The 113382-nt window shown below is 59.2% G+C and carries 113 protein-coding genes, 4 tRNA genes and 2 pseudogenes (1 of these 119 only partly in view); 80 read left to right on the forward strand and 39 right to left on the reverse strand.

What is annotated here, in order from left to right; all coding sequences use genetic code 11:
- Positions 1-247: 247 nt before the first annotated feature.
- The 47 genes from birA (at position 248) to bfr (ending at position 33367) form a co-directional block, all read left to right on the forward strand.
- A complete protein-coding gene (gene birA / locus SLW75_RS21015; protein ID WP_410935365.1) occupies positions 248-1204 on the forward strand; it encodes a bifunctional biotin--[acetyl-CoA-carboxylase] ligase/biotin operon repressor BirA in 957 nt (318 codons plus the stop codon).
- Between the two features lie 57 nt (positions 1205-1261).
- Complete coding sequence (locus tag SLW75_RS21020; RefSeq protein ID WP_410935447.1) at positions 1262-1699, forward strand: hypothetical protein; 438 nt, start codon at positions 1262-1264, stop codon at positions 1697-1699.
- Positions 1700-1841: 142 nt separating this feature from the next.
- Positions 1842-1926, forward strand: a tRNA-Tyr gene (locus SLW75_RS21025).
- 27 nt (positions 1927-1953) lie between these two features.
- Positions 1954-2027: transfer RNA gene (locus SLW75_RS21030), tRNA-Gly, on the forward strand.
- Between the two features lie 26 nt (positions 2028-2053).
- Positions 2054-2129, forward strand: a tRNA-Thr gene (locus SLW75_RS21035).
- A gap of 174 nt (positions 2130-2303) precedes the next feature.
- A tRNA-Trp gene (locus SLW75_RS21040) sits at positions 2304-2379 on the forward strand.
- A 44-nt stretch (positions 2380-2423) separates the two neighbouring features.
- Entirely contained in the window at positions 2424-2792 is a 369-nt protein-coding gene (gene secE / locus SLW75_RS21045) for a preprotein translocase subunit SecE (protein ID WP_410935366.1), read from the forward strand.
- A gap of 9 nt (positions 2793-2801) precedes the next feature.
- Complete coding sequence (gene nusG / locus SLW75_RS21050) at positions 2802-3335, forward strand: transcription termination/antitermination protein NusG (protein ID WP_003317113.1); 534 nt, start codon at positions 2802-2804, stop codon at positions 3333-3335.
- A gap of 119 nt (positions 3336-3454) precedes the next feature.
- Complete coding sequence (rplK, locus tag SLW75_RS21055) at positions 3455-3886, forward strand: 50S ribosomal protein L11 (protein WP_037017696.1); 432 nt, start codon at positions 3455-3457, stop codon at positions 3884-3886.
- Entirely contained in the window at positions 3886-4581 is a 696-nt protein-coding gene (gene rplA / locus SLW75_RS21060) for a 50S ribosomal protein L1 (RefSeq protein ID WP_065988464.1), read from the forward strand. Before rplK ends, rplA begins: the two co-directional genes overlap by 1 nt.
- Before the next feature lie 197 nt (positions 4582-4778).
- Positions 4779-5279, forward strand: a complete 501-nt coding sequence (gene rplJ / locus SLW75_RS21065) for a 50S ribosomal protein L10 (RefSeq protein ID WP_065988463.1) — start codon at positions 4779-4781, stop codon at positions 5277-5279.
- A 78-nt stretch (positions 5280-5357) separates the two neighbouring features.
- On the forward strand, positions 5358-5723 hold the full coding sequence (rplL, locus tag SLW75_RS21070) for a 50S ribosomal protein L7/L12 (RefSeq protein WP_019409897.1): 366 nt from the start codon (positions 5358-5360) through the stop codon (positions 5721-5723).
- Positions 5724-5944: 221 nt separating this feature from the next.
- Positions 5945-10018 (forward strand): DNA-directed RNA polymerase subunit beta, encoded by a 4074-nt coding sequence (gene rpoB / locus SLW75_RS21075; protein WP_065988462.1) that lies wholly within the window; start codon positions 5945-5947, stop codon positions 10016-10018.
- Positions 10019-10081: 63 nt separating this feature from the next.
- Complete coding sequence (gene rpoC / locus SLW75_RS21080) at positions 10082-14281, forward strand: DNA-directed RNA polymerase subunit beta' (protein ID WP_192133301.1); 4200 nt, start codon at positions 10082-10084, stop codon at positions 14279-14281.
- Between the two features lie 200 nt (positions 14282-14481).
- Complete coding sequence (gene rpsL, locus SLW75_RS21085; protein WP_002555494.1) at positions 14482-14853, forward strand: 30S ribosomal protein S12; 372 nt, start codon at positions 14482-14484, stop codon at positions 14851-14853.
- Positions 14854-14970: 117 nt separating this feature from the next.
- Complete coding sequence (rpsG, locus tag SLW75_RS21090; protein WP_002555493.1) at positions 14971-15441, forward strand: 30S ribosomal protein S7; 471 nt, start codon at positions 14971-14973, stop codon at positions 15439-15441.
- Positions 15442-15471: 30 nt separating this feature from the next.
- A complete protein-coding gene (gene fusA / locus SLW75_RS21095; protein ID WP_065988460.1) occupies positions 15472-17577 on the forward strand; it encodes an elongation factor G in 2106 nt (701 codons plus the stop codon).
- Between the two features lie 31 nt (positions 17578-17608).
- Positions 17609-18802 (forward strand): elongation factor Tu, encoded by a 1194-nt coding sequence (gene tuf / locus SLW75_RS21100; RefSeq protein WP_024646116.1) that lies wholly within the window; start codon positions 17609-17611, stop codon positions 18800-18802.
- A gap of 139 nt (positions 18803-18941) precedes the next feature.
- Complete coding sequence (rpsJ, locus tag SLW75_RS21105) at positions 18942-19253, forward strand: 30S ribosomal protein S10 (RefSeq protein ID WP_003186070.1); 312 nt, start codon at positions 18942-18944, stop codon at positions 19251-19253.
- Between the two features lie 81 nt (positions 19254-19334).
- Positions 19335-19970, forward strand: a complete 636-nt coding sequence (gene rplC / locus SLW75_RS21110; RefSeq protein WP_065988459.1) for a 50S ribosomal protein L3 — start codon at positions 19335-19337, stop codon at positions 19968-19970.
- 12 nt (positions 19971-19982) lie between these two features.
- On the forward strand, positions 19983-20585 hold the full coding sequence (rplD, locus tag SLW75_RS21115) for a 50S ribosomal protein L4 (protein ID WP_037017717.1): 603 nt from the start codon (positions 19983-19985) through the stop codon (positions 20583-20585).
- Positions 20582-20881: a 50S ribosomal protein L23 gene (gene rplW, locus SLW75_RS21120; RefSeq protein WP_065988457.1), complete on the forward strand. Its 300-nt coding sequence runs from the start codon at positions 20582-20584 to the stop codon at positions 20879-20881. The genes rplD and rplW overlap by 4 nt, the downstream gene beginning before the upstream one ends.
- A 14-nt stretch (positions 20882-20895) precedes the next feature.
- Positions 20896-21720, forward strand: coding sequence for a 50S ribosomal protein L2 (rplB, locus tag SLW75_RS21125; protein ID WP_003176423.1), 825 nt, complete (start codon positions 20896-20898; stop codon positions 21718-21720).
- Positions 21721-21736: 16 nt separating this feature from the next.
- Positions 21737-22012 (forward strand): 30S ribosomal protein S19, encoded by a 276-nt coding sequence (gene rpsS / locus SLW75_RS21130; RefSeq protein WP_002555486.1) that lies wholly within the window; start codon positions 21737-21739, stop codon positions 22010-22012.
- A 13-nt stretch (positions 22013-22025) separates the two neighbouring features.
- The gene (gene rplV, locus SLW75_RS21135) at positions 22026-22358 is read left to right on the forward strand and encodes a 50S ribosomal protein L22 (RefSeq protein ID WP_003103908.1); all 333 of its coding nucleotides are present in this window, start codon (positions 22026-22028) and stop codon (positions 22356-22358) included.
- Between the two features lie 13 nt (positions 22359-22371).
- On the forward strand, positions 22372-23058 hold the full coding sequence (gene rpsC, locus SLW75_RS21140) for a 30S ribosomal protein S3 (protein ID WP_003176422.1): 687 nt from the start codon (positions 22372-22374) through the stop codon (positions 23056-23058).
- 12 nt (positions 23059-23070) lie between these two features.
- Positions 23071-23484 carry a 50S ribosomal protein L16 gene (gene rplP, locus SLW75_RS21145; RefSeq protein WP_003186052.1) on the forward strand — a complete coding sequence of 138 codons (414 nt, stop codon included), beginning with the start codon at positions 23071-23073 and terminating at the stop codon, positions 23482-23484.
- Entirely contained in the window at positions 23484-23675 is a 192-nt protein-coding gene (gene rpmC, locus SLW75_RS21150) for a 50S ribosomal protein L29 (protein WP_002555481.1), read from the forward strand. The genes rplP and rpmC overlap by 1 nt, the downstream gene beginning before the upstream one ends.
- Before the next feature lie 2 nt (positions 23676-23677).
- On the forward strand, positions 23678-23944 hold the full coding sequence (gene rpsQ, locus SLW75_RS21155; RefSeq protein ID WP_003194644.1) for a 30S ribosomal protein S17: 267 nt from the start codon (positions 23678-23680) through the stop codon (positions 23942-23944).
- Positions 23945-23967: 23 nt separating this feature from the next.
- Positions 23968-24336, forward strand: a complete 369-nt coding sequence (rplN, locus tag SLW75_RS21160; RefSeq protein ID WP_002555479.1) for a 50S ribosomal protein L14 — start codon at positions 23968-23970, stop codon at positions 24334-24336.
- An 11-nt stretch (positions 24337-24347) separates the two neighbouring features.
- The gene (rplX, locus tag SLW75_RS21165; protein WP_002555478.1) at positions 24348-24662 is read left to right on the forward strand and encodes a 50S ribosomal protein L24; all 315 of its coding nucleotides are present in this window, start codon (positions 24348-24350) and stop codon (positions 24660-24662) included.
- A gap of 20 nt (positions 24663-24682) precedes the next feature.
- Positions 24683-25222, forward strand: a complete 540-nt coding sequence (rplE, locus tag SLW75_RS21170; RefSeq protein ID WP_037017720.1) for a 50S ribosomal protein L5 — start codon at positions 24683-24685, stop codon at positions 25220-25222.
- Between the two features lie 13 nt (positions 25223-25235).
- Positions 25236-25541, forward strand: coding sequence for a 30S ribosomal protein S14 (gene rpsN / locus SLW75_RS21175; protein ID WP_003186042.1), 306 nt, complete (start codon positions 25236-25238; stop codon positions 25539-25541).
- Positions 25542-25755: 214 nt separating this feature from the next.
- The gene (gene rpsH / locus SLW75_RS21180) at positions 25756-26148 is read left to right on the forward strand and encodes a 30S ribosomal protein S8 (protein ID WP_037017722.1); all 393 of its coding nucleotides are present in this window, start codon (positions 25756-25758) and stop codon (positions 26146-26148) included.
- A 13-nt stretch (positions 26149-26161) separates the two neighbouring features.
- Positions 26162-26695: a 50S ribosomal protein L6 gene (gene rplF / locus SLW75_RS21185; protein ID WP_122536825.1), complete on the forward strand. Its 534-nt coding sequence runs from the start codon at positions 26162-26164 to the stop codon at positions 26693-26695.
- 10 nt (positions 26696-26705) lie between these two features.
- A complete protein-coding gene (gene rplR, locus SLW75_RS21190) occupies positions 26706-27056 on the forward strand; it encodes a 50S ribosomal protein L18 (protein ID WP_037017727.1) in 351 nt (116 codons plus the stop codon).
- A 3-nt stretch (positions 27057-27059) separates the two neighbouring features.
- A complete protein-coding gene (gene rpsE / locus SLW75_RS21195) occupies positions 27060-27560 on the forward strand; it encodes a 30S ribosomal protein S5 (protein ID WP_037017729.1) in 501 nt (166 codons plus the stop codon).
- 2 nt (positions 27561-27562) lie between these two features.
- Positions 27563-27739 (forward strand): 50S ribosomal protein L30, encoded by a 177-nt coding sequence (gene rpmD / locus SLW75_RS21200; RefSeq protein ID WP_028621547.1) that lies wholly within the window; start codon positions 27563-27565, stop codon positions 27737-27739.
- A gap of 3 nt (positions 27740-27742) precedes the next feature.
- Complete coding sequence (rplO, locus tag SLW75_RS21205) at positions 27743-28174, forward strand: 50S ribosomal protein L15 (protein ID WP_037017733.1); 432 nt, start codon at positions 27743-27745, stop codon at positions 28172-28174.
- On the forward strand, positions 28175-29506 hold the full coding sequence (gene secY, locus SLW75_RS21210) for a preprotein translocase subunit SecY (RefSeq protein WP_065988454.1): 1332 nt from the start codon (positions 28175-28177) through the stop codon (positions 29504-29506).
- Between the two features lie 28 nt (positions 29507-29534).
- A complete protein-coding gene (gene rpmJ, locus SLW75_RS21215) occupies positions 29535-29651 on the forward strand; it encodes a 50S ribosomal protein L36 (RefSeq protein WP_002555468.1) in 117 nt (38 codons plus the stop codon).
- A 130-nt stretch (positions 29652-29781) separates the two neighbouring features.
- A complete protein-coding gene (gene rpsM / locus SLW75_RS21220) occupies positions 29782-30138 on the forward strand; it encodes a 30S ribosomal protein S13 (RefSeq protein ID WP_037017739.1) in 357 nt (118 codons plus the stop codon).
- A 30-nt stretch (positions 30139-30168) separates the two neighbouring features.
- On the forward strand, positions 30169-30558 hold the full coding sequence (gene rpsK, locus SLW75_RS21225) for a 30S ribosomal protein S11 (RefSeq protein ID WP_002555466.1): 390 nt from the start codon (positions 30169-30171) through the stop codon (positions 30556-30558).
- Positions 30559-30576: 18 nt separating this feature from the next.
- Positions 30577-31197, forward strand: a complete 621-nt coding sequence (rpsD, locus tag SLW75_RS21230; protein ID WP_037017742.1) for a 30S ribosomal protein S4 — start codon at positions 30577-30579, stop codon at positions 31195-31197.
- Between the two features lie 22 nt (positions 31198-31219).
- Complete coding sequence (locus tag SLW75_RS21235) at positions 31220-32221, forward strand: DNA-directed RNA polymerase subunit alpha (RefSeq protein ID WP_007970428.1); 1002 nt, start codon at positions 31220-31222, stop codon at positions 32219-32221.
- Positions 32222-32263: 42 nt separating this feature from the next.
- A complete protein-coding gene (gene rplQ, locus SLW75_RS21240) occupies positions 32264-32650 on the forward strand; it encodes a 50S ribosomal protein L17 (protein WP_410935367.1) in 387 nt (128 codons plus the stop codon).
- 252 nt (positions 32651-32902) lie between these two features.
- Positions 32903-33367 carry a bacterioferritin gene (gene bfr, locus SLW75_RS21245; protein WP_122623962.1) on the forward strand — a complete coding sequence of 155 codons (465 nt, stop codon included), beginning with the start codon at positions 32903-32905 and terminating at the stop codon, positions 33365-33367.
- 72 nt (positions 33368-33439) lie between these two features.
- On the opposite strand, the gene uvrA is transcribed toward bfr, so the two are convergent.
- Complete coding sequence (gene uvrA / locus SLW75_RS21250; protein ID WP_410935368.1) at positions 33440-36274, reverse strand: excinuclease ABC subunit UvrA; 2835 nt, start codon at positions 36272-36274, stop codon at positions 33440-33442.
- Between the two features lie 189 nt (positions 36275-36463).
- On the opposite strand from uvrA, the gene SLW75_RS21255 reads away from it, so the two are divergent.
- Positions 36464-37858, forward strand: coding sequence for an MFS transporter (locus SLW75_RS21255; protein WP_410935369.1), 1395 nt, complete (start codon positions 36464-36466; stop codon positions 37856-37858).
- A 9-nt stretch (positions 37859-37867) separates the two neighbouring features.
- A complete protein-coding gene (locus SLW75_RS21260) occupies positions 37868-38407 on the forward strand; it encodes a single-stranded DNA-binding protein (RefSeq protein WP_037017756.1) in 540 nt (179 codons plus the stop codon).
- A 91-nt stretch (positions 38408-38498) separates the two neighbouring features.
- Here the strand turns inward: SLW75_RS21260 and SLW75_RS21265 are convergent, their stop codons facing one another.
- Genes SLW75_RS21265 through SLW75_RS21275 form a run of 3 tightly spaced genes read right to left on the reverse strand, consistent with a single transcriptional unit; the run spans position 38499 to position 42018 of the window.
- Positions 38499-38978 carry a DUF1348 family protein gene (locus SLW75_RS21265; RefSeq protein ID WP_410935370.1) on the reverse strand — a complete coding sequence of 160 codons (480 nt, stop codon included), beginning with the start codon at positions 38976-38978 and terminating at the stop codon, positions 38499-38501.
- 49 nt (positions 38979-39027) lie between these two features.
- A complete protein-coding gene (locus tag SLW75_RS21270; protein WP_410935448.1) occupies positions 39028-39606 on the reverse strand; it encodes a TetR/AcrR family transcriptional regulator in 579 nt (192 codons plus the stop codon).
- A 57-nt stretch (positions 39607-39663) separates the two neighbouring features.
- Positions 39664-42018, reverse strand: a complete 2355-nt coding sequence (locus SLW75_RS21275; RefSeq protein ID WP_410935371.1) for an FdhF/YdeP family oxidoreductase — start codon at positions 42016-42018, stop codon at positions 39664-39666.
- A 253-nt stretch (positions 42019-42271) separates the two neighbouring features.
- Here SLW75_RS21275 and SLW75_RS21280 point away from each other — a divergent pair, with 253 nt between their 5' ends.
- Entirely contained in the window at positions 42272-44389 is a 2118-nt protein-coding gene (locus tag SLW75_RS21280) for a mechanosensitive ion channel family protein (RefSeq protein WP_410935449.1), read from the forward strand.
- A gap of 3 nt (positions 44390-44392) precedes the next feature.
- On the opposite strand, the gene SLW75_RS21285 is transcribed toward SLW75_RS21280, so the two are convergent.
- Positions 44393-48706 (reverse strand): DNA glycosylase AlkZ-like family protein, encoded by a 4314-nt coding sequence (locus SLW75_RS21285; protein ID WP_410935372.1) that lies wholly within the window; start codon positions 48704-48706, stop codon positions 44393-44395.
- Between the two features lie 191 nt (positions 48707-48897).
- Here SLW75_RS21285 and SLW75_RS21290 point away from each other — a divergent pair, with 191 nt between their 5' ends.
- Together SLW75_RS21290 and SLW75_RS21295 are read left to right on the forward strand one after the other, a co-directional pair.
- A complete protein-coding gene (locus tag SLW75_RS21290; protein WP_065988444.1) occupies positions 48898-49782 on the forward strand; it encodes a sugar nucleotide-binding protein in 885 nt (294 codons plus the stop codon).
- Entirely contained in the window at positions 49775-50704 is a 930-nt protein-coding gene (locus SLW75_RS21295) for an NAD-dependent epimerase/dehydratase family protein (protein ID WP_410935373.1), read from the forward strand. The genes SLW75_RS21290 and SLW75_RS21295 overlap by 8 nt, the downstream gene beginning before the upstream one ends.
- Positions 50705-50770: 66 nt before the next feature.
- On the opposite strand, the gene SLW75_RS21300 is transcribed toward SLW75_RS21295, so the two are convergent.
- The 5 genes from SLW75_RS21300 to SLW75_RS21320 all read right to left on the reverse strand — a co-directional run bounded on the left by SLW75_RS21300 (position 50771) and on the right by SLW75_RS21320 (position 54722).
- On the reverse strand, positions 50771-51457 hold the full coding sequence (locus SLW75_RS21300) for an OmpW/AlkL family protein (protein ID WP_065988442.1): 687 nt from the start codon (positions 51455-51457) through the stop codon (positions 50771-50773).
- Between the two features lie 113 nt (positions 51458-51570).
- Positions 51571-52086 carry a DUF3299 domain-containing protein gene (locus tag SLW75_RS21305; RefSeq protein ID WP_369319269.1) on the reverse strand — a complete coding sequence of 172 codons (516 nt, stop codon included), beginning with the start codon at positions 52084-52086 and terminating at the stop codon, positions 51571-51573.
- A gap of 16 nt (positions 52087-52102) precedes the next feature.
- Entirely contained in the window at positions 52103-53368 is a 1266-nt protein-coding gene (locus SLW75_RS21310) for an ABC transporter permease (RefSeq protein WP_369319259.1), read from the reverse strand.
- Between the two features lies 1 nt (position 53369).
- A complete protein-coding gene (locus SLW75_RS21315; RefSeq protein ID WP_410935374.1) occupies positions 53370-54080 on the reverse strand; it encodes an ABC transporter ATP-binding protein in 711 nt (236 codons plus the stop codon).
- Between the two features lie 63 nt (positions 54081-54143).
- Complete coding sequence (locus SLW75_RS21320) at positions 54144-54722, reverse strand: DUF2796 domain-containing protein (protein WP_065988438.1); 579 nt, start codon at positions 54720-54722, stop codon at positions 54144-54146.
- Between the two features lie 182 nt (positions 54723-54904).
- Between SLW75_RS21320 and SLW75_RS21325 the strand changes: the two genes are divergently transcribed.
- Complete coding sequence (locus SLW75_RS21325; protein WP_065988437.1) at positions 54905-55258, forward strand: hypothetical protein; 354 nt, start codon at positions 54905-54907, stop codon at positions 55256-55258.
- A gap of 88 nt (positions 55259-55346) precedes the next feature.
- Here SLW75_RS21325 and trxA read toward each other — a convergent pair whose 3' ends face one another.
- The 3 genes from trxA to SLW75_RS21340 all read right to left on the reverse strand — a co-directional run bounded on the left by trxA (position 55347) and on the right by SLW75_RS21340 (position 57428).
- Complete coding sequence (gene trxA, locus SLW75_RS21330; protein WP_065988436.1) at positions 55347-56219, reverse strand: thioredoxin; 873 nt, start codon at positions 56217-56219, stop codon at positions 55347-55349.
- Between the two features lie 103 nt (positions 56220-56322).
- Positions 56323-56979, reverse strand: coding sequence for a class I SAM-dependent methyltransferase (locus tag SLW75_RS21335; protein ID WP_065988435.1), 657 nt, complete (start codon positions 56977-56979; stop codon positions 56323-56325).
- Positions 56976-57428, reverse strand: coding sequence for a hypothetical protein (locus SLW75_RS21340; protein WP_133776016.1), 453 nt, complete (start codon positions 57426-57428; stop codon positions 56976-56978). Before SLW75_RS21340 ends, SLW75_RS21335 begins: the two co-directional genes overlap by 4 nt.
- 174 nt (positions 57429-57602) lie before the next feature.
- Here SLW75_RS21340 and nrdR point away from each other — a divergent pair, with 174 nt between their 5' ends.
- The 11 genes from nrdR to SLW75_RS21395 all read left to right on the forward strand — a co-directional run bounded on the left by nrdR (position 57603) and on the right by SLW75_RS21395 (position 66038).
- Complete coding sequence (gene nrdR, locus SLW75_RS21345) at positions 57603-58067, forward strand: transcriptional regulator NrdR (RefSeq protein ID WP_065988433.1); 465 nt, start codon at positions 57603-57605, stop codon at positions 58065-58067.
- Positions 58068-58069: 2 nt separating this feature from the next.
- Positions 58070-59209, forward strand: coding sequence for a bifunctional diaminohydroxyphosphoribosylaminopyrimidine deaminase/5-amino-6-(5-phosphoribosylamino)uracil reductase RibD (ribD, locus tag SLW75_RS21350; RefSeq protein WP_410935375.1), 1140 nt, complete (start codon positions 58070-58072; stop codon positions 59207-59209).
- Between the two features lie 46 nt (positions 59210-59255).
- Positions 59256-59927, forward strand: a complete 672-nt coding sequence (locus tag SLW75_RS21355; RefSeq protein WP_065988431.1) for a riboflavin synthase — start codon at positions 59256-59258, stop codon at positions 59925-59927.
- A gap of 17 nt (positions 59928-59944) precedes the next feature.
- Positions 59945-61036, forward strand: a complete 1092-nt coding sequence (gene ribBA, locus SLW75_RS21360) for a bifunctional 3,4-dihydroxy-2-butanone-4-phosphate synthase/GTP cyclohydrolase II (protein WP_065988430.1) — start codon at positions 59945-59947, stop codon at positions 61034-61036.
- A gap of 148 nt (positions 61037-61184) precedes the next feature.
- A complete protein-coding gene (gene ribE, locus SLW75_RS21365) occupies positions 61185-61661 on the forward strand; it encodes a 6,7-dimethyl-8-ribityllumazine synthase (protein ID WP_037017809.1) in 477 nt (158 codons plus the stop codon).
- Positions 61658-62158 (forward strand): transcription antitermination factor NusB, encoded by a 501-nt coding sequence (gene nusB / locus SLW75_RS21370; protein WP_065988429.1) that lies wholly within the window; start codon positions 61658-61660, stop codon positions 62156-62158. Before ribE ends, nusB begins: the two co-directional genes overlap by 4 nt.
- Before the next feature lie 37 nt (positions 62159-62195).
- A complete protein-coding gene (gene thiL / locus SLW75_RS21375; protein WP_410935376.1) occupies positions 62196-63161 on the forward strand; it encodes a thiamine-phosphate kinase in 966 nt (321 codons plus the stop codon).
- A complete protein-coding gene (locus SLW75_RS21380) occupies positions 63158-63667 on the forward strand; it encodes a phosphatidylglycerophosphatase A (protein WP_065988427.1) in 510 nt (169 codons plus the stop codon). Before thiL ends, SLW75_RS21380 begins: the two co-directional genes overlap by 4 nt.
- 11 nt (positions 63668-63678) lie before the next feature.
- Positions 63679-64470: a substrate-binding periplasmic protein gene (locus tag SLW75_RS21385; RefSeq protein ID WP_410935377.1), complete on the forward strand. Its 792-nt coding sequence runs from the start codon at positions 63679-63681 to the stop codon at positions 64468-64470.
- 106 nt (positions 64471-64576) lie between these two features.
- On the forward strand, positions 64577-65194 hold the full coding sequence (ribA, locus tag SLW75_RS21390; RefSeq protein ID WP_410935378.1) for a GTP cyclohydrolase II: 618 nt from the start codon (positions 64577-64579) through the stop codon (positions 65192-65194).
- Between the two features lie 46 nt (positions 65195-65240).
- Positions 65241-66038 carry a cobalamin-binding protein gene (locus SLW75_RS21395; protein ID WP_410935379.1) on the forward strand — a complete coding sequence of 266 codons (798 nt, stop codon included), beginning with the start codon at positions 65241-65243 and terminating at the stop codon, positions 66036-66038.
- Positions 66039-66055: 17 nt separating this feature from the next.
- Here SLW75_RS21395 and SLW75_RS21400 read toward each other — a convergent pair whose 3' ends face one another.
- From SLW75_RS21400 to SLW75_RS21425, 6 genes are all read right to left on the reverse strand, one after another.
- The gene (locus SLW75_RS21400; protein WP_410935380.1) at positions 66056-67939 is read right to left on the reverse strand and encodes a TonB-dependent receptor domain-containing protein; all 1884 of its coding nucleotides are present in this window, start codon (positions 67937-67939) and stop codon (positions 66056-66058) included.
- A 66-nt stretch (positions 67940-68005) separates the two neighbouring features.
- Positions 68006-69895 (reverse strand): 1-deoxy-D-xylulose-5-phosphate synthase, encoded by a 1890-nt coding sequence (dxs, locus tag SLW75_RS21405; protein WP_410935381.1) that lies wholly within the window; start codon positions 69893-69895, stop codon positions 68006-68008.
- A 158-nt stretch (positions 69896-70053) separates the two neighbouring features.
- The gene (gene ispA / locus SLW75_RS21410; protein WP_065988422.1) at positions 70054-70941 is read right to left on the reverse strand and encodes a (2E,6E)-farnesyl diphosphate synthase; all 888 of its coding nucleotides are present in this window, start codon (positions 70939-70941) and stop codon (positions 70054-70056) included.
- Positions 70938-71180: an exodeoxyribonuclease VII small subunit gene (locus SLW75_RS21415; RefSeq protein WP_062384761.1), complete on the reverse strand. Its 243-nt coding sequence runs from the start codon at positions 71178-71180 to the stop codon at positions 70938-70940. The genes ispA and SLW75_RS21415 overlap by 4 nt, the downstream gene beginning before the upstream one ends.
- Before the next feature lie 284 nt (positions 71181-71464).
- Complete coding sequence (locus SLW75_RS21420; protein ID WP_410935450.1) at positions 71465-72634, reverse strand: L-dopachrome tautomerase-related protein; 1170 nt, start codon at positions 72632-72634, stop codon at positions 71465-71467.
- 69 nt (positions 72635-72703) lie between these two features.
- Complete coding sequence (locus tag SLW75_RS21425) at positions 72704-73711, reverse strand: zinc-binding alcohol dehydrogenase family protein (RefSeq protein WP_410935382.1); 1008 nt, start codon at positions 73709-73711, stop codon at positions 72704-72706.
- Between the two features lie 116 nt (positions 73712-73827).
- Between SLW75_RS21425 and SLW75_RS21430 the strand changes: the two genes are divergently transcribed.
- Positions 73828-74733: a LysR family transcriptional regulator gene (locus SLW75_RS21430; RefSeq protein ID WP_296313260.1), complete on the forward strand. Its 906-nt coding sequence runs from the start codon at positions 73828-73830 to the stop codon at positions 74731-74733.
- Positions 74734-74937: 204 nt separating this feature from the next.
- Here SLW75_RS21430 and SLW75_RS21435 read toward each other — a convergent pair whose 3' ends face one another.
- Both SLW75_RS21435 and SLW75_RS21440 read right to left on the reverse strand, forming a co-directional pair.
- Entirely contained in the window at positions 74938-76722 is a 1785-nt protein-coding gene (locus tag SLW75_RS21435) for an IlvD/Edd family dehydratase (RefSeq protein WP_369319246.1), read from the reverse strand.
- Between the two features lie 47 nt (positions 76723-76769).
- Positions 76770-77945 carry a fumarylacetoacetate hydrolase family protein gene (locus tag SLW75_RS21440; protein WP_410929813.1) on the reverse strand — a complete coding sequence of 392 codons (1176 nt, stop codon included), beginning with the start codon at positions 77943-77945 and terminating at the stop codon, positions 76770-76772.
- A 121-nt stretch (positions 77946-78066) separates the two neighbouring features.
- On the opposite strand from SLW75_RS21440, the gene SLW75_RS21445 reads away from it, so the two are divergent.
- The 6 genes from SLW75_RS21445 (at position 78067) to SLW75_RS21470 (ending at position 84291) form a co-directional block, all read left to right on the forward strand.
- Positions 78067-79008: a LysR family transcriptional regulator gene (locus SLW75_RS21445; protein ID WP_410935383.1), complete on the forward strand. Its 942-nt coding sequence runs from the start codon at positions 78067-78069 to the stop codon at positions 79006-79008.
- A gap of 134 nt (positions 79009-79142) precedes the next feature.
- A complete protein-coding gene (locus SLW75_RS21450; protein ID WP_410935384.1) occupies positions 79143-80528 on the forward strand; it encodes an MFS transporter in 1386 nt (461 codons plus the stop codon).
- A 127-nt stretch (positions 80529-80655) separates the two neighbouring features.
- Complete coding sequence (locus tag SLW75_RS21455) at positions 80656-81408, forward strand: Asp/Glu racemase (RefSeq protein WP_410935385.1); 753 nt, start codon at positions 80656-80658, stop codon at positions 81406-81408.
- A gap of 58 nt (positions 81409-81466) precedes the next feature.
- Positions 81467-82348, forward strand: coding sequence for a LysR family transcriptional regulator (locus SLW75_RS21460; RefSeq protein WP_369319241.1), 882 nt, complete (start codon positions 81467-81469; stop codon positions 82346-82348).
- A gap of 158 nt (positions 82349-82506) precedes the next feature.
- Positions 82507-83124: a LysE family translocator gene (locus SLW75_RS21465; protein ID WP_410935386.1), complete on the forward strand. Its 618-nt coding sequence runs from the start codon at positions 82507-82509 to the stop codon at positions 83122-83124.
- A 111-nt stretch (positions 83125-83235) separates the two neighbouring features.
- On the forward strand, positions 83236-84291 hold the full coding sequence (locus tag SLW75_RS21470) for an ADP-ribosylglycohydrolase family protein (protein WP_410935387.1): 1056 nt from the start codon (positions 83236-83238) through the stop codon (positions 84289-84291).
- A 109-nt stretch (positions 84292-84400) separates the two neighbouring features.
- Here SLW75_RS21470 and SLW75_RS21475 read toward each other — a convergent pair whose 3' ends face one another.
- The 14 genes from SLW75_RS21475 to SLW75_RS21540 all read right to left on the reverse strand — a co-directional run bounded on the left by SLW75_RS21475 (position 84401) and on the right by SLW75_RS21540 (position 101573).
- Complete coding sequence (locus SLW75_RS21475; protein ID WP_410935388.1) at positions 84401-84589, reverse strand: hypothetical protein; 189 nt, start codon at positions 84587-84589, stop codon at positions 84401-84403.
- Between the two features lie 614 nt (positions 84590-85203).
- On the reverse strand, positions 85204-86124 hold the full coding sequence (locus SLW75_RS21480) for a restriction endonuclease (protein ID WP_410935389.1): 921 nt from the start codon (positions 86122-86124) through the stop codon (positions 85204-85206).
- Positions 86125-86221: 97 nt separating this feature from the next.
- Positions 86222-89422 (reverse strand): type I restriction endonuclease subunit R, encoded by a 3201-nt coding sequence (locus SLW75_RS21485; RefSeq protein ID WP_410935390.1) that lies wholly within the window; start codon positions 89420-89422, stop codon positions 86222-86224.
- Positions 89423-89470: 48 nt separating this feature from the next.
- Positions 89471-90487, reverse strand: a complete 1017-nt coding sequence (gene rhuM, locus SLW75_RS21490) for a RhuM family protein (protein WP_410935391.1) — start codon at positions 90485-90487, stop codon at positions 89471-89473.
- Entirely contained in the window at positions 90487-91881 is a 1395-nt protein-coding gene (locus SLW75_RS21495; protein WP_410935392.1) for a restriction endonuclease subunit S, read from the reverse strand. Before SLW75_RS21495 ends, rhuM begins: the two co-directional genes overlap by 1 nt.
- Entirely contained in the window at positions 91878-93854 is a 1977-nt protein-coding gene (locus SLW75_RS21500; protein ID WP_410935393.1) for an N-6 DNA methylase, read from the reverse strand. Before SLW75_RS21500 ends, SLW75_RS21495 begins: the two co-directional genes overlap by 4 nt.
- A 390-nt stretch (positions 93855-94244) precedes the next feature.
- Complete coding sequence (locus tag SLW75_RS21505) at positions 94245-94685, reverse strand: HIT family protein (protein ID WP_410935394.1); 441 nt, start codon at positions 94683-94685, stop codon at positions 94245-94247.
- Positions 94682-95533 (reverse strand): macro domain-containing protein, encoded by an 852-nt coding sequence (locus tag SLW75_RS21510; RefSeq protein WP_410935395.1) that lies wholly within the window; start codon positions 95531-95533, stop codon positions 94682-94684. Before SLW75_RS21510 ends, SLW75_RS21505 begins: the two co-directional genes overlap by 4 nt.
- The gene (locus tag SLW75_RS21515; protein WP_410935396.1) at positions 95530-96042 is read right to left on the reverse strand and encodes a TIR domain-containing protein; all 513 of its coding nucleotides are present in this window, start codon (positions 96040-96042) and stop codon (positions 95530-95532) included. The genes SLW75_RS21510 and SLW75_RS21515 overlap by 4 nt, the downstream gene beginning before the upstream one ends.
- Before the next feature lie 371 nt (positions 96043-96413).
- Positions 96414-97136: a helix-turn-helix transcriptional regulator gene (locus SLW75_RS21520; protein ID WP_410935397.1), complete on the reverse strand. Its 723-nt coding sequence runs from the start codon at positions 97134-97136 to the stop codon at positions 96414-96416.
- Positions 97137-97577: 441 nt separating this feature from the next.
- Positions 97578-98105, reverse strand: coding sequence for an inorganic diphosphatase (gene ppa / locus SLW75_RS21525; RefSeq protein ID WP_065988394.1), 528 nt, complete (start codon positions 98103-98105; stop codon positions 97578-97580).
- A gap of 107 nt (positions 98106-98212) precedes the next feature.
- Positions 98213-99031: a zinc-dependent peptidase gene (locus tag SLW75_RS21530; protein ID WP_410935398.1), complete on the reverse strand. Its 819-nt coding sequence runs from the start codon at positions 99029-99031 to the stop codon at positions 98213-98215.
- A gap of 4 nt (positions 99032-99035) precedes the next feature.
- Entirely contained in the window at positions 99036-99683 is a 648-nt protein-coding gene (locus SLW75_RS21535) for a DedA family protein (RefSeq protein WP_065988392.1), read from the reverse strand.
- A 369-nt stretch (positions 99684-100052) separates the two neighbouring features.
- Positions 100053-101573 (reverse strand): aldehyde dehydrogenase family protein, encoded by a 1521-nt coding sequence (locus SLW75_RS21540; protein ID WP_065988391.1) that lies wholly within the window; start codon positions 101571-101573, stop codon positions 100053-100055.
- Positions 101574-101886: 313 nt separating this feature from the next.
- Between SLW75_RS21540 and SLW75_RS21545 the strand changes: the two genes are divergently transcribed.
- The 6 genes and pseudogenes from SLW75_RS21545 to SLW75_RS21570 all read left to right on the forward strand — a co-directional run bounded on the left by SLW75_RS21545 (position 101887) and on the right by SLW75_RS21570 (position 107187).
- Positions 101887-103797 carry a sigma-54-dependent Fis family transcriptional regulator gene (locus SLW75_RS21545; protein WP_410935399.1) on the forward strand — a complete coding sequence of 637 codons (1911 nt, stop codon included), beginning with the start codon at positions 101887-101889 and terminating at the stop codon, positions 103795-103797.
- A 346-nt stretch (positions 103798-104143) separates the two neighbouring features.
- Positions 104144-104254: pseudogene (locus tag SLW75_RS21550) on the forward strand (helix-turn-helix domain-containing protein); the annotation flags it as partial.
- 192 nt (positions 104255-104446) lie between these two features.
- Positions 104447-104557, forward strand: a pseudogene (locus tag SLW75_RS21555) (helix-turn-helix domain-containing protein); the annotation flags it as partial.
- A 374-nt stretch (positions 104558-104931) separates the two neighbouring features.
- The gene (mpl, locus tag SLW75_RS21560) at positions 104932-106281 is read left to right on the forward strand and encodes a UDP-N-acetylmuramate:L-alanyl-gamma-D-glutamyl-meso-diaminopimelate ligase (RefSeq protein ID WP_410935400.1); all 1350 of its coding nucleotides are present in this window, start codon (positions 104932-104934) and stop codon (positions 106279-106281) included.
- The gene (gene ubiX / locus SLW75_RS21565; protein WP_065988388.1) at positions 106278-106907 is read left to right on the forward strand and encodes a flavin prenyltransferase UbiX; all 630 of its coding nucleotides are present in this window, start codon (positions 106278-106280) and stop codon (positions 106905-106907) included. The genes mpl and ubiX overlap by 4 nt, the downstream gene beginning before the upstream one ends.
- Positions 106900-107187 carry a YceK/YidQ family lipoprotein gene (locus SLW75_RS21570; RefSeq protein WP_065988480.1) on the forward strand — a complete coding sequence of 96 codons (288 nt, stop codon included), beginning with the start codon at positions 106900-106902 and terminating at the stop codon, positions 107185-107187. Before ubiX ends, SLW75_RS21570 begins: the two co-directional genes overlap by 8 nt.
- Before the next feature lie 106 nt (positions 107188-107293).
- Here the strand turns inward: SLW75_RS21570 and SLW75_RS21575 are convergent, their stop codons facing one another.
- From SLW75_RS21575 to SLW75_RS21585, 3 genes are all read right to left on the reverse strand, one after another.
- A complete protein-coding gene (locus SLW75_RS21575; protein ID WP_065988387.1) occupies positions 107294-107935 on the reverse strand; it encodes an oxidoreductase in 642 nt (213 codons plus the stop codon).
- 202 nt (positions 107936-108137) lie between these two features.
- Positions 108138-109832 carry a C13 family peptidase gene (locus SLW75_RS21580; protein WP_065988386.1) on the reverse strand — a complete coding sequence of 565 codons (1695 nt, stop codon included), beginning with the start codon at positions 109830-109832 and terminating at the stop codon, positions 108138-108140.
- Positions 109833-110003: 171 nt separating this feature from the next.
- A complete protein-coding gene (locus SLW75_RS21585) occupies positions 110004-110459 on the reverse strand; it encodes a MaoC family dehydratase (RefSeq protein ID WP_065988385.1) in 456 nt (151 codons plus the stop codon).
- 196 nt (positions 110460-110655) lie between these two features.
- Here SLW75_RS21585 and SLW75_RS21590 point away from each other — a divergent pair, with 196 nt between their 5' ends.
- Genes SLW75_RS21590 through SLW75_RS21600 form a run of 3 tightly spaced genes read left to right on the forward strand, consistent with a single transcriptional unit; the run spans position 110656 to position 112332 of the window.
- The gene (locus SLW75_RS21590) at positions 110656-111018 is read left to right on the forward strand and encodes a CidA/LrgA family protein (protein ID WP_065988384.1); all 363 of its coding nucleotides are present in this window, start codon (positions 110656-110658) and stop codon (positions 111016-111018) included.
- A gap of 2 nt (positions 111019-111020) precedes the next feature.
- Positions 111021-111731 (forward strand): LrgB family protein, encoded by a 711-nt coding sequence (locus SLW75_RS21595; protein WP_192133651.1) that lies wholly within the window; start codon positions 111021-111023, stop codon positions 111729-111731.
- Between the two features lie 10 nt (positions 111732-111741).
- Positions 111742-112332 carry an LON peptidase substrate-binding domain-containing protein gene (locus SLW75_RS21600; RefSeq protein WP_065988382.1) on the forward strand — a complete coding sequence of 197 codons (591 nt, stop codon included), beginning with the start codon at positions 111742-111744 and terminating at the stop codon, positions 112330-112332.
- 57 nt (positions 112333-112389) lie between these two features.
- Here SLW75_RS21600 and SLW75_RS21605 read toward each other — a convergent pair whose 3' ends face one another.
- Positions 112390-113382 carry the 3' portion of a bifunctional DedA family/phosphatase PAP2 family protein gene (locus SLW75_RS21605; protein WP_410935401.1) on the reverse strand. 324 nt of this gene lie beyond the right edge of the window, so only the last 993 of its 1317 coding nucleotides appear in the window; its start codon lies beyond the right edge, outside the window; its stop codon occupies positions 112390-112392.

The following is a 113382-nucleotide window of genomic DNA, read 5'->3' on the forward strand; positions in this document are numbered from 1 at the left end:
ATGCATCGCCGATGGTAGTGTGGGGTTTCCCCATGTGAGAGTAGGTCATCGTCAAGATTAAATTCCAGAACCCCATTTGCGAAAGCAGATGGGGTTTTGTTTTTGCGCGCGGAAAAAGCTGCCAACTAACCCTCCCAACCAATTAGAGCTCAAGCGCAGTACGCCTGCGGCCCAAGTGGTGAAACGTATGCTTGCGCAGGTCTTCTGTATGGCTATCATGCGCGTCTACTACTAGGCACTCTCACTCATGCATACACTGCTAAAGCTACTTGAAGACGGTGCGTTTCACTCCGGCGAGGATCTGGGGCTTGCGCTGGGCGTCAGCCGGAGCGCCGTCTGGAAGAAGCTGCAGCAGGTCCAGGCTGACCTCGGCATAGAAATTTACAAGGTGCGCGGTCGTGGCTACCGATTGGCGTCGCCGCTGTCCTTGCTGGACTATGAGGCGCTGCGCCGGGAGCATGTCGGGTTGGGTTGGACGTGCAGGATTCACGAAATTATCGACTCAACTAATGCTGAAGCCATGCGAGTAGCGAATTCAGGCGCTGAACTTCCTTGCTTGGTTCTTGCAGAGCGGCAGGCGGCTGGCCGCGGCAGGCGTGGCCGTCAGTGGGTAAGTCCTTTCGCTGAAAATCTCTATTACAGCCTCGCCTTGCGTCTGGATGGCGGGACGCGCCGCCTGGATGGCCTCAGTCTACTCGTAGGCCTTGCTGTGGTAGATACGCTGCGAGAGCTCGGTATTGGTACTGCGGGGCTAAAATGGCCTAACGACATTCTGGTCGGCGGTAAGAAGATTGCTGGGGTTCTGCTCGAAGTCACCGGCGATCCTGCCAATGTATGTCATGTAGTGATTGGTATTGGGATCAACGTAAATATGCGTGAATCCATTAACGTAGACCAGGCTTGGACTTCATTGGCTCTGGAGCTTGTGCATGTTCAGGATCGGAATCGCGTTGCTTGCGCGCTCAGTCGAAATCTCAGCGTTTATCTTGCTGGTCATCAGGAGAAAGGCTTTGCGGCCTACCGAAAAGATTGGGAAGACAAGCACTTATGGCAGGGCCTTGCGGTCGCTCTCACTACGGGTGCGAAGATCACCCGGGGTGTGGTCTTGGGAGTTGGTGACGATGGAGCGCTACGGCTGGAGGTAGGTGGCCGTGAGGAGCAGTTTGCCGGGGGGGAGGTGAGTCTGAGGCTCGAGGGTAATTAGGGTAGAGATAGGAGTTGGTAGATATGCATTCGGATGCGTGTTGTCTATGAGGTGATTATGCCCTGGGCGTTTTTTTTGTTGCTCATGTTGAACGGTCTTTATTTTGTCTGGCATCAGCAGGATGCGCCGCTACGCCCGAAAGAGGTCGAGCCGCTGTTAACCCATCGATCATATGGCCAGGATATTCGGCTGCTTAGCGAGTCCGGATTGGGTAGGGGTAAGGAGCGGATGGACGCAGAGCAAGAGAAATGCCTCTATTTGGGCGGCACCGCCAAGCGGGCTGAGGTGACGCTTCTCGAGCAGCGCCTTGTTGCGTTGGATATCGATACTCACCTGGGAAAGCGCCTGGATCAGCAAGGCAGCGTGTTTTGGCTAAAAATTGCACCTGCGAGTAGGCGGCTGGTGAGCGATGCGCTTATCGCCGAGCTCCGTGGAGATTTTCCCATGCTAAAAAATGAAATAATGTCGTGTGAAGGCATTGCAACCCCAGATTAGTTTGAATAGAATGGCGCCCGCTTCGCAGTGCAGATCACTTGATTCGTACTGGTGTAGCAAGAGTCAATGCTTGTAACCTCAAGTTTTTATTGAGAAAAAGGTTGACAGAAGGGTGGCATGATATAGAATGTTGCCTCGCTTAGGAGGGGTTCCCGAGCGGCCAAAGGGATCAGACTGTAAATCTGACGTCTACGACTTCGAAGGTTCGAATCCTTCCCCCTCCACCATATTTTGAGCGTAAGCAGCAAAGCTCAGCGGGTATAGTTTAGTGGTAGAACCTCAGCCTTCCAAGCTGATGATGCGGGTTCGATTCCCGCTACCCGCTCCAAGTTTGCTGGTTGTGCAATGTGTTTTGCTCTTGTAGCTCAGTTGGTAGAGCACACCCTTGGTAAGGGTGAGGTCAGCGGTTCAAATCCGCTCAAGAGCTCCATTACTAAGGCAGATATGTGAGTATCTGCCTTTGTTTTAGCCGCCAAGAATCCCGGGATCTTTACGCTCTTGGTAAGCTGGTGCTGCAGTGAGTCGATTTTTGCGATCGCATTATCGAGTTGCTGTTGAAATCTTCCTGTCAGGTCCGCATAATGTTCGGCCTGATTTTGCTTTTAGGTCAGTAGCTCAATTGGCAGAGCGACGGTCTCCAAAACCGTAGGTTGGGGGTTCGATTCCCTCCTGACCTGCCAGATTCTCAAATGTATCTGGCTTTCTTTTCACAGGATTTTAGTAGATGAATCCAAAGGCTGAAGCCCAAGACTCCCGGTTTGATCTCGTGAAGTGGCTTGTAGTAGTGCTTCTGGTGGTCGTGGGTGTCGTTGGAAATCAATACTATTCTGCGCAACCAATCCTGTATCGCGTTCTTGCCCTGCTTGTAATCGCCGCCGTGGCAGCCTATGTGGCGCTGCAGACGGGGAAGGGCAAGGCTTTCTTTGTTTTGGCCAAGGAAGCGCGCGCTGAGATTCGTAAAGTCGTGTGGCCTACGCGCCAAGAGACTACCCAGACCACTTTGATCGTGGTTGCAGTGGTTCTTGTGGTGGCGCTGCTGTTGTGGGGGTTGGATTCCCTGCTCGGCTGGCTTGTTTCCTTGATTGTCGGCTAAGGGTGTCCCGTGGCTAAGCGTTGGTACGTAGTGCATGCCTACTCGGGTTACGAGAAGCATGTCATGCGCTCACTGGTTGAGCGCGTAAAGCTTGCAGGCATGGAAGATGGCTTCGGCGAAATTCTGGTCCCTACTGAAGAAGTGGTGGAGATGCGTAACGGCCAGAAACGCAAAAGTGAACGTAAGTTCTTCCCTGGCTATGTGCTTGTCCAGATGGACATGAACGAAGGTACCTGGCACTTGGTTAAGGATACTCCTCGTGTCATGGGCTTCATTGGCGGCACTGCAGACAAGCCTGCCCCAATTACCGATAAAGAAGCTGAAGCCATTCTGCGTCGCGTCGCTGATGGCAGCGATAAGCCAAAGCCAAAAACTCTGTTCGAGCCGGGCGAAGTCGTTCGTGTTACAGACGGTCCGTTTGCTGACTTCAACGGTACCGTTGAAGAGGTCAATTACGAGAAGAGTCGGATCCAGGTGGCCGTGCTCATTTTCGGACGCTCCACTCCGGTGGAGCTGGAGTTCAGTCAGGTCGAAAAGGCGTAACTGATCTCAGAATCCCATACCCCGCAGCCTTGGGCTGTGGGGTTTTTTCGTCACCGGGATAAACGCGCAAGTAACCGGGGAGCCTCTCGAGGCGCTAGAACCCGTAATTGGAGTGCCTCATGGCCAAGAAGATTACCGCTTACATCAAGCTTCAAGTGAAAGCCGCTCAGGCTAATCCGAGCCCGCCCGTTGGTCCTGCACTGGGTCAGCACGGCGTGAACATCATGGAGTTCTGCAAAGCGTTCAACGCCCGTACTCAGGGTATTGAGCCAGGCCTGCCGACTCCTGTGATCATCACTGTTTACAGTGACCGCAGCTTCACATTTGAAACCAAAAGCACCCCGGCTTCGGTACTGCTGAAAAAAGCAGCTGGTTTGACCAGCGGCTCGGCTCGTCCGAATACCGTAAAAGTTGGCACTGTGACCCGTGCTCAGCTTGAAGAAATCGCCAAGGCAAAAAATGCCGACTTGACCGCTGCTGATATGGACGCCGCCGTGCGTACAATCGCCGGTTCCGCTCGTAGCATGGGCCTTAACGTGGAGGGTGTGTAATGGCTAAGCTGACTAAGCGCCAAAAGGCTATCGCTTCCAAGGTTGAAGCTGGCAAATCGTATAACTTCAACGAAGCTGCTGCCCTGCTGGCTGAGTTGTCGACAGTGAAGTTCAGCGAGTCCGTAGACGTTGCTGTGAACCTCGGTGTTGACCCACGTAAATCCGACCAGGTTGTACGTAGCGCTACCGTACTGCCACACGGCACTGGCAAGACCGTTCGTGTAGCCGTATTTACTCAGGGTCCAGCTGCTGAAGCTGCTCTGGCTGCCGGTGCTGACCGCGTTGGTATGGACGATCTGGCTGCTGAAATGAAGGGCGGCGATCTGAACTATGACGTCGTTATTGCCTCCCCGGACGCAATGCGTGTTGTTGGTCAGTTGGGTCAGATCCTCGGCCCGCGTGGCCTGATGCCTAACCCGAAGGTCGGTACTGTTACTCCAGACGTAGCCACTGCCGTTAAAAATGCCAAGGCTGGTCAGGTTCGCTATCGCACCGATAAAAACGGCATTATCCACACTTCCGTTGGCAAGGTCGGCTTCGAAGCAGACAAGCTGCGTGAGAACGTTGAAGCACTGATCGCTGATTTGAAGCGTATCAAGCCTGCTTCCTCGAAAGGTATCTACGTCAAGCGCGTAACCCTGAGCACCACTATGGGCCCAGGCTTGGTCATCGACCAAGGTTCGTTGGACGCGTGAGACTGGCACGGCGCGGGTAACCGCGCCGTTGCGAAAATTGGGGTCCCTGCCTGGCGGGGGCTATCCAAGACCGTAGGCGGCGAAAGTCTTAAACCTCAAGCCTACGCAGATGGTGCTCCCGGTTCCTTACCGAATCAGACACCAAAACGACATCCGGCTCAGGTCAGATGAAACGGTAACAAGCAGGAGTTAAACCCGTGGCAATTAAACTCGAAGACAAGAAGGCCATCGTCGCTGAAGTCAACGAGGCTGCCAAAAACGCTCTGTCTGCTGTTGTGGCTGATGCCCGCGGTGTGACAGTAGGCGCGATGACCGGACTCCGTAAAGAGGCTCGTGAAGCTGGCGTATACGTGCGTGTCGTACGTAACACTCTGCTCAAGCGCGCCGTTGCTGACACTGAATACAGTGTCCTCAACGATGTGTTCACCGGCCCGACCTTGATCGCGTTCTCCAATGAACACCCTGGCGCTGCTGCCCGTTTGTTCAAAGAGTTCGCTAAAGGTCAGGATAAGTTCGAGATCAAGGCAGCTGCGTTCGAGGGCAAGTTCCTCGCACCTAATCAGATCGACGTACTGGCAACATTGCCGACCCGCAACGAAGCGATTTCGCAGCTGATGAGCGTGATTCAAGGCGCTACCAGCAAGCTCGCTCGTACACTGGCGGCCATCCGCGAACAGAAAGAAGCCGCTGCAGCCTAAGGGCAGGCACTTCCTCTCGCGTATTTTTGTTTATTTCGATGGTCGCGTAGGCCGTCCCCCAATTCAGGAATTAGAGTCATGTCTATCTCTCAAGACGATATCCTCAACGCCGTAGCTGAAATGTCCGTTCTGCAGGTTGTAGAGCTGATCAAAGCATTCGAAGAAAAATTCGGTGTTAGCGCTGCCGCTGCTTCCGCTGGTCCAGCTGCTGCTGCTGCCGTTGTTGAAGAGCAAACCGAATTCAACGTCATGCTGCTGGAAGCGGGCGAGAAGAAAGTTAACGTCATTAAAGCAGTTCGTGAACTGACCGGTCTGGGCCTGAAAGAAGCCAAGGCAGTCGTTGACGGCGCTCCAGCAATGGTCCTGGAAGCAGTAGCAAAAGACGCTGCTGACAAAGCCAAGGCTACCCTGGAAGAAGCAGGCGCTAAAGTCGAGCTGAAGTAAGCATCGACTTTGCGTTTCCAGCCCAAGCGTTAAGCGAAAGGCTGATGGCTGGTGGCTTCTGCCACCGGCCTTTTTCCGTTGTTGGCAGCTGATTCGGTTAGCGCTGATTACGTGATCTACCCACCTTGAACGGTGGCGCGAACCATGGGGTTCGCAAGATTTTTCTGGCTGCTCCCGTCGGGAGGAGCCAAACAAGCAGGTGACCAAGCTGGGGAACGCTGATGGCTTACTCATATACTGAGAAAAAACGTATCCGCAAGGACTTTAGCAAGTTGCCGGACGTCATGGATGTGCCTTACCTCCTGGCCATCCAGCTGGATTCGTATCGTGAATTCTTGCAAGCGGGAGCGACTAAAGATCAGTTCCGCGACGTGGGCCTGCATGCGGCCTTCAAATCTGTTTTCCCGATCATCAGCTACTCCGGCAATGCTGCTTTGGAGTATGTGGGTTATCGTCTGGGCGAACCGGCTTTTGATGTCAAGGAATGCGTGCTCCGCGGTGTGACATACGCCGTACCTTTGCGGGTAAAAGTACGTCTGATCATTTTCGACAAAGAATCGTCGAATAAAGCGATCAAGGACATCAAAGAGCAAGAAGTCTACATGGGTGAAATCCCCCTGATGACTGAGAACGGTACCTTCGTTATCAACGGTACCGAACGAGTGATCGTTTCCCAGCTGCACCGTTCCCCAGGCGTGTTCTTTGACCACGACCGCGGTAAGACGCACAGCTCTGGCAAACTGTTGTACTCGGCTCGCATCATTCCTTACCGTGGTTCGTGGCTGGACTTCGAATTCGATCCGAAAGACTGTGTCTTCGTACGTATCGACCGTCGCCGCAAACTCCCTGCATCGGTTCTGCTCCGTGCATTGGGTTACACCACTGAAGAAGTGCTGGATGCCTTCTACACCACCAACGTATTCCACGTTCATGGCGAGAACCTGAATCTGGAGTTGGTGCCTCAGCGCCTGCGTGGCGAAATTGCCGTTCTGGATATACTGGACGACAAGGGCAAGGTCATTGTTGAGCAAGGCCGTCGTATCACGGCTCGCCACATTAACCAGCTCGAAAAAGCGAACATCAAGACCCTTGAAGTTCCGCTCGACTACGTAATCGGCCGCACTAGCGCCAAAGCGATCGTGCACCCGGCGACGGGTGAGATCATTGCCGAGTGCAATACCGAACTGAACACCGAGATCCTGGCGAAGATCGCCAAGGCTCAGGTTGTCCGTATCGAGACGCTATACACGAACGATATCGACTGCGGCCCGTTCATTTCCGACACCTTGAAGATCGACTCGACCGGCAATCAGCTTGAAGCCCTGGTCGAAATCTATCGGATGATGCGTCCTGGCGAGCCACCTACCAAGGATGCTGCCGAGACCTTGTTCAACAATCTGTTCTTCAGCCCAGAGCGTTACGATCTGTCGGCTGTAGGTCGGATGAAGTTTAACCGTCGTATCGGTCGTACCGAGATCGAAGGTTCTGGCGTGCTCCACAAAGACGACATCGTCGCTGTGCTGAAGACTCTGGTCGACATCCGTAACGGTAAAGGCATCGTCGATGACATCGATCACCTTGGTAACCGTCGCGTTCGTTGTGTAGGTGAGATGGCCGAGAACCAGTTCCGTGTAGGTCTGGTGCGTGTTGAGCGCGCGGTCAAAGAACGTCTGTCGATGGCGGAAAGCGAAGGCCTGATGCCTCAAGACCTGATCAACGCCAAGCCTGTAGCGGCGGCGGTGAAAGAGTTCTTCGGTTCCAGCCAGCTTTCACAGTTCATGGACCAGAACAACCCGCTGTCCGAGATCACTCACAAGCGTCGCGTCTCTGCACTCGGCCCTGGTGGTCTGACGCGTGAGCGTGCTGGCTTTGAAGTCCGTGACGTACACCCGACTCACTACGGTCGCGTGTGCCCGATTGAAACGCCGGAAGGTCCGAACATTGGTCTGATCAACTCCTTGGCTGCCTATGCGCGCACCAACCAGTACGGCTTCCTCGAGAGCCCGTACCGTGTGGTTAAAGATGCTCTGGTAACTGACGAAATTGTTTTCCTCTCGGCTATTGAGGAAGCAGATCACGTCATTGCCCAGGCTTCTGCCGCAATGAACGACAAGAAGATCCTGATTGACGAGCTGGTTGCTGTTCGTCACTTGAACGAGTTCACCGTCAAGGCGCCGGAAGACGTCACCCTGATGGATGTTTCGCCGAAGCAGGTTGTATCGGTCGCGGCATCGCTGATCCCGTTCCTTGAGCACGACGACGCCAACCGTGCGTTGATGGGTTCGAACATGCAGCGTCAGGCTGTCCCAACATTGCGCGCTGACAAGCCGCTGGTTGGTACTGGCATGGAGCGCAACGTTGCGCGTGACTCCGGTGTTTGCGTCGTGGCCCGTCGTGGCGGCGTGATCGACTCGGTAGACGCCAGCCGTATCGTGGTTCGTGTTGCAGATGACGAAGTTGAGACAGGCGAAGCCGGTGTCGACATCTACAACCTGACCAAATACACACGTTCGAACCAGAATACCTGCATCAACCAGCGTCCGCTGGTGAGCAAGGGTGACCGCGTTCAGCGTAGCGACATCATGGCTGACGGCCCGTCCACCGATATGGGTGAACTGGCGCTGGGTCAGAACATGCGCATCGCGTTCATGGCGTGGAACGGCTTCAACTTCGAAGACTCCATCTGCCTGTCCGAGCGTGTTGTTCAGGAAGACCGCTTCACCACGATCCACATTCAGGAACTGACCTGTGTGGCGCGTGATACCAAGCTCGGGCCTGAAGAGATCACTGCCGACATCCCTAACGTGGGTGAGGCAGCACTGAACAAGCTGGATGAAGCTGGTATCGTTTATGTAGGCGCTGAAGTCGGCGCAGGCGACATCCTGGTAGGTAAGGTCACTCCGAAAGGCGAGACCCAGCTGACCCCGGAAGAGAAGCTGCTGCGTGCGATCTTCGGTGAAAAAGCAAGCGACGTTAAAGACACGTCCTTGCGCGTGCCTACCGGTACCAAAGGCACCGTTATCGACGTTCAGGTCTTCACTCGTGATGGCGTTGAGCGTGATGCTCGTGCGCTGTCCATCGAGAAGAGCCAGCTCGACGAGATCCGCAAGGACCTGAACGAAGAGTTCCGCATTGTTGAAGGCGCAACGTTCGAACGTTTGCGTTCCGCTCTGGTGGGTCGTACCGCTGAAGGTGGTGCTGGCCTGAAGAAGGGGCAGGAAATCACCAATGAAATTCTGGACGGCCTGGAACACGGTCAGTGGTTCAAGCTGCGCATGGTCGAAGATGCGCTGAACGAGCAACTCGAGAAAGCTCAGGCTTACATCGTCGATCGTCGCCGTCTGCTTGACGACAAGTTCGAAGACAAGAAGCGCAAGCTGCAGCAGGGCGATGATCTTGCTCCAGGTGTACTCAAGATCGTCAAGGTTTACCTTGCCATCCGCCGTCGTATCCAGCCTGGCGACAAGATGGCCGGTCGTCACGGTAACAAAGGTGTGGTCTCCGTGATCATGCCGGTTGAAGACATGCCGCACGATGCCAACGGTACTCCGGTAGATATCGTCCTCAACCCGTTGGGTGTACCTTCGCGTATGAACGTCGGTCAGATCCTCGAAACCCACCTCGGTCTCGCGGCTAAGGGGTTGGGCGAGAAGATCAACCGCATGCTTGAAGAGCAGCGTAAAGTCGTTGAGCTGCGTAAGTTCCTGAACGAGATCTACAACGAGATTGGCGGCCGTCAAGAGAGTCTAGATGACCTGTCTGATCAGGAGATTCTGGATCTGGCGAAGAACCTGCGTGGCGGCGTTCCAATGGCTACCCCGGTATTTGACGGTGCGAAGGAATCCGAAATCAAGGCAATGCTCCGCCTGGCGGACATGCCGGACAGTGGCCAGATGCAGCTGTTCGACGGCCGTACCGGCAACAAGTTTGAGCGTCCGGTCACCGTTGGCTACATGTACATGCTGAAGCTGAACCACTTGGTGGACGACAAGATGCACGCGCGTTCCACTGGTTCGTACAGCCTGGTTACTCAGCAGCCGCTGGGTGGTAAGGCTCAGTTCGGTGGTCAGCGTTTCGGGGAGATGGAGGTTTGGGCGCTGGAAGCTTATGGCGCGGCGTACACTCTGCAAGAAATGCTCACAGTGAAGTCGGACGACGTGAACGGTCGGACCAAGATGTACAAGAACATCGTGGACGGCGATCACCGTATGGAGCCGGGCATGCCCGAGTCCTTCAACGTGTTGATCAAAGAAATCCGTTCGCTCGGTATCGATATCGATCTGGAAACCGAATAACACGTGACGCGAATCGAGGGTGGGTCGGTATGACTGCCCTCTGCTCCGCCAGGAGGAAAGGCCTTGAAAGACCTACTGAATTTGCTGAAAAACCAGGGTCAAGTCGAAGAGTTCGACGCTATCCGTATTGGATTGGCGTCGCCTGAGATGATCCGTTCGTGGTCGTTCGGTGAAGTTAAAAAGCCGGAAACCATCAACTACCGTACGTTCAAACCTGAGCGTGACGGCCTGTTCTGCGCCAAGATCTTTGGCCCGGTCAAGGATTACGAGTGCCTGTGCGGTAAGTACAAGCGCTTGAAGCATCGTGGCGTCATCTGCGAGAAGTGTGGCGTTGAAGTCGCGCTGGCCAAAGTCCGTCGTGAGCGCATGGCTCACATCGAACTGGCTTCGCCGGTAGCTCACATCTGGTTCCTGAAATCGCTGCCGTCCCGTATCGGCTTGCTGATGGACATGACCCTGCGTGATATCGAACGCGTTCTCTACTTCGAGAGCTATGTCGTTATCGATCCGGGCATGACCACGCTCGAAAAAGGGCAACTGCTTAACGACGAGCAATACTTCGAAGCTCTCGAAGAGTTCGGTGACGACTTCGACGCCCGTATGGGTGCCGAGGCTGTCCGCGAGCTGCTGCACGCTATTGATCTGGAACACGAGATTGGCCGGCTGCGCGAAGAGATTCCGCAAACCAACTCCGAGACCAAAATCAAGAAGCTGTCCAAGCGTCTGAAGTTGATGGAAGCCTTCCAGGGTTCCGGCAACCTTCCAGAATGGATGGTGTTGACCGTCCTGCCGGTTCTGCCGCCAGATCTGCGTCCACTGGTCCCGCTGGATGGTGGTCGTTTCGCGACTTCCGACCTTAACGATCTCTATCGTCGAGTGATCAACCGTAACAACCGTTTGAAGCGCCTGCTCGATCTGTCTGCTCCTGACATCATCGTGCGCAACGAAAAGCGCATGTTGCAGGAAGCTGTGGATGCGTTGCTTGATAACGGTCGTCGCGGTCGCGCCATCACAGGTTCGAACAAGCGTCCTCTGAAATCCCTGGCTGACATGATCAAGGGTAAGCAGGGCCGTTTCCGTCAGAACTTGCTCGGTAAGCGTGTTGACTACTCTGGCCGTTCGGTAATTACCGTAGGCCCGACCCTGCGTCTGCATCAGTGCGGTCTGCCCAAGAAGATGGCACTGGAGCTGTTCAAGCCGTTCATTTTCGGCAAGCTCGAGATGCGTGGTCTCGCTACCACCATCAAAGCTGCCAAGAAAATGGTCGAGCGCGAGCTGCCAGAAGTCTGGGACGTTCTCGCCGAAGTCATTCGCGAACACCCGGTGCTCCTGAACCGTGCGCCGACGCTTCACCGTCTGGGTATCCAGGCGTTTGAGCCGGTTCTCATCGAAGGTAAAGCGATCCAGCTGCACCCGTTGGTCTGTGCGGCATACAACGCCGACTTCGACGGTGACCAGATGGCTGTTCACGTGCCGCTGACGCTGGAAGCCCAGCTCGAAGCCCGTGCGCTGATGATGTCGACCAACAACATTCTGTCGCCAGCGAACGGTGAGCCAATCATCGTTCCTTCGCAGGACGTTGTATTGGGTCTGTACTACATGACTCGTGAAGCGATCAACGCCAAAGGCGAAGGTCGTGTATTCGCGGATCTGCAGGAAGTGGACCGTGTATTCCGTGCGGGCGAAGCCGCTCTGCATGCAAAAGTGAAAGTGCGCATCAACGAAACGATCAATGATCGTGACGGTGGCAGCGTCAAGAATACTCGTATCGTCGACACAACCGTCGGCCGTGCGCTGCTGTTCCAAGTGGTTCCGGCCGGCTTGTCATACGACGTCGTCAATCAGCCGATGAAGAAGAAGGCAATCTCCAAGCTGATCAACCAGTGCTACCGCGTGGTTGGCCTGAAAGAGACTGTAATCTTCGCTGACCAGCTGATGTACACCGGTTTTGCCTATTCGACGATCTCGGGTGTCTCCATCGGCGTTAACGACTTTGTTATCCCTGATGAAAAAGCTCGCATCATCGACGCAGCAACCGATGAAGTGAAAGAAATCGAGAGTCAGTACGCCTCCGGCCTGGTTACCCAGGGCGAGAAGTACAACAAGGTGATCGACCTCTGGTCCAAGGCCAACGATGAAGTCTCCAAGGCGATGATGTCGAACCTCTCGAAAGAGAAGGTTGTCGATCGTCACGGTGAGACCGTTGATCAGGAATCCTTCAACTCGATGTACATGATGGCTGACTCGGGTGCGCGGGGTTCCGCAGCACAGATTCGTCAGTTGGCAGGTATGCGGGGTCTGATGGCCAAGCCGGATGGCTCGATCATCGAGACACCGATCACTGCTAACTTCCGTGAAGGTTTGAGCGTTCTTCAGTACTTCATCTCGACGCACGGTGCTCGTAAGGGGCTTGCGGATACCGCGTTGAAAACCGCGAACTCTGGTTACCTGACTCGTCGTCTTGTAGACGTGGCACAAGATCTGGTCGTTACCGAGGTTGACTGCGGTACTGAACACGGTCTGGTCATGACGCCGCACATTGAAGGTGGCGACGTCGTAGAGCCGTTGGGCGAACGCGTATTGGGTCGAGTGATCGCCCGCGACGTATTCAAGCCTGGCACTGAAGATGTCATCGTTCCAGGCGGCACGCTGGTTGACGAGAAGTGGGTTGAATTCATCGAGCTGAACAGCATCGACGAAGTGATCGTACGTTCTCCGATCAGCTGTGAGACACGTTTCGGTATCTGCGCCAAGTGCTATGGCCGTGATCTGGCGCGCGGTCACCAGGTGAACATCGGTGAGGCGGTCGGCGTTATCGCGGCTCAGTCGATCGGTGAGCCGGGTACCCAGCTGACCATGCGTACGTTCCACATCGGTGGTGCGGCAAGCCGTACTTCTGCTGCTGACAGTGTTCAGGTGAAGAACGGCGGTATCGTTCGTCTACACAACCTGAAGCACGTTGAGCGTCTTGATGGTCACCTGGTCGCGGTGTCGCGTTCCGGTGAGTTGGCAATAGCCGACGAGTTCGGTCGTGAGCGCGAGCGCTACAAGCTGCCGTATGGTGCTGTGATTCTGGTGAAGGAAGGTGACAAGGTCGACGCCGGGTCCATCGTGGCCAAGTGGGACCCACACACTCACCCAATCGTCACCGAGATGAAAGGTACCGTGACCTACGTGGGCATGGAGGAAGGTATTACGATCAAGCGCCAGACGGACGAATTGACCGGTTTGACGAACATCGAAGTACTGGATGCCAAAGATCGTCCTGCAGCAGGTAAAGACATTCGTCCTGCGGTCAAGATGGTTGGTGTTGATGGTAAGGATCTGCTGCTGCCGGGTACTGACGTACCGGCTCAGTACTTCCTGCCGGCAAACGCCCTCGTCGGTGTTGCGGATGGTGTGCAAGTGGGTGTGGGTGACGTTATCGCCCGTATCCCGCAAGAGACCTCCAAAACCCGTGACATCACTGGTGGTCTGCCGCGCGTTGCCGACCTGTTCGAGGCGCGTCGCCCTAAAGAAGCATCGATCCTGGCTGAAGTCAGCGGTACGATCGCGTTCGGTAAAGAGACCAAAGGCAAGCGTCGTCTCGTTATCACGCCAAACGATGGTACCGATCCGTACGAAGAGCTGATTCCAAAATGGCGTCATCTGAACGTCTTCGAAGGTGAGCAAGTCAGCCGTGGTGAGGTTATCTCCGACGGCCCAAGCGATCCGCACGATATCCTGCGCCTGCTGGGTGTCAGCGCTCTGGCGAAATACATCGTCAACGAGATTCAGGACGTTTACCGCCTGCAAGGCGTGAAGATCAACGACAAGCACATTGAAACGATCCTTCGTCAGATGCTGCGTAAGGTCGAGATCGCTGAGTCTGGCGACTCCAGCTTCATCAAGGGTGACCAGATGGAGTTGACGCATGTCCTGGTTGAAAACGAGCGCCTTGCGACCGACGAGAAATTTGTTTCCAAATTCACTCGTGTGTTGCTTGGTATCACCAAGGCGTCGCTGTCCACCGAATCGTTCATCTCGGCGGCCTCCTTCCAGGAGACCACTCGCGTACTGACCGAAGCGGCGGTTACCGGCAAGCGCGATTATCTGCGCGGCCTGAAAGAAAACGTGGTAGTGGGTCGTCTGATCCCTGCAGGTACCGGTCTGGCATATCACAGCGAGCGCAAGCGTCGTCGTGAAGCCGACAAGCCGATGCGTGTAAGTGCGAGCGAAGTTGAAGCCGCGCTCACTGAAGCGTTGAACTCAAGCAGTAATTGAGAGTAGGGCCCCGATTTTCACAGTCATTGGTCTCAACCGGTTGATGGGTTGCCAGTGGCTGTGGACACCGGGGCTTTGCCTTGACTGGGGGCAGGATCCTCTTTAGACTCTTGTACCCCTAAATCTGGCGGGACGTATGTCCTGCCATTTTGCTTTTCTTGTAAGACAATAGCGTCGCAAGACAACAGTGGAGCTAGTAGATGGCAACTATCAACCAGCTGGTACGTCAGCCGCGTAAGCGTATCGTCGAGAAATCCGACGTGCCTGCGCTGCAGAACTGCCCGCAGCGTCGTGGTGTGTGCACTCGCGTGTACACAACTACGCCGAAAAAACCTAACTCGGCACTGCGTAAAGTATGCCGTGTGCGTCTGACCAACGGTTTCGAGGTTTCCTCGTACATCGGCGGTGAAGGCCACAACCTGCAAGAGCACAGCGTCGTACTGATTCGCGGCGGCCGTGTAAAAGACTTGCCAGGTGTTCGTTACCACACCGTCCGCGGTTCGTTGGATACCTCCGGTGTCAAAGGTCGTAACCAGGGTCGTTCGAAGTACGGGACCAAGAAGCCTAAGTAGTAGCGGCTTTTTGAAAAAAATTGAATCATCTTATTTTCTGAGTCGATAAGAGTAAGGTCGGAGGCGCCATTAGGTGCTGATTCCGAGCGAACCTGAAGACCGTTTGAGGGCTTATCCATGCCAAGAAGACGCGTAGCAGCCAAGCGCGAAGTGCTTGACGATCCAAAATACGGCAGCCAGATTCTGGCCAAGTTCATGAACCACGTTATGGAAAGCGGCAAGAAAGCCGTTGCCGAGCGTATCGTTTATGGCGCGCTGGAAAAGGTTAAAGAACGCAAGAACTCCGATCCCCTGGAAATCTTCGAGAAAGCTCTCGACGCCATCGCTCCGCTGGTCGAAGTGAAGTCGCGCCGTGTAGGCGGTGCTACTTACCAGGTCCCGGTCGAAGTTCGTCCGTCCCGTCGTAATGCTCTGGCAATGCGTTGGCTGGTAGACTTCGCGCGCAAGCGCGGTGAGAAGTCTATGGCTCTGCGTTTGGCTGGCGAACTGTTGGACGCCGCCGAAGGTAAAGGTGCTGCGGTCAAGAAGCGTGAAGACGTGCACCGTATGGCTGAAGCCAACAAAGCTTTCTCGCACTACCGCTTCTAATTTCAGCGTCACTAATTTTGCGAGGGCTTTATGGCTCGTACTACACCGATCAGCCGTTACCGTAACATTGGTATCGTCGCTCATGTGGATGCTGGTAAAACCACCACCACCGAGCGCGTCCTTTTTTACACCGGCAAAAGCCACAAGATGGGCGAGGTGCATGATGGCGCCGCGACCACCGACTGGATGGTTCAGGAGCAGGAGCGTGGTATTACCATTACTTCTGCTGCTATTACTGCCTTTTGGCAGGGTTCCGAGAAGCAGCACAAAGACCAATATCGCTTCAACGTGATTGACACCCCGGGCCACGTAGACTTCACGATTGAAGTTGAGCGTTCCCTGCGTGTACTCGACGGCGCGGTCGTTGTTTTCTGTGGTACCTCTGGCGTGGAGCCTCAGTCCGAAACCGTATGGCGTCAAGCCAACAAGTACGGCGTTCCACGTATTGTTTACGTGAACAAAATGGACCGTGCTGGCGCAAACTTTCTGCGGGTAATTGCCCAGATCAAGCAGCGTTTGGGTCACACTCCGGTGCCGATCCAGTTGGCAATCGGTTCTGAAGATAACTTCCAGGGTCAGATAGATCTGATGTCTATGGAAGCGGTCTACTGGAACGATTCCGACAAAGGTATGGTCCCTGTTCGCAAGCCTATCCCTGCAGAGCTGCAGGAGCTGGCTGACGAATGGCGCAGTAACATGGTTGAGGCTGCGGCTGAAGCCAGCGAAGAGCTGATGAACAAATACCTTGAGGGTGAGGAACTCACCAACGAGGAAATCAAGGCTGCTCTGCGTCAGCGTACTATTGCTGGTGAGATCGTTCTTGCTGTTTGCGGTTCTTCCTTCAAGAACAAGGGTGTTCCCCTGGTTCTCGACGCTGTGATCGACTACCTGCCGGCTCCAGTCGACATTCCTGCTATCAAGGGTTCGAACCCTGATAACGAGGAAGAGGAAATGGAGCGTCACGCGGACGACAACGAGCCGTTCTCGGCTCTGGCGTTCAAGATCGCTACCGATCCATTCGTGGGTACGCTGACCTTCGTCCGTGTTTACTCGGGCGTGTTGGCATCCGGCGACGGCGTGATCAACTCGGTCAAGGGCAAGAAAGAGCGCGTGGGTCGTATGGTGCAAATGCACGCCAACGCTCGCGAAGAGATCAAGGAAGTACGCGCTGGCGACATCGCGGCCTTGATCGGCATGAAGGATGTCACCACTGGTGAAACCTTGTGCAACGCTGACAAGCCAATCATCCTGGTTCGGATGGACTTCCCGGAGCCGGTTATTTCGGTTGCCGTAGAGCCTAAAACCAAGGATGACCAGGAAAAAATGGGTATCGCACTGGGCAAGCTTGCTCAAGAAGACCCGTCTTTCCGCGTCAAAACTGATGAAGAGACTGGTCAAACGATCATCTCTGGCATGGGCGAGCTGCACTTGGACATCCTGGTTGACCGGATGCGCCGTGAGTTCAACGTCGAAGCCAACATCGGTAAGCCTCAGGTTTCGTATCGTGAGCGCATCACGAAGAACTGTGAAATCGAAGGCAAGTTCGTTCGTCAGTCCGGCGGTCGTGGTCAGTTCGGCCACTGCTGGATCCGTTTTGCACCTGCTGACGAAGGTCAGGAAGGTCTGCAATTCGTGAACGAAGTAGTGGGTGGTGTGGTTCCTAAGGAATACATCCCGGCTATCCAGAAGGGTATCGAAGAGCAGATGAAGAACGGCGTTGTTGCCGGCTATCCGCTGATCGGCCTGAAGGCTACCGTGTTTGATGGTTCTTACCACGACGTCGACTCGAACGAGATGGCGTTTAAGGTGGCTGCTTCCATGGCGACCAAGCAACTGGCCCAGAAGGGCGGCGGTGAGTTGCTTGAACCGATCATGGCTGTAGAGGTTGTTACGCCTGAAGACTATATGGGTGACGTGATGGGCGACCTTAACCGTCGTCGCGGCATGATCCTGGGTATGGAAGATACAGTCTCCGGCAAGGTAATTCGTGCCGAGGTTCCGTTGGGTGAGATGTTCGGTTATGCGACCGACGTTCGCTCCATGTCCCAAGGTCGCGCAAGCTACTCTATGGAATTCAAAAAATACAATACAGCTCCGTCGCACATCGTCGAAACTGTAACCAAAAAACAAGGCTGATTCAGCGCCTTTAGGCTAGGAGTTATTTGTCGTGGCTAAAGAAAAATTTGATCGTTCCCTTCCGCACGTCAACGTTGGCACCATCGGTCACGTTGACCATGGTAAAACTACGCTGACCGCTGCTCTGACTCGCGTCTGCTCCGAAGTCTTCGGTTCGGCTCGTGTTGACTTCGATAAGATCGACAGCGCACCAGAAGAGAAGGCTCGCGGTATCACCATCAACACTGCTCACGTTGAGTACAACTCGTCTGTACGTCACTACGCACACGTTGACTGCCCGGGTCACGCTGACTACGTCAAGAACATGATCACCGGTGCTGCCCAGATGGACGGCGCTATCCTGGTTTGTTCGGCTGCTGATGGTCCGATGCCACAGACTCGTGAGCACATCCTGCTGTCCCGTCAGGTAGGCGTTCCGTACATCGTGGTCTTCCTGAACAAGGCTGACCTGGTAGACGACGCTGAGCTGCTGGAACTGGTTGAGATGGAAGTGCGCGATCTGCTGAGCACTTACGACTTCCCAGGTGACGACACTCCAATCATCATCGGCTCCGCCCGTATGGCGTTGGAAGGCAAAGACGACAACGAGATGGGCACCACTGCCGTCAAGAAGTTGGTTGAAACTCTGGACAGCTACATCCCTCAGCCAGAGCGTGCTGTCGACAAGCCGTTCCTGATGCCAATCGAAGACGTATTCTCGATCTCTGGTCGCGGTACTGTTGTGACTGGTCGTGTTGAGCGCGGTATCGTCAAGGTTCAAGATCCACTGGAAATCGTTGGTCTGCGTGACACTACCGTCACCACCTGCACCGGTGTTGAAATGTTCCGTAAGCTGCTCGACGAAGGTCGTGCTGGCGAGAACTGCGGCGTTCTGTTGCGCGGCACCAAGCGTGACGACGTTGAGCGTGGTCAGGTTCTGGTCAAGCCAGGTACCGTCAAGCCTCACACTCAGTTCGAAGCTGAAATCTACGTTCTGAGCAAAGAAGAAGGCGGTCGTCACACTCCTTTCTTCAAAGGCTACCGTCCACAGTTCTATTTCCGTACTACCGACGTAACTGGTAGCTGCGAACTGCCGGAAGGCGTTGAGATGGTTATGCCAGGTGATAACGTGAAAGTTTCCGTTACCCTGATCAAGCCAATCGCAATGGAAGACGGTCTGCGTTTCGCTATCCGTGAAGGCGGTCGTACCGTCGGCGCTGGCGTCGTAGCCAAAATCATCGCGTAAGCGATGATCTTCAAAAAGAGCCCCCGCTTGCGGGGGCTTTTTTATTGGGTTGACACCCTGTTAGCTCGTCTATAGAATTGCGCCTCCTTTAAACGGGCGTATTGCGCTCGGTGGGAAGTAGCCTGGAGTCTGAAATCCAATGCAAAATCAGCAAATCCGTATCAGGTTGAAGGCTTTTGACCATCGCCTGATCGACCAATCCACCCAGGAAATCGTGGAAACCGCGAAACGTACTGGTGCTCAAGTGCGTGGTCCGATTCCACTCCCTACCCGTAAAGAGCGGTTCACCGTTCTGGTTTCTCCGCACGTCAACAAAGACGCGCGCGACCAGTACGAGATCCGTACTCATAAGCGTGTTCTGGACATTGTCCAGCCAACGGATAAAACCGTTGATGCGCTGATGAAGCTTGATCTTGCGGCAGGTGTGGAAGTACAGATCAGCCTCGGCTAAGACTCGGGTCTTAGTCGTGTAACGCTCTGAAATGGGCGGCCATAGCGGGTGAAAGCCCCGTACACTCATGAGGTTTACAACATGACTATTGGTGTAGTCGGTCGTAAATGCGGTATGACCCGTATTTTCACCGAAGAAGGTGTCTCCATTCCGGTTACGGTCATTGAGATCGAGCCGAATCGCGTCACCCAGTTCAAAACCGAAGAAGTCGATGGCTATCGTGCAGTGCAAGTCACTGTCGGCGTGCGTCGTGCTTCCCGTGTGACTGCTGCTCAAGCAGGTCACTTCGCTAAGGCGAACGTTGCCGCTGGTCGTACTGTCTTGGAATTCCGTCTTGAAGAAGGCGAATACAAGGCTGGCGATCTGATCAATGCAGAAATCTTTGCTGCTGGCCAGATGGTAGATGTTACCGGTCAGTCCAAAGGTAAAGGCTTCCAAGGTACTATCAAGCGCCACAATTTCCGTGGCCAAGATAATACTCACGGTAACTCCGTGTCCCACCGCGTCCCGGGCTCTATCGGCCAGTGCCAGACTCCTGGTCGTGTATTCAAGGGCAAAAAAATGTCCGGTCATATGGGCGCTGAGCGCGTGACCGTGCAGTCCCTGGAAGTAGTGCGCGTGGACGCTGAACGCAATCTGTTGTTGGTCAAGGGTGCTGTTCCTGGCGCTACTGGCGGCAATGTGGTTGTACGTCCAGCAGCCAAGGCTCGCGGTTAAGGGGAAGCTGACATGCAATTAAATGTAAATGACGCCCAAGCGATCGAAGTTTCCGAACTGACATTTGGCGGCGAATTCAACGAGACGCTGGTTCACCAGGCAGTCGTGGCCTACATGGCTGGCGGTCGTCAGGGCAGCAAGCAGCAAAAGACCCGTTCTGACGTATCCGGTGGCGGTAAGCGCCCTTGGCGTCAAAAGGGTACTGGCCGTGCTCGTGCCGGTACTATCCGTAGCCCGATCTGGCGCGGCGGCGGTACCACTTTCGCAGCACGTCCTCAGGATCATTCTCAGAAGCTCAACAAGAAGATGTATCGCGCTGCACTGCGCTCCATCCTTGCTGAACTGGTTCGCACTGATCGTCTGGTCGTGGTTCAGGATTTCGCTGTTGAATCGCCGAAAACCAAAGATCTGCTGGGCAAGCTGAACGACATGAGCCTGACCGACGTTTTGATCGTGTCGGACGCTGTTGATCAGAACCTGTACCTGGCTGCTCGTAACCTGCCGCACGTTGATGTGCGTGATGTTCAAGGTTCCGATCCAGTTAGTCTGATCGCATACGACAAAGTGTTGATCACTGTGTCGGCCGTGAAGAAATTCGAGGAGCTGCTGGGATGAACCAGGAACGCGTATTTAAAGTTCTGCTTGGCCCGCACGTTTCCGAGAAGGCTACGGTTCTGGCAGACAAAAAAGGTCAGTTCGTTTTCAAGGTTGCTACTGATGCAACCAAGCTGGAAATCAAGAAGGCCGTCGAAAGCCTGTTCAGCGTGAAAGTAGAGCGTGTCACTACCCTTAATGTTATGGGTAAGACCAAGCGCACTGCTCGCGGTCTGGGCAAGCGTAATGACTGGAAGAAGGCAGTTATCTCCCTTCAGCCAGGCCAAGATCTCGATTTCAGCAGCAGTGCTGAGTAAGGAAGGGGTGCATCATGGCAATCGTTAAATGCAAACCGACTTCCCCTGGCCGCCGTTTTGTGGTCAAGGTGGTCAACCAGGAGCTGCATAAAGGCGCTCCTCACGCACCGCTGCTCGAGAAAAAATCGAAGACTGGTGGTCGTAACAACAATGGCCGCATCACTACTCGTCACATCGGTGGTGGTCATAAGCAGCATTATCGTCTGGTCGATTTCCGTCGCAACGACAAGGATGGCATTTCTGCCACCGTCGAGCGTATTGAATACGATCCAAACCGTACTGCTCACATCGCACTGCTGCTGTACGCAGACGGCGAGCGTCGTTACATCATCGCGCCTAAAGGCGTGAGTGCTGGCGACCAGCTGATCGCAGGCGCTCTGGCTCCAATCAAGCCAGGCAACGCTCTGCAGCTGCGCAACATTCCAGTGGGTTCTACCGTTCACGGCATCGAATTGAAGCCGGGTAAAGGTGCCCAGATCGCTCGTTCCGCTGGTGCATCTGCACAGCTGATCGCTCGTGAAGGTGTCTACGTGACCCTGCGTCTTCGCTCCGGTGAGATGCGTAAAGTTCTGGCTGAATGCCGTGCGACTCTGGGCGAGGTCTCGAACTCCGAGCACAGCCTGCGTTCGCTGGGTAAAGCTGGTGCCAAACGCTGGCGTGGCGTTCGCCCAACCGTTCGTGGTGTTGCCATGAACCCGGTTGACCACCCACATGGTGGTGGTGAAGGTCGTACCTCTGGTGGTCGTCATCCGGTATCGCCGTGGGGCTTCCCGACTAAGGGCGCGAAGACTCGTGGTAATAAGCGTACCGACAAAATGATCGTCCGTCGTCGCAAGTAAATAGAGGGATACGACAGTGCCACGTTCTCTGAAAAAAGGTCCTTTTATTGATCTTCACCTACTGAAGAAGATCGAAGTGGCGGCGGAAAAGAACGATCGCAAACCAGTTAAGACCTGGTCGCGCCGTTCTATGATCCTGCCACAAATGGTCGGTTTGACCATTGCTGTGCATAACGGTCGTCAGCATGTTCCTGTTCTCGTGAACGAAGACATGGTCGGCCACAAACTAGGCGAGTTTGCCGGTACCCGCACTTATCGTGGGCACGTGGCAGACAAGAAAGCCAAGCGTTAAGGGGTAAGGAACGATGGAAGTAGCCGCTAAGTTGTCGGGCGCTCGAATCTCCGCCCAGAAAGCCCGCTTGGTCGCCGACCAGATCCGCGGGAAGAAGGTGGGCGAAGCGCTCAACCTGTTGGCTTTCAGCAGTAAGAAAGCCGCCGAGATCATGAAGAAAGTGCTGGAGTCGGCCGTAGCCAACGCCGAGCATAACGAAGGCGCAGACGTTGATGACCTTAAGGTCTCCACCGTTTTCGTCAACGAAGGGCGTTCGCTGAAGCGAATCATGCCACGTGCCAAAGGCCGTGCTGATCGCATCGTCAAGCGGTCTTGCCATATCACTGTCAAGGTTGCTGACAAGTAACGGAGTCGAAGAGATGGGTCAGAAAGTACATCCCATTGGCATTCGCCTGGGAATCGTCAAGGAGCACACCTCCGTCTGGTACGCAGACGGTCGGACTTATGCGGACTATTTGTTCGCTGATCTGAAGGTGCGAGAGTATCTCCAAGACAAACTAAAAAGCGCGTCCGTAAGCCGTATCGATATCCATCGTCCGGCGCAGACTGCACGCATCACCATCCACACCGCTCGTCCAGGTATCGTTATCGGGAAGAAAGGTGAAGATGTTGAGAAGCTGCGTCAGGACCTGACCAAGCAAATGGGTGTGCCTGTGCACATCAATATCGAAGAGATCCGTAAGCCGGAACTCGACGGTATGCTGGTTGCGCAGAGCGTAGCTCAGCAGCTGGAGCGTCGTGTAATGTTCCGTCGCGCTATGAAGCGCGCAGTGCAGAACGCCATGCGCATTGGTGCCAAAGGCATCAAAATCCAAGTGAGCGGTCGTCTCGGCGGTGCTGAAATTGCACGTACTGAATGGTATCGCGAAGGTCGTGTGCCTTTGCACACCCTGCGTGCCGACATCGACTATGCCAACTACGAAGCTCACACCACTTATGGTGTGATCGGTGTAAAGGTTTGGATCTTCAAAGGCGAAGTAATTGGTGGTCGCCAAGAAGAGCTGAAGCCGCAAGCACCAGCGCCTCGTAAAAAAGCTGCTAAGTAAGGGGTACGCCAAATGTTGCAACCTAAGCGTACGAAGTTCCGCAAGCAGATGACCGGCCACAACCGTGGTCTGGCACTGCGCGGTAGCAAAGTCAGCTTCGGCGAGTTCGCGCTGAAGTCTGTTGCTCGTGGTCGTCTCACCGCTCGTCAGATCGAGTCAGCGCGTCGCGCACTGACCCGTCACGTTAAACGTGGCGGCAAGATCTGGATCCGTGTATTCCCGGACAAGCCTGTTACCAAAAAGCCCCTCGAAGTTCGGATGGGTAAAGGTAAGGGTAACGTGGAGTACTGGGTTGCCCAGATTCAGCCAGGCAAAGTCCTGTATGAAATCGAGGGTGTTTCCGAAGAGTTGGCGCGTGAGGCTTTCGCCCTGGCTGCTGCAAAGCTGCCGCTCGCCACCTCCTTTGTTAAGCGGACGGTGATGTGATGAAAGCGAATGAACTTCGTGAAAAATCAGCACAGCAACTGAACGAGCAACTGCTCGGCTTGCTGCGCGACCAGTTCAATCTGCGCATGCAGAAAGCAACTGGCCAGTTGGGGCAGTCTCACCTGCTCTCGCAAGTTAAGCGTGACATCGCTCGCGTGAAGACTGTGCTCAACCAGCAGGCAGGTAAGTAATCATGGCTGAAGCCGAAAAAACCGTCCGTACGCTGACTGGCCGTGTCGTCAGCGACAAGATGGACAAGACCATCACCGTACTGATCGAGCGTCGCGTCAAGCACCCAATCTACGGTAAATACGTTAAGCGTTCGACTAAGCTGCACGCGCACGACGAAACCAATCAGTGCCACATCGGCGACAAGGTCACTATTCGTGAAACTCGTCCGATGGCCAAGACTAAATCTTGGGCGCTGGTTGATGTTCTCGAACGCGCTGTGGAAGTCTAAGGGCTAGGGGTCGGAGAAATTATATGATTCAGACTCAATCCATGCTCGATGTGGCCGATAACAGCGGCGCGCGCCGCGTTATGTGCATCAAGGTGCTTGGTGGCTCTCATCGTCGTTACGCTGGTATCGGTGACATCATCAAAGTTACCGTCAAAGAAGCAATTCCGCGCGGTAAGGTGAAGAAAGGCCAAGTGATGACTGCCGTAGTAGTCCGCACTCGCCACGGTGTTCGTCGCGCAGACGGCTCCATCATCCGCTTTGATGGCAACGCTGCTGTTCTGTTGAACAACAAGCAAGAGCCGATCGGCACCCGTATCTTTGGGCCAGTGACCCGTGAACTTCGTACTGAGAAGTTCATGAAGATCGTCTCGCTCGCCCCAGAAGTGCTGTAAGGAGATCCGACATGCAAAAGATTCGTCGTGACGACGAGATCATCGTGATCGCCGGCAAAGACAAAGGTAAGCGCGGTAAGGTGCTCAAGGTTCTCGCTGACGACCGTCTGGTCGTTGGTGGGATCAACCTGGTGAAGCGTCATACCAAGCCAAACCCGATGTCGGGCGTACAGGGCGGTATCGTCGAGAAAGAAGCGCCACTGCACGCTTCTAACGTCGCCATTTTCAACGGCGCAACCAACAAAGCTGATCGCGTTGGTTTCAAAGTTGAAGACGGCAAGAAAATTCGTGTCTTCAAGTCGACCCAAAAAGCGGTTGATGCTTGAACACTGCTAGGTAGAAGACCATGGCACGACTAAAAGAGATTTACTGGAAAGAAATCGCACCGAAACTTAAGGAAGAACTTAAGCTTTCGAACGTGATGGAAGTTCCACGCGTTACCAAGATCACCCTGAACATGGGTCTGGGCGAAGCGATCGGTGACAAGAAAGTCATCGAGCACGCTGTTGCAGACCTGGAAAAAATCACCGGCCAAAAAGTCGTCGTGACTTACGCTCGCAAATCTATCGCAGGCTTTAAAGTCCGTGAAGGTTGGCCGATCGGTGTCAAAGTGACTCTGCGCCGTGAGCGTATGTATGAATTCCTGGATCGTCTGCTGTCGATCTCCCTGCCTCGGGTCCGCGACTTCCGCGGCCTGAATGCCAAGTCCTTTGATGGTCGTGGTAACTACAGCATGGGCGTTAAAGAGCAGATCATTTTCCCGGAAATCGACTACGACAAGATCGATGCCCTGCGCGGTCTGGACATTACCCTGACCACCACTGCTCGTACGGACGAAGAAGGTCGCGCATTGCTGCGTGCTTTCAAGTTCCCGTTCCGCAACTGATTGGAGTAGGACCATGGCCAAGAAGAGCATGAAAAACCGTGAGCTGAAGCGTCAGCTCACCGTTGCCAAGTACGCTACCAAGCGTGCTGCGCTGAAAGCGATCATCGTGGATCTGAACGCAAGTCCAGAAGCACGTTGGGAAGCAACGGTCGCACTGCAGAAGCAACCACGTGACGCAAGTGCCTCGCGCATGCGTAACCGTTGCCGCCTGACAGGTCGTCCGCACGGCGTATATCGCAAGTTCGGCCTCGGCCGTAACATGCTGCGTCAAGCAGCAATGCGTGGCGACGTACCAGGTCTGGTTAAAGCCAGCTGGTAAGCAGCTATTCTCGCACTGCGTCCATCGTGATCACCATGAACCGATGGGCGTAGAGCCTGAATTTGAATCAAGCCCCTTTTGGGGCTTGATTCATTTCTGGGGTGCGCCTAGAATTGCCGGCTCGCCAGAGCCCGTGCTTGCACGTGCCCGAAATTTTAAGGCGATAGGTTGTAGCCGTAAGGCTCATTTTTTTTGTATCAGGAGCGTCTAGCCCATGAGTATGCAGGACCCGTTAGCGGACATGCTAACTCGTATCCGTAATGCCCAGATGGCTGAAAAGCCCGTCGTAAGCATGCCATCCTCCACGTTGAAGGTGGCTGTAGCCAAAGTCCTGAAGGACGAAGGTTACATTGCGGGTTATCAGATCAGCAGCGAAACCAAGCCGTTGCTATCCATCGAGCTGAAGTACTTCGAAGGCCGTCCGGTCATCGAAGAAGTGAAGCGCGTTAGCCGTCCAGGCCTGCGTCAGTACAAGTCCGTCGATGAGTTGCCAAAAGTTCGTGGCGGCCTCGGTGTGTCTATCGTCTCCACCAACAAAGGTGTGATGACGGATCGTGCTGCGCGCGCTGCCGGTGTCGGCGGCGAAGTGCTTTGCACTGTGTTCTAAGGGGGGGATAAGCATGTCACGCGTAGCTAAGAACCCCGTTAAGTTGCCAGCAGGCGTCGAAGTTAAACTCGTCGGCCAGCAGCTTTCGGTGAAGGGTGCCAAGGGCACTCTAGACCTGAACATTCATTCGGCCGTTGAAATTGTTGAAGAAGCCGGTGAGTTGCGTTTTGCTGCTCGCAATGGCGATCAACAAACTCGCGCAATGGCTGGTACCACTCGTGCGTTGGTAAACAACATGGTCCAAGGCGTAAGCCAAGGCTTTGAGCGCAAGCTCCAGCTGGTCGGTGTTGGTTACAAAGCGCAAGCAAAAGGCACGGTGCTGAACCTGGCCCTTGGCTTCTCGCACCCAGTGGACTACGAATTGCCGGAAGGCATCACCGCTGAGACTCCCAACCAAACCGATATCGTCATCCGCGGTATCGACAAGCAGTTGGTTGGTCAAGTGGCCGCTGAGATCCGCGACTTCCGCCGTCCAGAGCCGTACAAAGGCAAAGGCGTGCGTTACGCGGACGAAGTCGTCCGTCGTAAAGAAGCCAAGAAGAAGTAGGGCATAGCAAATGACCGTCAAAAAAGTTACCCGACTGCGTCGCGCTCGCAAAGCACGCCTGAAAATGCACGAACTCGAAGTCGTGCGTCTCTGCGTGTACCGCTCTTCGCAGCACATTTATGCCCAGGTCATCTCGGCCGACGGCAGCAAAGTCTTGGCAAACGCCTCGACTTTGGACAAAGAACTGCGTGATGGCGCCACTGGCAACATCGACGCGGCCACTAAAGTTGGCCAGCTGATCGCTGAGCGTGCGAAAGCCGCCGGTGTATCGCAAGTGGCTTTTGATCGTTCTGGCTTCAAGTACCACGGTCGCGTTAAGGCGCTGGCTGATGCTGCTCGTGAAGGCGGGCTGGAGTTCTAAGTTATGTCAAATAACGACCAAAAACGCGACGAAGGCTACATCGAGAAGCTGGTACAAGTTAATCGCGTAGCAAAAACCGTTAAAGGCGGCCGTATCTTCACTTTCACCGCGTTGACCGTGGTTGGTGATGGTAAAGGGCGCGTTGGCTTCGGCCGTGGTAAGTCACGTGAAGTGCCTGCCGCGATTCAGAAGGCAATGGAAGCTGCTCGCCGCAACATGATCCAGGTTGATCTGAACGGCACTACGCTGCAGTACGCCATCAAGTCCGCTCATGGGGCTTCGAAGGTTTACATGCAGCCTGCGTCGGAAGGTACTGGCATCATCGCTGGCGGTGCAATGCGCGCCGTCCTCGAAGTTGCTGGCGTCCACAACGTTCTGGCCAAGTGCTACGGTTCGACTAACCCGGTCAACGTTGTTCACGCAACGTTCAAGGGTTTGAAAACCATGCAGTCCCCTGAGTCCATCGCTGCTAAACGCGGCCTGAACGTCCAGGAGATCTTCTGATCATGGCTACCGTTAAAGTAACGCTGATCAAAAGCATGACCGGCCGCATCCCTAACCACAAATTGTGCGTTAAGGGTTTGGGTCTGCGTCGCATCGGTCACACTGTAGAAGTCGTTGATACCCCGGAAAACCGTGGGATGATCAACAAGGCTTACTACATGCTGCGCGTCGAGGGTTAATCGATGAAACTCAATGATCTGAGTCCAGCGCCGGGTTCCCGTCGCGAAAAGCATCGTCCGGGCCGTGGTATCGGTAGCGGTTTGGGTAAGACCGGTGGCCGTGGCCACAAAGGTCAGACCTCCCGCTCCGGTGGCACCATTGCTCCGGGCTTCGAAGGCGGCCAACAGCCGTTGCATCGTCGTCTGCCTAAGTTCGGCTTCGTCTCTTTGAAAGCTATGGATCGTGCTGAAGTTCGCACCTCCGAGCTGGCTAAAGTTGAAGGCGTCGTCACTGTGCAGTCCCTGAAGGATGCCAACGTGATCAACCAAAACGTACAGCGTGTGAAAATCATGCTGTCCGGTGAGGTTACTCGCGCAGTCACCCTCAAAGGTATCGCAGCCACCAAAGGTGCGCGTGCGGCTATCGAAGCAGCTGGCGGCAAGTTCGAGGAATAAATGGCTAAGCAAGGTGCTCTCTCAGCGCTAGGCAAAAGCGGCGGGTTGTCCGAACTCTGGGCTCGTCTGCGTTTCCTGTTCCTGGCGATTATCGTCTATCGGATCGGTGCGCATATCCCAGTTCCGGGTATCAACCCTGACCGACTGGCGGACCTGTTTCGACAGAATGAGGGGACCATTCTTAGCTTGTTCAACATGTTTTCCGGCGGTGCGCTGGAGCGCATGAGCATCTTTGCACTGGGGATCATGCCGTATATCTCGGCATCGATCATCATGCAGCTCATGACCGCAGTCAGCCCACAGCTGGAGCAGTTGAAGAAGGAAGGTGAGGCTGGTCGTCGTAAGATCAGCCAGTACACCCGCTATGGCACCGTCGTCCTGGCCCTGGTTCAAGCCATTGGCATGTCCATTGGCTTGGCCGGGCAGGGCGTTGCGTTCTCAGCAGATATCGGCTTCCACTTCGTTGCAGTCACCACGTTTGTTGCTGGTGCGCTGTTCATGATGTGGCTGGGCGAGCAGATCACTGAGCGCGGTGTTGGCAACGGTATCTCGATGTTGATTTTTTCGGGTATCGTCGCCGGTCTTCCGAGAGCGATCGGGCAGTCTTTCGAGTCTGCACGCCAAGGTGATATCAATATCTTCGCTTTGGTCGCCATCGGTTTGCTGGCAGTAGCGATCATCGGTTTCGTGGTGTTCATCGAGCGTGGTCAGCGTCGTATTGCTGTTCACTACGCCAAGCGTCAGCAGGGCCGTAAGGTCTTCGCTGCGCAGACGAGCCACTTGCCGTTGAAAGTGAACATGGCGGGTGTTATTCCTGCCATCTTCGCGAGCAGCATCTTGCTGTTTCCGGCTTCGCTGGGTGCCTGGTTCGGTCAGTCTGAGGGTATGGGCTGGTTGCAGGACATCTCGCAGTCGATCGCACCTGGTCAGCCGTTGAATATTCTGCTGTTTAGTGCAGGGATTATTTTCTTCTGCTTCTTCTATACGGCGTTGATGTTCAATCCGAAAGACGTAGCGGAAAACCTGAAGAAGTCCGGTGCCTTTATTCCGGGCATCCGTCCTGGTGAGCAGTCGGCGCGCTATATTGATGGCGTTCTGACTCGTCTGACCATGTTCGGTGCTCTCTATATGATGGCCGTATGCCTGCTCCCACAGTTTCTCGTGGTCGCTGCAAACGTGCCGTTTTACCTTGGCGGGACCTCGTTGCTGATCGTGGTCGTGGTTGTGATGGACTTCATGTCCCAAGTGCAATCGCACCTCGTTTCGCACCAGTATGAATCCCTGATGAAGAAAGCCAACCTGAAGGGCTACGGCAGCGGCATGCTGCGCTGAAGCACCCATAAGGTTCGAGGAGTTGGTGATGAAAGTTCGTGCATCGGTGAAAAAGCTGTGCCGCAACTGCAAGATTATTCGCCGCGAAGGTGTTGTTCGAGTAATTTGCAGCGCGGAACCACGTCACAAGCAGCGCCAAGGCTAATGTGATCTGTGCTAAAAGCCCAGCAGCTAGTGCGCTGCTGGGTTGATTATTTGTTATTACAGCGATATTATCTCGCGCCCTATTTCTTGGCTTCCGGGGCGTAGGTAGCTGTCAATTGGAGTCCCACTGAATGGCCCGTATTGCAGGCGTTAACATTCCAGATAACAAGCATACTGTTATCTCGCTGACCTACATCTATGGTGTTGGTCGCACAACTGCACACAAAATCTGTGCTACTACCGGGGTTAACCCGGCGGTAAAGATCAAAGATCTGAGCGACGAGCAGATTGAACAGCTGCGTGGCGAAGTCGCGAAGTTCACCACTGAAGGTGATCTGCGTCGCGAAATCAACATGAAAATCAAGCGCTTGATGGACCTCGGTTGCTATCGCGGTCTGCGTCATCGTCGTGGTCTTCCAGTGCGCGGTCAGCGTACCAAGACTAACGCGCGTACCCGCAAAGGTCCGCGTAAGCCGATCCGCAAGTAATCGCCCCAGCGAATCGACAGGAATTAAATCATGGCAAAACCTGCTGCTCGTCCTCGTAAAAAAGTTAAAAAGACAGTGGTTGATGGCATCGCCCACATCCATGCATCTTTTAACAACACAATCGTGACCATCACCGACCGTCAAGGTAACGCTCTTTCCTGGGCAACCTCCGGTGGTTCGGGTTTCCGCGGTTCTCGCAAGTCCACGCCGTTCGCTGCTCAAGTAGCTGCTGAACGTGCTGGTCAAGCTGCGCTGGAATACGGCCTGAAAAACCTCGACGTCAACGTCAAAGGTCCAGGTCCAGGTCGTGAATCTGCTGTCCGTGCTTTGAACGGCTGCGGCTACAAGATCGCCAGCATCACCGACGTGACGCCAATCCCGCATAACGGGTGCCGTCCGCCGAAGAAGCGCCGCGTGTAATCCAGGAGATTGTAAAGAATGGCTCGTTACATTGGTCCAAAATGCAAACTCGCTCGTCGCGAAGGCACCGATCTCTTTCTGAAGAGCGGCGTGCGCGCGATCGAATCGAAGTGCAACATCGAAGCAGCACCTGGTATCCACGGCCAACGCCGCGGTCGCCAGTCCGACTACGGCACTCAACTGCGTGAAAAGCAGAAAGTCCGTCGTATTTATGGCGTTCTCGAGCGTCAGTTCAGCGGCTACTACAAAGAAGCTGCCGGCAAAAAAGGCGCAACTGGTGAGAACCTGCTGCAACTGCTCGAATGCCGTCTGGACAACGTTGTATACCGCATGGGCTTTGGTTCGACTCGTGCCGAATCGCGTCAGCTGGTATCGCACAAGTCGGTCAGCGTAAACGGCAAAACCGTTAACGTTCCGTCCTACCAGGTCCGTGCTGGTGACGTAGTGGCAATTCGTGAAAAAGCGAAGAACCAACTGCGTATTGTCCAGGCTCTCGATCTGTGTGCCCAACGTGGCCGCGTAGAATGGGTAGAAGTAGACACTGAGAAAAAATCTGGCGTCTTCAAAAGCGTTCCAGCTCGCAGTGATCTGTCCGCCGACATCAACGAAAGCCTGATTGTCGAGCTCTACTCCAAGTAAGGGCTAGAAAATAGGTGCATCCATGCAGATTTCGGTAAATGAGTTCCTGACACCCCGCCACATTGATGTGCAGGTTGTCAGTCCGACCCGCGCCAAAATCACCCTCGAGCCTCTCGAGCGTGGTTTCGGCCATACCCTGGGCAACGCGCTGCGCCGCATCCTGTTGTCCTCCATGCCCGGCTGTGCAGTAGTCGAGGCCGAGATTGACGGTGTGCTCCATGAGTACAGCGCCATCGAAGGTGTACAGGAAGATGTCATTGAAATCCTGTTGAACCTTAAAGGTCTGGCTATCAAGCTGCACGGTCGAGACGAAGTTACGCTGACCTTGTCGAAGAAGGGTTCGGGGGTGGTTACCGCTGCCGATATTCAGCTGGATCATGATGTCGAGATCGTTAACCCCGATCACGTAATCGCTAACCTGGCGTCTAACGGCGCCCTGAACATGAAGCTCGTTGTAGCTCGTGGTCGCGGTTATGAACCAGCAGACTCGCGTCAGAGCGATGAAGACGAAAGCCGCAGCATTGGTCGCTTGCAGCTCGACTCTTCGTTCAGCCCGGTCCGTCGCATTGCATACGTGGTGGAAAACGCCCGTGTCGAGCAACGTACCAACCTGGACAAGCTGGTTATTGATCTGGAAACCAACGGTACTCTGGATCCTGAAGAGGCTATCCGTCGTGCAGCAACCATCCTGCAACAGCAGTTGGCTGCGTTCGTCGACCTCAAAGGTGACAGCGAACCCGTTGTAGTCGAACAGGAAGACGAGATCGATCCGATCCTGCTTCGTCCGGTTGACGATTTGGAACTGACCGTACGTTCGGCCAACTGCCTTAAGGCGGAGAACATTTACTACATCGGCGACCTGATTCAGCGCACCGAAGTAGAACTGTTGAAGACTCCGAACCTGGGCAAGAAATCCTTGACCGAGATCAAGGACGTTCTGGCTTCTCGTGGTCTCTCCCTCGGCATGCGCCTCGACAACTGGCCGCCTGCAAGTCTTAAGAAGGACGACAAGGCGACTGCCTGATCGTCGTAATCACCGAACGTAGTGTTTGGTAAGGAATGAACCATGCGTCATCGTAAAAGTGGACGTCACCTGAGCCGTACCAGCTCTCACCGCAAGGCCATGTTCCAGAACATGGCGGTGTCGCTGTTCGAGCACGAGCTGATCAAAACTACCCTGCCGAAAGCCAAAGAACTGCGTCGCGTTGCTGAGCCGCTGATCACCTTGGCCAAGATTGACAGCGTTGCTAACCGTCGTCTGGCATTTGACCGTACCCGTTCGAAAGAAATGGTCGGCAAACTGTTCAACGATCTGGGCAAGCGTTATGCAACTCGTGAGGGTGGCTACCTGCGCATCCTCAAGTGCGGCTTCCGCGCTGGCGACAACGCGCCAATGGCGTATGTCGAACTGGTTGATCGTCCTGTCGCTGGTTCTGTAGAAACCGCTGAATAAGACATCAGTCATTACAAAGAACCGGGCCCAGTGCCCGGTTTTTTGTTGCCTGCGATAATCGTCCCCTGGTATCCAGATTGTCTCGAATATGGGGTGACTCTAAGTGATAATCGGAACCCTCCTCATTTCCCACCCTTTTCGGTACCAAATGGCCGAATTTCCCAGTATTTCTGACTTTATTTGCCATCCCATAGGGTGACCAACCAGTCTGGTTGGTTCAAACTAACGCCTTTCACGAGGAGATGGACGGCGATGCAAGGCCACCCGGATGTAATTGATTACCTCAATACCCTGCTGACTGGAGAACTGGCTGCGCGCGACCAGTATTTTGTCCACTCGCGGATGTACGAAGATTGGGGTTTCAGCAAGCTGTACGAACGTATCAATCACGAGATGGAAGAAGAGGCTCAACACGCTGATGCGTTGATGCGCCGGATTCTGATGCTCGAAGGCACCCCACGCATGCGTCCGGACGACCTGGATGTGGGTACTACGGTCCCCGAGATGCTCGCCAGCGATCTTCGTCTGGAATACAAGGTCCGAGCCGCGCTGTGCAAAGGTATTGCGCTCTGTGAGCAGCACAGGGATTACGTCAGCCGTGACATCCTCCGCATTCAGCTCGCCGACACGGAAGAAGACCATACCTACTGGCTTGAAAAGCAGCTGGGCCTGATCAAATCCATCGGCCTCGAGAATTACCTTCAGTCGCAGTTCTGAGGACTGAAAAGCTCGCTACAAAAAAGCTCCTGCCGCAGATCGCGACAGGGGCTTTCTATTAGGAGCATGCGATTAGGCGCGATCACGCTCCAGGAGCGGCTTCAGATAGTGGCCGGTGTAGGACTGTTTCATTTCCGCCACCTGCTCGGGCGTACCGGTAGCGATGATCTGTCCGCCTTTCGAACCGCCCTCCGGGCCCAGGTCGACCAGCCAGTCCGCGGTCTTGATCACGTCCAGGTTATGCTCGATCACGACGACCGTGTTGCCGTGATCTCGCAGGCGATGCAGGACGTCCAGCAATTGCTGGATATCCGCGAAATGCAGACCCGTGGTGGGCTCATCGAGGATGTACAGGGTCTTGCCGGTGTCACGCTTGGACAGCTCGCGAGACAGCTTCACACGCTGGGCTTCGCCACCGGAAAGCGTGGTCGCCGACTGACCCAGCTTGATATAGGAAAGACCAACATCCATCAGCGTCTGCAACTTCCGGGCGAGAGCAGGTACGGCGTCAAAGAACGTCCGCGCCTCTTCGATCGTCATCTCCAGTACTTCGTGGACGTTTTTGCCCTTGTACTTGACCTCAAGCGTCTCACGGTTGTATCGCTTGCTCTTGCACACATCGCAAGGGACGTAGATGTCAGGCAGGAAATGCATCTCGACCTTGATCAGGCCGTCACCCTGGCACGCTTCGCAGCGACCCCCTTTCACGTTGAAGGAGAATCGGCCAGGCCCGTAACCCCGTGACCTTGATTCAGGCACGCCCGCGAATAACTCACGGATGGGTGTAAACAGCCCGGTGTACGTCGCAGGATTTGACCGTGGTGTACGCCCGATTGGGCTCTGGTCAATGTCGACGACTTTATCCAGGTGCTGCAGGCCGTCCATGCTGTCGTGTGCCGAAGCCTCAAGCGTCGTTGCACCATTGAGTGCGGTGGCGCTGAGAGGGAACAGCGTGTTGTTGATCAGCGTCGACTTGCCCGAGCCCGATACACCGGTCACGCAGGTCAGCAGGCCGATTGGAATTTCCAGATCGACGTTGCGCAGGTTGTTGCCGCGCGCGCCTTTGAGTTTGAGCGACAGCTTTTTATTACGCGGCGTGCGCTTGGCAGGCACAGCGATCTTCACCCGGCCCGACAGGTACTTACCCGTCAACGAGTCCGGATGATCCATCACTTCCTGCGGCGTGCCTTCCGCGACGATCTTGCCGCCATGCACGCCTGCGCCCGGACCGATGTCGACTACGTAGTCGGCCAGTCGGATGGCGTCCTCGTCGTGCTCAACCACGATCACCGTGTTGCCGATGTCTCGCAGGTGTCGCAACGTCTCCAGCAGACGATCGTTATCGCGCTGATGCAAGCCGATTGATGGCTCATCGAGGATGTACATGACGCCGACCAAGCCGGCACCGATCTGACTGGCCAGACGAATCCGCTGCGCCTCACCGCCAGAGAGCGTATCGGCGCTACGGTCCAGTGTCAGATAGTCCAGCCCGACGTTAACGAGGAACTGCAGGCGCTCGCGAATCTCTTTGAGAATCTTGTCAGCGATTTCACCGCGGCGGCCTGTCAGCTTCAACTCACCAAAATAATGGGTAGCGTCGCCAATAGGCATGTTGGTAACGGCGGGAAGTGTCTTCTCGCCGACCCACACGTGACGCGCTTCACGGCGCAACCGCGTGCCACGGCACTCGGGGCAGGGCTGGGTGCTGAGAAATTTCGCCAGCTCCTCGCGGACTGTGGTCGATTCGGTTTCCCGGTAACGGCGCTCCAGATTGGGAACGATGCCTTCGAACGGGTGCGCACGTTTGACGATGTCGCCACGGTCGTTCAAGTAACGGAAGTCGACGCTGTCCTTGCCGCTGCCGCCCAGCAAGACCTTCTGCAGCTCGGCAGGGAGCTCCTTGAACGGCACCTCGAGGCTGAAGCGGTAATGCTTGGCCAGCGAGCCGAGCATCTGGAAGTAGTAGACGTTACGCCTGTCCCAGCCACGGATCGCGCCTTCTGCCAGCGTGAGTTCGCCATTGACCAGCCGCTTGGTGTCAAAGAATTGCTTCACGCCCAGGCCGTCGCAGGTTGGGCATGCGCCGGCAGGATTGTTGAACGAGAACAGCTTTGGCTCCAGCTCACTGATCGCATGACCGCAGATCGGACAGGCGAAGCGCGCGGAGAAAATGATCTCTTCGCCTGGCTCATCGTCCATCGGCGCGACCAGCGCAATGCCATCTGCCAGCTTCAGCGCGGTTTCAAAGGATTCGGCCAAGCGCTGTTGCAGGTCCGAGCGTACCTTGAAGCGGTCGACCACGACGTCGATCGAATGCTTCTTCTGCTTGTCGAGCTTCGGCAACTCGTCCAGCTCGCACAGACGGCCGTTGACCCGGGCACGTACGAAACCCTGAGCGCGGAGCTCTTCGAAAACCGCCAGGTGCTCGCCTTTACGCTCCCGAACCACGGGAGCAAGCAGCATCAGTTTCGCGCCTTCGGGTTGTGCCAGCACCAGGTCGACCATCTGGCTGACGGTCTGCGCCTCCAGAGGAATGTCGTGATCCGGGCAGCGCGGCTGACCCACTCGTGCATAGAGCAGGCGCAGGTAGTCGTAGATTTCGGTGATGGTGCCCACGGTCGAGCGCGGGTTGTGGGACGTAGACTTCTGCTCGATGGAAATGGCCGGGGAGAGGCCTTCAATCGTGTCGACGTCCGGCTTCTCCATCATCGACAGAAACTGACGCGCGTAGGCGGACAGCGATTCAACATAGCGGCGCTGGCCCTCGGCGTAGAGCGTATCGAACGCCAGGGACGATTTTCCTGAGCCGGACAATCCGGTGATGACGATCAGCTTGTCGCGTGGAAGGGTCAGGTCGATGTTCTTCAGGTTGTGGGTTCGAGCCCCACGAATCAAGATCTTGTCCAAAGCTGGCCTCGCACGGCGGGCGTGTAAAACGTGGAAGTATACGGGGAAATACTGGATGGATACACACTATTGAAGGGCGTGCCGCCTCACTCGGAAAAAAGAATATTCCTGCGATGCGCGGCAAACCGTCGTATGTGCTCTAAACGATGGGACTGGTAGAATCGCCGCCGGTTCATACGAGGTTTCTTCATGCACGATTCTCACAGCGAGCGCATGAGCGGCAGCGAAACCCGCGCGGCGGGCGGTCTGGCGCTGGTGTTCGCCTTCCGTATGCTTGGCATGTTCATGGTGCTCCCCGTACTCGCCACTTACGGGATGGACCTGGCCGGCGCGAGCCCGGCACTCATCGGTCTGGCGATCGGCGCTTATGGCCTGACACAGGCGGTGTTGCAGATTCCGTTTGGCATTATCTCTGATCGCATCGGCCGTCGCCCCGTCATCTATTTAGGGCTAATCGTGTTTGCGCTCGGCAGCGTGCTGGCCGCCCAGTCCACCTCGATCTGGGGCGTGATCGCCGGTCGGGTCCTGCAAGGCGCGGGTGCTATCTCCGCGGCGGTCATGGCGTTGCTGTCCGATCTGACCCGCGAGCAGCATCGCACCAAAGCCATGGCGATGATCGGCATGACGATCGGCGTGTCGTTCGCCGTTGCGATGGTGGTCGGCCCCATTCTGACCAGTGCGTTCGGATTATCCGGACTTTTTCTGGCGACCGGCGCGATGGCGCTGGTGGGCGTGGCGATCGTTGCCTTCGTCGTGCCCAAGTCCACGGTGACCCTGCAGCACCGGGAATCCGGTCTGGCACGACAGGCATTGGGCGCGACGCTTCGTCATCCCGACCTGTTGCGTCTGGACTTGGGTATCTTCGCGTTGCACGCCATGCTGATGTCCAGTTTCGTTGCATTGCCGCTGGCGCTGGTCCAAAAAGCCGGCCTGCCCAAGGAACAGCACTGGTGGGTGTATCTCACAGCGCTGCTGATTTCTTTCTTCGCGATGATCCCTTTCATCATCTACGGCGAAAAGAAGCGTCAGATGAAGCGGGTTTTGCTGGGCGCCGTGCTGGTGCTGATGCTCACTGAGCTATTCTTCTGGGAGTTCGGAGACACGCTGCGGGCGCTGGTCATCGGCACTGTGGTCTTTTTCACCGCATTCAATTTGCTCGAAGCGTCGCTGCCGTCGCTGATCAGCAAAGTGTCTCCGGCGGGCGGGAAGGGCACGGCGATGGGGATTTACTCCACCAGTCAGTTCCTGGGTTCGGCGGCGGGGGGCATCCTCGGCGGGTGGCTTTTCCAGCACGGCGGACTGGATGTTGTGTTCCTCGGCGGCGCCGGGCTGGCCGCCATCTGGCTGGCGTTTGCTGTTACCATGCGCGAACCTCCCTACGTAACCAGCCTTCGCTTGCCGTTGTCGCCCGAGGCTCAACGCGACACAGGCCTTGCCGATCGCGTGTTGGCCGTACGTGGAGTAACAGATGCAGTAGTGGTCGCCGATGAGGCTGCCATCTATATCAAATTTGACAAAGAACTGTTGGATCGGGCGTCTTTCGACGAAGTGGTCAATCCAGCGTCGGAAACGTGTGAAGCCTAGGAGAACGTTATGGCCCGTGGGGTTAACAAAGTCATATTGGTCGGCACATGCGGCCAGGATCCCGAAGTCCGCTACATGCCTAACGGTAATGCCGTGACCAACCTGAGTCTGGCAACAAGCGAACAGTGGACTGACAAGCAAACCGGTCAGAAGGTCGAGAAGACCGAATGGCACCGTGTTTCGATGTTCGGCAAGGTCGCCGAAATCGCCGGCGAGTACCTGCGCAAGGGTTCGCAGGTTTACATCGAAGGCAAGCTGCAGACCCGCGAATGGGAAAAAGACGGTATCAAGCGTTACACGACTGAAATCGTCGTCGACATGCAAGGCACCATGCAATTGCTCGGTGGCCGTCCTCAAGGCGACGGCGCTCCACAGGGCCAGGGTGGTGGCGGTTATCAGAACTCCCAGAACTCGGCACCGCGTCCGCAGCAGCAGGCACGCCCACAGCAATCCGCTCCTCAGCCACAGCGTGAATCACGCCCTGCGCCGCAACAAGCGCCGCAGCCAGCGCCTGATTTCGACAGCTTCGATGACGACATTCCTTTCTAAACACCGCGTGATCCAGCCGCGATAACGCAGCAAACAAAAGCCCCCGCACAGCTCAGTTGTCGGGGGCTTTGTTTTGGGTCGCGTTCGAGGGTTACAAACCCAGATCCGATAACCCGGGATGATCGTCAGGACGGCGCCCCAGCGGCCAGTGAAACTTGCGCTCTGCCTCTTTGATCGGCATGTCATTGATGCAGGCGAAACGCCGCGCCATCAAGCCGTCTTCATTGAACTCCCAATTCTCGTTGCCGTACGAGCGGAACCAGTTGCCTGAATCGTCGTGCCATTCGTAGGCGTAACGGACCGCGATGCGGTTGTCGGTGAACGCCCAGAGCTCTTTGATCAGGCGGTAGTCGAGCTCCTTGTTCCATTTGCGGATCAGGAAATTTTGCGCCTCTTCACGGTTCTCGACGAAATCTGCGCGGTTGCGCCATTGGGTGTCGAGTGTGTAAGCCAGCGAGACCTTCTCAGCGTCCCGGCTGTTCCAGCCATCTTCAGCCAGGCGAACCTTTTCAATGGCGGATTCTTGGGTGAAAGGAGGAAGTGGCGGGCGAGTCTGGGCATTGGACGACATGATGGACCTCCAGGCGGTGATGATTCGGCGGTGGGTGGGACGTGTGTGGCTAGGAACTGGAACGCAATCGCTGTTCGAGCATCAACTGGGCAACAGCCTTGGCGCTCTCTGCAGCACTGTAGTCGCCCATAACGCGAGCGACGGTGATCGCGCCTTCCATGAGGATGAGAAGCTGTCTGGCAAGAGTGTGCGGATCGGCAATCCCGAGCTGCTCGCAGAGCTCCAGCGTGTAATCCAGCAGTTTCTGCTTGTGCAGCTTGGCAATAAGACGGATGGGGTCCTGTGGATCGCCAACTTCGCCGGCGGTATTGATAAACGCGCAGCCGCGAAAGCCTTCGGACTCGAACCAGCCTTTGATCACATCAAACATATTTAGAACGCGCGCTTCAGGGGTGTCGGCCTTGCTTGATTCAGTCCGAAACCAGTCCATCCAGCGTACGTCACGTGCGTTGAGCGCAGCAGCCGCGACCTCGTCTTTGGTAGCGAAGTAGCGATAGATGCTTTTCCTCGCGACGCCCGACGTCTTTACCAGAAGGTCCATGCCGGTGGCCTGAATGCCATTCTGGTAAATAAGCTGTTCGGCGGTCGCGAGGATTTTCTCGCGGGTATTGGCCGTTGATGTATTCATGACGCGGAAGGTAGAACGTCCGTTCTTCCGCGTCAAGCCGCTCCTTCAAGAACAGGCTCAGCGCACCTGGTCAGACTCCGGCAGCGCGCGTTTCAGATCCTCTGCACTGGGTGAAGCCTTGGCCAGCGTTACGGGGATGGATTTAGCCGCAGGCACCTTGCTGCGTTCAGCGTGATGCCACAACGGAACGAGTGGATTGCACTCGGGGTAGTACGCCGCGCAGCAGTTCTCGGGGATGTCATAGGCAATGATCTGCAGAGGTCCGACCGAACGCGTGACCTGAGGCTCGATGGCGGTGGTGACGTTGACCCAGTCTCCCGGTTTGAAGCCCATTCGCAGGACGTCGTTGCGGTTCATGAAGATGACCGCGCGGGTGCCGTTGACGCCACGGAAGCGATCTTCGTAGCCGTAAATCGTGGTGTTGAACTGATCATTGCTGCGCAACGTCATCAGTTGCAGCACGTCGCGGCGGGTGTGGTTCGGGTACACGTCATCGTTTTCTTCGAGCAGTTCTGGCGTGATGAACATCGCGCGGCCACTCTCGGTTTTCCATTCCCGCTTCGCTGCCGCGATGGGGCGATGAAAGCCGCCGGTTTCCCACATGCGGGTTTCCATGTCGTGGAAAATCTCGGGATAGACCTGAGCGATGCCCTGACGGATCAGCGCGTAATCGCGGCGCCAGGCGTCCCAATCGATCCGGGTGGCACCGGATAATGTTGCCTCGGCAATGCCAGCGAGGATCGCGGCTTCGGCCCGGGCGTGAGCGCTGGCCGGTTCGCTGTTACCCTGCCACGCCCGCACGCAGCCGGTGCTGTCTTCGGTGGTATAAACCTGCTCGACGCCGTTTTGCACATCCTTTTCGATGCGCCCGAGGCAGGGCAGGATCCATGCATTTTTCCCCGGAACCAGGTGAGTACGGTTCAGCTTAGTGGCGATCTGAACGTTCAGGTCCAAGGTATTCCAGGCCGGCTCCATGCGGGACGTGTCGGGGATCGCCCGCAGAAAATTCCCGCCGAGCCCGATGAATCCGCGCACGCTGCCGTCCAGAAGTCCTTCGCAGGTCTCAACGGTATTCAGGCCTTTTTTCGAGGGGACCGCGAAGCCATACAGTGCCTCAATCTTATCCACAGGAATCTTGTTCGGGTCTTCGGTAATGCCGACGGTGCGCTGGCCCTGCACGTTGGAGTGACCGCGCACCGGGCAGATGCCCGCGCCGCGCTTGCCGATGTTGCCGCGCAGCAGGAGCAGGTTCACCAACATCTGCACGTTAGTCACGCCGCGCCGGTGTTGGGTGATGCCCATGCCGTAAACCAGCATCACGCGCTCGTGTCTGGCATACACCGTCGCCACCGCCTCCAGCGCGCTGCGGCTCAGTCCTGCCTGACGCTCGATGGTGTCCCAAGGCGTTTCGAGCGCGCAGTTGCAGAACTCGGCGAATCCTTCGGTGTGCTGGGCGATAAACGCCTGATCGATGATTCCGGGCTGACCCTTAGCCAGCGCCGCCTCGTCCATTTCGAACAGCGATTTGGCAATGCCCAGCACCACCGCCGTGTCGCCACCGATTGCCAGCTGGTGATATTGAGTGCTGATGACCGTCGATTTCGGCCCGAGCATTTCCACCGGGGACTGCGGATTGACGAAGCGTTCCAGGCCGCGCTCGCGGATCGGATTGAACGTGATGATCGGCACGTCACGCTGTCGCGCTTCACGCAGCTGATGCAGCATACGCGGGCTGTTGCTGCCCACGTTCTGGCCGAAAAACAGGATGCAATCGGTGTGCTCGAAGTCATCCAGCGTCACTGTTCCTACCGGTACGCCGATACTTTCCTGCAGGCCGACCGACGTGCTCTCGTGGCACATGTTCGAGCTGTCGGGCAAATTGTTGTTGCCGTAGGCACGGGCGATCAGTTGGTACATGAACGACGTTTCCAGCGAGGCCCGCCCCGATGCATAAAAAACCACGCTCTCCGGCGTCATGCTTTTCAGCTGCGCGCCAATGTCGCGGTAGGCCTCCTCCCACGTGGTTTCCTGGTAACGATCAGTTCCAGCGTTGTACCGCATGGGGTGCGTGAGGCGGCCCTGTTGCTCAAGGTCGTAATCGGGCCACTGGCGCAACTCGGTGAGGGTGTGCCGGGCGAAAAAGGCCGGGTCGGTCTTCCGCGACGTCAGCTCCCACGCGGTGGCCTTCGCGCCGTTTTCGCAGAACTCCAGGCTGTGGGGTTTACCGGGCTTGGCCCATGCGCAGCTGACACAGGCAAACCCGCCCGGCTTGTTCTGCTTGATCAGCGGCAGGCCTGCACGAATCGGTGCCTGCTCACGCCAGAGGATCTCCATCACCGACTTCGCCGAGCCCCAACCGCCGGCGGCAGAGGTATAGGGGCGGAAATGGGCTTTGGGATGGATGAGCGACATGGAGTTGATCCTCGGCGGAGCGGGCGCACTGGAGACAGTCGCCCTCGTAAGGCTACGACGAAGCGGCTCGGTAAAGGTTCGTTACATTTGTCGGTAAGAGGACCGCCAACGGCCAACATGACGATTGCGTGTCGGAGCGAACTTGCCGGGTGAAATCCGATCAGTGTCAGAGGGCCGTTTTTTCCACGGTTCCCTGATCGAAGGAGTGACTCGCGTTTTGCCGAATTTCAAACCCTTTCTGTTGCTTTGCCTGCTGTTAAGCGTTTGCAGCGTCAATGTTCAAGCCGCTGACGCCCCCGCCGCAACAACCGCTGCCGCTGCAGCACCCGCCGATTCTGCACCGGAGGATCCCGCCAAAGCGGAGATTCTGGTCAAGGGAGGATTGCTCGGCGCCATCAGTTCCAGCATCGACAGCGTGCAAGACAAGCTCGATGTGGATGGCCACCTGCTCGACTCCTGGCGTCTGCGCGCTGACCGCGCCGCCGACGAGATCGACGCGCTGGTCAACAAACCGCAGTCGCGCTCAGCGTGGCGGATCGCCGGCGATTTCGTGATGCTGTCCCTGGTGTGGGCGGGGGCGTTCCTGCTGCTCAATCGCATCGGCGCGTTCCTCGTCACCCGGCTATCGCGGCGCCGGTTTTTGATTCGCCGCGATCGCGTGGTCGGGGTGCTGGGTTATATGCTTCCTTATATGGTGCCGGCGCTCATCTGCCTGCCGCTGACCCTGTACGTCAGCCACTTCATGCCGACATCGGTCGGACGCGCGCTGGCGCTGTGTCTGGCGTACTCGACCAGCAGCGGGATTTTCTCCACCTCGGTGCTGTTGTCCCTGATTGTGCTGTTCAACTCGGGCCATAAACGGCCAGCGGTGCGCATCATTCGTCACTACGCGCCGCATCCGCTGTTCATCATCGGCTTTCTCGCGGCGTTGAGCGACGCGTTGACCAGCCCACAGATTGCCCGGCTGTTCGGTGGCAACGTGACCACCAGCATCGCGGCGTTCACCGGGCTGATGGCGTCGGTCATGTTTGGCATGGTCGTCATTCGCATGCGCCGGCCGATTGCGCATCTGATCCGCAACCGTCCGCTGGCCGCCCGACTGTCGCGCCCCGCGGTGCAGCAGACGCTGAAGATCTTCTCCAGCCTGTGGCACTTGCCGATCCTGCTGATGATTCTGGTCTCGGCGGTGAATCTGATCGGTGCCGGCGAAGGCAGTCAGGAAGCCCTGCGTTGCGCGTTGCTGACGACAGTCCTGTTGATTGGCGCGGTGTTTCTCAGCACCTTGTTCCAGCACGTGTTCAAGCCCACCGAGACGCGGACCGACAGTGTTTACAAGGAGCGTCTGCTGAGCCTGTTGCACGCCGTCATGCGTATTGCGCTGGCGATCGGCTTCATCGAGTTGCTGGGTCGGATCTGGGGTTTCTCGCTGTTCGAATTTGCCCAACGCAATGCACTGGGCAAAGTGATCAGCGATTCCCTCAGCAGCATCGGCCTGATTCTGTTGGTGACCTGGCTGCTATGGGTGGTGATGGACACCGCCATTCAGGAAGCCCTGAAGCCTCCGGCCAATGGACGTTCCGCGCGTCAGCCGAGCACGCGGGTGAAGACCATCCTGCCGCTGCTGCGCAACGCGATGAAGATCATCCTCGTGGTGATCTGCACCATCACGACCATGGCCAATCTGGGCATCAACGTCGCGCCACTGCTGGCCGGTGCGGGGGTTGTCGGTCTGGCGATCGGCTTCGGTTCGCAGCAGTTGGTACAGGACGTCATTACCGGCCTGTTTATCATCATCGAGGACACCATCTCTATCGGCGATTGGGTGGTGCTGGATTCAGGCCATGCCGGCACAGTTGAGAGCCTGACCATCCGCACCCTGCGTCTGCGCGACGGCAAGGGCTTCGTGCATTCGGTGCCGTTCGGGCAGATCAAGGCGGTCACCAACCAGTCGCGGCAGTTCGCTTACGCCTTCTTCTCGTTCCAGTTCACCTACGACACCGACGTGGACGCGGCGACTTCGCTGATTCGTGAAGCGGGCCAGTCGATCAGCGATGATTTGCTGCTGGCGAGCAAACTGCAGGGGCCGCTGGAGGTGTTCGGGCTGGATCGAATGGACATGAACGGCATTGTCATCACGGCGCAGTTCCGCACGTCATCGGGCGGGCAGTACGCGGTGAGCCGTGCATTCAATGATCGGCTCAAGCGACTTGTGGATAAGTCAGCTGATGTGCGCTTCGCGCAAACTTATCCACAACTGGTAATGAGCCCGCACAATCGTCAGGCACCTGAGGGGGAAGAGGGCGCTGAGCAACAAGCGCTGCCCGGCAAGACCTCGGTAGTGAACAAGGACGGGTCCGAAAGCCCGGCTTGAGATCTACCGGAACAGCCGATCGCGCACCTGCAACATCAGCGCCTCATCCACCTCGCCCCAATACTGGGGCTTGCCGGCGATGATGGCGGCGATGGGAATGCCGTCGCGGTAAACCAGCTTGTTGCCCACTATCGCCGGGACCTTCGCGCCGGGCAGCAGCGTCCCGGCGAGGTTGAGCGGGTCGACGCCGCTGACGGCAATCAAGCTGCCGTCCAATGGGCGGTTGCGGACTTCGCGCAACAGCGGGATGGCTTCGGGCAATGCGAATTGCTCACCGGCCAGGCCTGAAACGAAGCGCCCGCCGCGAATCTCTCCGCGTGCCTCAAGCCTGTGGAACGTGCGCAGCAGCTCGCGCCAAGTCGGCAGCCAGTCCGCCTCGCGCTCCAACAGGCGCCAGAACACCACGCCGTATCGGCGTAGCAAGGTCATGGCGACATGCTCCAGCGTGTCACTGTCGATCCGTTGTGACGCGCCTTCTTCTTTCGCCGGCGCGCGACGCAACAACGCCCAGCGCCCGGCATCGTCCATGCCGCCAATGAACGCGCCGCGATTGCGTCGACTGGTGTGGCTGCTGCGTTTGCTCGCCGGCGTGATCAGCGCTCGCAGCCCGGCGAAGCTGTCGGCATTGACCAACCCGGCACCGACCAATTCCTGCAGTGCCGTTTCCAGCTCGGCCCGCAACAAGTGCGCTTCGCCGGTCAGCTCATCGAAAAACATCGCGCCCTGGCTCGACAATACCTCGTGAACCTTCTGCGCGCGCAGGGATAATTCAGTCGGCGCCGGCTGTTCGGTCAGCCCGGTCCACAGGCGGACCTGCGGTCGCGGCAGCAGCACAATCGGCGTACTGCGCAACGCAGCGCTGCCAACCTTGTTGCGACTGGTCAGACGCATCCACACCACCTTGCCGGACCGACACAAGTCATCCAGCCAGATCGATGAATAGTCCTTCAGGCGTGCCGGAAGAAGATCACTGTCCCAGGCGCCTGCCGCCGACGAGAAACCTTCCAGTTGCGCGACGACTTCCGGCAGCGCAGCTTTGCCCTGGCTCTGGGTCGTCGCAGATAGATGCTGCCAGTCGAACAGGAATCGAGTGAAGTCCTGCAGCGACACCGGCTCGATTTCCCGGCGCAGGCGTTTGACCGTGTAACGGTGGATTCGCGACAGCAGATGCCGCTCGCACCATTCTTCCTCGCCGGCGTCAGGGTTGAACTGACCGCGCAGCACGTAACCTTCGTTCTCCAGCTGCGCGAGTGCCTGGGCGACTTCGTTCTGCGTCAGCGCCAGTGGCTCGGCAATGTCAGCGACCGTAAGCGGGCCGAAACCGCCCAGCCGCGCCCGCACGATTTCGACGCGCGCTTCGTCTTCGGTCCACGCTTCGTCGAACCCGGCCAATGCCGCCAATGGCGGGTGCATTTCAGCGGCGGGGTAGATCGCCTGCAAACACGTCAGCCGCTCCAGAGGAATCCACAGCGCCTGTTCCGGGGTGACCTGCAAGCGCGTGCCACGACCCGAGCGGGCCAGGCTCTCCAGCCATTTCATCCAGTCGCTGTGCTCGCGGGCCTCAACGCCGGTGATGCACCCCAGGCTCATGAGCGCCTCGTGCATCTCATCCACGTTTTGCGGCTGCGGCCAGGCTTCATCGGCCACCGCTTTGATCGCATCGACATCCAGCGCGCCGAGATCGTCGGTGGATTCCGGGTCGCTCCAGCGCCGATTGAGCACCGCCTGGGTGCGACGTTCTTCCAGCGGCGCGTTGTCGAGAAACGCATACGGCTTGGCGTTGAGGATTTCCGCCGCCAGCGGCGAGGGCGCAGGCAGATCGCGACTGACCAGACGCACTTCGCCGTTCTCCATGCGCCGCAGCAATTTCAGCCAGCTTTCGGCGTCCATGGCTTCATGCAGGCAGTCGTCCAGGGTCTGCTCAATCAGCGGATGCTCCGGCACATCCCGCTCGCCCACCAGATTTTCCAGACAGGCGATCTGGTCCGGAAACACCGTGGCGATCAGGTCATCACTCTTGATCCGCTGCAACTGAGGCGCCACTTTTCGCCCCCCGGTGTAACGCGGCAGGGCCAGGGCGACACCGGCGTTCCAGCGCCAGCGCACGCCGAACAGCGGCGCATCCAGCACCGCCTGAATCAGTAAATGCTCGGCGGTGGCGGCGTTGAGATAACGCCAGACTTCATCAAGCGCAAAGCTGTGCGCCGTGGACAGCGACAGCACGATGGCGTCCTCGCTGGCGGCGGCTTGCAGCTCGAAGTTGAAGGTGCGGCAGAAGCGCTTGCGCAGCGCCAGCCCCCACGCGCGATTGACCCGGCTGCCGAACGGGGAATGAATCACCAGTTGCGTGCCGCCGGACTGATCGAAAAAGCGCTCGATGACCAGCGTGTCCTGTGACGGCAGCGCGCCCAGGGCCGAGTGCGCGCGGGCGAGGTATTCAATGATCTGCTCGGCGCTGGCGAGGTCCAGGCCCAGGCTTTTTACCAGCCAGTCCGTGCAGGCCTGAAGATTGCCGGGGTGGGCGCTGAGCTGCTCGTCGATGTGGGCCTGCAAGCGGGCGACGGCGAACGACAACTCATCGCTGCGCCCCGGGGCCTCGCCCATCCAGAACGGAATGTTCGGCGGCATGCCGTGGGCGTCCTCGACCCGCACGCGGCCGGACTCGATCCGCAGAATCCGGTAGGACGTGTTGCCCAGCTGGAAGATGTCCCCTGCGGCGCTCTCCACGGCGAAGTCTTCGTTGACGGTGCCGATGTTCAGCGCCTGGGGTTCGAGGACCACGCTGTAATCGGCGTTGTCCGGAATCGTGCCGCCGCTGGTGACCGCTGTGAGTTTGCTGCCGCGCCGGCCACGCAACGTGCGGGTCAGCGCGTCGCGATGCAGGTACGCCGCGCGCACGCCCTGACGCCCGCTGTAGCCTTCGGCGAGCATGCTCAGCAGCGCCTGATAATGGCCTTCATCGACGTCGGCGTAGGGCGAAGCCTTGCGGAACAGCGCCAGCAGGTCCTGCTCCTGCCATTCCTGACAACTGACCTCGGCGATGATCTGCTGCGCCAGCACATCCAGCGGCGCCTTGGGAATGACCAGCGTGTCGAGCTCGCCGCGACGCACGCAATCCAGCAGCGCCGCGCACTCGATCAAATCATCCCGGGACACCGCAAACAGCCGTCCCTTGGGCGTGCCGCCAACGTGGTGACCGGAGCGGCCGACGCGCTGCAAAAAGGACGCGATGGAGCGGGGCGAGCTGATCTGGCAGACCAGATCGACGTCGCCAATGTCTATCCCCAATTCCAACGACGCCGTGGCGATCAGTACCTGCAGATCACCGCGCTTGAGGCGCTGCTCGGCGTCCAGCCGCTGTTCCTTGGCCATGCTGCCGTGGTGGGCGGCAACGGCCTCGTTGCCCAGTCGCTCGCTCAAATGCCGCGCCATGCGCTCGGCCAGGCGCCGGGTGTTGACGAAAATCAGCGTGGTGCGATGTTCACGCGCCAGCACCGCGAGCCGGTCGTAGACCAGTTGCCAGACGTCGCTGGACATCACGGCGCTCAGGGCCACAGGCGGCACTTCGATAGCCAGATCCCGGGGGCGCGCGTGGCCGATGTCGACGATGGCGCACGGCCGGCTGACCGGGTCGCTGCCCACCAGAAAGCGCGACACCCGCTCGATAGGTTTTTGCGTCGCCGAAAGCCCGATGCGCAGCAGCGGTTTCGCACACAGCGCCTGTAAACGCTCCAGTGTCAGGGCGAGATGACTGCCGCGCTTGCCGGCCGCGATCGCGTGAATCTCATCGACGATGACGGTCTGAGTGCTCGCGAGCATGCGCCGACCGGAGTCGGACCCCAGCAGCACGTAGAGCGATTCCGGCGTCGTCACCAAAATGTTCGGCGCGGTTTTACGCATCGCGGTGCGTTCTTTCTGCGGCGTGTCACCGGTGCGCACGGCGGTGGTGATGCGCAGCCCGGGCAGACCTTGCTGAATCAGCTGATCGGTGATGCCCGCCAGCGGGTTTTGCAGATTGATCTGGATGTCGTTGGACAGCGCTTTCAGGGGCGAAACGTACACCACGAAGGTCTCGTTCGGCAGCTCGCCACCCCGCTCCAGCCCCTGATGCACCAGATCATCGATGACCGCCAGAAACGCGGTCAGGGTTTTCCCGGAACCGGTGGGCGCGGCAATCAGCGTGGACTCGCGGCGTTTGATCAGCGGCCACGCCTGGGCCTGGGCCGCGGTAATGGCCGGGAATGTCGAGCGAAACCACGCGCTGACCGCCGGGTGAAAGGCGCCGAGCACCGGGTCGGGTGTCTGGGGAAGGTTCATCGCTAATTAATGCGGGCGCAGGCAGGCAGATGCAAGAGGCAGATACTGGGCCGAGTGATCGGCGGCGCGCCTCAACAGCTTCACGCAGTCCCGCGCGCCCGAGGCTGTTGGGACTTGCCCGTCGACGTGTTATGTTTGCGGACGTTTTTCACCTAATTTTAATCGACCTGAAGACTGAGCCTGCTGACTCTATGCGAATGCGCCTTATGCTATTGGGCGGCGGGAATGCCCTCGGGCAGGCGTTGATTCGTCTAGGTGCCGAGGAGAACATTGGATTCCTCGCGCCGCGCCCACCGCAAGACGGTTGGGATGCGGCAAGCCTGACGCAACTGCTCGATGACACCCGCCCGGATGCCTTGATCAATCTCGCTTACTACTTCGACTGGTTTCAGGCGGATCGGGTAAGCGCTGACAGGCTGGATAATCAGGAACGCTCTGTGGAGCGTCTCGCTGAACTGTGCCAGCACCACAACATCGTCCTTGTTCAACCCTCCAGCTACCGCGTTTTCGACGGTTCGCGGGCGACGGCTTACAGCGAAAAAGACGAGCCCGTGCCGCTGGGTTCCCGTGGGCAGGCCCTGTGGCGCATCGAGCAAAGCGTGCGGGCAACCTGTCCGCAGCATGTGCTGCTGCGTTTTGGCTGGCTGCTCGACGACAGCGCCGAAGGTGTACTGGGGCGCTTTCTCAGCCGCGCCGAATCCCCTGGTGAATTGCTGCTGGCAGACGACCGTCGTGGCAATCCGACGCCGGTCGACGATGCTGCGAGGGTGATCATTTCGGTGCTTAAACAGCTCGATTGCGCCGCGCCGCTGTGGGGTACTTATCACTACGCCGGCCACGAAGCGACCACGCCACTGGCGTTCGGTCAGGCCGTGTTGACCGAAGCCCGTCTGCTGCGCCCGCTGGCGATCGAGGTACCTACCGCGCAGGCCCACGCCGCACGTCCGGACGCCAGCGAGGAGCCGCAGAACGCCGTGCTCGCCTGCAAGAAAATTCTCCACACTTTCGGTATCAAGCCACGCGCCTGGCGTGCTGGCCTGCCCAACCTACTGGACCGCTATTACCGCCATGTCTGATGCTCCTGTCCTCATCACCGGCGGCGCCGGTTTCATCGGTTCGCACCTGACGGACGCGCTGCTCGCCAAAGGCTACGCCGTGCGTATTCTCGACGACCTGTCCACCGGCAAGCGCAGCAACCTGCCGCTGGACAACCCGCGTGTTGAGCTGATCGAAGGTGATGTGGCCGATGCCGCGCTGGTGGCCCGAGCGGCGGTAGGTTGCCAGGCCGTGGCGCACCTGGCTGCCGTCGCGTCGGTGCAGGCCTCGGTGGATGATCCGGTGAAGACGCACCAGAGCAATTTCATCGGCACGCTGAATGTCTGCGAAGCGATGCGCCAGGCCGGTATCAAACGCGTGGTGTTTGCTTCCAGCGCTGCGGTGTACGGCAACAACGGTGAAGGCGAGCCCATCACCGAAGACACCCCGAAAGCACCGCTGACCCCCTACGCGTCGGACAAACTGGCCGGTGAGCACTACTTCGACTTCTATCGCCGTCAGCATGGTTTCGAGCCTGTCGTGTTCCGCTTCTTCAACATCTTCGGCCCGCGCCAGGACCCTTCATCGCCGTACTCCGGCGTGATCAGCATCTTCGCGGAGCGTGCGGTAAACGGCCTGCCGATTGCCGTTTTCGGTGATGGCGAGCAGACCCGCGACTTCTTCTACGTCGAGGACCTGGTTGACCTTGTGGTGCAGGGAATCGAAATACCGACCGTGGCAGAGGGCGCGGTCAATGTCGGCCTGAACGCGACGACTTCGCTGAATGAGCTGCTGGCCGCCCTTGCCGAGGTGGTGGGGAACCTGCCAGCGGTAAGCTACCTGCCGGCGCGTTCAGGTGACATCAAGCATTCCCGGGCGAGCAATCAGCGTCTGCTTGAGCGCTTCAAAGTGCCAGAGCCCACGCCGCTGAAGGTCGGGCTGGCGCGACTGCTGGGGCGCTGAAACCCGCGCAGCAAAAAGGCACCGATGAGGTGCCTTTTTTATGCCTGTTCGTTGGGGCGCAAGCGCTTAGAACTTGTAGCCCACGCCAACCATGTACACCCACGGATCGACGTCCACGTTCACTTTGGTCCGGCCGACGCCCAGCGCCGACGGGCCGTCCAGCGTCGCTTGGGTGTCGATGTCCACGTACCAGACGGCGGCGTTGAGCATGATCTTGTCCGTCAGCATGTAGTCCGCGCCGATCTGACCGGCCCAGCCCCAGGAGTTCTTGATGTGCAGGTTGTTCATGCCCTGGCCTTTGCGTTCGCTGCTCAGGTTTTCATCGTAGAACCAGGTGTAGTTCACGCCGACACCGGCATAGGGCTGGAATTTCGACGTCGCATCCATCGGGTAGTACTGCAGCGACAGGGTCGGCGGCAGCTGCTTCACGTCCGCCAGCTTGCCATCCAGACCCGGGCCCAGGCCCTTGACCGCAACGGTGTGCTGGAAAGGCGTTGCCGCCAGCAACTCAAGGCCCACGTGGTCGGTGAGCATGTAGGCGAAGGCCAGGCCCAGTTGGGTGTCGCTGTCCAGTGTCGCTTTGGTCCCCGGGACTTTGGTGCCGTCCAGCTTGAGGTTGCCGCTCTCTTCATTGGGCGCCGTTGTGGCAGCACCGGCGCGAATGATGAAGTCACCGGCCTGGTGGGCGTGAGCGGCGAGGGGGACACCGAGTGCAAGCGCGAGCAGGGGCGCGCTGAGCAGGTACTTGTGCATGGGGGCTCCGTAAGGGCATAAAAAAGGTATGCCGTATGTTACGAAGCGTCTAGGTCGCGGTTTTTGACCTGGCTCAATGAAAACTCGATTAGGGTGCGCCTGTTAACGGCCACTCACTGCTCATCCGGCATTTCGTACACCAGAATCTTGTCCGCTTCCATCTGGTAACCCGCGTCGGCCAATTCGCTGGTCGAGGATTTGACCTGCATCGGGCCTTCGATCCAGTAGGGTTGGTATAGCTCGTCCACCTTGACGCCCAGTTCGCTCGTCACGTGGACGATCTGATTCGGCGGCGGTGGGGGCACGTGAATGCAGGCGCCGAAGTAGGGCACCAACAGAAACTCTGTCACCCGGCCTTCCTCGCTGACTTCCAGCGGCACGATATACCCCGGCAGCCGCACTCGCTGGCCATCGAGCGATTTGACCACCGGCGCATGGGGCGCCAGTTGATGGGCGGCGGGCGCCGACTCGACTGACAGGGTGTCCGCCATGCTCGACAGGTTGTGAATGGGCGCGGTGATCAGCTTCACCGGCGGCGCGTCAGGCGGGATCATTTCCTGCCACGTCAGCACGCGCAGGTCCTGCGCCCACAACGGCGTCACGACGAGCATTAACAGCATCCAACCCATCCGCATCACAACGACCTCATAAACGAATCGACAACCCGTCTGCCAGCGACTGGCGATAGGCTCGCCACGCGGGCACGGTGCCCATCAACACGGCAGCGCCGAGAATGCCTGCCAGCAGCGTCCACTCGTAGGCGCTGGGCAGGGAGAGCGGCAAATACAAACCGTAATTGGCCTGCACGTAACCCTGCGCGGAGGCAATGCCGATGTAAAGCAGCGCCAGGCCGCAGACCGAGCCTGCCAGCGCCAGGGCAAAGGCTTCCAGCACCAGCAGACTGGCGATATGCCAAGGCCGCGCGCCCACCGAACGCAGAATCGCCATCTCGCGGCGCCGCTCGTTGAGGCTGGTGAGAATCGCCGTCAGCATGCCGATCAGCCCGGTCAAGACAACGAACAACGAGATCACGAACAGCGCTTTTTCAGCGGTGCCCATCAGGCTCCACAGCTCCTGCAGCGCCACCCCCGGCAGAATCGCCAGCATCGGTTCGCCGCGGAACTCGTTGATCTCGCGCTGCACGGCAAAGGTCGCGATCTTGCTGTTCAGCCCGAGCATGAAGGCAGTGATGGCCGTGGGCGTGAGGTCCATATTGCGCGCCTGGTCGGCACTGATCCGACCGGCGCCTTGTGCCGGCACGCCGTTGTGCCAGTCGATGTGAATCGCTTCCATACCGCCCAGGCTGATGTGCAGCGTGCGGTCCACCGGCGTGCCGGTGCGTTTGAGGATGCCGACGACGGTGAACGGCTTGTCGTCATGCTTGACCAGACTCACCGTCGCGACGCCGTGGGCCAGCACCAGCTTGTCGCCGAGCTTGTAATGCAGCGCGTCCGCCACTTCCGCGCCGAGCACCACTTCAAACGGGTCGGTGGCAAACGGCCGGCCGTCGGCCATTTCGAGATGCTGCTGACGACCGTACTGGTAGTGCTCGAAATACGATTCATTGGTGCCCATCACCCGATAGCCGCGATGGCTGTCACCCAGGGAAATCGGGATCGCCCACTTCACCTGCTTGCTGTTGGCGAAGTGCTCGAAGCTGTCCCAGCGAATGTTGTTGGTAGCGTTGCCGATGCGGAACACCGAGTAGAGCAGCAGGTTGACCGAGCCCGAGCGCGCGCCGACGATCAGGTCTGTGCCGCTGATGGTGCTGGCGAAACTCGCGCGCGCTTCGGTGCGCACCCGTTCGACCGCCAGCAGCAGGCAGACGGAGAGGGCAATGGCGAACGCGGTAAGGAAGGCAGTGAAGCGGCGGTTGGCGAGGCTGGCCAATGCCAGGCGAAGAAGATACATCTCAGACCTCTGCGGCGACGGCGGCGCGATTGAGTTCGGCCAGCGACAGGTTGCGGTCGAACAGCGGCGCCAGGCTCTGATCATGGCTGACGAACAACAGGCTGGCACCGGCCCCGCGGCATTCGGCGAACAGCAGCTGAATGAAGGCCTCGCGGGCGTCGGCATCCAGCGCCGAGGTGGGCTCGTCGGCGATGACCAGTTCCGGCTGGCCGATCAGGGCGCGTGCGGCAGCGACGCGCTGCTGCTGACCGATGGACAGCGAGTCGGCGCGGCGGCCCAGCATTTCAGGGTCTTTCAAGCCCAGGTGAGCGAGCAGGGTTTCAGCCGCTGTGTCGACGCTGCCGTGGCGCTGGGTCGCCCGCTGGGTGCGTAATGTGGAAAAGCGGCAGGGCAGCTCGACGTTCTCGCGCACTGACAAAAACGGCAGCAGGTTGAACTGCTGGAAAATGTAGCCCGTGTGATCGACACGAAAGCGGTCCCGCGCTCCGGCCGAGAGCTGTGTCAGCTCCTGACCGAGCAGGCGAACGCTGCCGCGACTCGGGCGCTGCACACCGCCCAGTAGACCCAGCAGCGTGGTTTTACCGCTGCCGCTGGGGCCTTTGAGGAACAGGGTTTCGCCGGCATCAAGGCGAAACGCCGGAATGTCCAGCAGTTGCGGATGCCCCGGCCAGCTGAAGCCGAGTTCGGACAATTCAATGAGCGCTTGAGTCATGGCCACACGTGCGTCTGAAAAGTGATCGACCGGGAAGCCCGGTCGCTGATGGAGCGGCGTTGGTTAAAACTTGATCGCCGGATTGCTCGGACGCACTTCGGCGCCCATTTGGCGTTTCGGTGTCACCAACTGCACCTGAATGGTCTGAGTGGCCGGGAAGCTTTTGAACAGTTGGGTCAGATCGAGCTTGTTGAACACATTTGGCGCGCTGCAGGTGAATTGATAGTGGCCATGAATTTCGCTGTGCTCGTGTTCGGCGGCGTCGCCATCGGCGTGGTCGTGATCGTCGTCATCCTTGTCGCCGAACAGCGTGCTTTCCACCCGTTGTCTGGTGGCGGTGCAGCCGGCCGCTTCCGGAAGACTGAACAGCGCGTGGGGCTTGAGCAGGGTTTCCTTGGCCAGGGCCAGGGTCATTTTGTCTGCGTCGGTGGTTGCCGGGTGCTCAAAGCCGACGATATTCATGGCCGGGGTGTCGAGTTCCAGTTCCAGCGTGCGGCCGTCCAGCGCCATATCCAGCCGCGCGACACCGTGGACGTGCGCGCCGAGACTGCCGTGCTCATGATCGTGGTCATGTTCATCGGCCGCGAAGGCGACGGCGAGGGGCAGCAGGGCGAAGGGCAGGGCGAGTAGCAAACGACGCATGGGGGAAAGCTCCGGAAGCGAGTCTGAAATGTGTTATGTAATCTTATAACAATGTGTGGCGCCGTTTCTTAACTTTTTCAGGCAGCGCTTATGGAGGTGCGTCGCGGAGGGTTCAGGGATCACGTGCAGGTCGCCAATTCCTGTGGGACCATGCCGGTCCGCCCTATCAGAGGACACACCCCATGCTGCGAATCCGTGGAACCGTCGGCGATCTGCCGGTGGATCTGACTGTGGAAATGGACGACGCCGATTGGGCTCGGCTGGGTGTTCAGTTGGGCACGCAGGTGCGGGAAGCGTCTGCGCCCACTGATACGCCCGTCAAGCCTGTCGCCAGTCGCAACGATGCTGTCTGGGATATCGCTCAGGCGCTGTTGCGCAAGGCAGGTCACCTGAACGGGCCGGATCTGCTCGGTCAGCTGGAAGGTCTGTCGGGCAGCACCGCTGCGGGCAAACGCCTGATGGTGCGCATGCGTCACAGCGCCAACGTGAAAGTGGAAAGCCAGGGCGACACGCCGGTGTATCACTGGGTTGAGTGATACACAGCCTGCAGGATCCCCATAGGACCGCGTAGATCTATGGGACTGGCTCGGCCCGTCAATGTAGGACGAGCTTCAGCCGGGAAGGCTAGTAAAGCGCCGCAAACAACCGACGACGATAGGTAGTCACCAGCGGGTGATCATTACCCAGCAAGTCGAACACCTGCAGCAGCGTCTTGTGCGGCTGGCCTTCGTTGTAGCTGCGGTTGCGGACGAACAGCTTGAGCAGTCCCTCCAACGCGGCTTCGTATTGCTGACGGGACAATTGCTGGATCGCCAACTGGTGCGCGGCTTCATCGTCCTGCGGGTTCTGCGCCAGGCGCGATTTCAGCTCGGCGGCGTCAGGCAACGCGGCGGCTTCGGCCAGAAACGTCAATTGCGCCTTCGCTCCGGCCAGCGCGGCTTTGTGCTCATCGCCTTTCACCGCGTCCAGCACCGTGCGGGCTTCCGTCAGCTCGCCGCGTTCGGCCAGGCAACGCGCGTACAGAATCAGCGCCGCAGCGTTGGTGTTGTCCTCGGCGAGGATGGTCTGCAGGACCGCTTCGGCTTCGGCAAAATGGCTCTCGGCAAACATCGCCTGCGCGGTTTTCAGCGGGTCGGCGGCGGCTGGCGGCGGCATCTGCACATGGGGCTCAAGCAGCGCGCGGATTTGCGATTCAGGCTGGGCGCCGGAGAACCCATCCACCGGTTGGCCGTCCTTGAACAGCACCACAGTAGGCAGGCTGCGAATGCCGAAGCGCGCCACGATGTCCTGTTCAGCGTCGCAGTCGACCTTGGCCAGCAGCAATTCGCCCTGATAACTCTCGGCAATCTGCTGCAGCAGCGGCATCAGCACCTTGCACGGCGCACACCACTCGGCCCAGAAATCCACCAGCACGGGTTTGTGAAACGAATTCTCGATGACCATCTGATCGAAAGTGGCGGTGGTGGCATCGAAGATGTACGGCGTGTCCTGGCTCATCGCGGGTCTCGAAAGAAGGCTTGATGGCGCGAACTATAAAGGGCTGGGGGGATTGTCGGAAGCGCGGTTGATGCCTGTCGCTAAATTGCAGGCGCTAAGCGAGTCATGACCTGACCGCATGGTAAAGACTCACCCTGCGAAACTCCCACGGTTCGGCCAGATCGGGCAGCGTCAGCGCCTCAAGAATGCCCAGCCGCCGATACAGAGGATGCTGGAAATCCCGCACCCGGGAATCAGCCACCAACGCTTGTTTCCCCCGACTGAGAAACTGATCCAGCAGCGGAAGGTTGGCGCGGTCGTACAGCACGTCCGCCACCAGGATCAGGTCGAAGCGATCTTCCTCGGCGAAGAAGTCGCCCGAATACTCAAGCGTCACGCCGTTCAGCTCGGCGTTGGCCCGGCAGGCCTCGATGGCCTGCGGATCGAGATCGCACGCAACCACTTCAAGGGCGCCGGCTTTCATCGCCGCAATGCCTGCGACGCCCGAGCCTGCGCCGAAATCCAGCACCCGCTTGCCCGCGACCCACTGCGGCTGCTCGGCAATAAAGCGCGCCAGCGCCAGGCCACTGGCCCAACAGAAACTCCAGTAGGGCGGGTCTTCAAGAATGCGCCGGGTTTCTTCGGGGCTGAACGCGCGATCCATATTGTTCGCGTCGATCAGCCACAACCTCAGGTCCGTGCCCGGTAGCGCTTCGGCCACCAGTTGCGCATCGCCCAGCAGCTCGCTCAATGCGGCTTGCAGGTGAAGCGGAGCGGTCACGGCGCGGGAGCGAATTGCAACTGACCCAGCGCCTGAGTGGTGGGTTGAGTGATCAGCACGGACGGCAGATGCAGAATCAGCTGGCCCGACTTGCTGGCGCGACCACGCAGCTCCACGCGCGCGCCCACCGGGAAGGCTTCGGGATTGAAGCGCAACTGGAACGGCAGCGACTGGTTGTTTCCCACCAGTTTGGTGCTAGTCAGCAGCTTTTGCGGGCGGTTGCGATCGTCAATGACCAGCAACGCCAGTTCGACCTCTGCGCCGGCCGGCACGCCCAGCAACTGGCCGCTCAGTTCGCGCTGGAAGGGCTGCAGCGGACCTTGCCCTTCCGGCAGCGTAATGGCGTTGGGGGCAGGCTTGGCGGGGGCGGCAGGTTTCGGCGCCTCGGCCGTGCTGCAGGCAGCGAGCAGGCCCACAAGGCTGATTACAGCAAGCGTACGTAGCGTCATGAACAGCTCCAGAAAAAGCAGAATGCGGGCGGGATACGCACGGGATAGCGCAGTATCGCTGAGTGCGGCGGGTTTCACCGCACTGAATGCGCGTCTATATACCTCAAAGCCTCGCACTTGTCTTGCCAGCGAGATGCGCTACCATGGCCCTCCCTTTTTTTGTTGCCTGCCACCATGCACTGTCCCTTTTGCGGTGCCAACGACACCAAAGTCATTGACTCGCGCCTTGTTGCTGAAGGCGATCAGGTTCGCCGCCGCCGTGAATGCGTCGCCTGCGAAGAACGCTTCACCACATTCGAAACCGCTGAACTGGTTCTGCCCCGGCTGATCAAGCAGGACGGCAGCCGTCAGCCCTTCGACGAAGAGAAGCTGCGCGCCGGCATGCAGCGCGCGCTGGAAAAGCGCCCGGTCAGTGTCGAACGTCTGGAAGCGGCCCTGGCCCACATCAAAAGCAAGCTGCGCGCGACCGGCGAGCGCGAGGTCAAATCGCTGATCGTCGGTGAGCTGGTGATGGGCGAATTGCAAAAGCTCGATGAGGTGGCCTACATCCGCTTTGCTTCTGTTTATCGGCGGTTTCAGGACCTCAACGAATTCCGCGAAGAAATCGACCGACTGGCTCGCGAGCCGGTTAAAGAATGAGCATGACCTCCATTGAGCAAAGCGTGCTCGACGCAGCCTATATGGCGCGGGCGCTGGAACTGGCGCGCAAGGGCGTCTACTCGACGCACCCCAACCCGCAAGTCGGCTGCGTGATCGTCCGTGATGGCGCCATCGTCGGCGAAGGCTGGCACGTCCGCGCCGGTGAACCCCACGCCGAGGTGCATGCCCTGCGCCAGGCGGGCGACAAGGCAAAGAACGCGACCGCTTACGTCACCCTCGAACCCTGCAGTCATCATGGGCGCACCCCGCCGTGCGCCGACGCGCTGGTCAACGCCGGTGTGGCGCGCGTGGTTGCTGCGATGCAAGACCCCAATCCCGACGTGGCCGGCCGTGGCCTGTTGCGCCTGATGAGCGCGGGTATTGCGGTGCAGAGCGGCGTGCTCGAAAGCGAAGCGCGGGCGTTGAACAAAGGGTTTCTCAAGCGCATGGAACACGGCCTGCCCTACGTGCGGGTCAAGCTGGCGATGAGCCTCGACGGACGCACGGCCATGGCCAGCGGTGAAAGCCAGTGGATCACCGGCCCCGAAGCGCGCTCGGCTGTGCAGCGCCTGCGAGCGCAGTCGAGTGTGGTGCTGACCGGCGCCGATACCGTGCTGGCCGATAACGCACGACTCACCGTGCGGCCTGACGAGTTGGGCCTGAACGCCGAGCTCACCGCATTGGCCGCGACCCGACCGCCGTTGCGCGTGTTGATCGACGGGCGCTTGCGGGTGCCCCTCGATGCGCCTTTCTTTAAAGCGGGCAATGCGCTGGTGGTGACCTGCGCGGCTGCCTCGGCCCGCGAGCGTTACCACGACGAAGGTCACGACATGCTGGCGCTGCCGAGCAGTGGCGGGCACGTCGATCTGCGCAAACTGTTGGTCGAACTGGCCGCCCGCGGCGTCAACGACGTGCTGGTCGAGGCCGGCCCCAAGCTCGCTGGCGCGTTTACCCGGCTCGGTCTGGTGGATGAATACCAGATCTTCGTGGCGGGCAAGTTCATGGGCTCGTCGGCGCGGCCGTTGCTGGACCTGCCGCTGGCGCAGATGAGCGAAGCGCTCGAACTCAAGATTGTTGAAATGCGTGCAGTCGGCAATGACTGGCGAGTCATTGCGATACCCGCGTCGCACCCCGGCGTATAATTCCGGCTTTCGCGTTCAGCGCTGGCCCTGTTTTCCAGGAGCACCCATGTTTACCGGCATCATCGAATCCATCGGCAGCATCCGCGCCATCACTCCGAAAGGCGGCGACGTCCGCGTCTACGTAGAGACCGGCAAGCTCGACCTCTCCGACGTCAAGCTGGGCGACAGCATCGCGGTCAACGGGGTCTGCCTGACCGCTGTTGAGCTGCCAGGCGACGGCTTCTGGGCCGACGTCAGCCGCGAAACCTTGAACGTCACTGCGTTCGTCGATCTGAAGACCGGCAGCCGGGTCAATCTGGAAAAAGCCCTGACCCCGACCACGCGCCTGGGTGGCCATCTGGTCAGCGGCCACGTCGACGGCGTCGGCGAGGTGCTGTCCCGGGAAGAAAACGCCCGTGCGATCCAGTTCCGCCTGCGCGCCCCCCGCGAGCTGGCCAAGTACATCTCCCACAAAGGCTCGATCACCGTCGACGGCACCAGCCTGACCGTTAACGCAGTCAATGGCGCCGAGTTCGAGCTGACCATCGTCCCGCATACCCTCGCCGAAACCATCATGGGCGACTACCGCGCGGGCCGTAAGATCAACCTGGAAGTCGACCTGCTGGCGCGTTACCTCGAGCGTTTGCTGCTCGGTGACAAAGCGGCCGACCCGACGCCGGCCCAGGGCGGCAACATTTCTGAAAGCTTTCTGGCCGCCAACGGCTACCTCAAATCCTGAATCGAAGGGGGTGCCGCGTGGCGCTCAACAGCATCGAAGAACTGGTTGAAGACATTCGCCAAGGCAAGATGGTCATCCTCATGGATGACGAAGACCGCGAGAACGAAGGCGATCTGATCATGGCCTCCGAGTGCGTCAAGGCCGAGCACATCAACTTCATGGCGCGTTATGCCCGTGGCCTGATCTGCATGCCGATGACCCGCGAGCGCTGCGAAACCCTGAAACTGCCGTTGATGGCGCCGCGCAATGGCTCGGGCTTCGGCACCAAGTTCACCGTGTCCATCGAAGCCGCCGAAGGCGTCACCACCGGGATCTCCGCCGCCGACCGCGCGCGCACCGTTCAGGCGGCTGCGGCCAAAGAGGCCAGAGCCGAAGACATCGTCAGCCCTGGCCACATCTTCCCGTTGATGGCCCAGGCCGGCGGCACACTGTCCCGCGCAGGCCATACCGAAGCAGCCTGCGATCTGGCGCGCATGGCCGGCTTCGAGCCGACCGGCGTGATCTGTGAAGTCATGAACGACGACGGCACCATGTCCCGTCGCACGGAGCTGGAAGCTTTCGCGGCCGAGCACAACATCAAGATCGGCACCATCGCCGACCTGATCCATTACCGGATGATCCACGAACGTACCGTTCAGCGGATTGCCGAACAGCCCCTCGACAGCGAGCTGGGCCATTTCAATCTGGTGACCTACCGCGATTCCGTTGAAGGCGACGTCCACCTGGCGCTGACGCTGGGCAAGATCTGCGCAGAAGAAGCCACGTTGGTTCGCGTGCACAACATGGACCCGCTGCGCGACCTGTTGATGGTCAGACAGCCCGGCCGCTGGAGCCTGCGCGCTGCCATGAAGACTGTGGCCGAGGCTGGAAGCGGCGTGGTGCTGCTGCTCGGTCACCCGCTCGATGGCGACACGGTTCTGGCCCATGTGCGTGAAACCGCCGGCGGCACACCGATCAAGACGCCGACCACTTACAGTACCGTCGGTGCCGGTTCGCAGATCCTTCGTGACCTCGGCGTACGCAAAATGCGCCTGATGAGTTCACCAATGAAGTTCAATGCGATATCCGGTTTCGATCTGGAAGTTGTAGAATACGTGCCCTCCGAATAAAGGCCGGCAGGTGACAGGCCCCGACAGCATTCAGCCGTTGGTGGTTTTTGTCCCGGCAGTCGCCCGATTCGTGGCCTAAAATCCCTGAAAGCGCGCGCCCTATGCGCGCTTTCATGCTCTTTAATACGAGAACACGAGACTCAGCCGAATGACCCTGAAGACCATCGAAGGTACCTTCATCGCCCCCCAAGGTCGCTATGCCCTGGTGGTTGGCCGCTTCAACAGCTTCGTCGTCGAAAGCCTCGTCAGCGGTGCCGTTGATGCCCTGGTTCGCCATGGCGTGAGCGAAAGCGACATCACCATCATCCGCGCACCGGGCGCGTTCGAAATCCCGCTGGTGGTGCAGAAGGTCGCTCAACGCAGCGAATTTGCTGCCATCATCGCGCTCGGCGCCGTCATTCGTGGCGGCACCCCGCACTTCGAATACGTTGCTGGCGAATGCACCAAGGGCCTGTCCCAGGTGTCCATGGAGTTCGGCGTGCCGGTAGCCTTCGGCGTCCTGACCGTTGATTCCATCGAGCAGGCGATCGAGCGTTCCGGCACCAAGGCCGGTAATAAAGGCGCCGAAGCTGCGCTGTCCGCCATTGAGATGGTCAGCCTGTTGGCGCAGTTGGAGGCCAAGTGATTAACGACGAAAGCGATCAGTTCAACCCGCGTGATCCACGTGCGGCAGACGCCGGCAAGCCCTCCAAAAGCGAAAAGCGCCGCGCAGCTCGCCAGATGGCGATGCAAGCCCTCTACCAGCGCCACATGGCTGGTCAGTCGTTGAACGAAATCGAAGCCCAATTCCGCGTCGACAACGACTTCACCTCCGTCGATGCGAGCTATTTCCACGACATCCTGCACGGTGTCCCGGCCAATCAGGACAAGATCGACGCGGCGCTGGCGCCTTGTCTGGACCTGACCATCGAAGAGCTGGACCCCGTTGAACTCGCTGTCCTGCGTCTGTCGACCTGGGAGCTGCTGGAGCGCATCGACGTGCCGTACCGTGTGGTGATCAACGAAGGCATCGAGCTGGCGAAAGTCTACGGTTCGACCGACGGCCACAAGTTCGTCAACGGCGTGCTCGACAAGCTGGCTCCGCGTCTGCGCGAAGTCGAAGTGAAGGCGCACAAGCGCTGAGGCTTCTGGGTTTCTCCAGAACCTGAGCGTCTCCGCCATGGGCGAGTTCGAGCTGATCCGCAATTACTTTGCCGCTGCGCCCTGCGCGCAGCCCGGCGAAGGCGTTGCCTTGGGGATCGGCGACGACTGCGCCCTGTTGTCGGTGGCCGCTGGCGAGCAACTCGCCATCTCCACTGACACGCTGGTCGCCGGGGTGCATTTCCCCGACGCCTGCGATCCTTTCCTGCTTGGCCAGCGCGCACTCGGCGTGTCGGCCAGCGACCTGGCCGCCATGGGCGCCAGTCCCCTCGCGTTCACCCTTGCCCTGACCCTGCCGCAGGTTTCCGCCGGCTGGCTGGAAGCGTTCGCCCGTGGTTTGAATACCATGGCCCAGAGCTGCGGCCTGCGCCTGATCGGCGGCGACACCACGCGCGGTCCCTTGAGCCTGACCCTTACTGTCTTCGGAACAGTCCCGACCGGGCAAGCCTTGACCCGAAGCGGCGCGCGGCCTGGCGATTTGTTGTGCGTGGGCGGTCCGCTGGGCGACGCGGCCGGGGCGCTGCCGTTGGTGTTGAACCAGCGCAGCACCGAGGCGTCTACCACTCAGGCCTTGCTGGCGCGTTACTGGTCGCCGCAGCCGCAGTTTGAGTTGGGTATTGCGTTACGCGGCCGGGCCAGCGCGGCGCTGGACATCTCCGACGGACTGCTCGCCGACTGTGGACACATCGCAGCGGCATCGGGCGTGCGTTTGCTGGTGGAGCGCGAGAAAGTGCCGATGTCTGACGCGCTGCTGACGTTATTCGGGCCTGACGCGGCGTTGAATGCCGCGCTCAGTGGGGGCGATGACTACAGACTGGCTTTCACGTTGCCGCCATCATGGCTGGCTGAACTGCAGGCTGCCGGCTTGCCTGTTTTCGTTCTGGGTCGAGTGGTCGAAGGCCACGGCTTGGCGCTGGTTGACGCACTTGGGCAGGACGTCACCCCGTTGACTCGGGGCTATCAACATTTTCAGGAGACACGGTGACAGATCATCCTAATCAGGTCCCGGCGGAAAACGTTCCCCCGTCGGTATGGACCAATCCGTGGCATTTCCTGGCCTTCGGTTTCGGCTCAGGCACACTGCCCAAAGCGCCCGGCACCTGGGGCTCGATGGTCGCCGTGCCGTTCATCCCGTTGTGGCAAATGCTGCCGGACTGGGGCTATTGGCTGATGCTCGGCCTGACCATGCTGTTCGGCTTCTGGCTGTGCGGCAAGGTGGCCGACGACCTGCGTGTTCATGACCATGAAGGCATCGTCTGGGACGAGATGGTCGGCATGTGGATCACCCTGTGGCTGGTGCCCGAAGGCTGGGTCTGGCTGCTGGTGGGTTTCCTGGTGTTCCGCTTTTTCGACATCCTCAAGCCCTGGCCAATCCACTGGATCGACAAGCACGTTCACGGGGGCGTCGGCATCATGCTCGATGATGTGCTGGCCGGTGTCTTCGCATGGCTGGCGATGCAAGGGCTGGTCTGGTTGTGGGCCGTGATGTAGGGGCTGCGCTCATGAGGCGTTCAGGCGGGGTATGGCTGCTGAGTCTGGCGTTGATGATGACGAGTGTCTGGGCGACTGCCGGCGCTGCAACCATTGCACCGATGTCTGATAAACCCTCCGACATCCTGCTGGTGAGCGAGCACTGGATTCGCTACACCGAAATCGACGGCACGGGGCTGGGTTGGGACCTGATGCGGGAGATCTTCGAGCCGGCTGGCGTCAAGGTCGAGCAGCGCATTGAGCCCTACACCCGCGCGGTCGGGCTGGTGCAGCGCGGCGAGGCCGATGCCTGGATTGCCGCCTACAAGGGTGAGGTCGAGGGCGCGCTTTATTCAAAGTGGCACTACGACACAGACGAAATTTACACACTGGGTCTGGCTTCGAAGCCTCCCCCTTCGCTACAGACGCTGGGCAAATATCGTCTGGCCTGGGTCCGTGGCTACGAGTATCAGCACTACCTGCCCAACGTGATGCACTTCAACGAAGTCGCCCGGCGTGACCACATTGTGCCGATGCTTGAATATGGGCGCGCGGATCTGTACATCGATGCCAAGCCGGAGATGGACTTCATCCTCGCGCAAACCAGCGACCCGCAGCGCTATCGACTGACCTACCTCACTGCCATTCCTCTGTATCTCGGCTTCGCGGATACCCCCCGAGGGCATGCGCTGCGGGATCTGTTTGACGTGCGGATGAGCGATCTGGTGCACAGCGGCAAGCTGCGGCCGATCTTCGCGCGCTGGAAGCATGCGTATCCATTCGATTCAGGCGATGCTCAGTCCCGCGCTGGCGAGAGCCACTGATCAAACGAGTTGATCTGATTGGCTCACAATTCAGCCTAAGCGTCTGTCGGAACCTGCTGTTACAATGTTGCGAATTTCCAGCCCTCATACTGATCAGGAGCACCCGGTGCCCGTCGTATTTGTCGCGGCTTCCAAGCTGCCTACCCCCTTTGCCGCTTTCAAGATGAATGGCTTTCTCGAGCAGGAAAACGGTCGCGAGCATGTCGTGCTGACCTTGGGCGATGTATCCGATGGCGCCCCGGTGCTCGGCCGTGTGCATTCCGAATGCCTGACGGGTGATGCGCTATTCAGTCAGCGCTGCGATTGCGGTTCCCAGCTTGAAGCGGCGTTGCGCGCCATCGCCGCCGAAGGCCGTGGCGTGCTGTTGTACCTGCGCCAGGAAGGCCGCGGCATTGGTTTGATGAACAAGATCCGCGCGTATGAATTGCAGGACGGCGGTGCCGACACCGTTGAAGCCAACGAGCGCCTGGGCTTCGCCGCTGACCAGCGCGATTACGGCATTTGCCTGCCGATGCTTGAGCACCTGGGCATCAAGTCTCTGCGTTTGATGACCAATAATCCGCGCAAGGTCAAAGCGCTGACCGACATGGGCATCACCGTCGCCGAACGCGTGCCGCTGCACACCGGCCACAACCCGCACAACAAGCTCTATCTGGCGACCAAGGCCGGCAAGCTGGGTCATATGATGGGCAACGAGCATCAGAGCGAAGTCGACCCGGCATGACACGCGGCAGCCTGCGCCGTGGTCTGGCGCTGGCCGGACGCCCTTGATGCGCCCACTGATTGCCTGCCTGCCGTTGCTGATCGCTTTTCAGGCCGGCGCTGCACAGCGGGTCGTCAGCCTCGCACCCTCTCTTACCGAAATCGTTATCGAACTGGATGCTGCCGATCTGTTGGTCGGCGTGCTCGATGGCGGCCCGCGCCCGGAGAAGGTCGCGGGCCTGCCTTCGGTGGGCCGATACGGGCAGCTCGACATCGAGGGTTTGCTCACTCTGCAGCCGGATCTTTTGCTGCTGTGGCCTGGCAGCGTCAGCGCGGTTCAGCGTGATCAACTGAAACGGCTGAGCATTCCCACCTACACCGCCGAGCCTCACACGCTGAACGAGCTGGCTGATCAGATCGAACAGATGGGTGAGCGCCTTGGCCGCGCTGACCGTGGACGACAGGCAGCGAAGGACTTCCGTGAGCGATTGGCCGCGTTGCGTGAGCGGTATCGACGCGATGCCCCGTTGAAAGTCTTTTACCAAGTGTGGGATCAGCCGCTCTATACGGTAGGCGGGGGGCAGATCATCAGCGATGCACTGACCGTGTGCGGCGCACGCAGCGTCTTTGATGACCTCAAACTGCCTGCGCCTCAGGTCAGTCTCGAGTCAGTGCTGCAGCGCGACCCGGACGTGATTCTGGCCAGTGACGCCGCGTTGCTGCCGGGATGGAAGACTTGGTCGCAGTTGAAAGCGGTGAAAGCCGGCCACCTGCTTGCCGTGCCCGACAATGGCCTCGAACGAGCCAGCGGGCAAATGGTGGGCGCGGTGGCGAAAGTGTGCAGCGTGATCGCGCCAGATCGCTAAATCAGGCCGCTATACATTTACAGCGTCGGCGTCCAGGTCACGCCAAACATCCACGTCCGGCCCTCTTCGCGATAGCCGTAATTGCTGCCATCGAAGCTGTACAGCGTGCGGCTGTAACGTTTGTCCAAGGCGTTATCCAGCTTGAACTCCAGCTTCACGTCGTCGCTGGCCTTCCAGCTGCTGCGCAAACCGAACAACGAATAACCCCCGACATGCTGGGTGTTGGCCTCGTCGTTGTAGCTGTCACTGACGGCCTGCCAGCTGGCGCCGACGCCGAGCCGATCAAACTGCCGATCAATATCGAGATTCAGGGTGCGGCGAGCGCGGCGGTTGAGCGTGTGCCCAGTGTCTCGGTCACGCGGGTCGATGACCGACGCCCCAAGCTTGCCGGTCCAGCCGAACAGTTGCTGCTCAAGCGACCCTTCGAAACCATTGATCCGTGCCGAGCCGATGTTCTGGGGGCGAAAGTCGCTGTCGAGGGCGATCGCGTCCTGCAGGTCGGTGCGATAGAGCGAAGCCTCAAGACGGGCGGTTTTGCTCAGACGACTGCGCCATTGCAGCTCGTAGCTTTTGGAGTGCTCGGGCTTGAGATTCGCGTTGCTGAAATCCGGGTAATACAGGTCATTGAATGTCGGCGCGCGGAAGCCTTCGCTGTAGGAAAGCAGCACGTCGTTGGCGTCATTGAGCGGAACGGTGAGCGTGCCGCTCCAGGTGTTCTGGCTGCCGAACTGCTCATTCTGATCATGGCGCAGGCCCAGCTCGGTGGAGAAATGCTCGCTTTTGAAACGGTGCTGAACGAACACCGCGCGGTTCCAGCGGCTGTCCTCCTCGAACGCCGTGCTGCTGTTGACACGGTCCTCGTACCAGTCGCCCCCCAGCGTCAGGCTATTGCGTTCGTTCAGCGTCAGGTCGTTCTGCCAATTGACCGAGTCGCGGTAGGTGTTGAACACGTAGTGATCGTCGCTCAGCTTATCCAGCGTCTTCTCGCGGTTCTCGCTATGGCCCAGTTCCAGACGGGTTTTCCAGGTCTGGTTGATGCGGGCGTCGACGTAAGTGCCGAGGCTGCTCAGCTCAAACTTGCTGTATTGCTGCTGACCCACGGTGTCGAACGTGACCGGGTCGAACAGACCGAACGGGTTGTCGAACTCGGTCTTGCCCCGGTTATCCAGCGCGTTGATACCCACTTCCACGTCGTCGTTGACCCAGTGGCTGAGGTTCAGGCTCAGGGATTTATTGCGGTAGGCGTCGTGGTCGTCATCGCTGGCGAAGGACGGGCCGGTACGGTTGATGCCTGCCGTTTCATCCAAACTGGTACTGAGGTTGAAATGCGTTTGCTGGTCGCCGCCCGACAGACCGAGGCTCTGCTGCTGCGTGCCGCGATTGCCGAAACCCGTATGCAGCCGAGCTTGCAGCCCTTGCTCGGCGCCTCGTCGGGTGAATATCTGAATCACCCCGCCAATGGCGTCCGCGCCGTAGATGACCGAACGCGAACCGCGCAGCACTTCCACGCGCTCGATCTGCTCGACGTCGAGGTATTGCAGATTACTGTCCGCCGACGTCGCATTGGCAATGCGCTGGCCATCGACCAGCACCAGACTCTGCGCGGCCTTGGTCCCGCGAATGAAAATTCCCGGCAGACTCCCACGACCGCCGCTGGGCGCCACTTGCACACCGGGGACACGACTCAGCAGGTCGGTGACGCTGCTCGGTTGCAGCCGCTCGATGTCAGCGCGAGTGAACACGGTGTTCGCCGCACTGCTGGCGTCCCGCTGCTCGACCTGACGATTGCTGCTGATCAGCACACTGTCCAGCTTCAGGGCGCTTTCGCGATCAGGCTGATCGGCAAAGACCTGCGTGGCGGGGATCAGGGAGAAGGCGAGGGCAAGACGGGAAAGGGTCATTTGATTGATCGCATAACTTGCAGGCATGACCGGGGTGGACTGCACCTCGGTCACGCTTGCGAGAGGCTACATCTTCAACAGGCGCTGGTTGATCGACGCTTCGATGCCGGCGACATCCAGCCCGCACTCAGCCAGCATCTGCGCTGGTTTGGCGTGCTCGACGTACACATCCGGCAGGCCCAAGTGCAGGACCGACTTGAGAATGTTCTCCCGCGCCAGGAACTCGCTGACCGCCGCGCCCGCGCCACCCATGATGGCGTTTTCTTCGATCGTCACGAGCAAGTCGTGGCTGCTGGCCATTTCGCGCACCAGTGCCTCGTCCAGCGGTTTGACGAAGCGCATGTCGACCACGGTCGCGTCGAGCTGCTCCGCCACGATCAGCGCTTCGGTCAACTGCACGCCGAACACCAGCATGGCGACTTTGCTGCCTTGACGGCGAACCACACCCTTGCCGATTTCCAGCGGTTCGAGACTGCTCTCGATCACGGCATTGGGACCGTTGCCGCGCGGGTAACGCACGGCTGCGGGGCCTTTGAACAGATGGCCGGTGGTGAGCATCTTGCGCAGCTCGTTTTCATCGCTCGGCGTCATGACCAGCATGCCGGGGATGCAGCGCAGGTACGACAGATCGAAACTGCCGGCGTGGGTCGGGCCGTCTTCGCCCACCAGACCCGCGCGGTCGATGGCGAACAACACGTCCAGATTCTGCACGGCCACGTCATGAATCAGTTGGTCGTAACCGCGTTGCAGGAACGTCGAATAAATCGCCACAACCGGCTTGGCGCCTTCGCAGGCCATGCCCGCCGCCAGCGTCACCGCGTGCTGCTCGGCGATGGCGACGTCGAAATAGCGCTCCGGGAAACGTTCGCTGAACGCCACCAGATCCGAGCCTTCTTTCATGGCCGGCGTGATGCCGACCAGACGCTCGTCCGCTTCGGCCATGTCGCACAGCCACTGGCCGAACACGCCGGAATACTTGGGACCGCCGGCCTTTTTGGGCACGACAGGTGCGTTCAGCGGGTCAAGCTTGGTAATCGCGTGATAGCCGATCGGATCGACCTCGGCCGGCGCGAAGCCTTTGCCTTTCTTGGTGACCACGTGCAGGAACTGCGGACCCTTGAGGTCACGCATGTTGCGCAGGGTGGCGATCAGGATAGGCAAGTCGTGTCCGTCGATCGGACCGATGTAGTTCCAGCCGAGTTCTTCGAACAACGTGCCGGGGACCAGCATGCCTTTGGCATATTCCTCGGTACGACGGGCGATTTCCCACGCGCCGGGCAGACGCGACAGTACTTTCTTGCTGCCTTCGCGCATGCTCGTGTAAGTGCGGCTTGAGAGGATTTTCGCCAGATAATTCGACAGCCCGCCAACGTTGCGCGAGATCGACATGTCGTTGTCGTTGAGGATCACCAGCATGTCGGCGCTGACTTCGGGGGCGTGGTTCAGCGCTTCGAAGGCCATGCCGGCGGTCAGTGCGCCGTCGCCGATCACGGCAATGGACTTGCGCTCACTGCCTTGCAGCCGGGAGGCGATCGCCATGCCCAGCGCGGCGCTGATGGAGGTGCTGGAGTGACCGACGCCGAAGGTGTCGTATTCACTCTCGCTGCGACGCGGGAATGCCGCCACTCCGCCTTTCTGGCGCAGGGTCGACATGTGTTCGCGACGACCCGTGAGGATTTTGTGCGGGTACGCTTGGTGACCGACGTCCCAGACCAGCCGGTCGTCGGGGGTATCGAAGACGTAGTGCAAGGCCACGGTCAGTTCGATGACGCCGAGGCCGGCGCCGAAATGGCCGCCGGTCTGGCCGACGGTGTAGAGCAGCTCCAGGCGCAGTTCGTCAGCCAGGGCTTCAAGCTCTGCTTCACCTAAGCGGCGCAGGCCGTCCGGCGTCACTGCCTTGTCGAGCAGGGGCGTGGACGGGCGCTCGCGGGGAATCTCTTTGAACGTCGTGGGCATCAGGCGAATCGTTATAAGTAAAAGAGGCGGCAGTTTACCTGATGCATTGCCGGCTGCGCACGATGTGCAGCAACGGGATGTTCAGGGGCAACGATTGCCGGCGAAATCAGGCAGCGGCAGCAAGGCTGCCGACACCCGGTAAGTTTTATGACCTGCGCTCAGTTGCGGCGTTCGACGATATAACGCGCCAAGGCTCGCAAGGGTTCGGCCGATGCGTCGTACGGTCGCAGGGCCACGAGGGCCTGGTCGCGCAACTCAAGTGCGTAATGTTTGGCTTCTTCCAGGCCCAGCAGCGCGGGGTAGGTCGGCTTGTCCCGGGCGATATCGGCGCCCTGGCGTTTGCCCAGCGTGGCGGTATCGCTCTCGACGTCGAGAATGTCGTCCTGCACCTGAAAGGCCAGGCCGATGGCGCGGGCGTAAATCTGCAGCGAATCGAGCTGGACCTGGGTTGCGTTGCCGCTGGCCAAGGCGCCGAGCCTGACGCTGGCTTCAATCAGTGCGCCGGTCTTGTGCCGGTGCATGAATTCCAGCGCCGTCTGGTCGAGCTTGAGTCCGACAGAGCCGAGATCAATGGCCTGTCCGCCGACCATGCCGGCAGGGCCGGATGCACGGGCGAGGGTAGCGACCATCTTCAGCCGGGTCTCGGCGTTCTGTGGGGTCAGTGCGTTATCGCTCAGTACGCTGAAGGCCAGGGTCTGCAGACCGTCGCCGGCGAGAATCGCGCAGGCTTCGTCGAAGGCTTTGTGGGTCGTGGGCAGGCCGCGACGCAAATCGTCGTCGTCCATGGCCGGCAGGTCGTCGTGCACCAGCGAATACGCGTGGATCAATTCGACGGCGCAGGCTGCGCCGTTGGCGTGCTCGGCGTTGCCGCCCAAGGCTTCGCAGGCGGCGTAGACCAGCAGCGGGCGCACGCGCTTGCCGCCATTGGTGACGCTGTAGCGCATGGCGGCGTAAAGGCGGGTCAATTCAGGGGCGGGCGCATCGAACAGCGTCTCCAGCGCCGCATTTACGCGAGCCTGGCTGAGTGCCTGATACGCCGCGATCATTCCGGCTGTTCCGCGTCGAACGGCTCTTCGGCCAGTTCGCCGTCGCGCTCCAGCAAGACCTGCACCTTCTGCTCGGCCTGGGCCAGTGCGCTCTGGCACTCGCGGGTCAGGCGGATGCCTTGTTCGAAGGCGGTCAGTGAGTCTTCCAGCGACAGCTCACCGTTCTCCAGACGCTCGACGAGCGTTTGCAAATCCGTGAGGGACTGTTCGAAATCCAGTGCAGCTTTCTTGCGGGCCATGGCGGCTATCCCGGTAGACGTTAAACCGGCGCGACACTAGCAGAGCGCACGCATCGGGGCAAATGAGAAGGGGTACGCAGGTGACGGCTTGCAGTGCATCACTCCCACAAGAATTGCATCAGCCTCGCGGATGTTGGCCGCAGATGATGGAAGTGTGGGAGTCGAGCTTGCTCGCGAAGGGGGCCGCACATCGGCTCAATCTTCAGCGGCTGAAATACCGTCTTAGCGAGCAAGCTCACTCCTACAGGATCTGCGCTTTCGCGCGACTGACTATGCCTGCACGATCAACGCGTCGGCGCAGGCGCGGCGTCGATCTTCACCCGAAGCAGGCTGTAGGGCTTTTCGCGCAGGTCCTTGCCATCGTGGAAACCGGCCTGGCGCTGCAGCTGGTTGGCGGTGAAATACAGATACCCGTCCGGCCCCACCGACAACGTGTCCGGCCACAGCACGCGAGGGTCGTGAACGATGGTCTGCCAGCTGCCGTCCGCCAGACGTTTGCGGATGCCGTTGTGCTCGTAGTCGCCGGCGTAGACCGCGCCGTTGGCGTCTGCTTCCAGGCCGTCGGACGCGCCTTTTTCGCCGAGGTCTTTGACCGCTGCGTTCAGTTGAGCCTCGCTGACGTTGGCATCACGCAGCATGGTGGTGGGCACCGCATACAGGTGGCGGCTGGAAAGCGCGCTGAAATACAGCGTCTTGCCGTCAGGGGACAGCGCGATGCCATCAGACGCAACGGCCATGGTTTTCGGCTTGCCATCCGGACCTTTGGTGACCAGGGCGGCCTGGCCTTCGACCACCGGCTTGAAGTCAGGGTCGGCCGAAGTGGATTTACCGCCGCTCAAACGACGGGTCGCCTTGCCGCTGGCGATGTCCATGACGATGATCGCGCCGGGCCCGGAGACCGACGAATCTGTCACGTAAACCGTGCCTTCCTTGCCAGCGCGGAAATCAAAACGCATGTCGTTGACGTAGGTGCTCGGCAGGATGACGTTGGCCGGGAAGACCAGGGTTTTGACCACTTTGTTACTGGCCAGATCAACCGCCACCAGCTTGGCGCCGCCGGCTTTAGGCGCGGCGAAATTCGGGGCGGCAGTGTCCAGCAGCCAGACGCGGCCCTGACCGTCGGCGACCACGCTCTGCACGCTGATCAGCCCTTTGGCCGGGTCTTTTGGGTCTTCTTTGTTGATGGCTGCATCGGGGTAGGCGACGACCTTGCCGTCACGGATTTCGCCTACGGTAAACGGCACGTCGTCGCCCCAGTGCGGGTAGTTGACGAAGATGCGCCCGGTTTCCGTCACGGTCACGCCGGTGGGCATGGCGTCGTGAAAGGTGAACACCTGCTCAAGCTGACCGATGGTTTTCTCCGCCGGTGCATTGGCGGGTAGTGCGGTGGCGGTCGTGGCTGCGATGCCGGTCTGGCTGATCAAAGCGACTGACAGGGCCAGCGCTGACAACATCATGTTCTGCTTCATGGACACAAACGGCTCCCGGCCTGCCGCAGCAGGCCCTTCAAAAAATGGACAGGGTTAGAAACCTTCGAGAACGATCTTGCCCTTGGCCTTGCCGCTCTCGATCACGGCGTGGGCGCGGCGCAGATTTTCGGCGTTGATCGCGCCGAAGTGCTCACCGAGGGTGGTCTTCAGCACGCCCTGGTCAATCAGGTCGGCGACGCGATTGAGCAGCTCATGCTGGGCGATCATGTCCGGGGTTTCGTAGAGCGAGCGGGTGAACATCAGTTCCCAGTGCAGCGACAGGGCCTTGCGTTTCATCGGGACGACGTCGAGGGATTTCGGGTCATCGATCAGCGCCAACTGGCCCTGTGGTTTCAACGCCTCAATCAGCTGCGTGAAGTACGAATCAGTGTGGGTCAGGCTGGCGACATGGCTCACCTGACCGACGCCGATCTGATTCAGTTGCTCGACCAGCGGCTGGCTGTGATCGATGACGTGGTGGGCGCCCAGGCTTTCGACCCATTCGCGGGTTTCCGGACGGGACGCTGTACCGATCACGGTCAGTTTGGTCAGTTGGCGGGCCAGTTGCACCAGAATCGACCCGACGCCACCACCGGCACCGATGATCAACAGGCTGTCACCTTCGCCGCCGCCTTCTTTAACGCCCAGACGGTCAAAGAGCAATTCCCAGGCGGTGATCGAGGTCAGCGGCAGGGCGGCGGCGTGGGCGTTGTCGAGGCTCTTGGGTTTGTGCCCGACGATGCGCTCGTCGACGAGGTGGAATTCGCTGTAGCTGCCCGGGCGGGCGATGGAGCCGGCGTAGAACACTTCGTCCCCGGCTTTGAACAGCGTGACGTCGCTGCCCGTTTCACGAACGACGCCGACGGCGTCCCAGCCAACCACTTTGGGTTCGATGGCGGCAGAGCCGGCGCGGATTTTGGTGTCGACCGGGTTCACCGAAATCGCTTTGACTTCGACCAGCAAATCACGAGGGCCGGGCGTTGGCTTGGGCAGGTCCATGTCCAGCAGCGCGTTGGGGTCTTCAATGGGCAGACCGTGCTGGGTGAAGGCGATGGCTTTCATGGCGATCTCTCTAGTCAGTGGACAAAAGGTGGCTGAAACGTTGGACCCATCTTGTTCTTGTTCGTTGGGCAGAAAAACCCGCAGAATCCGGCAACACTTTCACGGCTGGAGTGAAAATGATCCGCATCGACGACCTGACCCTCTTCGTCCGCACCGCCGCGCTGGGTAGCTTTTCCAATGCTGCGCGGGAGGTGGATCTGTTGCCGGGGCAAGTCGCCGCGGCCATCAAGCGCCTCGAACGAGAGCTGGATATTCGCCTGTTTGCCCGTTCGACGCGCAGCCTGCGCCTCACCGCTGAAGGCGAGCAGTACCTGCCGACCGCCCAGACGGTGCTCGATGCCTTACGGGATGGCCGGGAAAAGCTGCAGCGGGAAAGCGCTGAGCTGCAAGGTACGCTGCAAGTGGCGGCGCCTTCGGATCTGGGGCGAAACATGCTGCTGCCCTGGCTGACGGATTTTCGCAGTCAGCACCCGGCGCTGAATCTGCGCCTGTTTATCTCCGATCAAGTGGCCGATCTGTTTCGCGATCCGGTGGACGTTGCGATTCGCTACGGCGTGATCGAAGACGCTAACTACATCGCGCTGGCGCTGGCGCCGTGGAATCGCCGGGTGCTGGTGGCATCGCCCGAGTATCTGGCGCGCAAGGGCCGACCCGTGGTCTCCGACGATTTGCTGCGCCATGAGTGCTTGCTGTTCACCCTGGCGGGCCGGGTGTATGACAAGTGGCGGCTCGGTGGCCGGGTGTTCTCGGTGTCAGGCCCGTTGCTCACCGATGACGCTGATCTGGTGAGACGCTGGGCGGTGGCCGGGCAGGGCGTGGCGTACAAGTCGTGGCTGGATGTCTGCGAGGACGTCCGCGCCGGGCGGCTGGAACTGTTGCTGCCGGATTACCCGGGCGAGCCAACCCCGCTCAACCTGGTCTGCCCGCACCGCAAACAGTTTTCCCCGGCGGTGCAACAGCTGCACTCGCTGTTGAAAAACCGCCTTGCCGGCATGGAAAAGGGGTTGCCGGCGTTGTTGTGAGTGCTGTCCAACCCTCTGCGTCCATGGCGCAACTCTCGGCACAATGATGTCCCTGTAGGAGCGTGGCTTGTCCCGCGATCGGCTGCAAAGCAGCCGTAAATTGACTACCTCGGGAAACCTTCCACACCCAGATGACAGGTTTTGCGACGACTTCGTCGCCGATCGCGGGACAAGCCACGCTCCTACAAGAGCGCGCGCGGCTGCTCAATGCGAATGCCGCGGCTCGCCGCTGCGTGCAATCACCCGCAAATGCAGCGTTGCCGGCTCCAGACATCCGCCAGTGGACAACTGCCCCACCAACTGCCGATACAGCTCCTGCCACGGGGTTTGGGAGGGGGGCATCTTCGGCTCGAACAGCGCGCGGCGTGCGGCCATTTCCTCGTCGCTGACCAGCACGTTGACGCTGCGGTTATTCAAATCCACGCGCAGCCGGTCGTTGGTTTTCAGCAGCGCCAGGCCACCGCCCACCGCTGCTTCTGGCGACATATTGAGGATTGAAGGGCTGGCCGAGGTGCCGCTCTGCCGGCCATCGCCCAGGCACGGCAGCGAATCGATGCCTTGTTTGATCAGCGCAGACGGCGGCGCCATGTTCACCACCTCGGCGCTGCCGGGATAACCGACCGTGCCAGCGCCACGGATCACCAGAATGCAGCGCTCGTCGATTTCCAGCGAAGGATCGTTGATCCGAGCGTGATAGTCCTCCGGGCCCTCGAACACGATCGCTCGCGCCTCGAAACTGTTCTCCGCGCCGGGCTCGGACAGGTAGGTCTTGCGGAACGCCTCGCCGACCACCGACATCTTCATGATCGCGCTGTCGAAAAAATTACCGCTCAACACGATAAAGCCCGCGCGGTGTTTGAGCGGGTCTTCGTACGGACGAATCACGTCGGTGTCGTGGGCGACGGCGTTGCGCACGATGTCACCGATGATTTTGCCGGAGACCGTATAGCAGTCTTCATGCAGCTTGCCCGCCTTCTGCAGCTCGTGCATCACCGCCGGCACGCCGCCTGCGCGGTGGAAGCCTTCGCCCAGATACTTCCCGGCCGGCATGCAATTGACCAGCAACGGCACGTCTTCGCCGATGCGCTGCCAGTCGTCGAGGCTTAACTCGACGCCCATGTGCCGGGCGATGGCGATCAGGTGCGGCGGGCAGTTGCTTGAAGCGCCCAACGCGGAGGCGACCGCGATTGCGTTTTCAAACGCCTCGCGGGTCATGATCTGTGAAGGGCGAACGTCTTCGCGGACCAGATCGCAGATGCGCTTGCCGGTCATGTACGCCATCTGCCCGCGCTCGCGGTACGCCGCCGGAATGCTCGCGCAACCGGGCAGCGACATGCCCAGTGCTTCGGCCAGCGCGTTCATCGAGAGCGCCGTGCCCATGGTGTTGCAGTGGCCGACCGACGGCGACGCGGCGGTGGTCATTTCCATGAAGCCTTCGTAATTAATCTCGCCGGCCGCCATTAAATTCCGCGCGTGCCACAGCACCGTGCCGGAACCGATCAATTCGCCCTTGTGACGACCGTCGAGCATCGGCCCGCCGGACAACACGATGGCCGGCAGGTCGGTGGTCGCCGCCGCCATCAGGCAAGCTGGCGTGGTTTTGTCGCAGCCGGTGGTCAGAACGACGCCATCCAGCGGGTAGCCGTGAAGAATTTCCACCAGCCCGAGGTACGCCAGGTTTCGGTCCAGGGCCGCGGTCGGCCGGCGCGTCTGCTCGGCCATCGGGTGCACCGGAAACTCCATCGGAATGCCGCCCGCATCACGGATGCCGGCTTTGACCCGCTGGGCGAGCTCAAGGTGATGACGGTTGCAGGGCGCCAGATCAGAACCCGTCTGGGCGATGCCGATGATCGGTCGGCCCGATTGCAGCTCCTCGCGGGTCAGGCCGTAGTTCATGTAGCGCTCGACGTACAGCGCCGTCATGTCAGCGTGTTCCGGATCATCGAACCATTGCTGGCTGCGAAGGGGGCGTTTCGGCGTGTCGGACATGGTTCGGGTCTCTCTTGGAATTAGGTGTGCTGCGTAGGTGTTCAGCGTTACAACAAACCGCGCACGGCAAGATTGCGTATCAACGCGCCGACGCCGAACCTCCACGGCGCCGCGTCACTGCTGTGGGTCACCTCATTGTGCAGCCCGCCGAGCAGGCTGCTGCTGATACTGACCTGATCGCCCAACTTGTGGGTGAAACCACCGCCGGCATGGTCACGGTCGGCGGTCGGGGCGAAGAGGGTACCGAGAAACAGCAGGAAGCCGTCCGGGTATTGATGGTTGGCGTTGAGCGCCTGTCCAGCAATGTCGGCCGGATCGCGGCTGATCTGCGACATCGAGCTTGAGCCTTTCATCACGTAGCCGTCATCGCCTTTTACCTGCAGATCGACCACGCAGTTGCGCACGTCATCCAGGGAGAAGGTTTCGTCGAACAGCCGAATGAACGGGCCGATGGAGCACGAGGCGTTATTGTCCTTTGCCTTGCTCAGCAGCAGCGCGCTGCGGCCTTCGAAGTCACGCAGATTGACGTCGTTACCCAAGGTCGCGCCGTGGATGTGCCCGCGGCTGTTCACCGCCAGCACCACTTCCGGCTCGGGGTTGTTCCACTCGGATTTCGGATGAATGCCCACCTGGCTGCCGCTGCCCACTGCCGCCAGCACCGGCGCTTTGGTGAAAATCTCGGCGTCCGGGCCGATGCCGACTTCAAGGTACTGCGACCACATGCCTTGTTCGATCAGCAGCGCCTTGAGTGTGCGGGCTTGTTCGGAGCCCGGTTTGATGTTGCGCAGGTTGTCGCCAATCGCGTTCTGCACGATGGCGCGCACGCTCTCCGCCTTGGCCGGGTCGCCCGCCGCTTGTTCCTCGATCACCCGTTCGATCATGCTCGCCGCGAAGGTCACGCCGGCGGCCTTGATCACTTGCAGGTCCGCCGGTGCCAGCAAGTATGGTTTGTTGGGATCGGGCGTTGCGGTCGAATTCGCCAGCAATTCTTCGAGACTGGCGACGCGCGTACCCTGGGCTTCGCGAACGGCGGCCAATGGCGAGTCGACCTCCAGCAAGTCGCTCAACGTGGCGAAGCTCGATGAAAGATCGAACACCCCGTCGCTACGCACCACCACGGGCGACGGGCCGCCAACTTTACCGGGCACCCAGGCGCGGCCGATCAGCGTGCCATTCAGGCCGTCGGCGGGGAGGGTGTTTTCGGGAGTGAGCTGAATCGGCATGGTGAAGTCCTCAACGCTTTTTATGATTTATCAACGACCCTAATCAGCGCCGTCGATAAACTCCAATGACATCTGCTTAAGAATCGATAACATTGGGTTATCGCTTATTGAGGCCGCGCTCATGTCGGACATTTCATTTTCCACGGTCTGTAACTGGCTCAAGTTCAAGCATCTGGTGCTTATCGAAACCCTCGCGCGCACTCGCAACATGCACGCGGCGGCGCAACATATGAACCTCAGCCAACCGGCGGTGAGCAAAATGCTGCGCGAGATCGAGCGGCTGCTGGGCTTTGATGTGTTCGAGCGTCTGCCGCGGAACATGCCGCCGACCGCCCTCGGTGAACACGTGGTTCGCTACGCGCAGATCGCCCTGAACGACGCGAGCAAGTTCGTTGATCAGATCAGCAGTCTGCGCGAGGGCGGGCATGGTTTCCTGAAGGTGGGGGCGATCTTCGCGGCGACCGCGGTGGTGCTGCCGGAAGCCATCGTGCAGTTGAAAGCGCGCTGGCCGCTGCTGTCAATCGAGGTGGTCGAGCAGACCAGCGATCACTTGATGGAAATGCTCGACGACAAGAAGCTTGATCTCGCGGTGGCGCGCTACACCAACGAAAACCAGCAGCAGGTGTATGACTTTCGGGCGTTGGCGCCGGAGCCATTCTGCATGGTCGTCAACAGTCGTCACCCGCTGATTGAATTGCCGCAGACGCCGCTGCAAGCGCTCGGAAACTGGCCATGGATTCTGTATCCGCTGGGCACGCCCATTCGCGCACGGATGGAGCAGGCCTTCGCCAAAGCCGGCATCCCCACCCCAAAGAACACCATCGACACCATCTCCATGCAGACCTTTCTCCAGGTGCTGCAGGCAGGGCCGATGATCGCCATGTTGCCAGCCTCGATGGCGCAGCCGCATCTGGATTCCGGCTTGCTGAAAGTGCTGAATACGCCGCTGAAACTGGCACCCCAGGATTACGGAATTCTCACCCGCCGTGGTGAGCCGTTACTCGGAGCTGCATCGGAATTTGCCGAGATCCTGCTGGCAAATGCAAGGCTGGCCCATCAATAGGCGATAACGCAGCGTTATCAATCAATGGAAACAAGTCATTATCCTAATCAATGCCGTTGTCAGTACCATCGGCCCGTGTTTCGACCCTCACATAACAACAATACAGGCGCCCTCGAGTGCCTGGAGGTCCCACCATGGAAACCGTTTCCCAGCGCCTGCCCGAGTCCTCGGGTCCCGGGCACGCCAACTTTGAAGACCGCACCTACCGCAAAGTCATTCTGCGCATCCTTCCCGTCCTGCGCCTGTGTTACATGGCGGCGTATCTCGATCGCGTGAACATCGGCTTCGCCAAGCTGGACATGCTCAACGACCTGCAATTCAGCAACACCATCTATGCCCTCGGCGCGAGCATGTTCTTCTGGGGCTATTTCCTCTTCGAAGTCCCGAGCAACCTGTTGCTGCATCGCTTCGGCGCAAGGTTCTGGATCGCCCGGATCATGCTCACGTGGGCCATCGTGTCCATGGCCGTCGCGTTTACCGTGCCGCTGGCGAAGTTTTTCCACATCGAGTCGGAAACCATGTTCTACGTGCTGCGCTTTTTGCTCGGCATCTGTGAGGCAGGCTTCTTTCCCGGCGTCATCCTTTACCTCAACTACTGGTTTCCTACCCGTCGGCAGAGCCGGGTGATGGCGGGTTTCCTGATGGCGATGCCGATCAGTCTGACGCTGGGCGGTGTGATTTCCGGCTGGTTGATGACCCGAATGCAGGGCGTCAACGGCATGGCCGGCTGGCAGTGGCTGTTGATCATCGAAGGCCTGCCTTCGGTGGTGATGGCCTTCGTGGTGCTGGCGTTCATGGCCAATAACATCGACGCGGCCAAATGGCTATCGCCCCAGGAAAAGGCCATGCTCAAGGCCAATCTGGAGAATGACAGCAAAGGCAAGGCGACGAATTTGCGCGAGGTGTTTTTCAACGGACGCGTATGGCTGCTGGTGCTGATCCTGCTGACGTTCAACACCGGGTTCTACGGGCTGGCGTTCTGGATGCCATCGATCATCAAAAGCGCCGGCGTCTCCAACCCGATGGACATTGGCCTGCTGACGGCCATTCCCTATGGCATCGCCGTGATCGCCATGACCCTCAACGCGCGGCACTCCAACAAGACCGGCGAGCGCCGCTGGCACGCAGCGATTCCGGCGATCATCGGCGGCATCGGCTTGATCCTCAGCGCCTACTTCGCCAGCAACGTGGTGCTGTCGATCATCTTCCTCAGTGTGTCCGCGTCCGGCGTGCTGAGCCTGATGCCGATCTACTGGACCCTGCCGGGCACCGTGCTGTCCGGCGTCGCGGCCGCTGCGGGGATCGGCATGATCAACGCCATCGGCAACCTGTCAGGCTTCACCGGTTCGATGATCACCGCCGTCGCCGAGAACCTCACCGGCAACATCAACAACGGCACCTACGTGCTGGGCGCCTGCTTGTTCATCAGCGCCGGACTGATCCTGTCGATCCCTCGGGCGATGCTGGGCAATCACAAGGCCGAAGCGCCTGCGCGGGGCGAGGTGCTTTCTCACGCGTAGACGAGAATCAGGGCCTGCCATCGCCAGCCGCGATGGCAGGCTCGTCATTGCCTGATATACGCCGCTCACGGTCACTCCTAGCATCGGTCGCACATGACCTCGCCGTCGGCGAAATGGAGAAGAACCTGTGAGAAATTTCCGGATTGGCCAGATCGTCCCCAGCTCCAACACCACCATGGAAACCGAGATCCCGGCGATGCTCACGTCGCGGTACTCCCTGTTTCCGGACGAGCGCTTCACCTTCCACTCCTCCCGCATGCGCATGATGAAAGTCAGCCCCGAAGAACTGAAGAAGATGGACATCGACAGCGACCGCTGCGCGCTGGAATTGAGCGATGCGCGGGTCGATGTCATGGCGTATGCCTGCCTGGTGGCAATCATGTGCCAGGGCGCCGGCTACCATAAAGTCTCCCAGGAGCGCTTGAGCAAAACCGTCGCCACCAACGCCTCCGACGCACCGGTGCTCAGCTCGGCCGGCGCGCTGATCGACAGCCTGCAGATGCTCAACTACAAGAAAGTGTCCATCATCACGCCCTACATGAAGCCACTCACCCAACAGGTCATCGACTACATCGAAGCGGCCGGAATCGAGGTGGTGGACGCCATCAGCCTGGAAGTCTCCGACAACCTGCAAGTCGGTCGCCTCGACCCGATGGATCTGGTTTCCCACGCCGACCGGCTCAACATCGGGCAAGCCGATGGCGTCGTGCTGTCGTGCTGCGTGCAGATGCCGTCGCTGCCCGCCATCCAGGTCGTACAGGATCGGCTGGATAAGCCGGTGCTGTCCGCGTCCGTGGCGACCGTCTACCAGATGCTTAAAACCCTCGGCCTCAAACCGCAGGTTCCCAACGCCGGCCATCTGTTATCCGGCGCGTTCTGAGGCGATGCCTGACGGGGTACTATGGCGGCCACTCAGGCCAGCACGCCCGGTACCCCACATGAAACTCGACCCTGTCTCGCTGCGCCTCTTCGTCAGCGTCGTCGAAGAAGGCACCATCGCTGCCGCCGCCAAGCGCGAACACATCGCGGCAGCGGCCGTCAGCAAGCGGCTCAGCGAACTGGAAGAGCTGCTCGACTCGCGACTGCTCACCCGCACCAATAAAGGCATCACGCCGACCGACGCCGGCCTGTCGCTGTTGTTCATGGCCCGCAGCGCACTGAACAACCTCAACGACATCGTCCTGCAGATGCGCGACTACTCCAACGGCACGCGCGGCTCGGTGCACGTGCTCGCCAACATCTCCGCCATCACCCAATTCATGCCCGGCCTGATCAAGTCGTTCATGGCGCTTTACCCGCTCATCAACATCGTCCTCGAAGAACAACAAAGCCTGGCGATCACCAAAGCCGTCGCCGAAAACCGCGCCGAGATCGGCATCTTCACGCGCCTGCCCCACGGCGCCGACATCGAAGTCTTCCCGTTCCGCACTGATCGCCTCGTATTGATCGTGCCCAACGACCACCCGCTGGCAGGCCGCGAATCTGTTCGTTTCAGCGACACCCTCGACCACGAATACGTCGCCCTGCGCAGCGGCACCCACCTGAATTTCCAGCTAATCAAAGCCGCCAATGACCTCGGCCGCTCCCTGAGAATCCGCATGGAAGTCGCCAGCTATGACGCTTTGAGCCTGATGGTTCAGGCCGGCGTCGGCATTGGCATCATGCCCGAGGGCAGCGTAGGGATTTACCGCATGGACGGCGCGAAAGTGGTTCAGCTGGAAGAGGAATGGGCCAGTCGCGAACTCAATGTTTGTGTGAGATCAAGGGAGGGTCTGTCGGTGGCGGGAGCGTTGTTTTTGCGGCATGTGTTGGCGGGGTGAGGCTGATCGCCGTTATCCTCGACTATCGCCGAATGGAACTGCAGGTGCGGTGACCCGCCTTGCTGCTTCCTTCGATGAGTCACGCAGGCTGGTGAGGGGCTGCCTGACACTGATCTCATCCGCCAGCCGCTGGATACCCGACAACAAGGAGCGTTCACATGGTTAATTGGCCCGCCGTAACAGCTGTCTTCTCGGTCTACTGTGCCGGCGTGATCATCCCCGGCCCCAACTTCGTGGCGGTCGCGCACAAAGCGGTTTCTGCGACAACGGCTCACGCACTGATGCTGGTGGCGGGCATCGTGGTGGTGAATCTGTTCTGGGCGACATGCGCCATCCTGGGCATTGGCGCGGTTTTCTCGCTGCTGCCGTGGCTGGCGTTCGTCGTCAAATGCCTAGGCGCGGGATACCTCGTCTGGTTCGGCATGCGCCTGATATTCGCCTCCGGTAAACCCCCCACACTCAATGCCCGGGCCGGCCAGATGCCCAGCCTGCGAAGCGCCTTCAAACAGGGCGTCGCAACCAACATCGCCAACCCCAAGTCAGTCGCGTTTTACGCCGCGATCTTTTCCGCTGCCGCACCCAGCCATGTCGAGTTTGAAACCTTCGCGGCGATGCTGGCGATGGTCGGCCTCGTGTCATCTGCCTGGTACGCACTGATCGCGACCGCGCTGTCACGGCCTCGGATTGCCGGTGTGTATGCCAGCAAGAAAAAGGCGATTGATCGGGCGTGTGGGGCGGTGATTGTGATGCTTGGGGTTAGGCAGATGGGGCGGTGAGGGCGTACAAGGGAACACCGATCCGCCCTGCGAGCATATGATCCTCTCGTTTCCACTCAAAAAACGCTCAAACGGCTCCAACCATGATGCAGTTACTGCAAGGAAGCACAGATGGACAGACTTGAACGGATCAAAGGCTGCCTGCTCGGCGGCGCGGTGGGCGATGCGCTGGGTGCGCCGGTTGAATTTCTCAAATGGAACGACATCCACGCGACATTCGGTGCGCGTGGCATCGTCGATTTCGCCCCGGCTTACGGCCGCGTGGGCGCCATCACCGACGACACGCAAATGATGCTCTTCACCGCTGAAGGTCTGCTGCGCGCCCATGTGCGCGGTGTCTCCCGCGGTATTTGCCACATACCCGGCGTCATCCACCATGCGTTGTTGCGCTGGTTGATGACTCAGGACTACTCGCCTGCCATCACAAGCGTCAGCCTGGATGGCTGGCTGGTGAAGGAGCGCGAGTTGTGGTCCCGCCGCGCGCCCGGCCTCACCTGTCTAAGCGCACTGAAGGCCAGTACGGAATTTGGCTCTTTCGCTCAAAACGACAGCAAAGGCTGTGGCGCCGTCATGCGCGTTGCGCCGTGCGCATTCTTCCGCAACGCCTTCGACGTCGCCGCTGACTCCGGCCGTCTGACCCACGGTCACCCGACGGGCTACATGGCGGGCGGTCTTTTCGCCGACATTCTCCAGCGCATCGTCGACCGCCAAGACAGCCTCGAAGACGCCATCGCCAAAAGCCTGGCCGAGCACGGGGACAAACCTGGAATGGAGGAAACCCGAGCGATTGTGGAACGCGTTCTCTTCTTTAGCTACGAAGGCCACCGCCCCACCCCCGAGCGGATCGAGGAATTGGGCGGCGGATGGATCGCGGAGGAATCCTTGGCCATTGGCATCTGGTGCGCACTGACTGCCACATCGTTCGAAGATGGCGTCATCAATGCCGTGAACCACAGCGGCGACAGTGACAGCACCGGGCTGATTGCCGGGCATTTACTGGGCATTCAGCACGGCGTTGAAGCGATCCCGGATCGTTGGCTTGCGCCGCTTGAGCTGCGTGGGGTGATTGAAGCGGTGGCGGAGGATATCGAGCGCGTGCCTAGGGATTTCTCGGGGTATGGCGGGGAGTTTGATGATGAGATTTGGAAGCGGTATCCGGGTGGCTAGCCCTGGAAAGTTTTTTTGCATCACCTTTTACCGACTTAGGTGCCGTGATACTCGGGCTTCAACTCGCGAGTGGGCAGGAAGGCGTCCTCTCCCGAGTGTGTCGGCGACTTTACGCGGGCGGCTTCTGGCGCGTCATGAGCGTCGCTTCGCGATTGGCCGGCAAAGTGTGCATCAATCTGCGATCTTGATCCTTGGGGCATCCTTCTAATGGTAAAGGCGCTGTGGTGAGCGCCCTTTTCGTGGCGTCAGTGTAAAGATGAGTGAGTAACGTGTCGGTATAGTTGAATTTCAGCGACATGTCTCGCGCTCGTGTCGCTGATGGCGACATGTGCGAAAGCCCCTGGGAATTGATTTGTGGATTTGCGGTGGTTTGAGCTCAAGGAATATAGGCTGCTGTTCCAGTCTCAGTGCGTGAACGCTCGTATGGAAAAATCAGGCAGAAGTGGAACGATGTTTTTCTTCGTTTAATAGTATCGAATACTTGGTCGGTCCCGAGCGCAGGGGATTTTGCTCGATGGGTATGACTAACCCATCTTCAGCCGATGCACGCGAATACCTGGCTCCTTCACGGTGAACTACTAAGAAATCTTTAGCGGTCGGCTGCTCCGGTGCAACGGATTTTGCGCAAACAGGTGCCTGCCCCATTTAGCAGGGGAGGCTGCGCAGTGAGTCCTCAATCAGGCGGAAACGCTTTGCGAGTTGTAGTAATAAAATTGATTTCGTAAAGTTGATTGAGCCCTCGCGCACCTCACCCAATCGTCGAGGACGCAAGTCCGTCACATTACTCATAAAGCCATGGTTTCAGCTCATCCAGATTATTGACCACCCCTGCTCCTAGCTGCATCAGTTTGGCCCTCACGTGCCAAACCTCCCCATTTGGTCAGCACGCTGCTGACCAAATGCGGGGGCGCGCTATTCCTCATCAAAATAGTCCCGATCCAACGCTGGCAACCGCAACAGTCGCGAAGTTACACCCACCTCGTGATCCATCATCAGGTGCACCAACCGCGTACCGTCCACCAGCACGATTCCTTCTACTGACTTAGCAAAATCCACAGCCTGCGCCGTAAAACCGGAGGTCGTGATGAATACCCCGCGTTTTGCTTTTTGCCCAGCGAGTGCCCCGTAGAATGCTTGTAGCTCAGGGCGGCCAACCGTGTTTTGCCAGCGCTTGGCCTGAACGTAAACCTTCTCCAATCCCAGCTTATCCAACGAGATGATGCCATCAATCCCGGCGTCGCCCGAGCCGCCTACGCGTTGAAGATCGTTGCGGCTTGCGCCGTAACCCAGCTGGTGAAGCACATCCAGAACGATGACTTCGAAGCGGTTTGGACTGACTTGCAGCAGGTTGTCCAGAAGGTTTGCAGCGGTGGCGGCCCGCAACTCCTGAAGAGCTTGCTCAAGCCGATCATCCGGGCTGACGGTCGCTGACGTTATCTCAGGGGAAACGAGCGTTACGTCATCAAGCGGGGCTGCATCTGGGGCAACCTTAAGTTTCACATTCATATAGCCAATGGCTAAGTGTTCCACTTCTGATGGGGGCAACGGTGCCGGGTGCTCCTTTGCATAAGCGACGCCTGCCTCAGTTAACTTCCAGTATCCGTGCTTAGCGCTACTGGAAAGCCCCGCGCGCTTGAGCCGATCATGTGCCCAGCCCGAGCGATTTTTATAAGTGGCTTGACCACTTGCGATCAGCTCTTCGCGTTGCTCCAGGGTCAACTGCAACCTTTGCGCCGCAGACTCATGGGCGTCTTTCGCAGGCGCTCCATCGGGTTTGGTAGCCAGAAAACGCAAGATCGGCTCAATAAAGAGGTCATAGGTTGGGACTGACATGGCGCATCCTTGTGCAAAGTGAATGTAGTGAGCGATGGCGATCGATTTAACGCATCCTCAAGCTTCCGCTGGATCGCCCGCCTCAAGCCTTTGCGGGTTAGGAAGTGCCACGGAAGTCGCCCGCATCCAATCCAGCCGATTTCAGCATTTTCAGAATCACTAGCGCAAACGCTCGGCTCTTCGTCTCGTTATCCAACACTTCAAGCGACAGCTTTTCGTGGTCGGTCATGGCGTCCAACACAGTATCCAGCACTCGCTTGGGAAACAGGCCGTGCATCACTTGATCCACCGAGTGGTTGTTCACTTGAGCCATCACGTCTTCTTGACGACTGATCCGTTGGGCAATGCCAGTCAGGAACTGCAGTTGGTCATCGTCGCTGACCTCAGCACCGAAGATGTCGTTCAGCGCATCGATGATTTCCGACAGTCGCTTCTTTTCCGGATCGTTTGGTTTACCGCTTCCTACATCGCTTCCAGGTTTAATCCCGTACTCACCACTTTCCTCACCCAGACGTAACTGATGCTCAGCGCGCTTGCTCAGTCGGTAGTGACTCAGCTGCAGCTCGCCCACGTCCACGTCGTCTTGCTGCAAGCGATCCACGCGCAGCAGTGGATGCAGATGCTTGGCGTAAACGCATAGCTGCTCAAGTTCGCGATCTTCGTACGGCACGATCTGAAACAGAAATTCGTACAGTCGGACAAAGCTTTGCAGGTTCTTGCGGAACAGGTCGAGTTGATCGACCTGCTCGCCGGCCTCTTTCAACGCGTGCTCGGCTTTTTTCACGCCACTGCTGTCACCGTTAACTTCGGCTGTGCGCTTGAAGTCCAGGGCCAGTTGACGCGCTTCCACCGAGAGGGCGTAGCGCTTGGCAAAACGTTCCTTTGCGGGCGCGCAGTAGTAACTGAGCTTGCTTGCGGCCGCCTTCGGATCGAAGAACGCCATGGCGAATGCCTCGACCTCCTGCCAGTGATAGATACCCTCGGCATCCAACTTCTTCTGCAGGTCATAAATGATCTGCGGATCAGTGACATCGATCAGCTCTGCCTTCGTGTAGTACGGCAGGAAGGCGTCGAGAATGTCCTGAGGCTCGTTGAAGAAGTCGAGGATGAAGGTCTGCTTGCCGTCACCGAATGTGCGGTTGAGTCGTGACAGTGTCTGTACGCAGTCCACGCCCTGTAGCTTTTTGTCCACGTACATGGCGCAAAGCTTTGGCTGATCAAAGCCGGTCTGATATTTGTTGGCCGCAATCATCACGTTGAAGTCTTGCGTGTCGAAAGCGTCAGCCAAGTCGCGGCCATTCAGGCCGGTATTCAGCAGACTGCTGTTCTCCGTCACTTCTTCGGGAATCACCGAATCCGGCAGCACACTGCCAGAGAACGCCACCAGCGGGTGCACGTCGCCATAGCCCATCTGCTGCACGTAAGCTTTCACCGCCATCTGATAGCGCACTGCTTCCTGCCGGCTGCTGGTGACTACCATGGCCTTGGCCTGTCCATTGAGCAGGCCACGAATATTGGCGCGGAAATGCTCGACGATCACTTCAACCTTTTGGCTGATGTTGTAGGGGTGCAAACGGACCCATCGGGCGAGTTTGATGCGCGCCTTTTTGCTGTCCACCTCATCATCTTCGCCATCCGGGTGGGCAATCTTCCAGGCGGTGCTGTAAGTGGTGTAGTTGCGCAGCACGTCGAGGATGAAACCTTCCTCGATGGCCTGACGCATGGAGTACAGGTGAAACGGCTCTGGCTTGTTGCTGGAGCTGGGCGGCAATGTCGAATCGGCAGGGCGCCCGAACAACTCCAGGGTCTTGGCCTTTGGCGTGGCGGTGAAAGCGTAGTAGCTGATGCGCTCATTGGGTTGGCGCGCTTGGACGGCGGCGTCCATCAGCTCTTCTGCACTGACTTCCTCGGCGTCCAGTGCATCGCTACCGAGGATCTGTTTCAGCTTGCTGGCCGATGAACCGGTTTGCGAAGAATGCGCCTCGTCAGCAATGACCGCATAACGTCCGCTGGCCAGCTTGGGGTACTTGTCCAGTGCATCGAACAACGCCGGGAAAGTCTGGATCGTGACGATGATGATGCGGGTCTGCTCGGCCAGCGCCTCTGCCAGTTGTTCGGACTTACTCTGGCTACCAATGTCACGGCTGATCGGCTTGACCACGCCCTGAGCGTGTTCGAACTGGTAAATCGTATTTTGAAGCTGGCTGTCCAGCACTGTGCGGTCTGTGACGACGATCACCGAGTTGAAAAGCCGCTGCCCATCCGCGCTGTACATCGAGGCTAGTTGGTGTGCAGTCCAGGCAATGGAGTTCGATTTGCCGGAACCAGCGCTGTGCTGGATCAGATAGCGCTTGCCCGGTCCTTCGGCATGGGTGGTTTCAATGAGTTTGTTGACCACCTCCCATTGGTGGTAACGCGGGAAGATCATCGTCTCTTTGGTAACCAGCGTGCCGTCGAAGCCTTCACTGGTTTTTTTGTCCAAGTGCAGAAAACGCCCCAGAACTTTAAGCCAGGCATCGGGCTGCAACAGGCGTTGCCACAAGTAACTCGTTGCGTACTGACTGTCGTCGGCGGGCATTGGGTTGCCAGCACCACCTTCCTCGCTGCCCAGGTTGAAAGGCAGGAAGAAAGTATCTTTACCCGCCAATTTGGTGGTCATCGCCACTTCATTTTGCCCCACGGCAAAATGCACCAGCGCGCCGCGCTTGAAAGTCAGCAATGGCTCTGGCTTGCGCGTGAGTGGATCTTTTACCGGGCGGTCGTCACGGTACTGGCGCTTGGCGTTTTCTACGGACTGCTTGAACTCGCTTTTCAGCTCCAGCGTGGCGGTGGGGATTCCGTTGACGAATAGCACCAAATCCAGACGTGGGTTGTAGCTGTGCCCACTGTTGCCATCATCGCGAGAATGCGGTGAGTAAGAGACCTCCGGCACCACGCGCAGGCGGTTACAGTGGTAGCGCCTCAGGGTATCCGGATTCATGCTGTGGTCGGGCTGGAAGCTGCAAAGCTCGACCTTCACCGCAGGGAGCTTAAAGCCATGGCGCAGCACGTCGAGCGTGCCGCTTTGCTCCAACTCGCGCACCAGCTTCTGTACCAGTACGCCGTCAGGGTTATTCGGGTTGGCCTTGGCGAACTTGTCCCAGCGATCCGGCCAGGCGTCCTTGAAGTAGCCCAGCACATCTTCGGTGTACAGCGCTGTTTGGCGGTTGTAACCGCTGGCGGTGCCGACTAGCCAGCCTTGGGCGGCCAGGGCGCCGATAATGTCCTGCTGGAATTGATATTCCTTGCTATCCGCCATTACGCGTTCTACTCCTTGCTTGGCAGCATGCCTGTCATTATTTATGGGCTATTTCAGCAGCACAAAATGTTCAACCAGCCTCACCATCAATTCTTTCTGCTCGGGCAGGCTCTCGGCCACCAGCAATGCCAACGCCACCAAAGTGTTGTCGTTGATCAATTGCTCCACCGGCCGCGCCAGCAAGTGCTGGTTCAGTTGCAAGTACCACAAAAATAAAAACGAACCACTGCGTTTGTTGCCATCGGCCAACGGGTGATTTTTGATGACGAAATACAGCAGGTGTGCTGCCCGGCTGGCGACGTTGGGGTAAAACCATGCATCACCAAAGCCCTGCTCGATGGTGGCAATGGCCGAGGCCAGTCCTTCACCGCGCAGTTGGCCGAACAGCTCGGTTGCTTCGCCCTTGGCCATTAGCGTGGCCTTCAACTGCGCGATGGCGGCCAGTACATCATCTAGCGCCAAGGCGCGCATATCAGTCTGCCGTGCGCTCTGCTCCTGCAGGCTTTGCTCGTCGTACCCTTGCAGCAGGCTCCAGCTACGGGCGTAGTCGCTGATCACCTGCACCACCGCGCGCCCTTGATCAGTGACCAATTGTTGGTTCGCCAGCGTGCGCGACAATAGGCTCACCGCCTGCTCAAACTCGATACCGCGCTCCGCCAGACGGCGCTGGTTGAGGGTGTAACCCGCGACCAGATGCTGCTTGAGCACGGAGGTTGCCCACTGACGGAATTGGGTCGCGCGTGCCGAACTCACCCGGTAACCCACCGAAATGATGGCATCGAGGTTGAAGTACTCAACTTGATAGGTTTTCCCGTCAGCGGCAGTTGTTGCCTTTTTTGCAACAACTGCCTCACGTTGCAACTCGCTGCTATCAAAGATGTTTTTCAGGTGGCGCGAGATAACCGATTTGTCTCGCGCAAACAGCTCAGTCAATTGCTGCAGGCTCAGCCAGACGGTTTCGTGCTCCAGCGCGACCTGCAGCTGCGCCTGACCATCGGCTGAGGTAAATAGCTGAACCTGCTGGATAATGCCCGGCTGGTATGGCGCTTCCTTGCTGTCCGCCATTACACGGCCTCTTCTTCTAATTCAGGGGATAGAGCGCTGGTTGGTGGCTTCCAGCCGCGCACGTCGATCTTGCCGGTGACTGCGGCCGAGATTAGTGCGGAGCGGCGTTCTTGGAGCAACTCAACTGTCATTTCAGAATCTGCTGTAAGCCCGTCAAGATTTCCAAGTTGATTTTCTAGCGCCTCAATCAACTTAACCTGCTCGGCAAGCGGAGGCACCATTAGAGGCGCTTCAGCAATATGCGTAAGACTGAGCCCTTCCTTTAGGCCATACTGTTCAACGTTGAAGTAAGTCTGACAGGCGGATGAAGACAGCGCATATCCGAGATATCGAGATTTACACGCAAGCAGATCAGGCCGGATAAGTCCAAGATGCTGATTGACATATGCAGCCTGCCCTACTGTCTCCAGCACGGCCACACGACCGGTATTTGCTCCGGTAATGCAGACAACTACATCGCCATCTTGGAGGCGCGTCCTTACTCCTTCAGCACCTTCCGGCGTTCTGATTCGCTTGGCTTTGTTAAACAGAACATTCAAGCGATTGTCCATATCTCCACTTTGGAGAAAAGTGTCTTCACCTGCTTCATCAATATAATCTGACCACCCACGTGGGCCAGATGTGATGAATGAGGCGATATTCTTTACGCGAGAAACAACCCAATGCGCCGGCACCTTACCTAGCCACTCCACGCCTGAATCTTTCATCGGTACCGTAGGGTCGAGGCCTTTGGTGACGGCGTGGGAAATCACGGCCTGGCGCTTTTCCTTGAGTAGTGCGATCAGGCGATGCTGCTCTTCGATCAGCGCGTCGATGCGGGCGGTCTCGTGGTCGAGGAAGCGGGCGATATGGGTTTGTTCTGCCCGAGTTGGGAAGCAAAACCGTTCCTGCAAGTAGGACTCAGCATCAAGATTCTGGATACCAGTAACCTGCTTCACCGAAGGGTAGTTAACCCGGCCGTCGTAAAGATTGCCGAAGGCATAACAAAGAAACTGGCTATCGAAATCCGCGAGCGGTCGCATTCTTGCCACGAAGTTTGAGGTGATGGCGTCAAAGTCATGTGCGAACAAAACGACACAGCCCACCAGCGTTTTCTCTCCGCCCCCGGACTTCTCGATCAGCAAATCACCTGACTTGATCAGTCGCGACTGTCTTTCTTTAGTCGTGATGCTCCGGTAGGTCAGCTTATCTAGTCCAACAGTCGAAGAAGACCGCTGGAAGTCAGCAACTCGGATGACTGCAATATCATTCTCGCCATCAGGCTCATCGCCCCACAAGCCGTTTACGCATCCATCCACCGTACGTTTAAGTGAGTAAACCGACCAATGCTGCGGAGTCTTACCCAGCCACTCAACGCCGGAGTCCTTGTAAGCTGGATACGCCGAAAAGCTCATGCCGACAGCCCCTCAATCATCTGCTTAATGCGGTCAGTACAAGCTTTCAGATCGCGGTCAATTTCAGCCAATTGGCGCGGAGGCTGGAATACGTAGAAGTGACGATTAAAGGGGATCTCGAAGCCGACGATGCCGACCTCGCCGTCCTGCGCGTCGGTTTTGCTTTCGTCGATCCAGGCGTCCGGCACATGCGGGATAACCTCTCGCTTGAAGTAGTCGTACACCGACTCACCCAATGGCACGTTCTCGTTGTCGCGCAGGCCAGCGTCTGCTTCTGGCTGGCCCTTGGTCGTGCATATATCCGCCTCAGGGTCGCGCTCGCTCAGGGCATTGAGCAGGGCTTTAAGCTCTGGAGTGCTGAGATTCAATCCGTGCGCGGTCAGGCTTTTTTTCAGGCATTTGCTGAACTGCTCGCGGTTGCGATGCAGTTGGTTGGCGTCCATCGTTTGTAGGGCGGTAATTAGCTGCTTCTGAGCGGCGCTGTCGAGTTTCTCGATGGCTTTTTCTTCCAGCACCTTGGCCATGCGCTCGGCACTGGTTTGGAAGTTCAGACGCAGCGGGCGTTCGACTGTGATGCGGCGGTAGCCGAAGGCATCGATGGGGAAAATCTTGCTCTGCGCGGTTTGCTCGAAACCGCCATAAAGGCGCACCAGTTCGTTGATTTGATCGTCAGTGATGTACTGGCGTTTGCTGCCCAGCGACTTGCGCATTTTGGCGGAATGCTGGCTGCCGTCGATCAACTGCACCTTGCCCTGGCGAGCGGCGGCCTTGTTGTTGCTGAGTATCCAAACGTAGGTGGCGATGCCGGTGTTGTAGAACATGTCCGTCGGCAACGCGACGATGGCCTCAACCAGATCGTTCTGCAGCAGGTAGCGGCGAATCTCCGACTCACCCGAGCCCGCACCGCCGGTGAACAGCGGCGAGCCGTTTAGAATGATGCCAATCCGCGAGCCACCTTCACGCGGGTCACGCATCTTGCTGACCAAATGCAGGAGGAAGAGCAACGAGCCGTCGGACACGCGCGGCAGGCCGGGGCCAAAGCGACCGTCAAATCCCTTATGGCTGTGCTCGTCGGTGATCTGCTTTTGCACCTTCTTCCATTCCACGCCGAACGGCGGGTTGCTTAGCATGAAGTCGAAGTGTTTGTTGGCCAATTGGTCGTTGGACAGGGTGTTGCCAAGCTTGATGCTGGCCACATCCTGCCCCTTGATCAACATGTCCGCTTTGCAGATGGCGTAAGACTCCGGGTTCAGCTCCTGGCCATGCAGCGAAACGCTGACCTTTTCACTAATGGACTGGATGTACTCGTCCCCTTCAGAGAGGAAACCACCCGTACCCGCCGTTGGGTCATAGATGGTGACGATGCTGTTGGGCGCGAGCTTGTGGTCCTGATCGGTGATAACCAGCGAGGTGGTGAGGTGCACGATGTCTCTTGGGGTAAAGTGCTCCCCGGCGGTTTCATTGGAGCTCTCCGCAAACTTGCGGATCAGCTCTTCAAAAATGATACCCATGCCAAAGTTACTGATTCGCTCAGGGCTCAAATCGGTGGCCGCAAACCGTTGCACGACCTGATAGAGCAGGTTGGCGCTGCCCAGTTGCTGAACGAAGTCTTCGAAGTGAAAGTGCTCGAAAATCTCGCGGGCGTCTTTGCTGAAGGCCTGCACGTAATTCATCAAGTCCGAGGCGGTCTGCGTATCTGACAAGGTTCCTAGGGTCAGCGGCGAGGCATTAAAAAATTGGTGGCCGGATGAACGCAGCAAAATCATTTCGCGGACGGTATCTGGACGGCCTTCTTGAGCGAAGGTCTGCTTGATCACCTCTTCCTTGGTTGGCGCGAGCACGCACTCCATTCGACGCAGCAGCGTGAAGGGCAGAATGATGCGCCCGTACTGGGACTGCTTGAAGTCACCACGAAGCAGGTCGGCAATCGACCAGAGAAACGCGGCCGTCTGAGTATGATTTTCCGTATTCACGCAGCTGTTCCTAAGGGTGTTCAAAAAGAGCGAAGTCTAACCCGCCGGACTGCTTGCATGTCACAGGCGATCCCAATAGCGACATGGTTTCCTTAGAATGAGAGGTCCGAAAGTGGCAGCGAGACTGCTTCATGGTTTCCGAATTCGCATTTTCCTAGCGCAGAGCCGTTGATGCCCCTGCACGGGGTTTCTAGTAAGTCCAAGACAATTGGGCAGCAGGCTGCTGCCCAAACAGACCACCAGATCCGAACCGGGCCCGCGCAACACTGAAAGATCCATACCCCTACATTTTTCTTGGTTTGGTCCCAGACGTGCGAAACGCGAAATCGCTGTTCTGGGGGTTGTTCAAAAGTGTGCGGAAATGAAAGTCGCCGACGCTGGGGCGATGGTCTACCTCGCCTCCAGCAACCGCCGCGCAATCTCATCCGTCTCCATCACCGATATCTCCTTCACCTCTCCAAACTCCGTCCCCCCACCCGGCAACGTCCCCGCCACATGAAAGTGCACATGCCCGATCGCCTGGCCCGCCGGCACGCCGTTGTTCTGCCAAACCGCAATCCCGGTTTTCCCATACGCCTTTTCAATCAGCCTCGCGGCATTGCGCACTTCAACCGCCACCGCCGCCACCTCCTCGTCGCTCATTTCCAGCAACGAAGGCACGTGGCGTTGGGGCAGCACCAGCACGTGCGGATGGCCCCGTTGTTCGCGGGTCACGAACGTCGCGGTGTGCGTCGTGCAGGAGAGGATGGTGTAGGGCCGTTTGCCTTTCAGGTACGCGCAGAACGCGCAGTCGGGGTTGTCCGGCAGGTCGAGGCTTGTTTCCCTGCTCATGATGACCTCAATGACGAGAGGAACGACTGCAGTTCCAGCCGATCAAGTTTTCGGTAGTCGTCGGGGCGGACGACGATGCGCAGTTCGTCGCAGACCTTCGAGTTGCGGGAGGCGAACATGAATGACAGCAGGGTAAAGCGGATGGCGTCCTGGGCGGGCAACACGCTGGACAGTCGCGCCTGTCCGCCGCCGATCACCGGGATCGAGATCGTCCCGCCGTTGCCGCGCCGGGACACTTCGGCCCACAGCGCGAGCAAGCCCTTCCACACTTTGTCCGGCGTGGAGCGCGCGACGTTCTGGGCGTCCATTTCGCAGTAGGCCAGGAAGAAGATCAGCCGGTGCGCGTGCTTGAGCGTGGCGATGGTGCCGACGCCGTATTGCACGTGCTTCCCTGGCTTGTTGAGTGTGCCGACGCAGGGCGTGTTGACCAGGGCGTCGTCCAGATGACGATCAAGTTCTTTCAGGTCGCCGCCGTAGAGCACCTGCAATGCCTGGCCCTGCAGGCTGGAGGTGGCAATGATGTTCGGCGTTTCCGTGTCGAAGGTGTCATTGGTGCCGATCACCAGATGGCCGTCTTCCTTAAGAAGGTCGCCGGGCACGATGGTGATCCGCGTTTTCGGCGCGTTGTATTCCTCGGCAATCGGGCGCGGCCATGCTTTGAAAAGCGCAACGGAAACAGACGCCACGATGATCGCTATCAGGATGCCGAAGCCTTCCATCGCGTGGCTGCCAGGGTAAATGACGTTGAAGGTCTGCATGATCGTCGACAGTCCGCCGACGCAGGCGAACAACGCCACCAGGAAGTGGCGCCAGAAGCGCCACGTTTGCATGTCCTGAAGAATGGTCATTGCAGGCCCAACTCGTCGTAGATTCTGCCTACATACCGATGGGGACCCTGCATCTCGCTCTTCGCGTAGCCGTCGACGTAGTTGTCCAGCGCGTACTGAATGATTTTCGGCTGGAAAGAAACCGAAACGCTGAAGTGTTTTTGATCGATGAGCGGCTGGGGAATGTTGTCCATGACGATGTTTCTGCTCTGGCAGAGATTGGCGATGACGATCGGAAGATCGAGTTCGAGAATGACCTCGATTTCATAAGCAAGAAACGAATCCCCGTCGCCGCCTTTGTGACGGCCATCTTCGCTGCCGAGAAAGATGACTTGCTTGGTGTTGTTCAGGCGTTCACGCAGTCGGCGTTTGATAGTCTCTGGCGAACTGCTGTCCCGCGCCTCGAACAAGTCATGGGCATTGAAAAAGTCGAAGTCGATATTCTCGTTCTGCTTCCAGGCTTTCATCAGCCAGTAATGTTTGATGTCTTCACTGGCGAACGCGATGTAAGTCTTGTTGCGGTAACTCATGATGAACTTCCTGTAGTGAAACGAAGGCGGTTGTTCGCTTCGTTGGTTGAGGCGCTCAGTCCATTGATTGCCGATTAACGCGCGCGCGGAAGCGCCGCGTGGGTTAGCGGTGCGACATATTCATGGGGAGTTAAAAAGCCGGCTTGTGGCCGGCTTCTCGGTGACGGGTTTGATTAGTTTTTGGCTAACCGCACCCGTCCGCAAAAGTGCGCGCTGCGAGGAGGCGCTTGTCAGGTAGACCGGGCAGGTCGCGGAGACGGTGCCAGGTCGATCACCCATCCGCGTGTGGCTGACGGGTGCTGAAACGAAGGCGTGCAGGATACCCATGTTGTTCGCGTCTGCCCAGTTCCGAAACACGCTCATTGCGCACCTCACCGCAACGTTGCCGGATGGCGGCGGTTGTTGAGCGTCGACCACCAGAAGATCCATCCCAGAATCTGAATGTGCTGGGCCTGCACCTGTTCGGCACTGAAAATCTCGTCCGGGTACTCGGCGCAATTATGGCTGCGCAGACGCAACCCGCCGCCCGGCAGGCGATACAGGTATTTCACCCGCAGCATGCCGTCGTGTTCGAGGGCGTACATTTCGCCATCAATGATCTGCACGCGCCCGCGATCAATGCCGATCAGCGAACCGTCCTGGATCTTGTCCGCCATGCTGTTGCCGACCATCGCCACGCAGATCGCGTTGTGCAGCTCAACGTCCATGGTTTCGAGCACGCGCCGGGACAAGCGCACTTTGTGGTTATGGATTTCGGCCACCGCGGTCCGGCCGGAGCTTTGCGTCTCCAGTTCGGTGTAGACCGGCATTTCCAGTTCTTCGCGCACGTTTCGCTCGGGCCGGGGTGGTTGAGTCTCTGCCTTCTGGCCAGTGTTCTGATCGTGTCCAGGGTGCTTGGGTCCCTCGCCACTGCGCAGCCAGCGCGCGTTGACGCTCAGCAGTTCAGCGACTTCTTCAATGCGCGCCATGGGGATGCCGCGCTTGAACCAGTTGTTCACGTGTTGCGGCGTAACCTTTCGGTTGGCGGCAAAGTCTGTTGCGGAGAGATGGCACTCTCGCAAAAGGCCGCGCAGTCGATCACCTGATGTATTCATGGGCCGAAGTTTACGGCGGGTTGAAGCTCGTTTAAATGAACGAAGTGTTCAAATGAGCACGCCGTCATGCCTGGGCGTGAATGTAAGGATTACAACTTTCGGCTGTTTTTGTAGGCCGTTTCTTTCAATGTTTTCGTTTGCGTCAACAATGGCTGAAACCGTTGTCCTTCTTGGGCTTGGGCGATTAACGGACACAGGGGCCTGATTAAAGCGGCTGCCAGAGAAGTTTCAAACGCCCGATCGTGTTCAAAGAAGAAAATCATACGACGCAATTAAACACTCTGTGTGCACGAGGCGAGTTTTAAACATTTGCGTAACGACAGAGGACGAAAAAAAAGCGGGATGTACGGAGGAGGGGGGGTCAAAAAGCAGGAGGCGGGGACGTGCGGGTAAAAGGTGGCCCCGTCGAAGCGGCGAGCGCTTCGGCGGGGCGCAACCGGATCAGCCCTTGTAGGCCGCTACCGATTTGGTGATCGCTTCGCGAGCGGCGTCAGCGCCAGCCCAACCTTCGATCTTCACCCATTTGCCTTTTTCGAGGTCTTTGTAGTTCGCGAAGAAGTGCTCGATCTGCTGGATCAGCAGAGGCGGCAGATCGGTGTATTCCTTCACGTCCACGTACAGCTGGGACAGCTTGTCGTGGGGGACTGCGATGACTTTGGCATCGCCGCCGCCGTCGTCGGTCATGTTCAGCACGCCAACCGGACGGGCGCGAATCACGGAACCCGGGGTGACCGGATAAGGGGTCACGACCAGCACGTCGAGGGGGTCGCCGTCGTCAGCCAGTGTGTTGGGGATGAAACCGTAGTTGGCCGGGTAGAACATCGGGGTGGCCATGAAACGGTCAACGAAAAGGCAGTCGCTTTCTTTGTCGATTTCGTACTTGATCGGCGCGTGGTTGGCCGGGATCTCGATTGCGACGTAGATGTCATTCGGCAGGTCTTTACCGGCCGGAATCTTGCTGTAGCTCATTGGGCTTTGCCCCCTTGGTTGACCATTCAGAATCTGGCATGCAACGCCAAAAAGTGGCCCGGATTATAGGCACATTCCTGAAGCGTTGCCATGCGTGACGGCGGGCTTCAGGCGTCGTGTTGAGCCTGATAGACAGGGTTGTCGTGCTGAAGTGCCGTCAGCCGCGCCAACGGATCCTGCCGATAGAACGCTTTCAGCTGCCCGTAGACGGCGGGATAGGCCTCGACGAGCAAATCCGGGGCGCTGAAGAAGTATTCGCTGATGACCGCGAAAAACTCGGCGGGGTTTTCTGCGGCATAAGGATCGATGGCGGTCTCGGCGTCCGGGTTGGCGTCGAGTTGCCGATTGAGATCGTCGTACGCGCTCTGCATGGCGCTGGCCCAGTCACTGACGCGCATGTCGGGGTGCAGCGGCGGCAGACCGTTCGCTTCGCCGTTGAGCATGTCCAGCTTGTGCGCCAGTTCGTGGATCACCAGGTTGTAGGCTTCCCACCCGCCGCTGGTCAGCACACCGGGCCAGGCCAGAATCACCGGGCCCTGGGACCACGCTTCGCCGCTGTGCTCGCCGTCCCATTCATGCTCGATGCCGCTGGCGTCGCGATGGCGTTGCGGGCTGATGAAATCGTCGCCATAGAGGATGATTTCGTGAAAACCCTGGTACCAGTTCAGATCGCCCAGGGCGAGCAACGGCAGTTGCGCCTGAGCAGCGAGAAACAGCCGCGATTCATCATCCAGCCCGACCCCTTCCAGCGCGGTCAAGTGTTTGGCCTGCAGGAACAGCACGCAACTGTCGAGCAAGTAGCGGTCCTCATCGGCCGTCAGCCCGTCGAGGATTGGCAAGCGCTGGCGTACGCGCTCCCACAGTTGCGGATCGACCGGATGGCGGGCCAGCGTGCGCCGTTTGCGCCATTCCCGGAACGACCACATGGCCTCAGCGCGCCTCGGCGGAGCGACCTGCGCGGCTGCGGATCAGGCCGATGATCATCGGCAGCAGCGAGATCAGAATGATCGCCAGCACCAGCAGCGTGAGGTTCTTCTTGATGAACGGGATATTGCCGAAGAAGAAGCCCAAAGTGACCAGCCCGCCGACCCACAGCACCGAGCCCAGCACGCTAAAACCGAGAAAACGCAGGTAAGGCATGCGGCCGAGCCCCGCCACGAACGGCGCGAAGGTGCGGATGATCGGCAGGAAGCGCGCGAGGGTGACGGTCTTGCCGCCGTGGCGACCGTAGAATTCCTGGGTTTTGGTCAGGTAATCGCGACGGAAGATTTTCGAATTCGGGTTGCTGAACAGCTTGTCGCCGGCCGTGCGGCCGATGATGTAGTTGGTGCTGTCACCGAGTATCGCCGCTGCCATCAGCAGGCACGCCAGCAACACCGGGTCCATGCCGCCACCGGCGGCGACGGCGCCCGCGATGAACAGCAGCGAATCGCCTGGCAGGAAAGGCATGACCACCAGGCCGGTTTCGCAAAAGATCACCAGGAACAGGATCGCGTAAACCCAGGTGCCGTATTGGGTCACAAGCAGGTCGAGGTAAACGTCGAGATGAAGAATAAGATCAAGCGGATTGAAATCCATGTAGGCACCTGGTTTTGAGACCCGATCCGGGTCGTGCGGGGCGAAGAGGGGAAATGTGCGCGGCATTATAGAGGCATGCAATGCAATTATGGCGCTCGACATGCCGCCCCCTTTCACTCCCGCAGGGTTTGCGTCTGCTACGTGTCAGCGGCGGGTACGAACCGGTAGGAGCGTGGCTTGTCCCGCGATCGGCTGCGAAGCAGTCGTAAACCTGCCGCCGCGCGATTATGGATAGCCCGCATTGGCCGGATTGCTGCCGCTGCGCGCCAGATCGCGGGACAAGCCACGCTCCTACAGGGTGCATAGTCGCTATCTGCCAACAAAAACGGCCTCCGAAGAGGCCGTTGCTTGTCGCTCGTTTACGCTAAATCAAAAGAAGCCCAGCGGGTTGATGTCGTAGCTCACCAGCAGGTTCTTGGTCTGCTGATAGTGCTCGAGCGCGACCTTGTGGGTTTCACGCCCGACGCCGGATTTCTTGTAGCCGCCGAAGGCAGCATGGGCCGGGTACAGGTGATAGCAGTTGGTCCAGACGCGACCGGCCTTGATTGCGCGGCCCACGCGATAGGCGCGATTGATGTCGCGGGTCCAGACGCCGGCACCCAGGCCAAACTCGGTGTCGTTGGCGATGGCCAGGGCTTCCGCTTCGTCCTTGAAGGTGGTCACGCTGACCACCGGGCCGAAGATTTCTTCCTGGAACACGCGCATCTTGTTGTTGCCTTTCAGCAGCGTCGGCTGGATGTAATAACCGGTTGCCAGCGAGCCCTCGAGCTTCTCGACCTTGCCGCCGGTCAGCAATTCGGCGCCTTCGCCCTGGGCGATTTCGAGGTACGAAAGAATCTTGTCGAACTGCTGCTGCGACGCCTGCGCACCGACCATGGTGTCGGTGTCCAGCGGATCGCCGCGCTGGATCTTCAGGACCTTCTTCATCACGACTTCCATGAACTGCGGGTAGATCGATTCCTGAACCAGGCAGCGGGACGGGCAGGTGCAGACTTCGCCCTGGTTGAAGAACGCCAGCACCACGCCTTCAGCGGCTTTGTCGATGAACTCCGGCTCGGCCTGCATGATGTCTTCGAAGAAGATGTTCGGCGACTTGCCGCCCAGTTCCACGGTGGACGGAATGATGCTGTCGGCCGCCAGTTTCATGATGTGCGAACCCACCGGCGTCGAACCGGTGAAAGCGATCTTGGCGATACGCTTGCTGCTGGCCAGCGCTTCACCGGCTTCGCGGCCATAACCCTGCACCACGTTGAGTACGCCTTTGGGCAGCAGATCGCCGATCAGCTCCATCAGCACGGTGATGCCCAGCGGCGTTTGCTCGGCGGGTTTGAGGACGATGCAGTTACCGGCGGCGAGGGCGGGCGCGAGTTTCCAGGCGGCCATCAGCAGCGGGAAGTTCCACGGGATGATCTGCCCGACCACGCCCAGCGGCTCGTGAATGTGATACGCCACGGTGTTGCCGTCGATCTCCGCAGCGGAGCCTTCCTGGGCACGCAGCACGCCGGCGAAATAACGGAAGTGGTCGACTGCCAGGGGGATGTCCGCGTTGAGGGTTTCGCGCACGGCTTTGCCGTTGTCCCAAGTCTCGGTGACGGCCAGCAATTCCAGGTTCTGTTCGATGCGGTCAGCGATTTTCAGCAGGGTCAGCGAGCGTTCCTGCACCGAGGTTTTACCCCACGCATCGGCCGCGGCATGGGCGGCGTCGAGGGCTTTGTCGATGTCTTCGGCGGTGGAGCGAGGGAATTCTGCGATCAGCTTGCCGGTGATCGGCGAAATGTTTTCGAAGTATTGGCCTTTGACCGGCGGCACGAATTCGCCACCGATGTAGTTGCCGTACTGGGTCTTGAAGGTAACGATTGAGCCTTCAGTACCGGGGTGGGCATAACGCATGGTGAATATCTCCTTGCTCTTGTGATTGTCTGGGGATAACGCGTTGCGGCGCATGACTAGGTCGCATGTTTAGAGCGTAGAGCAAAGCGCGGGCCACTGCCGTCCGGTCCCCGGTTTATCGGGGTTTTGTCGATGAATCCTGTGGTCATGCCCGAGTGGTGTATCAACGGCGGGGCGGCAAGGGTGACACTTTGTACCCTTTGCGTGACAGCTTGGCGGACCCCGCCTTTCGCAGCATTGCAATGAATCGGGGCGAGGAGGATGCTGATCGGCAAATCCTCCGCAGAGCCCTGGCTCAGGATGAAGAATAAAAATGCACAGCAATCACCTGACGCGCCACGCCGAACAAGTGCTGACCGTTACGCAAGGCAAAATCCCCCATCAATACGGCCCCGGCGCCGACCCTTCCATTGCCCGCTCCTGGCTGCGCTGCCTGGAGGATTACCACCTCGACCCCGCGCAAGCGATGGCGCCCACCGTGCTGGAACATGCGCGCGTGCTGGAGAGTCGCGAGCAGTTGCAGCAGGTCCTGACCATCGCCGGCGACGAGATGAACAGCCTGCACCGTCAGCTTGCCGGCGGCAGTGCGGTGCTCCTGACCGATGCCCGCGGGATAATCCTTAATTGCGTTACCGAGCCTGGCGATCGGCGGATTTTCGAGCGCGCGGGCCTCTGGCTGGGCGCCGACTGGAGCGAGGCTCGGGAGGGCACCAATGGCATCGGCACCTGCCTGGTCGAGCGTCAGTCGGTGACCATCCATCGCGACGAGCATTTTCGCGGCCGCCACACCGGGCTGACCTGTTCCGCGAGCCCGGTGTTCGATCCCCATGGCGATCTGCTTGCGGTGCTGGACGTTTCTTCGGCCCGCCACGACGTGTCCCGCCAGAGCCAGTTTCACACCATGGCGCTGGTGAATCTGTCGGCGAAGATGATCGAAAGCAGCTATTTCCTGCGTCATTTCGACGGTCAGTGGCTCCTGCGTTTTCATCTTCAGGCCGGTGCAGTCGGTTTGTTCAGCGAGGGGCTGTTGGCGTTAGACGGCGAGGGCCGCGTCAGTGCGCTGAACCAGAGCGCGCTGAATCTGCTGGGCTTGAGCCGTGACGATCTGGTGGGCCAGGGCGTGGAATCGTTGTTTGACTGCTCGCTGGATGAACTGCTGGGCCGCGCTTCGCCGGATGCCGTCGCCAGTTGGCCGCTGCGCACGCGGGACGGGCGGGGATTCTTCGCCGTATTGCGTGGGCAACCGCGTGCCGAGCTGAAGGGCCTTGTTGCGCCGGTGGTCAGCACGTTGGCTGTGCCGTTTTCTTCGCACGACATCTGCCTGGGCGACGCGTCGCTGCAAACTGATTTCCGCAGGGCGCTGAAGGTATTCGAGCGCGACGTGCCGTTGCTGATCAACGGTGAAACCGGCTCTGGCAAGGAGGCGTTTGCCAAGGCAGTGCATCAGGCGAGTCAGCGCTCCGCCAAGCCGTTCGTGGCGCTGAACTGCGCGGCCATTCCGGAAAGCCTGATCGAGAGCGAGCTGTTCGGTTATCGCGGCGGCAGCTTTACCGGTGCGCGCAAGGAGGGCATGCGGGGCAAGTTGCAGCAGGCCGATGGCGGTACGTTGTTTCTGGATGAGATCGGCGACATGCCGGTGGCCTTGCAGACCCGTTTACTGCGCGTACTGGAAGACCGGCTGGTGGTGCCGATTGGCGGCGAGCCGCAAGCGGTGGATGTACGACTGATCAGCGCGACCCACCGGAATTTGCTGGAGCGGGTGGAGGACGGCAGCTTTCGTGAGGATTTGTTTTATCGGCTTAATGGCTTGGAAATCGCCTTGCCGCCGTTGAGAGAGCGGAGTGATAAGGCGCAGTTGCTGGAGTTGTTGCTGAAGCAAGAGGCGGATGGGCTTTCGATTGTGATTGAGGCGAAGGCGAGGCAGGCGCTGCTGGACTTCAACTGGCCCGGCAACGTGCGGCAGATGCGCAACGTGCTGCGGACCCTGGCGGCGCTGTGTGATGAGGGGCGGATTGGTTATGAAGATCTGCCGGCGGCGATTCGGCAGGTGAGTGCGCCGACAAAGCCCGATGAGGTCCACTCGCCGCTGGACGACGCCGAACGCGCAGCGCTCATCGCCACCCTGGACACCCAGCGCTGGCACATGACCCACGCCGCCCGGGAATTGGGGGTGAGCCGCAATACTTTGTACAGAAAGCTGCGCAAGCATGGGATCAACCGCTGAGGTTCTGAGTGGATGAAACCGGTGTGAATGCTCGCAATTCTGTGTGTGCATGCGGTCCCATGTAGGACCGGCTTCAGCCGGGAAGAGGCCGGTTTGAGCGCCATCAATTCTGCAGTGTGCGATCTGACGTCTTCCCTGTCTGAAACGGGGACAGATTAATTTACGGTGAAGCGTTGTAAATAAATCAGTCCCCTTCAACCGGCTAAAGCCAGTGCTACAGGGGGATCGCGGTCAATTAGTGGGACCGGCTTTAGCCGGGAAGGCGCCAGGCGTCACATCGCAGGGGGCACTGTCTGAAACGGGGACAGATTAATTTACGGTGAAGCGTTGTAAATAAATCAGTCCCCTTCAACCCCTGGACACCCAGCGTTGGCACATGACCCACGCCGCCCGGGAGCTGGGGGTGAGCCGCAATACGCTGTACAGAAAGCTGCGCAAGCATGGGATCAACCGCTGAGGTTCTGAGTGGATGAAACCGGTGTGAATGCTCGCAATTCTGCGTGTGCATGCGGTCCCGTGTAGGACCGGCTTCAGCCGGGAAGAGGTCGGCGTGAGCGCCATCAATTCTGCAGTGTGCGATCTGACGTCTTCCCTGTCTGAAACGGGGACAGATTAATTTACGGTGAAGCGTTGTAAATAAATCAGTCCCCTTCAACCCCTGGACACCCAGCGTTGGCACATGCCCCACGCCGCCCGGGAATTGGGGGTGAGCCGCAATACGCTGTACAGAAAGCTGCGCAAGCATGGTATCAACCGCTGAGGTGCTGAGTGGATGAAACCGGTGTGAATGCTCGGAATTCTGCGTGTGCATGCGGTCCCCTGTAGGACCGGCTTTAGCCGGGAAGAGGCCGGCGTGAGCGCCATCAGTCTTGCGGCGTAGCGCCCGACGCTTTCCCGGCTAAAGCCAGTCCTACAGGGGGATCGCGGTCAATTAGTGGGACCGGCTTTAGCCGGGAAGGCGCCAGGCGTCACACCGCAGGGGGCACTGTCTGAAGCGGGGACAGATTAATTTACGGTGAAGCGTTGTAAATAAATCAGTCCCCTTCAACCAGTCTGATCGAGCACCCTCAATTCCCCCGTGCGCATCCACTGCCTTCTACGCTAACCTGCGGCCCATGTTCTAAGAGGTCGGTCATGCACATTCATATTCTGGGTATCTGCGGCACGTTCATGGGTTCGCTGGCGGTGCTCGCCAAGGATCTGGGCCATAAAGTCACGGGCTCCGATGCCAACGTCTACCCGCCGATGAGCACGCAGCTCGAAGCGCAGGGCATTCAGTTGATGCAGGGTTACGACCCTTCGCACCTCGAACCGGCACCGGATCTGGTGGTGGTCGGCAACGCCATGTCGCGCGGCAATCCTGCGGTCGAACATGTCCTGAACAAGGGCCTGCCCTACGTTTCCGGGCCGCAATGGCTGGCCGATCACGTCCTTCGCGGTCGCTGGGTACTGGCCGTCGCCGGCACCCACGGCAAAACCACCACCAGCAGCATGCTCGCCTGGGTGCTGGAACACGCCGGCATGGCCCCGGGCTTCCTGATTGGCGGCGTGCCGCAGAACTTCGATGTCTCGGCGCGCCTGGGCGAAACGCCATTCTTCGTCGTCGAGGCGGATGAATACGACAGCGCCTTCTTCGACAAGCGCTCCAAGTTCGTCCATTACGGCCCGCGCACCGCCATCCTCAACAACCTGGAATTCGATCACGCCGACATCTTCCCCGATCTCCCGGCCATCGAACGGCAGTTCCACCACCTTGTGCGCACCATCCCGAGCGAAGGCCTGGTCATCCACCCGACCACCGAGCCCGCACTTGAGCGCGTGATTCAAATGGGCTGCTGGACGCCGGTGCAGACCACCGGAGAGGGCGGTCAATGGCAGGCGAACCTGCTCAGCGAAGACGGTTCAAAATTCGAAGTGATTTTCGAAGGTGCGGTCCAGGGCATCGTCGATTGGGGCATGACCGGCCAGCACAACGTGGCGAATGCCTTGGCGACCCTCGCCGCTGCCCGCCACGTTGGTGTGGTGCCGCAGCAGGGCGTCGACGCGCTGAGTGCGTTCAAGAGCGTGAAACGGCGCATGGAGAAGGTCGCCGAAGTGCGCGGCATCACCATCTACGATGACTTCGCCCACCACCCGACCGCCATCGCCACCACGCTGGACGGTCTGCGCAAGAAGGTCGGCGATGCGCCAATCATCGCCATCGTCGAGCCGCGTTCCAACTCCATGAAGCTCGGCGCCCACCGCGACGGCCTGCCGGAAAGCGTCGTCCAGGCCGATCAGGTGGTCTGGTATGCGCCGGCCAATCTGGGTTGGGATCTGGCGGCAACCGCCGCGGAGTGCACCATTCCATCGTTGGTGTGCGACAGCCTCGACGGCATTATCGAGCTTGTGAAAAACCAGGCAGAGCCCGGTACCCACGTGGTCATCATGAGCAACGGCGGCTTCGGCGGCCTGCACGGCAAACTCGCGGAGGCCCTGCAATGAGCGGCCCGGAACGCATTACCCTGGCGATGACCGGCGCGTCCGGCGCGCAATACGGCCTGCGCCTGCTGGACTGCCTGGTGCGCGAAGACCGCGAAGTGCATTTCCTCATCTCCAAGGCCGCGCAGTTGGTCATGGCCACCGAGACCGACGTCAATCTGCCGCCCAAACCGCAGATGATGCAGGCCTTCCTCAACGAATACACCGGCGCGACAGCGGGCCAGATTCGGGTGTACGGCAAGGAAGACTGGATGTCGCCGGTGGCGTCCGGTTCAGGCTCGCCGAGTGCGATGGTGGTGGTGCCGTGTTCGACCGGTACGCTGTCGGCAATCGCCACGGGGGCCTGCAACAACCTGATCGAGCGCGCCGCAGACGTGACGTTGAAGGAGCGCCGGCAGTTGATCCTGGTGCCCCGCGAGGCGCCGTTCTCCAGCATCCACCTGGAGAACATGCTCAAGCTGTCGAACATGGGCGCGGTGATTCTGCCGGCGTCGCCCGGTTTCTATCACCAGCCGCAGACGATCGACGATCTGGTGGATTTCGTCGTCGCGCGGATTCTGAACCTGCTCAACATCCCGCAGGACATGCTGCCGCGTTGGGGCGAGCATCATTTTGGCGCCGATGAATAAGCTCGTTGTCCTTGCGCTGGGCCTGTTGCTGACGACGGGCTGCTCGACCGTGCGCACCCTCGACGCCAATCAGCCCGGCGCGCCGGTCGTTTATGCCGGCACGCGACTGGATCTGTACGCTATTGAAGGGGGCTGCTGCGAGAAGGAGCGCTTTGGCACCGAGGCGCCGAAATACCCGATGCTCGACCTGCCCGGCAGCGCGCTGCTGGACACGCTGCTATTGCCATTGTCGATTCTGACCGCGCTGGGTGTGGGGTTTCAGGCGACGGGCGGGATGTAATTGCGCTACCGGACACCTGCTGGGACAGATTGATTGGCAGTGACGGCCTCTTCGCGGGCAATCTCACTCCCACAGGGTTCGCGGCGGCAATAAAGCCCAATCAGCGCTACTTCCCCAACCGCCGCAAATCATCCGATTCAACCACCCGCACGCCGTCCTGCTCTTCCAGCGCCAGGCGCCACAACGCGCGGGCGAGGTTGCAGGCTTCGATGCCGCCGTATTTGCCGGGAATCAGCTTGGCAATCGGCCCGGCCAGCTGCTCCATCAGACGCTGATCCTGCCGCTCGCCAATCAGCAGCGACGGCTGGACGATGGTCAGTTGCGGCCAGCCCTGAAGCTTCAGCGCTTCTTCCATCTCGCCTTTCACACGGCTGTAAAAGATGCTCGATTGCGGGTCGGCGTTCACGGCGCTGATCACCAGCAGATGACGCGCCCCCAGCTCGCGAGCACGTTTGCCAAACGCCACGACCATGTCCAGATCGACGGCCCGGAAGGCTTCTTGGGAGCCGGCCTGTTTGATCGTGGTGCCCAGGCAGCAGAAGGCGATGTCCACAGGACCTTCGAGGGTGGGCAGCAAACGCTGAAGATCGCCGACCGGGTTTTCCAGACGTGGATGTTCAGCCAGGGGACGACGGCTGGGGGCGAGGAGGCGGGTGACAGTGGGTTCGTTGAGCAGGCGGTCGAGCAAGTGCTCGCCAGTCAATCCGGTAGCTCCGGCAAGCAAAATGTGCTGAGGCGTCAAGTACATGATCTTTCTCCCTTGATACGCCACAAGCATAGGCGCTGTACCGGAACAGACTGCGGGCGTAGCGGGAGGGTTTCACAAAAACACATGAAATGTTCGCGCATCCCGCACTTGAGCCTGGATCAATCTGTCGGAACCGGTTTGCAGGCGGACCCGCCCGGCCCCTTCCCGGTTGAAGCCGATCCTGCATCAGGTGCGATGGGACTCAGCGTCGAACGGTATTCAGCGCGCGCTCCGCCTGACTTTTGCGCAGCTGCCGCCAATGGTTGACCACGCCTTTCGGTGCCCACATCTGCGGCTCGGAGGCTTCGAAGCTTTCGTCCGTTTCACGCTGAGCGACGATGTCTTTTGCCTCATTGAACGCTTGCACCAGATCGTCGGTTTCCACCAGCGCCTTGCCGAACAGCGCCTCGCCGAAGTAGGTGAAATCCGCCTCTTCAGAACAGCCAAAGGACACCCGGTCCTCACGGGATGCGGTAATCACCATCGTCCGCTCGTCCTTGATCGCCGGAATGAAACCGCCCGAATAGCACGCGGAAATCACCACCACCTTGTCGCGATTTTTCAGCGGCGCCAGCACGCCGGCCATCTCGTTGGCGGGCAGGTCGGACAGCTCCAGGCGCGGCTGATCCAGCACCAGCTCGTGTTCATGGGTGCCGTGGCTGGTGAGGTAAATGAAGATCAAATCTTCCGGACCACTGCGCTTGGCCAACGTCTGCACGGCGCGGCTGATGGTTTCGCGGGTTGCCAGCGGGCGATCGGCCATGTGATCGCGATGGTTGACCAGCGTGATCTGGCCAAACGCACCGAAGCGCGTGGCGAGCAGCTTGTTCACGTAATCCGCCTCGCGCAGAAAGACGCTCTGCTTGCCATCGCCACCCACGACGAGGCTGTACAGCTCGATGGCCGGCGTGGAGGCGGGCACGGCGGCGAGGGCTTTTTCGACCAGGGCGCCCTGGGCGAGCAGGCCCATTTCCAGCGGGTCCGGCAGCAGCTTTCCGGCCGCATCGCGCACGCGCTGGCCGTTGGACCAGGTGCCGCTCTGGACTTCGCCGTCCGCCGTGGTCAGCACGCCGCTGCCTTGATAGTTATCGTTCTCGAACTGGCCGATGTACACGCTGCCGTCCGGTAGCTTCAGGCTGCCTGAGCCTGCGAAGCGCCAGTTCTTGAAGTCCCCTTGATAGCGGGTGCCATCGGAGCCGATCAACTCGCCCTTGCCGGTGAACGCGCCATCCTTGAACTGCCCCGACCAGACATCGCCATCGGCGTTTTCGTAGCGACCGCGGCCATTGAGCTGATTGTTGTGAAAGCCGCCGACGTACTGATCGCCATCGGCGCTGTTGAAATTGCCCGTGCCTTCAAGCTGGCCATCGACGAACTTGCCGCTGAACTGGTTGCCCGCCGAATCGTTGCGCTGGCCTTCGCCGTTGGGTTTGCCGTGGGCGAACTGGCCCTGATACTCGCTGCCGTCGTCCAGTTCCAGATGACCGGCGCCGTCGTACAGGTCGGCCTTGAACTCGCCGCGATAGCTCATGCCGTGCTCTTTCAGCGTGCCTTCCCCGTCGCGCCGCCCCAGCTTGTAGCCGCCGACGTAACTGCCGGCGCTGGTCGTCAGCGAGCCCTGGCCATGGAAAAGCCCGTCCTGAAAACCGCCGCGGTACACGTCACCGTTGCTGGCGTGCCACTCGCCCTGGCCGTTCCACTGCCCGCTCTTGAATTCCCCGGCGTACCAGCTGCCATTGGGGTAATCGATCCGACCCTTGCCTTGCAGCACGCCATTGATCACGTCGCCGCGATAGCGTCCGCCGTCGGGCAGGCGAGCGTCCGGGGGCAACAGCGATTCGCCGTCGCCGCAAGCGGCAAGAAGGAAGGTCAGGGCCAAAGGAGCAAACGCGCGCATGGTAAATCCCGAAAAAAAGATGTTTCGGCGTGATCTGATCGCGTACGTGTATCGAGTCGCTCACACAGCCGCAGCGAGTATGCCGCAGCGAGGAACGCTCATGAAACAGTCTGTTACGACTGTTTCATGTTTCTGGAAGGTTTGCAGGGGCTTTGTAGAGGGGCGGCGGGGTTATACGAAGCACAGCGAAAGCGGTTCAGCAATGAACGCGGGCTTGTCCAGGCCTTCGATTTCAAGCGTTGCCGTGGCTTTGAGCAGCCATTGGCCGGGCTTCTTTTCGGTGACCTGCGCCAGCGTGACTTTTAGACGAACGCGCGAATTCACTTTCACCGGCTGAATGAATCGCACGCTGTCCAGGCCATAGTTGATCGCCATCTGCATGCCTTCGGGCACGACCATCAGGGATTCCATCAGCTTGGGGATCAGCGACAGCGACAGAAAGCCATGGGCGATGGTCGATCCGAACGGGGTTTGCGCCGCTTTCACCGGATCAACGTGGATAAACTGAAAGTCGCCGGTGGCCTCGGCAAACAGATTGATCCGCGCCTGATCGATGGTCAGCCATTCGGAGCATCCCAGGTCCTTGCCTTCATAGCGTTTGAGTTCTGCAACGGGTACGTGGGGCATCGCTATTCTCCTTGTCAGTTATTGTTTTTGCGCGCGATCTTCACAGGCAGCGTGGCGTCGGCGCTGTTATTGCTTGGCACTGAAGATCAGCACGCCGCACCGCGCGGGTCAACGTTCCCTCAACTGGCGAATGCCACCCCATAGGCAGAGCGGGTGGCGTGCCTATAATGTCGGCGCGAATCTGCTGGAGTTTTCTATGTTGCTAAGAGGCCTGACCTGGCTTGTGCTGTTCCAACTGATCGGAACCGCGCTCAATCACCTGTTTCTGTCGATCCTGCCCGGCCCGATCATCGGGCTGGTGCTGCTGATGATCTACCTGATGACCCGCGGCGAAGTCAGCGAACCCATCAGCCTGGCGGCCAGCAGCCTGCTGCGCTACCTGCCGCTGCTGCTGGTACCGCCTGCCGTGGGCGTGATGGTGTATGCGGACCAGATCGCCGAAGATTTCTGGGCGATCGTCGGCTCGCTGGTGATTTCTCTGATGGTCTCGCTGACCTTCGCCGGCTGGCTGATGCAGAAACTCATCGACCGCCAGGCCAATCGCCGGGAGCCATCATGAGTCTGGACTGGCACGGCGCCTGGCTGTCGGTGATTCATCACCCCTTGTTCGGCATCGCCATCACGCTGGGCGCTTATCAACTGGTGCTGGCCGGTTACGAGAAAACCCGCTGGGTGTTTCTGCAACCGGTGCTCATCTCCATGCTGGTGGTGATTGGCGTATTGGTGAGCTGCGGACTGTCCTACGTCGAATATCGCAAGAGCACCGAAATCCTCAGCATTCTGCTGGGCCCCGCCACGGTTGCGTTGGCGGTGCCGCTTTATCTGAATCTGCGGCGCATCCGGCAACTGTTCTGGCCGGTATTGACTACGCTGGTGGTGGGTGGCGTGCTGGCCACCGGGCTGTGCGTGGGGCTGGGCTGGATGCTCGGCGCCGATCACATGATCCTGATGACCATGGCGCCCAAGTCCGTGACCTCGCCGATCGCCATGCTCGTCGCCGAGCAGATTGGCGGCGTGGCGGCGCTGGCCGCGGTGTTTGTGTTGATAACCGGGGTGATCGGCGGCATATTCGGCCCCGGTCTGCTGACCCTGGCGCGGGTAACCAGCCCGGAAGCGCGAGGCATGGCCCTCGGGCTGACGGCCCATGCGGTGGGTACGTCGGCGGCCCTGCAGGAAAGTGAGGAATGCGGCGCCTTCGCGGCGCTGGCAATGAGTTTGATGGGTGTCGCCACGGCCTTGTTCCTGCCGTTGGCGGTGTCTCTGGTTGCTTGAGGATGGGTTTATGTCGTTGCCGTTGTTTCCACTGAATGCCGTGCTGTTCCCGGGGTGCGTGCTCGATCTGCAGCTCTTCGAGGCGCGCTACCTCGACATGATTGGCCGCTGCATGAAGCAGGGCGAAGGCTTCGGCGTGGTCTGTATCACTGAAGGCAGTGAGACGGGCGACGTGCCGGACGGTTTCTCGCTGATCGGCTGCGAAGCACGGGTGACCGATTTCCAGAAGCAGGATAACGGCCTGCTCGGCATTCGCGTTGTGGGGGCTCGACGTTTTCGGGTGAAGGACTACAGCACCCAGCGCGACAACCTGCTGGTCGGCGAAGTCGAGTGGCTGGACGATCCCCAGGAGCAACCGCTGCAGGAAGAGGACGACGATCTGGTCGCCTTGCTCGCGGCGCTGGCTGAACACCCGATGGTGGCCGCGCTGAACATGGGCCTCACCGCCAGCGGTCAGCACTCGCTGGCCAATCAACTGGCGTACCTGTTGCCGTTCGCGGAAGAAGACAAGATTGAGCTGCTGGAAATCGAAGACGCCGAAGAACGGCTTGATGCGATTCAGGACCTGCTCGACGAAATGCAGGGCGACATGCAGGCCTGATGCTAGATGTTGCTCGCAGCCCGGCTCGTTACCCCGCCGGGCCGCATGCACGTCGCGTCAGTACTGGTAGCGGATCAAACCGTGGGGGAACGAGTGCAGACCGAACCCGCCGAACAGCGCCACCATCGCCGGCAGCACCAGCCACCACACCTTGATTGGCAGCGCCTCCAACGGCTTCTTGTTCTGCACGAAGGCAAGGCTCGCGGCGCAGGTGAAAAACGCCAGCAGCATCCCGGCCGTGACATCCGTCGGCCAGTGCACCCCCAGATACACCCGAGACATGGCGATCGCCAGCGCCGGAATCCCGCCCAGCAGCAGCCAGGTCAATCGCAGCCGAACCGGCTGACCCCGGCCGGCAAGCACCGCCAGCGACATGAATAGCGCAAACGAGGCCGAGGCATGTCCGCTCGGCATGCTGTAAGTCCCGAGCGCCTCCGTCAGGACCTCAGGCCGTGCGCGGGCGAAGGTGTATTTCATGCTCTGATTGATCAACGCCGCGCCAAGGGTGGTACCGATCACGAAGATTGCATGGCGCCATTGCCGCGTGACGCCCAGCAGGATGGTCAGCAGGGCGGCCGCGCAGAACTGAGTCCGGAAATCCCCCAGGCCCGTCACCATCACCACGAAGTTCTCGGCTGCAGCGCTCCGGCTGGCCTGCACCACAGTCATGATGCCTTGATCGAAATCGGCCAGGTACGGCCAGCCGAGGAAAACGCTTGCCAGCAAAATGAAGCAGGTCAGGGCGATAACTTTCGTCGCGTAGGGCTTTTGTCGCAGGCTGCTCTGGATGCTGATGCCCAGCAGAAGCGCCAGCCCGCCGCCCACTACGGCAGCCTGGGGCCAGAAGTTTTCCGGCAGCGGCAGGCGGATCGCAGCACCGGTCGCCCAGCCCGGCAGAATATAGGCCACGGACCATCCGGCCGCGGCGATCAGGCTGACGCCGGCAAAGCGCACGAACGGCATGTCGCACATCCCGGCCACCATCGGCAGCATAGGGCGCAGCGGGCCGATGAAGCGGCCGACCAGCAGGCTGGCAATGCCGTAGCGCTG

It is taken from the genome of Pseudomonas sp. W5-01 (genome assembly GCF_046540435.1).
Lineage (GTDB): Bacteria > Pseudomonadota > Gammaproteobacteria > Pseudomonadales > Pseudomonadaceae > Aquipseudomonas > Aquipseudomonas graminis_B.

Bases quoted from the DNA above. Each gene is read 5' to 3' on its own strand.
- mpl (WP_410935400.1), top strand. From the start codon at position 104,932: ATGCACATTCATATTCTGGGTATCTGCGGCACGTTCATGGGTTCGCTG.
- SLW75_RS21285 (WP_410935372.1), bottom strand. From the start codon at position 48,706: ATGAACCTTCCCCAGACACCCGACCCGGTGCTCGGCGCCTTTCACCCG.
- SLW75_RS21340 (WP_133776016.1), bottom strand. From the start codon at position 57,428: ATGACGCTACGTACGCTTGCTGTAATCAGCCTTGTGGGCCTGCTCGCT.
- rpsM (WP_037017739.1), top strand. From the start codon at position 29,782: ATGGCCCGTATTGCAGGCGTTAACATTCCAGATAACAAGCATACTGTT.
- SLW75_RS21575 (WP_065988387.1), bottom strand. From the start codon at position 107,935: ATGTACTTGACGCCTCAGCACATTTTGCTTGCCGGAGCTACCGGATTG.
- secE (WP_410935366.1), top strand. From the start codon at position 2,424: ATGAATCCAAAGGCTGAAGCCCAAGACTCCCGGTTTGATCTCGTGAAG.
- SLW75_RS21505 (WP_410935394.1), bottom strand. From the start codon at position 94,685: ATGAGCAGGGAAACAAGCCTCGACCTGCCGGACAACCCCGACTGCGCG.
- SLW75_RS21570 (WP_065988480.1), top strand. From the start codon at position 106,900: ATGAATAAGCTCGTTGTCCTTGCGCTGGGCCTGTTGCTGACGACGGGC.
- rpsC (WP_003176422.1), top strand. From the start codon at position 22,372: ATGGGTCAGAAAGTACATCCCATTGGCATTCGCCTGGGAATCGTCAAG.
- SLW75_RS21510 (WP_410935395.1), bottom strand. From the start codon at position 95,533: ATGACCATTCTTCAGGACATGCAAACGTGGCGCTTCTGGCGCCACTTC.
- SLW75_RS21295 (WP_410935373.1), top strand. From the start codon at position 49,775: ATGTCTGATGCTCCTGTCCTCATCACCGGCGGCGCCGGTTTCATCGGT.
- SLW75_RS21420 (WP_410935450.1), bottom strand. From the start codon at position 72,634: ATGTTGTCAGCGCTGGCCCTGTCAGTCGCTTTGATCAGCCAGACCGGC.
- SLW75_RS21395 (WP_410935379.1), top strand. From the start codon at position 65,241: ATGCGCCCACTGATTGCCTGCCTGCCGTTGCTGATCGCTTTTCAGGCC.
- nrdR (WP_065988433.1), top strand. From the start codon at position 57,603: ATGCACTGTCCCTTTTGCGGTGCCAACGACACCAAAGTCATTGACTCG.
- SLW75_RS21305 (WP_369319269.1), bottom strand. From the start codon at position 52,086: ATGGGTTGGATGCTGTTAATGCTCGTCGTGACGCCGTTGTGGGCGCAG.
- rpsG (WP_002555493.1), top strand. From the start codon at position 14,971: ATGCCAAGAAGACGCGTAGCAGCCAAGCGCGAAGTGCTTGACGATCCA.
- SLW75_RS21495 (WP_410935392.1), bottom strand. From the start codon at position 91,881: ATGAGCTTTTCGGCGTATCCAGCTTACAAGGACTCCGGCGTTGAGTGG.
- SLW75_RS21450 (WP_410935384.1), top strand. From the start codon at position 79,143: ATGGAAACCGTTTCCCAGCGCCTGCCCGAGTCCTCGGGTCCCGGGCAC.
- rpsH (WP_037017722.1), top strand. From the start codon at position 25,756: ATGAGTATGCAGGACCCGTTAGCGGACATGCTAACTCGTATCCGTAAT.
- fusA (WP_065988460.1), top strand. From the start codon at position 15,472: ATGGCTCGTACTACACCGATCAGCCGTTACCGTAACATTGGTATCGTC.
- SLW75_RS21300 (WP_065988442.1), bottom strand. From the start codon at position 51,457: ATGCACAAGTACCTGCTCAGCGCGCCCCTGCTCGCGCTTGCACTCGGT.
- SLW75_RS21355 (WP_065988431.1), top strand. From the start codon at position 59,256: ATGTTTACCGGCATCATCGAATCCATCGGCAGCATCCGCGCCATCACT.
- trxA (WP_065988436.1), bottom strand. From the start codon at position 56,219: ATGAGCCAGGACACGCCGTACATCTTCGATGCCACCACCGCCACTTTC.
- SLW75_RS21430 (WP_296313260.1), top strand. From the start codon at position 73,828: ATGATCCGCATCGACGACCTGACCCTCTTCGTCCGCACCGCCGCGCTG.
- rplP (WP_003186052.1), top strand. From the start codon at position 23,071: ATGTTGCAACCTAAGCGTACGAAGTTCCGCAAGCAGATGACCGGCCAC.
- rhuM (WP_410935391.1), bottom strand. From the start codon at position 90,487: ATGGCGGACAGCAAGGAAGCGCCATACCAGCCGGGCATTATCCAGCAG.
- SLW75_RS21435 (WP_369319246.1), bottom strand. From the start codon at position 76,722: ATGTCCGACACGCCGAAACGCCCCCTTCGCAGCCAGCAATGGTTCGAT.
- SLW75_RS21315 (WP_410935374.1), bottom strand. From the start codon at position 54,080: ATGACTCAAGCGCTCATTGAATTGTCCGAACTCGGCTTCAGCTGGCCG.
- bfr (WP_122623962.1), top strand. From the start codon at position 32,903: ATGCAAGGCCACCCGGATGTAATTGATTACCTCAATACCCTGCTGACT.
- SLW75_RS21530 (WP_410935398.1), bottom strand. From the start codon at position 99,031: ATGTGGTCGTTCCGGGAATGGCGCAAACGGCGCACGCTGGCCCGCCAT.
- ispA (WP_065988422.1), bottom strand. From the start codon at position 70,941: ATGATCGCGGCGTATCAGGCACTCAGCCAGGCTCGCGTAAATGCGGCG.
- SLW75_RS21310 (WP_369319259.1), bottom strand. From the start codon at position 53,368: ATGTATCTTCTTCGCCTGGCATTGGCCAGCCTCGCCAACCGCCGCTTC.
- SLW75_RS21320 (WP_065988438.1), bottom strand. From the start codon at position 54,722: ATGCGTCGTTTGCTACTCGCCCTGCCCTTCGCCCTGCTGCCCCTCGCC.
- SLW75_RS21475 (WP_410935388.1), bottom strand. From the start codon at position 84,589: ATGTCGCTGAAATTCAACTATACCGACACGTTACTCACTCATCTTTAC.
- rplR (WP_037017727.1), top strand. From the start codon at position 26,706: ATGACCGTCAAAAAAGTTACCCGACTGCGTCGCGCTCGCAAAGCACGC.
- thiL (WP_410935376.1), top strand. From the start codon at position 62,196: ATGGGCGAGTTCGAGCTGATCCGCAATTACTTTGCCGCTGCGCCCTGC.
- rplB (WP_003176423.1), top strand. From the start codon at position 20,896: ATGGCAATCGTTAAATGCAAACCGACTTCCCCTGGCCGCCGTTTTGTG.
- rplW (WP_065988457.1), top strand. From the start codon at position 20,582: ATGAACCAGGAACGCGTATTTAAAGTTCTGCTTGGCCCGCACGTTTCC.
- SLW75_RS21520 (WP_410935397.1), bottom strand. From the start codon at position 97,136: ATGAATACATCAGGTGATCGACTGCGCGGCCTTTTGCGAGAGTGCCAT.
- SLW75_RS21270 (WP_410935448.1), bottom strand. From the start codon at position 39,606: ATGAATACATCAACGGCCAATACCCGCGAGAAAATCCTCGCGACCGCC.
- SLW75_RS21385 (WP_410935377.1), top strand. From the start codon at position 63,679: ATGAGGCGTTCAGGCGGGGTATGGCTGCTGAGTCTGGCGTTGATGATG.
- SLW75_RS21325 (WP_065988437.1), top strand. From the start codon at position 54,905: ATGCTGCGAATCCGTGGAACCGTCGGCGATCTGCCGGTGGATCTGACT.
- ribD (WP_410935375.1), top strand. From the start codon at position 58,070: ATGACCTCCATTGAGCAAAGCGTGCTCGACGCAGCCTATATGGCGCGG.
- SLW75_RS21400 (WP_410935380.1), bottom strand. From the start codon at position 67,939: ATGACCCTTTCCCGTCTTGCCCTCGCCTTCTCCCTGATCCCCGCCACG.
- rplK (WP_037017696.1), top strand. From the start codon at position 3,455: ATGGCCAAGAAGATTACCGCTTACATCAAGCTTCAAGTGAAAGCCGCT.
- rplF (WP_122536825.1), top strand. From the start codon at position 26,162: ATGTCACGCGTAGCTAAGAACCCCGTTAAGTTGCCAGCAGGCGTCGAA.
- rpsK (WP_002555466.1), top strand. From the start codon at position 30,169: ATGGCAAAACCTGCTGCTCGTCCTCGTAAAAAAGTTAAAAAGACAGTG.
- SLW75_RS21590 (WP_065988384.1), top strand. From the start codon at position 110,656: ATGTTGCTAAGAGGCCTGACCTGGCTTGTGCTGTTCCAACTGATCGGA.
- SLW75_RS21545 (WP_410935399.1), top strand. From the start codon at position 101,887: ATGCACAGCAATCACCTGACGCGCCACGCCGAACAAGTGCTGACCGTT.
- rpsN (WP_003186042.1), top strand. From the start codon at position 25,236: ATGGCCAAGAAGAGCATGAAAAACCGTGAGCTGAAGCGTCAGCTCACC.
- rplE (WP_037017720.1), top strand. From the start codon at position 24,683: ATGGCACGACTAAAAGAGATTTACTGGAAAGAAATCGCACCGAAACTT.
- rplN (WP_002555479.1), top strand. From the start codon at position 23,968: ATGATTCAGACTCAATCCATGCTCGATGTGGCCGATAACAGCGGCGCG.
- secY (WP_065988454.1), top strand. From the start codon at position 28,175: ATGGCTAAGCAAGGTGCTCTCTCAGCGCTAGGCAAAAGCGGCGGGTTG.
- rplV (WP_003103908.1), top strand. From the start codon at position 22,026: ATGGAAGTAGCCGCTAAGTTGTCGGGCGCTCGAATCTCCGCCCAGAAA.
- rplX (WP_002555478.1), top strand. From the start codon at position 24,348: ATGCAAAAGATTCGTCGTGACGACGAGATCATCGTGATCGCCGGCAAA.
- rplC (WP_065988459.1), top strand. From the start codon at position 19,335: ATGACTATTGGTGTAGTCGGTCGTAAATGCGGTATGACCCGTATTTTC.
- rplA (WP_065988464.1), top strand. From the start codon at position 3,886: ATGGCTAAGCTGACTAAGCGCCAAAAGGCTATCGCTTCCAAGGTTGAA.
- SLW75_RS21460 (WP_369319241.1), top strand. From the start codon at position 81,467: ATGAAACTCGACCCTGTCTCGCTGCGCCTCTTCGTCAGCGTCGTCGAA.
- rpmD (WP_028621547.1), top strand. From the start codon at position 27,563: ATGGCTACCGTTAAAGTAACGCTGATCAAAAGCATGACCGGCCGCATC.
- SLW75_RS21600 (WP_065988382.1), top strand. From the start codon at position 111,742: ATGTCGTTGCCGTTGTTTCCACTGAATGCCGTGCTGTTCCCGGGGTGC.
- rpsJ (WP_003186070.1), top strand. From the start codon at position 18,942: ATGCAAAATCAGCAAATCCGTATCAGGTTGAAGGCTTTTGACCATCGC.
- SLW75_RS21480 (WP_410935389.1), bottom strand. From the start codon at position 86,124: ATGTCAGTCCCAACCTATGACCTCTTTATTGAGCCGATCTTGCGTTTT.
- dxs (WP_410935381.1), bottom strand. From the start codon at position 69,895: ATGCCCACGACGTTCAAAGAGATTCCCCGCGAGCGCCCGTCCACGCCC.
- rplQ (WP_410935367.1), top strand. From the start codon at position 32,264: ATGCGTCATCGTAAAAGTGGACGTCACCTGAGCCGTACCAGCTCTCAC.
- SLW75_RS21580 (WP_065988386.1), bottom strand. From the start codon at position 109,832: ATGCGCGCGTTTGCTCCTTTGGCCCTGACCTTCCTTCTTGCCGCTTGC.
- birA (WP_410935365.1), top strand. From the start codon at position 248: ATGCATACACTGCTAAAGCTACTTGAAGACGGTGCGTTTCACTCCGGC.
- rpmJ (WP_002555468.1), top strand. From the start codon at position 29,535: ATGAAAGTTCGTGCATCGGTGAAAAAGCTGTGCCGCAACTGCAAGATT.
- SLW75_RS21260 (WP_037017756.1), top strand. From the start codon at position 37,868: ATGGCCCGTGGGGTTAACAAAGTCATATTGGTCGGCACATGCGGCCAG.
- SLW75_RS21535 (WP_065988392.1), bottom strand. From the start codon at position 99,683: ATGGATTTCAATCCGCTTGATCTTATTCTTCATCTCGACGTTTACCTC.
- SLW75_RS21585 (WP_065988385.1), bottom strand. From the start codon at position 110,459: ATGCCCCACGTACCCGTTGCAGAACTCAAACGCTATGAAGGCAAGGAC.
- SLW75_RS21290 (WP_065988444.1), top strand. From the start codon at position 48,898: ATGCGAATGCGCCTTATGCTATTGGGCGGCGGGAATGCCCTCGGGCAG.
- ribE (WP_037017809.1), top strand. From the start codon at position 61,185: ATGACCCTGAAGACCATCGAAGGTACCTTCATCGCCCCCCAAGGTCGC.
- rpsQ (WP_003194644.1), top strand. From the start codon at position 23,678: ATGGCTGAAGCCGAAAAAACCGTCCGTACGCTGACTGGCCGTGTCGTC.
- SLW75_RS21540 (WP_065988391.1), bottom strand. From the start codon at position 101,573: ATGCGTTATGCCCACCCCGGTACTGAAGGCTCAATCGTTACCTTCAAG.
- SLW75_RS21440 (WP_410929813.1), bottom strand. From the start codon at position 77,945: ATGCCGATTCAGCTCACTCCCGAAAACACCCTCCCCGCCGACGGCCTG.
- rpmC (WP_002555481.1), top strand. From the start codon at position 23,484: ATGAAAGCGAATGAACTTCGTGAAAAATCAGCACAGCAACTGAACGAG.
- SLW75_RS21265 (WP_410935370.1), bottom strand. From the start codon at position 38,978: ATGTCGTCCAATGCCCAGACTCGCCCGCCACTTCCTCCTTTCACCCAA.
- SLW75_RS21415 (WP_062384761.1), bottom strand. From the start codon at position 71,180: ATGGCCCGCAAGAAAGCTGCACTGGATTTCGAACAGTCCCTCACGGAT.
- SLW75_RS21485 (WP_410935390.1), bottom strand. From the start codon at position 89,422: ATGGCGGATAGCAAGGAATATCAATTCCAGCAGGACATTATCGGCGCC.
- ubiX (WP_065988388.1), top strand. From the start codon at position 106,278: ATGAGCGGCCCGGAACGCATTACCCTGGCGATGACCGGCGCGTCCGGC.
- SLW75_RS21235 (WP_007970428.1), top strand. From the start codon at position 31,220: ATGCAGATTTCGGTAAATGAGTTCCTGACACCCCGCCACATTGATGTG.
- ppa (WP_065988394.1), bottom strand. From the start codon at position 98,105: ATGAGCTACAGCAAGATTCCGGCCGGTAAAGACCTGCCGAATGACATC.
- rpsD (WP_037017742.1), top strand. From the start codon at position 30,577: ATGGCTCGTTACATTGGTCCAAAATGCAAACTCGCTCGTCGCGAAGGC.
- SLW75_RS21465 (WP_410935386.1), top strand. From the start codon at position 82,507: ATGGTTAATTGGCCCGCCGTAACAGCTGTCTTCTCGGTCTACTGTGCC.
- SLW75_RS21445 (WP_410935383.1), top strand. From the start codon at position 78,067: ATGTCGGACATTTCATTTTCCACGGTCTGTAACTGGCTCAAGTTCAAG.
- SLW75_RS21020 (WP_410935447.1), top strand. From the start codon at position 1,262: ATGCCCTGGGCGTTTTTTTTGTTGCTCATGTTGAACGGTCTTTATTTT.
- rplD (WP_037017717.1), top strand. From the start codon at position 19,983: ATGCAATTAAATGTAAATGACGCCCAAGCGATCGAAGTTTCCGAACTG.
- SLW75_RS21425 (WP_410935382.1), bottom strand. From the start codon at position 73,711: ATGAAAGCCATCGCCTTCACCCAGCACGGTCTGCCCATTGAAGACCCC.
- SLW75_RS21515 (WP_410935396.1), bottom strand. From the start codon at position 96,042: ATGAGTTACCGCAACAAGACTTACATCGCGTTCGCCAGTGAAGACATC.
- SLW75_RS21255 (WP_410935369.1), top strand. From the start codon at position 36,464: ATGCACGATTCTCACAGCGAGCGCATGAGCGGCAGCGAAACCCGCGCG.
- rpoB (WP_065988462.1), top strand. From the start codon at position 5,945: ATGGCTTACTCATATACTGAGAAAAAACGTATCCGCAAGGACTTTAGC.
- rplL (WP_019409897.1), top strand. From the start codon at position 5,358: ATGTCTATCTCTCAAGACGATATCCTCAACGCCGTAGCTGAAATGTCC.
- SLW75_RS21275 (WP_410935371.1), bottom strand. From the start codon at position 42,018: ATGTCGCTCATCCATCCCAAAGCCCATTTCCGCCCCTATACCTCTGCC.
- rpsL (WP_002555494.1), top strand. From the start codon at position 14,482: ATGGCAACTATCAACCAGCTGGTACGTCAGCCGCGTAAGCGTATCGTC.
- rpsE (WP_037017729.1), top strand. From the start codon at position 27,060: ATGTCAAATAACGACCAAAAACGCGACGAAGGCTACATCGAGAAGCTG.
- rplO (WP_037017733.1), top strand. From the start codon at position 27,743: ATGAAACTCAATGATCTGAGTCCAGCGCCGGGTTCCCGTCGCGAAAAG.
- SLW75_RS21470 (WP_410935387.1), top strand. From the start codon at position 83,236: ATGGACAGACTTGAACGGATCAAAGGCTGCCTGCTCGGCGGCGCGGTG.